This is a genomic window from Mycobacterium sp. H4Y (genome assembly GCF_000364405.1).
Lineage (GTDB): Bacteria > Actinomycetota > Actinomycetes > Mycobacteriales > Mycobacteriaceae > Mycobacterium > Mycobacterium intracellulare.
This window is the reverse complement of the sequence record NZ_AKIG01000001.1, coordinates 2,017,872-2,133,214: the sequence shown is the minus strand read 5'-3', so window position 1 is coordinate 2,133,214 and position 115,343 is coordinate 2,017,872. Positions and strand designations below refer to the sequence as shown.

The 115,343-nt window shown below is 69.5% G+C and carries 80 protein-coding genes and 1 pseudogene (2 of these 81 cut by a window edge); 44 read left to right on the top strand and 37 right to left on the bottom strand.

Going from position 1 to position 115,343, the window contains the following annotated elements:
- From W7U_RS09440 to W7U_RS09425, 4 genes are all read left to right on the top strand, one after another.
- Positions 1–30,496, top strand: partial view of a non-ribosomal peptide synthetase gene (locus W7U_RS09440; protein WP_036428930.1) — the 3' portion only. It extends 767 nt beyond the left edge of the window; only the last 30,496 of its 31,263 coding nucleotides appear in the window; the start codon falls outside the window, past its left edge; the stop codon is at positions 30,494–30,496.
- 95 nt (positions 30,497–30,591) lie between these two features.
- Positions 30,592–32,397, top strand: coding sequence for an N-acetylglutaminylglutamine amidotransferase (locus tag W7U_RS09435; RefSeq protein ID WP_008257305.1), 1,806 nt, complete (start codon positions 30,592–30,594; stop codon positions 32,395–32,397).
- Positions 32,394–34,184, top strand: a complete 1,791-nt coding sequence (gene ngg, locus W7U_RS09430) for an N-acetylglutaminylglutamine synthetase (protein ID WP_008257303.1) — start codon at positions 32,394–32,396, stop codon at positions 34,182–34,184. The genes W7U_RS09435 and ngg overlap by 4 nt, the downstream gene beginning before the upstream one ends.
- A 29-nt stretch (positions 34,185–34,213) precedes the next feature.
- Positions 34,214–35,707 carry an MFS transporter gene (locus W7U_RS09425; RefSeq protein WP_008257301.1) on the top strand — a complete coding sequence of 498 codons (1,494 nt, stop codon included), beginning with the start codon at positions 34,214–34,216 and terminating at the stop codon, positions 35,705–35,707.
- A gap of 33 nt (positions 35,708–35,740) precedes the next feature.
- On the opposite strand, the gene W7U_RS09420 is transcribed toward W7U_RS09425, so the two are convergent.
- The 8 genes and pseudogenes from W7U_RS09420 to W7U_RS09390 all read right to left on the bottom strand — a co-directional run bounded on the left by W7U_RS09420 (position 35,741) and on the right by W7U_RS09390 (position 43,798).
- Positions 35,741–37,522 carry a serine/threonine protein kinase PknE gene (locus tag W7U_RS09420; protein WP_008257299.1) on the bottom strand — a complete coding sequence of 594 codons (1,782 nt, stop codon included), beginning with the start codon at positions 37,520–37,522 and terminating at the stop codon, positions 35,741–35,743.
- Positions 37,523–37,699: 177 nt separating this feature from the next.
- Positions 37,700–38,041 carry a hypothetical protein gene (locus W7U_RS09415; protein ID WP_008257297.1) on the bottom strand — a complete coding sequence of 114 codons (342 nt, stop codon included), beginning with the start codon at positions 38,039–38,041 and terminating at the stop codon, positions 37,700–37,702.
- A gap of 109 nt (positions 38,042–38,150) precedes the next feature.
- A complete protein-coding gene (locus W7U_RS09410; protein WP_008257295.1) occupies positions 38,151–38,876 on the bottom strand; it encodes a pyrimidine reductase family protein in 726 nt (241 codons plus the stop codon).
- Between the two features lie 2 nt (positions 38,877–38,878).
- Positions 38,879–39,376, bottom strand: a complete 498-nt coding sequence (locus tag W7U_RS09405; protein WP_008257293.1) for a flavin reductase family protein — start codon at positions 39,374–39,376, stop codon at positions 38,879–38,881.
- Between the two features lie 39 nt (positions 39,377–39,415).
- Positions 39,416–40,795, bottom strand: coding sequence for an IS607 family element RNA-guided endonuclease TnpB (gene tnpB, locus W7U_RS09400; protein ID WP_008257291.1), 1,380 nt, complete (start codon positions 40,793–40,795; stop codon positions 39,416–39,418).
- Positions 40,795–40,926 (bottom strand): annotated as a pseudogene (locus W7U_RS26735) (IS607 family transposase); the annotation flags it as partial. The pseudogene W7U_RS26735 and the gene tnpB, both read right to left, overlap by 1 nt.
- A gap of 470 nt (positions 40,927–41,396) precedes the next feature.
- Positions 41,397–42,677, bottom strand: a complete 1,281-nt coding sequence (locus W7U_RS09395) for an APC family permease (RefSeq protein ID WP_008257290.1) — start codon at positions 42,675–42,677, stop codon at positions 41,397–41,399.
- Complete coding sequence (locus tag W7U_RS09390) at positions 42,674–43,798, bottom strand: FAD-dependent oxidoreductase (protein WP_008257288.1); 1,125 nt, start codon at positions 43,796–43,798, stop codon at positions 42,674–42,676. Before W7U_RS09390 ends, W7U_RS09395 begins: the two co-directional genes overlap by 4 nt.
- A gap of 93 nt (positions 43,799–43,891) precedes the next feature.
- Between W7U_RS09390 and W7U_RS09385 the strand changes: the two genes are divergently transcribed.
- The gene (locus W7U_RS09385; RefSeq protein WP_008257285.1) at positions 43,892–44,689 is read left to right on the top strand and encodes a hypothetical protein; all 798 of its coding nucleotides are present in this window, start codon (positions 43,892–43,894) and stop codon (positions 44,687–44,689) included.
- Here the strand turns inward: W7U_RS09385 and W7U_RS09380 are convergent.
- Positions 44,682–45,602, bottom strand: coding sequence for a TIGR03619 family F420-dependent LLM class oxidoreductase (locus W7U_RS09380; RefSeq protein ID WP_008257284.1), 921 nt, complete (start codon positions 45,600–45,602; stop codon positions 44,682–44,684). The genes W7U_RS09385 and W7U_RS09380 overlap by 8 nt on opposite strands.
- Positions 45,603–45,663: 61 nt before the next feature.
- Between W7U_RS09380 and W7U_RS09375 the strand changes: the two genes are divergently transcribed.
- Positions 45,664–46,353, top strand: a complete 690-nt coding sequence (locus W7U_RS09375; RefSeq protein ID WP_008257282.1) for a PadR family transcriptional regulator — start codon at positions 45,664–45,666, stop codon at positions 46,351–46,353.
- 176 nt (positions 46,354–46,529) lie between these two features.
- A complete protein-coding gene (locus tag W7U_RS09370; protein WP_036428927.1) occupies positions 46,530–47,915 on the top strand; it encodes an HNH endonuclease signature motif containing protein in 1,386 nt (461 codons plus the stop codon).
- A gap of 72 nt (positions 47,916–47,987) precedes the next feature.
- On the opposite strand, the gene W7U_RS09365 is transcribed toward W7U_RS09370, so the two are convergent.
- Positions 47,988–49,730: a 3-ketosteroid-delta-1-dehydrogenase gene (locus W7U_RS09365; RefSeq protein ID WP_081614491.1), complete on the bottom strand. Its 1,743-nt coding sequence runs from the start codon at positions 49,728–49,730 to the stop codon at positions 47,988–47,990.
- Positions 49,731–49,831: 101 nt separating this feature from the next.
- On the opposite strand from W7U_RS09365, the gene W7U_RS09360 reads away from it, so the two are divergent.
- From W7U_RS09360 to W7U_RS09350, 3 genes are read left to right on the top strand one after another with little or no spacing between them, the layout of a single operon-like run.
- Positions 49,832–50,971 (top strand): Rieske 2Fe-2S domain-containing protein, encoded by a 1,140-nt coding sequence (locus W7U_RS09360; protein ID WP_008257275.1) that lies wholly within the window; start codon positions 49,832–49,834, stop codon positions 50,969–50,971.
- A complete protein-coding gene (locus W7U_RS09355) occupies positions 50,971–51,258 on the top strand; it encodes a hypothetical protein (protein WP_008257273.1) in 288 nt (95 codons plus the stop codon). Before W7U_RS09360 ends, W7U_RS09355 begins: the two co-directional genes overlap by 1 nt.
- On the top strand, positions 51,258–52,070 hold the full coding sequence (locus W7U_RS09350) for an SDR family NAD(P)-dependent oxidoreductase (protein ID WP_008257272.1): 813 nt from the start codon (positions 51,258–51,260) through the stop codon (positions 52,068–52,070). Before W7U_RS09355 ends, W7U_RS09350 begins: the two co-directional genes overlap by 1 nt.
- Before the next feature lie 6 nt (positions 52,071–52,076).
- On the opposite strand, the gene W7U_RS09345 is transcribed toward W7U_RS09350, so the two are convergent.
- From W7U_RS09345 to W7U_RS09305, 9 genes are all read right to left on the bottom strand, one after another.
- A complete protein-coding gene (locus tag W7U_RS09345; RefSeq protein ID WP_008257271.1) occupies positions 52,077–52,505 on the bottom strand; it encodes a nuclear transport factor 2 family protein in 429 nt (142 codons plus the stop codon).
- A 16-nt stretch (positions 52,506–52,521) separates the two neighbouring features.
- Positions 52,522–53,304 (bottom strand): SDR family oxidoreductase, encoded by a 783-nt coding sequence (locus W7U_RS09340; protein WP_008257268.1) that lies wholly within the window; start codon positions 53,302–53,304, stop codon positions 52,522–52,524.
- Between the two features lie 17 nt (positions 53,305–53,321).
- Positions 53,322–54,398 (bottom strand): hypothetical protein, encoded by a 1,077-nt coding sequence (locus W7U_RS09335; protein ID WP_008257266.1) that lies wholly within the window; start codon positions 54,396–54,398, stop codon positions 53,322–53,324.
- Between the two features lie 46 nt (positions 54,399–54,444).
- Positions 54,445–55,428, bottom strand: a complete 984-nt coding sequence (locus W7U_RS09330) for an alpha/beta hydrolase (protein WP_008257264.1) — start codon at positions 55,426–55,428, stop codon at positions 54,445–54,447.
- A gap of 12 nt (positions 55,429–55,440) precedes the next feature.
- On the bottom strand, positions 55,441–56,307 hold the full coding sequence (locus W7U_RS09325; protein ID WP_008257262.1) for an SDR family NAD(P)-dependent oxidoreductase: 867 nt from the start codon (positions 56,305–56,307) through the stop codon (positions 55,441–55,443).
- Positions 56,308–56,309: 2 nt separating this feature from the next.
- Entirely contained in the window at positions 56,310–56,789 is a 480-nt protein-coding gene (locus W7U_RS09320; RefSeq protein WP_008257259.1) for a nuclear transport factor 2 family protein, read from the bottom strand.
- A 70-nt stretch (positions 56,790–56,859) separates the two neighbouring features.
- A complete protein-coding gene (locus tag W7U_RS09315; RefSeq protein ID WP_014711769.1) occupies positions 56,860–57,885 on the bottom strand; it encodes an acyl-CoA dehydrogenase family protein in 1,026 nt (341 codons plus the stop codon).
- Positions 57,882–59,027, bottom strand: coding sequence for an acyl-CoA dehydrogenase family protein (locus W7U_RS09310; RefSeq protein ID WP_036428924.1), 1,146 nt, complete (start codon positions 59,025–59,027; stop codon positions 57,882–57,884). Before W7U_RS09310 ends, W7U_RS09315 begins: the two co-directional genes overlap by 4 nt.
- 98 nt (positions 59,028–59,125) lie before the next feature.
- Positions 59,126–60,724 (bottom strand): acyl-CoA synthetase, encoded by a 1,599-nt coding sequence (locus tag W7U_RS09305; RefSeq protein WP_081614490.1) that lies wholly within the window; start codon positions 60,722–60,724, stop codon positions 59,126–59,128.
- Positions 60,725–60,817: 93 nt separating this feature from the next.
- Between W7U_RS09305 and W7U_RS09300 the strand changes: the two genes are divergently transcribed.
- Positions 60,818–62,755: an NAD(P)/FAD-dependent oxidoreductase gene (locus W7U_RS09300; RefSeq protein WP_008257251.1), complete on the top strand. Its 1,938-nt coding sequence runs from the start codon at positions 60,818–60,820 to the stop codon at positions 62,753–62,755.
- Positions 62,752–63,642: an SDR family oxidoreductase gene (locus W7U_RS09295; protein WP_008257250.1), complete on the top strand. Its 891-nt coding sequence runs from the start codon at positions 62,752–62,754 to the stop codon at positions 63,640–63,642. The genes W7U_RS09300 and W7U_RS09295 overlap by 4 nt, the downstream gene beginning before the upstream one ends.
- Here W7U_RS09295 and W7U_RS09290 read toward each other — a convergent pair.
- Together W7U_RS09290 and W7U_RS09285 are read right to left on the bottom strand one after the other, a co-directional pair.
- Positions 63,639–64,265, bottom strand: coding sequence for a Dabb family protein (locus tag W7U_RS09290; protein WP_008257248.1), 627 nt, complete (start codon positions 64,263–64,265; stop codon positions 63,639–63,641). The two genes, W7U_RS09295 and W7U_RS09290, sit on opposite strands and share 4 nt — an antisense overlap.
- On the bottom strand, positions 64,258–64,605 hold the full coding sequence (locus W7U_RS09285; protein ID WP_036428922.1) for a hypothetical protein: 348 nt from the start codon (positions 64,603–64,605) through the stop codon (positions 64,258–64,260). The genes W7U_RS09290 and W7U_RS09285 overlap by 8 nt, the downstream gene beginning before the upstream one ends.
- Before the next feature lie 99 nt (positions 64,606–64,704).
- On the opposite strand from W7U_RS09285, the gene W7U_RS09280 reads away from it, so the two are divergent.
- The gene (locus W7U_RS09280; RefSeq protein ID WP_008257245.1) at positions 64,705–65,943 is read left to right on the top strand and encodes an NADH:flavin oxidoreductase; all 1,239 of its coding nucleotides are present in this window, start codon (positions 64,705–64,707) and stop codon (positions 65,941–65,943) included.
- On the opposite strand, the gene W7U_RS09275 is transcribed toward W7U_RS09280, so the two are convergent.
- The 6 genes from W7U_RS09275 to W7U_RS09250 all read right to left on the bottom strand — a co-directional run bounded on the left by W7U_RS09275 (position 65,920) and on the right by W7U_RS09250 (position 71,786).
- Positions 65,920–66,843, bottom strand: a complete 924-nt coding sequence (locus W7U_RS09275; RefSeq protein ID WP_008257244.1) for an alpha/beta hydrolase — start codon at positions 66,841–66,843, stop codon at positions 65,920–65,922. The two genes, W7U_RS09280 and W7U_RS09275, sit on opposite strands and share 24 nt — an antisense overlap.
- The gene (locus tag W7U_RS09270; RefSeq protein ID WP_008257242.1) at positions 66,840–67,685 is read right to left on the bottom strand and encodes an IclR family transcriptional regulator; all 846 of its coding nucleotides are present in this window, start codon (positions 67,683–67,685) and stop codon (positions 66,840–66,842) included. Before W7U_RS09270 ends, W7U_RS09275 begins: the two co-directional genes overlap by 4 nt.
- A gap of 165 nt (positions 67,686–67,850) precedes the next feature.
- Complete coding sequence (locus W7U_RS09265; RefSeq protein WP_008257241.1) at positions 67,851–69,350, bottom strand: FAD-dependent oxidoreductase; 1,500 nt, start codon at positions 69,348–69,350, stop codon at positions 67,851–67,853.
- Positions 69,314–70,222 carry a biphenyl-2,3-diol 1,2-dioxygenase gene (gene bphC, locus W7U_RS09260; protein ID WP_008257238.1) on the bottom strand — a complete coding sequence of 303 codons (909 nt, stop codon included), beginning with the start codon at positions 70,220–70,222 and terminating at the stop codon, positions 69,314–69,316. The genes W7U_RS09265 and bphC overlap by 37 nt, the downstream gene beginning before the upstream one ends.
- 10 nt (positions 70,223–70,232) lie before the next feature.
- Positions 70,233–71,417: an acyl-CoA dehydrogenase family protein gene (locus tag W7U_RS09255; protein WP_008257236.1), complete on the bottom strand. Its 1,185-nt coding sequence runs from the start codon at positions 71,415–71,417 to the stop codon at positions 70,233–70,235.
- A 90-nt stretch (positions 71,418–71,507) separates the two neighbouring features.
- Positions 71,508–71,786 (bottom strand): 2Fe-2S iron-sulfur cluster binding domain-containing protein, encoded by a 279-nt coding sequence (locus tag W7U_RS09250; protein WP_008257233.1) that lies wholly within the window; start codon positions 71,784–71,786, stop codon positions 71,508–71,510.
- A 130-nt stretch (positions 71,787–71,916) separates the two neighbouring features.
- Between W7U_RS09250 and W7U_RS09245 the strand changes: the two genes are divergently transcribed.
- From W7U_RS09245 to W7U_RS09225, 5 genes are read left to right on the top strand one after another with little or no spacing between them, the layout of a single operon-like run.
- Positions 71,917–73,527: an NAD(P)/FAD-dependent oxidoreductase gene (locus W7U_RS09245; protein ID WP_008257229.1), complete on the top strand. Its 1,611-nt coding sequence runs from the start codon at positions 71,917–71,919 to the stop codon at positions 73,525–73,527.
- A complete protein-coding gene (locus W7U_RS09240) occupies positions 73,524–74,327 on the top strand; it encodes a mycofactocin-coupled SDR family oxidoreductase (protein WP_008257226.1) in 804 nt (267 codons plus the stop codon). Before W7U_RS09245 ends, W7U_RS09240 begins: the two co-directional genes overlap by 4 nt.
- Complete coding sequence (locus W7U_RS09235) at positions 74,324–75,169, top strand: mycofactocin-coupled SDR family oxidoreductase (protein WP_008257225.1); 846 nt, start codon at positions 74,324–74,326, stop codon at positions 75,167–75,169. The genes W7U_RS09240 and W7U_RS09235 overlap by 4 nt, the downstream gene beginning before the upstream one ends.
- 8 nt (positions 75,170–75,177) lie before the next feature.
- Positions 75,178–75,969 carry an SDR family NAD(P)-dependent oxidoreductase gene (locus tag W7U_RS09230; protein WP_008257220.1) on the top strand — a complete coding sequence of 264 codons (792 nt, stop codon included), beginning with the start codon at positions 75,178–75,180 and terminating at the stop codon, positions 75,967–75,969.
- A gap of 31 nt (positions 75,970–76,000) precedes the next feature.
- Positions 76,001–76,510, top strand: a complete 510-nt coding sequence (locus W7U_RS09225; RefSeq protein ID WP_008257219.1) for a nuclear transport factor 2 family protein — start codon at positions 76,001–76,003, stop codon at positions 76,508–76,510.
- 13 nt (positions 76,511–76,523) lie between these two features.
- Here W7U_RS09225 and W7U_RS09220 read toward each other — a convergent pair whose 3' ends face one another.
- From W7U_RS09220 to W7U_RS09210, 3 genes are all read right to left on the bottom strand, one after another.
- On the bottom strand, positions 76,524–77,411 hold the full coding sequence (locus tag W7U_RS09220) for an alpha/beta fold hydrolase (RefSeq protein ID WP_036428920.1): 888 nt from the start codon (positions 77,409–77,411) through the stop codon (positions 76,524–76,526).
- 61 nt (positions 77,412–77,472) lie between these two features.
- Complete coding sequence (locus W7U_RS09215; protein ID WP_008257213.1) at positions 77,473–78,870, bottom strand: wax ester/triacylglycerol synthase family O-acyltransferase; 1,398 nt, start codon at positions 78,868–78,870, stop codon at positions 77,473–77,475.
- Between the two features lie 183 nt (positions 78,871–79,053).
- Positions 79,054–79,512, bottom strand: coding sequence for a nuclear transport factor 2 family protein (locus W7U_RS09210; protein WP_008257211.1), 459 nt, complete (start codon positions 79,510–79,512; stop codon positions 79,054–79,056).
- Between the two features lie 270 nt (positions 79,513–79,782).
- On the opposite strand from W7U_RS09210, the gene W7U_RS09205 reads away from it, so the two are divergent.
- Positions 79,783–80,016: a CsbD family protein gene (locus W7U_RS09205; protein ID WP_008257209.1), complete on the top strand. Its 234-nt coding sequence runs from the start codon at positions 79,783–79,785 to the stop codon at positions 80,014–80,016.
- A gap of 91 nt (positions 80,017–80,107) precedes the next feature.
- Complete coding sequence (locus W7U_RS09200) at positions 80,108–82,354, top strand: molybdopterin-dependent oxidoreductase (protein WP_036428919.1); 2,247 nt, start codon at positions 80,108–80,110, stop codon at positions 82,352–82,354.
- Between the two features lie 26 nt (positions 82,355–82,380).
- Here the strand turns inward: W7U_RS09200 and W7U_RS09195 are convergent, their stop codons facing one another.
- Positions 82,381–83,226 carry an SDR family oxidoreductase gene (locus W7U_RS09195; RefSeq protein WP_008257206.1) on the bottom strand — a complete coding sequence of 282 codons (846 nt, stop codon included), beginning with the start codon at positions 83,224–83,226 and terminating at the stop codon, positions 82,381–82,383.
- Between the two features lie 252 nt (positions 83,227–83,478).
- On the opposite strand from W7U_RS09195, the gene W7U_RS09190 reads away from it, so the two are divergent.
- Both W7U_RS09190 and W7U_RS09185 read left to right on the top strand, forming a co-directional pair.
- On the top strand, positions 83,479–84,477 hold the full coding sequence (locus W7U_RS09190) for an alpha/beta hydrolase (protein WP_170320595.1): 999 nt from the start codon (positions 83,479–83,481) through the stop codon (positions 84,475–84,477).
- A 103-nt stretch (positions 84,478–84,580) separates the two neighbouring features.
- Positions 84,581–87,277, top strand: a complete 2,697-nt coding sequence (locus W7U_RS09185; RefSeq protein WP_170320567.1) for an FHA domain-containing protein — start codon at positions 84,581–84,583, stop codon at positions 87,275–87,277.
- A gap of 11 nt (positions 87,278–87,288) precedes the next feature.
- On the opposite strand, the gene W7U_RS26440 is transcribed toward W7U_RS09185, so the two are convergent.
- Positions 87,289–87,453: a hypothetical protein gene (locus tag W7U_RS26440; protein ID WP_008257199.1), complete on the bottom strand. Its 165-nt coding sequence runs from the start codon at positions 87,451–87,453 to the stop codon at positions 87,289–87,291.
- A gap of 253 nt (positions 87,454–87,706) precedes the next feature.
- On the opposite strand from W7U_RS26440, the gene W7U_RS09180 reads away from it, so the two are divergent.
- From W7U_RS09180 to fadD1, 8 genes are read left to right on the top strand one after another with little or no spacing between them, the layout of a single operon-like run.
- Positions 87,707–88,885, top strand: coding sequence for an acyl-CoA dehydrogenase family protein (locus tag W7U_RS09180; RefSeq protein WP_008257198.1), 1,179 nt, complete (start codon positions 87,707–87,709; stop codon positions 88,883–88,885).
- A 21-nt stretch (positions 88,886–88,906) separates the two neighbouring features.
- Positions 88,907–90,040: an acyl-CoA dehydrogenase family protein gene (locus W7U_RS09175; RefSeq protein WP_008257196.1), complete on the top strand. Its 1,134-nt coding sequence runs from the start codon at positions 88,907–88,909 to the stop codon at positions 90,038–90,040.
- Positions 90,033–90,533 carry a MaoC family dehydratase N-terminal domain-containing protein gene (locus W7U_RS09170; RefSeq protein ID WP_008257194.1) on the top strand — a complete coding sequence of 167 codons (501 nt, stop codon included), beginning with the start codon at positions 90,033–90,035 and terminating at the stop codon, positions 90,531–90,533. Before W7U_RS09175 ends, W7U_RS09170 begins: the two co-directional genes overlap by 8 nt.
- A 7-nt stretch (positions 90,534–90,540) precedes the next feature.
- Entirely contained in the window at positions 90,541–90,996 is a 456-nt protein-coding gene (locus W7U_RS09165; RefSeq protein WP_008257192.1) for a MaoC/PaaZ C-terminal domain-containing protein, read from the top strand.
- Positions 90,993–92,195 carry a thiolase family protein gene (locus W7U_RS09160; RefSeq protein WP_008257189.1) on the top strand — a complete coding sequence of 401 codons (1,203 nt, stop codon included), beginning with the start codon at positions 90,993–90,995 and terminating at the stop codon, positions 92,193–92,195. The genes W7U_RS09165 and W7U_RS09160 overlap by 4 nt, the downstream gene beginning before the upstream one ends.
- A gap of 2 nt (positions 92,196–92,197) precedes the next feature.
- Positions 92,198–92,608 (top strand): OB-fold domain-containing protein, encoded by a 411-nt coding sequence (locus W7U_RS09155; RefSeq protein WP_008257187.1) that lies wholly within the window; start codon positions 92,198–92,200, stop codon positions 92,606–92,608.
- Positions 92,605–94,200 (top strand): NAD(P)/FAD-dependent oxidoreductase, encoded by a 1,596-nt coding sequence (locus W7U_RS09150; protein WP_008257185.1) that lies wholly within the window; start codon positions 92,605–92,607, stop codon positions 94,198–94,200. Before W7U_RS09155 ends, W7U_RS09150 begins: the two co-directional genes overlap by 4 nt.
- Before the next feature lie 21 nt (positions 94,201–94,221).
- Positions 94,222–95,841: a fatty-acid--CoA ligase FadD1 gene (fadD1, locus tag W7U_RS09145; protein ID WP_008257182.1), complete on the top strand. Its 1,620-nt coding sequence runs from the start codon at positions 94,222–94,224 to the stop codon at positions 95,839–95,841.
- Between the two features lies 1 nt (position 95,842).
- Here the strand turns inward: fadD1 and W7U_RS09140 are convergent, their stop codons facing one another.
- Positions 95,843–96,730, bottom strand: a complete 888-nt coding sequence (locus W7U_RS09140; protein ID WP_008257181.1) for a DMT family transporter — start codon at positions 96,728–96,730, stop codon at positions 95,843–95,845.
- A gap of 149 nt (positions 96,731–96,879) precedes the next feature.
- On the opposite strand from W7U_RS09140, the gene W7U_RS09135 reads away from it, so the two are divergent.
- From W7U_RS09135 to W7U_RS09095, 9 genes are all read left to right on the top strand, one after another.
- Positions 96,880–97,977 (top strand): ferredoxin reductase, encoded by a 1,098-nt coding sequence (locus W7U_RS09135; protein ID WP_008257179.1) that lies wholly within the window; start codon positions 96,880–96,882, stop codon positions 97,975–97,977.
- A 16-nt stretch (positions 97,978–97,993) separates the two neighbouring features.
- The gene (locus W7U_RS09130; RefSeq protein ID WP_008257176.1) at positions 97,994–99,397 is read left to right on the top strand and encodes an acyl-CoA desaturase; all 1,404 of its coding nucleotides are present in this window, start codon (positions 97,994–97,996) and stop codon (positions 99,395–99,397) included.
- 78 nt (positions 99,398–99,475) lie between these two features.
- Positions 99,476–100,753 (top strand): molybdopterin-dependent oxidoreductase, encoded by a 1,278-nt coding sequence (locus W7U_RS09125; RefSeq protein ID WP_008257174.1) that lies wholly within the window; start codon positions 99,476–99,478, stop codon positions 100,751–100,753.
- Positions 100,746–101,276 carry a hypothetical protein gene (locus W7U_RS09120; protein WP_008257171.1) on the top strand — a complete coding sequence of 177 codons (531 nt, stop codon included), beginning with the start codon at positions 100,746–100,748 and terminating at the stop codon, positions 101,274–101,276. Before W7U_RS09125 ends, W7U_RS09120 begins: the two co-directional genes overlap by 8 nt.
- 440 nt (positions 101,277–101,716) lie before the next feature.
- Positions 101,717–103,330 carry a class I adenylate-forming enzyme family protein gene (locus W7U_RS09115; protein WP_008257168.1) on the top strand — a complete coding sequence of 538 codons (1,614 nt, stop codon included), beginning with the start codon at positions 101,717–101,719 and terminating at the stop codon, positions 103,328–103,330.
- Complete coding sequence (locus tag W7U_RS09110) at positions 103,317–104,090, top strand: class II aldolase/adducin family protein (protein ID WP_050989385.1); 774 nt, start codon at positions 103,317–103,319, stop codon at positions 104,088–104,090. Before W7U_RS09115 ends, W7U_RS09110 begins: the two co-directional genes overlap by 14 nt.
- 85 nt (positions 104,091–104,175) lie before the next feature.
- On the top strand, positions 104,176–105,444 hold the full coding sequence (locus tag W7U_RS09105) for an amidohydrolase family protein (RefSeq protein ID WP_008257165.1): 1,269 nt from the start codon (positions 104,176–104,178) through the stop codon (positions 105,442–105,444).
- 102 nt (positions 105,445–105,546) lie between these two features.
- Entirely contained in the window at positions 105,547–106,017 is a 471-nt protein-coding gene (locus W7U_RS09100) for a MarR family transcriptional regulator (RefSeq protein ID WP_008257164.1), read from the top strand.
- Entirely contained in the window at positions 106,014–106,835 is an 822-nt protein-coding gene (locus tag W7U_RS09095) for a class I SAM-dependent methyltransferase (protein WP_008257162.1), read from the top strand. The genes W7U_RS09100 and W7U_RS09095 overlap by 4 nt, the downstream gene beginning before the upstream one ends.
- A gap of 3 nt (positions 106,836–106,838) precedes the next feature.
- Here W7U_RS09095 and W7U_RS09090 read toward each other — a convergent pair whose 3' ends face one another.
- Complete coding sequence (locus tag W7U_RS09090; protein WP_008257160.1) at positions 106,839–107,864, bottom strand: nitronate monooxygenase; 1,026 nt, start codon at positions 107,862–107,864, stop codon at positions 106,839–106,841.
- Positions 107,865–107,940: 76 nt separating this feature from the next.
- Between W7U_RS09090 and W7U_RS09085 the strand changes: the two genes are divergently transcribed.
- On the top strand, positions 107,941–109,542 hold the full coding sequence (locus W7U_RS09085) for an arylsulfatase (RefSeq protein ID WP_008257158.1): 1,602 nt from the start codon (positions 107,941–107,943) through the stop codon (positions 109,540–109,542).
- Here W7U_RS09085 and W7U_RS09080 read toward each other — a convergent pair.
- Genes W7U_RS09080 through W7U_RS09070 form a run of 3 tightly spaced genes read right to left on the bottom strand, consistent with a single transcriptional unit; the run spans position 109,539 to position 111,674 of the window.
- On the bottom strand, positions 109,539–110,213 hold the full coding sequence (locus W7U_RS09080) for a class I SAM-dependent methyltransferase (RefSeq protein ID WP_008257156.1): 675 nt from the start codon (positions 110,211–110,213) through the stop codon (positions 109,539–109,541). The genes W7U_RS09085 and W7U_RS09080 overlap by 4 nt on opposite strands.
- Positions 110,214–110,253: 40 nt before the next feature.
- Positions 110,254–111,093, bottom strand: coding sequence for a TIM barrel protein (locus tag W7U_RS09075; RefSeq protein WP_008257153.1), 840 nt, complete (start codon positions 111,091–111,093; stop codon positions 110,254–110,256).
- Positions 111,090–111,674: a hypothetical protein gene (locus W7U_RS09070; RefSeq protein ID WP_036428917.1), complete on the bottom strand. Its 585-nt coding sequence runs from the start codon at positions 111,672–111,674 to the stop codon at positions 111,090–111,092. The genes W7U_RS09075 and W7U_RS09070 overlap by 4 nt, the downstream gene beginning before the upstream one ends.
- A gap of 174 nt (positions 111,675–111,848) precedes the next feature.
- Here W7U_RS09070 and W7U_RS09065 point away from each other — a divergent pair, with 174 nt between their 5' ends.
- The 4 genes from W7U_RS09065 to W7U_RS09050 all read left to right on the top strand — a co-directional run.
- Positions 111,849–112,532: a TetR family transcriptional regulator C-terminal domain-containing protein gene (locus tag W7U_RS09065; protein WP_036428916.1), complete on the top strand. Its 684-nt coding sequence runs from the start codon at positions 111,849–111,851 to the stop codon at positions 112,530–112,532.
- A gap of 250 nt (positions 112,533–112,782) precedes the next feature.
- Positions 112,783–113,988: a cytochrome P450 gene (locus W7U_RS09060; protein ID WP_008257148.1), complete on the top strand. Its 1,206-nt coding sequence runs from the start codon at positions 112,783–112,785 to the stop codon at positions 113,986–113,988.
- Entirely contained in the window at positions 113,985–114,821 is an 837-nt protein-coding gene (locus W7U_RS09055) for a mycofactocin-coupled SDR family oxidoreductase (RefSeq protein WP_008257146.1), read from the top strand. The genes W7U_RS09060 and W7U_RS09055 overlap by 4 nt, the downstream gene beginning before the upstream one ends.
- 33 nt (positions 114,822–114,854) lie before the next feature.
- Positions 114,855–115,343 carry the 5' portion of an enoyl-CoA hydratase/isomerase family protein gene (locus W7U_RS09050; protein WP_008257144.1) on the top strand. 480 nt of this gene lie beyond the right edge of the window, so only the first 489 of its 969 coding nucleotides appear in the window; it begins with the start codon at positions 114,855–114,857; its stop codon lies beyond the right edge, outside the window.

Here is a 115,343-nt window from a genome sequence, read left to right as displayed (position 1 = left end):
CTGCGCGCTTCTGGTGCGGGGTTGGTGCGCCGACGGTTCCGACGAAGTCGTGCTCGACTTTCCGGTCAGCCGGCGCGTCGACCCGGAGTCGAAGACGCACCCCGGCATGCTCGCCGGCGTGGTGCCCCTGGTGCTGAAGGCCGCGCCGGACACCTCGTTCGCCGACTTTTGCCGGCATGTTGACCAGCGGTCTCGAGAGGCGTTGCGGCATCAGCAGTTCCCGACGCGGACGCTGGACGGCGAAGGCGGCTTCAACGGCCCGCGGCAGGCGCCCAACCGGGTGGTCGTCAACTTCGTCCCGGCCCGCCTCACCCTCAGCCTCAACGGCACCCCGGCGACCGCGACCTACACCAGCTTCGGGCCGGTTGGCCACTTCGGACTGTTCTTCCTCGGATTCGGCGACCAGCAATTCCTGAGCACTGTCGGTACCGGGCAACCGTTTTCGAATTTCGACGTCGCGGACCTGGCCGAACGGCTGCAGCGTGTGCTGGCGACCATGGTCGCCGATCCGAGCCGGCGCCTGTCGTCGCTGGATGTGCTGCGGCCCGCGGAGCGCGCACGCCTGGAAGGGCTTGGTAATAAAGAGGTTCTGAACCTGTCGGCGAGCGCGCCCGTGTCGGTGCCGGAACTGTTCGCCACCCAGGTGTCGCGCACGCCCGAGGCCGTGGCGCTGGTGTGTGAGGGCCGGTCGGTGACCTACCGGGAACTCGATGAGGCGTCCAACCGGCTGGCGCATCTGTTGACCGGGCTGGGCGCGGGCCCGGGACGGACTGTGGCGCTGATGTTTTCGCGGTCGCCCGAAGCCGTCGCGTCGATCCTGGCGGTACTCAAGACCGGTGCGGCCTACCTGCCGATCGATCCGTCCTCGCCCGAGTCGCGGATCGGGTTCATGCTCGACGACGCCAAACCCGTTGCCGCGCTGAGCACCGTCGATCTGGCCGACCGCCTCGACGGTCACGACGTGCCGGTCATCGATGTCAACGATTCCCGGATCGACGCCCAGCGCGCCGACGCCTTGCCGGCGCCCGGTCCGGACCACGTCGCTTACCTGATCTACACCTCGGGCACCACCGGTGTCCCCAAAGGCGTCGCGGTCACGCACCGCAACGTGACGCAGCTGTTGGGATCCCTGGACGCCGGCCTGCCGCCGTCGGGCGTGTGGTCGCAGTGCCACTCGTACGCGTTCGACGTCTCGGTGTGGGAGATCTTCGGCGCGCTGCTGCGCGGCGGCCGGCTGGTCGTGGTCCCCGAGGACGTCACGCGCTCACCCGACGAACTGCACGACGTGCTGGCCGGCGAGGACGTCAGCGTGTTGACCCAGACCCCGTCGGCCGTGGCGATGCTCTCGCCCGAGCGGCTTTCGGCGGCGTCGCTGGTGGTGGTGGGCGAGGCCTGCCCGGCCGAGGTGGTGGACCGGTGGGCGCCGGGCCGGGTGATGGTCAACGCCTACGGCCCGACCGAGACGACGATGTGCGTGGCGATCAGCGAGCCGCTGACGAAGGGATCCGGGATCCCGCCGATCGGTTCCCCGGTGCCCGGGGCGGCGTTGTTCGTGCTCGACGGCTGGCTGCGCCCGGTGCCGCCGGGCGTCGTCGGCGAGTTGTATGTCGCCGGTGACGGGGTGACCAGCGGCTACGTCGGCCGGACCGGGCTGACCGCGTCACGGTTCGTGGCCTGCCCGTTCGGTGGGGCGGGCGCGCGCATGTACCGCACCGGGGACCTGGCGTGCTGGGGCGATGACGGTCAACTGCAGTACCTCGGCCGCGCCGACGAACAGGTCAAAATCCGCGGCTACCGCATCGAGCTCGGCGAAATCCAGGCCGCGCTCGCCGCGCTTGACGGCGTCGACCAGGCCGTGGTGATCGCCCGCGAGGACCGCCCCGGGGACAAGCGCCTGGTCGGTTACGTCACCGGCATCGCCGACCCCGTCGAGGCGCGCGCCGCACTGGCCGAGCGGCTCCCGGGCTACATGGTGCCGGCCGCGGTGGTCGTCCTCGACGCCCTGCCGCTGACGCCCAACGGCAAACTCGACACCCGCGCTCTGCCGACGCCCGAATACACGACGGGCGAGTACCGCGCCCCGGGCAACTCGGTCGAGGAGATCCTGGCCGGCATCTACGCCGAGGTGCTCGGCGTGCAGCGCGTCGGCGTCGACGAGTCCTTCTTCGAGCTGGGCGGCGACAGCATCTTGTCGCTGCAAGTCGTGGCGCGGGCCCGCGCGGCGGGCCTGACCTGCCGGCCCCGAGACGTGTTCGTCGAGCAGACCGTCGCCCGGCTCGCCCGGGTGGCCGGGGTGAGCGACGGAGCGGCGCAGGTGGTCGACGAGGGCGTCGGGCCGGTGCCGCCCACCCCGATCATGCGGTGGCTAGAGGGCGCGGAGCAGGCCGGCCCGGTCGATCAGTTCAACCAGACCGTGATGGTGCAGGCCCCCGCGGGGGTGACCGCGGCCGACGTCTCAATGGTGTTGCAGGCCTTGGTGGATCGGCACGCCATGCTTCGGCTGCGGGTCGAGCGCGACGGCGCCGGCGGCTGGTCGTTCCACATTCCCGAACCCGGGTCGGTGTGGGCGCAGGACTGCCTGCAGGCGGTGGACGCGCTGACCGACGACGCGCTGCTTGACGCCCGCTCGCGGTTGAACCCGTTCACCGGGGCGATGCTGAGCGCGTTGTGGGTCGAGTCCACCGGCCGGCTGGCGGTGATCATCCACCACCTGGCCGTCGACGCGGTGTCGTGGTGGATCCTGTTGGAGGACCTCAACATTGCGTGGGCGCTGCACAGCGCCGGACAGCCGGTGGAGCTGCCGCCGGCGGGGACCTCGTTTGCCCGCTGGGCGACAATGCTGAACGAGCACGCACGCCACCGCGATGTCGTCGGCCAGTTGAACGCGTGGAAGCGGGTGACGGGGGCGCCCGCCGCGCTGCCCGCGGCGCGCCCCGACGTGGACACCTACGCCAGCGCCGGGCGCTTGTCGGTCGAGCTGGACGCCGAGACGACCGCGATGCTGCTCGGTGAGGTGCCGACCGCGTTCCACGCCGGGATCCAGGACGTCCTGTTGATCGCCTTCGGGCTGGCGTGGGCGGAATTCCTGGGTGACACCGGCGCCCCGATCGGCATCGACGTCGAGGCCCACGGACGCCACGAGGAACTCGGCGCCGACATCGATCTGTCCCGCACCGTCGGATGGTTCACCACCAAGTACCCGGTGTCTTTGAAAATGGCGGGGCCGGTGGCCGGATTGCGCTGGGCGCAGGTGGTTTCCGGCGACACGGCGCTGGGGCCCATCATCAAAGACGCCAAGGAGCAGCTGCGCGCGCTGCCCGACCCGCTGACCTACGGGCTGCTGCGCTACCTCAACACCGACGTCGATCTCGCCGGGGCCGACCCCTCCATCGCCTTCAATTACCTGGGACGCCAAGGCGCAGCGCCCGATTCGGCGGGGGAGGGCTGGAGCATCAGCCAGGATGGTCTGTCGTTGATCGGCGCCGCCGCGGCGGTGCCCATGCCGCTGATGCACACCGTCGAACTCAATGCCGGCACCATCGACACCGGCGCCGGACCGCACCTGCACGCCGAATGGACCTGGGCGCCATCGGTTCTCGACGCCACACAGATCACCCGGTTGAGCCGGCTGTGGTTCGAGGCGCTGTCCGGGGTCTGCGCACACGTCCGCAACGGCGGCGGGGGGCTGACCCCGTCGGACATCGCCCCGGCCCGCCTGAGCCAACAGCAGATCGACGAGCTGGCGCGCCGGCACCACATCGCCGACATCTTGCCGCTGACGCCGCTGCAGCAGGGTCTGCTGTTCCACTCCAGCACCGCGCAGGGCGGCGACGACATGTACGCGGTCCAACTCGATTTCACGCTGACCGGGCCGCTCGACCCCGACCGGCTGCGCGACGCGGTGCACACCGTCGTCAACCGGCACCCCCACCTGGCGGCCCTGTTCTGCGAACAGTTCGACGAGCCGGTGCAGATCATCCCCGCCGATCCCGTGGTCGAGTGGCGGTACCTCGAGCTCGACGGCGGCGGCGCCGGGGAGGCCGACAGCGACGCGCGAATCGAGCGCCTGTGCGCGGCCGAACGCGCCGCGGTGTGCGACCTCGCCGGGCAGGCGGCGTTCCGGGCCGCGTTGATCCGCACCGCGGACCGGCGATTCCGGTTCGTGCTGACCAATCACCACATCCTGCTCGACGGCTGGTCGCTCCCCATCCTGCTGCGCGAAATCTTCGCCAGCTACTACGGGCAGCGCCTCCCCGCCGCCGGCTCCTACCGGGCCTTCCTCACCTGGCTGGCCGATCGCGACCTCGACGCCTCCCGCGAGGCCTGGGAGGAGCTGTTGTCCGGCTTCGAAACTCCTACCCTGGTCGCGCCCGAAGACCGATTGGGGCAGGGGCGCCGCGGCTTTGAGAAGTCTCGCGTGTCCGCGCAGACCACCCGGGCCCTCGGCGAGCTGGCGCGCTCGCACCACACCACGCTGAGCACCGTGCTGCAGGCCGCGTGGGCGTTGGTGCTGACCTCGCTCACCGGTCAGCACGACGTCGTCTTCGGCACCCCGCGATCGAGGGTCGGCCAGCTCGAGGTCGACGACGCGGAGTCGATGGTCGGGCTGCTGATCAACACGGTGCCGGTGCGCGCCAACATCACCGCGACGACCACCACCGCCGATCTGCTGGCGCAGTTGCAGAACAGTCACAACGACGCGCTCGAGCACCAGCACCTGGCGCTCAGCGAGATCCACCGCGTCACCGGCCACGACCAGCTTTTCGACACGCTGTTCGTCTACGAGAACTACCCGATCGACAGCGGCATGACGCTGGGAGACGACGGCCTGGCCATCGCCGCGTTCACCAACCGCGAGTACAACCACTATCCGCTGACGGTGGAGGCCCTGCCCGGCCGCGAACTCGGCCTGCACATCGAATTCGACGCCGACGTGTTCGACGCCGCCGGCATCGCGTCGCTCGTCGGGCGCCTGCAGCGGGTGTTGGTCGCGATGACGGCCGACCCCGCCCGGCGGCTGTCATCGATCGACCTGCTGGACCGCGACGAGCGCGACCTGGTGCTGTCGAGGATGTCCGGCGCCGGCGTGGGGGCGCCGGTGGGCGTGGCGCCGGAGCTGCTGGCCGCGGCGGTGGCGGCGGGCCCGGACGCGCCCGCGGTGGTCGATGGTGCGCGGGCGTTGTCGTATCGCGAACTCGACGAGTGGTCAACGCGGTTGGCGCGCAAGCTGATCGACGCGGGCGTCGGCCCGGAGCGCGCCGTCGGTGTGGCGATCGGCCGGTGCGCGGAGCTGGTGGTGGCGTGGTGGGCGGTCGTCAAGGCCGGTGGCATCTATGCGCCGGTGGATCTGGACCATCCGGTCGAGCGCATCGCCTCGGTGCTCGACGCCGTCGACGCGGTGTGCGTGTTGACGTGCGGCACCGACGACGTCGCGGGCGCCGGGACGCGCCCGATCGTGCGTCTCGACGGTCTCGACCTGTCCGCGTGCTCGGCGCAGGAGATCACCGACGCCGACCGGCTCTCGCCCCTGCGGGCGGGCGACACCGCCTACCTGATCTTCACGTCGGGTTCGACCGGCGTCCCCAAGGGCGTCGCGGTGGGCCACAGCGGCATGCTGGGCTGGGCCGCCGCCCAGCGCGAGCTGTTCGGTCTGGGCCCGGACGCGCGGGTGCTGATGGTCGCCTCGCCGACCTTCGACGCCTCGGTCGGAGAACTGTTGCTGGCGGCGGGATCTGGCGCCGCCCTGGTGGTGGCGCCGCCGCAGGTGTATGCCGGTGAGGCGCTGACCGCCTTGCTGCACGACCAGCGGGTCAGCGCGGCCATCCTGACGCCCACCGTGATCTCGACGCTGGACCGCGCCCGGCTGGATCGCCTGGACACGCTGGTCGCCGTCGGGGAGGCCTGCCTGCCCGAACTGGTGGACGCCTGGGCGCCGGGCCGCCAGATGTTCAACGGTTACGGCCCGAGCGAGACCACCATCTGGGTCACCTGCGCGCGGCTGTCGGCGGGCGAACCCGTTCGCATCGGCGCCCCGATCTCCGGCGTGTGCGCGCGCGTGCTCGACGCGTGGCTGAACCCCGTCCCGGTAGGCGTGGTGGGCGAGCTGTACCTGAGCGGGCCGGCCCTGGGGCACGGCTATCTGGGCCGGGTGGAGTTGACCGCAGAACGGTTCGTCGCCAACCCCTTTGGCGCGCCGGGAACAAGGATGTATCGCACCGGCGACCTGGTGCGCTGGATGTCCGACGGGACCCTGGATTACCTGGGCCGTGCTGACAACCAGATCAAACTGCGCGGACAGCGCATCGAACTGGGCGAAATCGAAAACACCCTGCTGGCCTGCCCGCAGGTGACCCAGGCCGCCGTCACCGTCGCGGACACCGCGACCGGCTCGCACCTGGTCGCCTACGTGACGCTCGATCACAACGCCACCACCGACCGGGATCTGCAGCAGGACGCCGAAGACGTCCAGGAGTGGCAGCACCTCTACGACGACCTGTACGGCGCCGACCTCGCGGCAAACTTCGGCGAGGATTTCCGCGGGTGGAACAGCAGCTACACCGGCGAACCGATCCCGCTCGAAGAGATGGCCGAATGGCGTTCCGCCACAGTCGATCGCATCATGTCCCTGCGGCCCCGGCGGGTGCTGGAGATCGGCGCGGGCTCGGGGTTGCTGCTCTCACAGATCGCCCCGCACTGCGACCACTATGTCGCCACCGACTTCTCGGCCGTCGCGATCGACAACCTGGCGCGCGCGATGGAGCGGCTGCAGCTGCCGTGGCGCGACCGCGTCGAGCTGCTGACCCAACCCGCCCACGTCACCGACGGGCTGCCGCAGGGCCACTTCGACACCATCATTCTCAACTCGGTCGTCCAGTACTTCCCCAACGCGGGATATCTGGTCGAGGTCATCGACAAGGCCATGGAGCTGTTGGCGCCCGGCGGAGCGGTCTTCATCGGTGACATCCGCAACCACACCCTGCAGGGCGCGTTCCAGACCGCGATCGCGCTGGCCCGCGGCGACGCCGCCGACGCGGCCGAGATCCGCCAGCGTGTCCGCCACGCCATGCTCGGCGAGACCGAATTGCTTTTGGCGCCGGAGTTTTTCACCTCCTGGGCGCGCTCGCGCCCGGAAGCCGTCGGGGTCGACATCCGCGTCAAACGTGGAATGGCCGACAACGAACTCAACCGGCACCGCTACGACGTCGCCATCCACAAGGCTCCCGCGGCCGTACGCTCGGTGGCCGACGAGCCGACGCTGACGTGGGCGCAGTGCGACGGGCTGCGCGGGCTGCGCGAGACCCTGACGTCGCAGCGTCCCGCCGCCGTCCGCATCACCGACATCCCGCGCGCCGGACTGATCACCGACGTCGGTGTCGAGGCCGCGCTGGCGCAGGGATTGCCCCTGCCCGACGCGCTGGCCCAGGCCGACCCCGGTCCCGACGCCACCGTCGCCGAAGAGTTGCACCGCCTCGGTGAGCGCGCCGGATATGGCGTCGCCGTCACCTGGGGCGCCCAACCCGGTACTCTCAGTGCGGTTTTCATCGCCTCTGGCGACCGGGCCGTCCCGGCGCTGACGGATCTCTACCTGGCGCCCGACGGGGCCCGGCGGCGCACCATCCACGCCAACGACCCCCGGACCAACACCAAGGTCGGCGAGGTGCGCGAGCGGTTGAGTGCCTGGCTGCCCGACTACATGGTGCCGACACACATTGTGGCGCTGGAAGAATTCCCGATGACGAGCTCGGGCAAGCTCGACCGCAAGGCCCTGCCCGCCCCGGACTACCAGGACGCCGATCGGTACCGCGCCCCGGCCACCGCCGTCGAGGAGATCCTGGTCGGCATCTACGCCCAGGTGCTCGGCCTGGAACGGGTGGGTGTCGACGACTCGTTCTTCGACCTGGGTGGGGATTCGCTGTCGGCGATGCGCCTGATCGCGGCGGTCAACACCAGTTTCAATTCCGACCTCGGGGTGCGGGCCGTGTTCGAGGCGCCCACCGTCGCCGAGTTGGCCCTTCTCAGCAGCGGGGACGCCGACCGTCCCGACCCGCTGGTCGCGGGGGAGCGCCCGGCGGTGATCCCGCTGTCCTTCGCGCAGACCCGGCTGTGGTTCATCGACCAGTTCCAGGGCGCCTCGCCGATGTACAACATCACCGTGGCGCTGCGGCTGCGCGGACACCTCGACGTCGACGCGCTGGCCGCGGCACTGGCCGACGTCGTGGGCCGCCACGAAACCCTGCGCACGGTGTTCGCCTCGGCCGACGGAATCCCGCAGCAGGTGGTGGTTCCCGCCGAGCGCATCGGGTTCGCCTGCGACGTCATCGACGCGCGCGGGTGGCCGCAGGACCGGCTGCGGCGGAGCATGGAGACGGCCGCCCGGTACACCTTCGACCTGTCGAACGAAAGCCCCCTGCACACCGAGCTTTTCACGGTCAGCGACGACGAACACATGCTGGTGGTCGCGGTGCACCACATCGCCGCCGACGGGTGGTCGATCACCCCGTTCGCGCGCGACCTCGGAATCGCCTACGCGAGCCGCTGCGCGGGGCAGGCCCCCGACTGGGCGCCCCTGGCGGTGCAATACGTCGACTACACGCTCTGGCAGCGTGCACATCTCGGGGACGTGGACGACCGCGACAGCCGCATCGCCGCCCAGCTGGATTACTGGGCGGACGAGCTGGCCGGGCTGCCCGAACGCCTGCAGCTGCCCACCGATCGGCCCTACCCGCAGGTCGCCGACCACCGCGGGGCCCGGCTGGCGGTGGACTGGCCGGCCGAGCTACAGCAACAGGTCCGCCGGGTCGCGCGCGAGCACAACGCCACCAGCTTCATGGTGATCCAGGCCGCCTTCGCCGCGCTGCTCGCCAAGATCAGCGCCAGTACCGATGTGGCCGTGGGCTTCCCGATCGCCGGGCGTCCCGAACCCGCCCTCGACGACCTGATCGGCTTCTTCGTCAACACCCTGGTGCTGCGGGTCGACCTCGGAGAACTGGGCGGGGACCCGACCTTCGCCGAGCTGCTGGCCCAGGTGCGCCGGCGCAGCCTGGCCGCGTTCGAGCACCAGGACGTGCCGTTCGAACTGCTGGTGGAGCGGCTCAACCCCACCCGCAGCATGGCCCATCACCCGCTCGTTCAGGTGCTGCTGGGCTGGGAGAACTTCCCGGGGGAGGTCACCGCCCCCGCCGCCGGGCTGGCGCTGGGAGACCTGCGGGTCACACCAATGCCGTTGCACACCAACACCGCTCGCATGGACCTGACGTTCTCACTGGCCGAACGCTTCACCGAGTCCGGCCAGCGCGCCGGGATCGCCGTGACTGCCGAATACCGCACCGACGTCTACAACGCGGACACCGTCGAGGCGATGATCGACCGGCTGCAGCGGCTGCTGGCCGCGGTGACCGCCGACCCCCAGCGGCGCCTGTCGTCGGTGGATCTGCTCGACACCGCCGAGCACGCCCGGCTGGCGCAGTGGGGCAACCAGGCGGTGCTGTCCGAGCGGATGGAGCCGGTGACCGTTGCGGGCTTGTTCGCCGCGCAGGCGGCGCGCACCCCGGACGCGGTGGCGCTGACGTTCGGGGACCGATCGATGACGTATCGCGAGCTCGACGAGGCCGCCAACCGGTTGGCGCACCTGCTGGTCGACCGCGGCGCCGGCCCGGGTGCGTTTGTGGCGCTGCTGTTTTCGCGGTCGGCCGAGGCGATCGTGGCGATCCTGGGGGTGCTCAAGTCCGGGGCGGCGTATCTGCCGATCGATCCCGCGCTGCCGGCCGCGCGGGTGGAGTTCATGCTCACCGACGCCGCCCCGATGGCCGCGGTCACCACCGCCGACCTGGCCGACAGGTTCGACGGCTTCGACCTGATCGTCGTCGACGTGGCCGACCCCGCGCTGGCGGCCCAGCCGAGCACCCCGCCGCCCGCGCCGGCCCCCACCGATCTGGCCCACGTCATCTACACCTCGGGCACCACCGGTGTGCCCAAAGGTGTTGCGGTGACTCAACACAACGTCGCGCAGTTGTTCGATGACCTGCGGCTCGGTTTCGCCTTGTCGGCCGAGCAGGTGTGGACCCAGTTCCATTCGTATGCGTTCGACTTCTCGGTGTGGGAGATCTGGGGCGCGCTGCTGCACGGCGGCCGCCTGGTCGTCGTGCCCGGCGCCGTGGCCCGCTCACCGGAGGAGTTCCACGCGCTGCTGGTGCGCGAGGGCGTCACGGTGCTGACTCAGACCCCCTCGGCGGCCGGGATGCTCTCGCCGCAGGGGCTGGACGGCACGGCGTTGGTGATCGGGGCTGAGCCGTGCCCGCCGGAGCTGGTGGACCGGTGGGCGCCGGGTCGGGTGATGGTCAACGTGTACGGCCCGACCGAGACGACGATGTGGGCGTGCAAGAGCGCGCCCTTGACGGCGGGGTCGGGATTCCCGCCGATCGGCTCACCGGTGACGCGGGCGGCGTTCTTCGTGCTCGACGAGTGGTTGCGCCCGGTGCCCGCCGGGGTGGTCGGGGAGCTGTACCTGGCCGGCGAAGGTGTGGGCGTGGGCTATTGGCGGCGCCCCGGGCTGACCGCGTCCCGATTCATGGCCTGCCCCTTCGGCGAACCCGGCACCCGCATGTACCGCACCGGCGACCTGGTCTGCTGGGGCCGCTCCGGATCCGGGGAGGGCCAACTGCGCTACCTGGGCCGCGCCGACGAACAGGTCAAGGTCCGCGGCTACCGCATCGAACTCGGCGAGATTCAGGCCGCGCTGTCCGCGCTCGACGGGGTCGAGCAGGCGGTCGTCGTCGCCCGCGAGGACCGGCCCGGCGACAAACGCCTGGTGGGTTACATCACCGGGACCGCGGAGCCGGCCCGCGCACGCGCCGCGGTGGCGGAGCCCCTCCCGGCCTACATGGTCCCCGCGGCGGTGGTGGTGCTCGACGCGCTGCCGATGACGGTCAACGGCAAGCTCGACGCCCGCGCCCTGCCCGCCCCGGACTACCAGGGCGGCAACGGATACCGCGCCCCGAGCACCGCCATCGAGGAGATCCTGGCCGGCATCTATGCCGGAGTCCTCGGCGTCGAACGGGTCGGCGTCGACGACTCGTTCTTCGACCTCGGCGGCGACTCGCTGTCCACCATGCGCCTGATCACCGCGATCAACACCACGCTGGAGACCGAGCTGCCGGTGCGCGTCGTCTTCGAGGCGCCCACCGTCGCCCAGCTCGCGCCCCGCATCGCCGAGAGCTCGGGCCGGCTGGAACCGCTGGTGGCGGGGGAGCGGCCGGCGATCATCCCGTTGTCCTTCGCGCAGAACCGGCTGTGGTTCATCGACCAATTCCAGGGCCCCTCACCGCTGTACAACATGGCGGCGGCCCTGCGGCTGCGCGGGCGGCTCGACGCGCACGCGCTCGGCGCCGCGCTGGCCGACGTGGTGAGCCGTCATGAGAGCTTGCGCACCCTGTTCCCGTCGCACGAAGGCACGCCCCGGCAGGAGGTCGTGCCCGCCGAGCGCGCCGAATTCGGCTGGGAGGTCGTCGATGCCACCGCGTGGCCGGCGAGCCGGCTGGACGACGCCGTCAAGGCGGTAACGCGCCACGCCTTCGATCTGGCGGCCGAAATCCCGATTCGGGCCAGGCTTTTCACCATCACCGAGGACGAGCACCTGCTCCTGATCGCGGTACACCACATCGCCGCGGACGGCATGTCGCTGACGCCGCTGGGCGCCGACCTGAGCGTGGCCTACACCAGCCGGTCCGCCGGGCGCGCGCCCGACTGGGCCGACCTGCCGGTGCAGTACATCGACTACACGCTGTGGCAGCGCGCCCAACTCGGCGACCTCGACGACGGCGAGAGCCGCATCGGCGCTCAACTGGCGTACTGGGAGCGCGCCCTGGCCGGCATGCCCGAGCGGCTCGAGCTGCCCACCGATCGCCCCTACCCGGCGGTGGCCGATCAGCGCGGCGACAGCGTGGTGGTCGACTGGCCGGCAGAGCTGCAGCAGCAGGTGCGCCGGGTGGCCCGCGAGCACAACGCGACCAGCTTCATGGTGGTGCAGGCCGCCCTGGCCGTGCTGCTGTCGAAGGTCAGCGCGAGTCCCGATGTGGCGGTGGGCTTCCCGATCGCCGGGCGGCGCGACCCCGCCCTCGATCAACTCGTGGGCTTCTTCGTCAACACCCTGGTGCTCCGCGTCGACCTGGCCGGCGATCCCAGCTTCGCCGAACTGCTGGACCGGGTCCAGGCCCAGAGCCTGGCCGCGTTCGAACATCAGGACGTGCCGTTCGAGGTGCTGGTCGAGCGGGTCAACCCCACCCGGAGCCTGACCCATCACCCGCTGGTGCAGGTGATGCTGGCCTGGCAGAACTTCGCCGGCCACGACGACCCCGCCGCCGGACTGGCGCTGGGTGACCTCGAGGTGACCTCCGTCCCCGTCGAGGACCAGTCGGCCCGCATGGACCTGGTGTTCTCTTTGGCCGAACGGTGGACCGAGCACGGGGAGGCCGCCGGCATCGGCGGACGGGTGGAATTCCGCACCGACGTGTTCGACGCCGCGACCATCGAGGCGCTGATCGGCCGCCTGCAGCGGGTCCTGACCGCGATGACCGCCGACCCCGCCCACCCGCTGTCGTCGGTGGATCTGCTCGACGAGGCCGAGCATGCCCGCCTGAAAGAGCTTGGCAACCACGCGGTTTTGACCCGGCCGGCCGGTGACGCGCCGCCGTCGATTCCGGAGCTGTTCGCCACGCAGGCCGCGCGGGCACCGGAATCCGTGGCGCTGGTGTGCGGCGACCTGTCGGTGACCTACCGGGAACTTGACGAGGCGTCCAACCGGTTGGCGCACCGCCTGGCGTCCGCGGGCGCGGGCCCGGGACGGGTTGTGGCGCTGCTGTTTTCGCGGTCGGCCGAGGCCGTCGCGTCGATCCTGGCCGTGCTCAAAACGGGAGCGGCCTACCTGCCGATCGACCCCTCCTCGCCGGACGTGCGCATCGAATTCATGCTCGGCGACGCGAAACCGGTCGCCGCGGTCACCACCGCCGACCTGGCCGAGCGGCTCGACGGTCGCGGCGTGACGATCATCGACGTCAACGATCCCCGCGTCGATACCCTGCCCGACACGGCGCTGCCGGCGCCGGGGCCGGACCACCTCGCCTACCTGATCTACACCTCGGGCACCACCGGTGTGCCCAAAGGCGTTGCCATCACTCACCGCAACGTCACCCAGCTGCTGGGATCCCTGGACGCCGGCCTGCCGACCGCAGGGGTCTGGTCGCAATGTCACTCGCTGGCGTTCGACGTCTCGGTGTGGGAGATCTTCGGCGCGCTGCTGCGCGGCGGGCGACTGGTGGTCGTCCCCGAGGCGGTGGCGGCGTCCCCGCACGACCTGCACGACGTCCTGGTCGCCCAGCAGGTCAGCGTGTTGACCCAGACCCCGTCGGCGGTGGCCATGCTCTCGCGGGAGGGACTGGACTCCGTGTCGCTGGTGATGGCCGGGGAGGCCTGCCCGGCCGAGGTCGTCGACCAGTGGGCGCCCGGGCGGGTGATGGTCAACGCCTACGGCCCGACCGAGACCACGATGTGCGTGACCATCAGCGCGCCGCTGGCGGCCGGGACGGGGCCGGTTCCCATCGGCTCGCCGGTCCCCGGGGCGGCGCTGTTCGTGCTCGACGACGCGTTGCGGCCGGTGCCGCCCGGCGTCGTCGGCGAGCTGTACGTCGCCGGATCCGGTGTCGCCGCAGGGTATGTCGGCCGGCCCGGCCTGACCGCGTCGCGGTTCGTCGCCTGCCCCTTCGGTGGGGCCGGAACCCGCATGTACCGGACCGGCGACCTGGTCCGCTGGGAGCGCTCGGGATCCGGTGTGGGCCAACTGCTCTGCCTCGGCCGCGCCGACGAACAGGTCAAGATCCGCGGCTACCGCATCGAGCTCGGCGAAATCCAGTCCGCCCTGGCCGGATTCGACGGCGTCGCACAGGCAGTCGTCGTCGCGCGCGAAGACCGTCCCGGTGACAAGCGCCTCGTCGGCTACGTCACCGGCAGCGCCGACCCCACCCAGCTGCGCGCCGCGCTGGCCGTACGGCTGCCCGCCTTCATGGTGCCCGCCGCGGTGGTGACGCTCGACGCGATTCCGTTGACCCCCAACGGCAAACTCGACGCGCGCGCCCTGCCCGCACCGGAATACACGGCCGGTCGGTACCGCGCGCCTGAAACGCCCACCGAGGAAATCCTGGCCGGCGTCTACGCCGGAGTCCTCGGCGTCGAGCGGGTCGGGGTCGACGACTCCTTCTTCGACCTGGGCGGCGACAGCATCTCCGCGATGCGCCTGGTCGCCGCGATCAACGCCAGCCTCGACACCGGCCTCCCGGTGCGCGCCGTGTTCGAGGCGCCCACCATCGCCCAGCTGGCCCCCCGGATCGGTGAGGGCGGCAGCGGGCTGGAGCCGTTGACGGCCGCCGAGCGGCCGGCGGTCATCCCGTTGTCGTTCGCGCAGAACCGATTGTGGTTCCTGGACCAATTGCAAGGGCCCTCACCGGTGTACAACATGGCGGCGGCGCTGCGGCTGGACGGGCCGCTCGATGCGGACGCCCTGGGTGCGGCACTGGGCGACGTGGTGGTCCGTCACGAGAGCCTGCGCACGGTGTTCGTCGCGCCCGAGGGACTACCGCAGCAGGTGGTGATCCCCGCCGACAAGGCAGACTTCGGGTGGGAGGTCGTCGACGCCGGCACCTGGTCGGCGGACCAGCTGGACGAGGCGATCGGCGCCACCGCCCGCTACACCTTCGACCTGTCGGCCCAAATCCCCTTGCGGGCAGAGCTTTTCCGCATCCGCAACGACCGGCACGTGCTGGTCGCCGTCGTGCACCACATCGCCGCCGACGGCATGTCCCTCGCCCCGCTGGTGCGTGACCTGGGCGTGGCGTATGCCGCCAGGTGCGACGGGCGCGGCCCCGACTGGTCGCCGCTGTCGGTGCAATACGTCGACTACACGCTGTGGCAGCGTGCGCAGTTCGGCGATCTCGACGACGGCGACAGCCGCATCGCCGCCCAACTGGCGTACTGGGAAGAGGCCCTGGCCGGAATGCCGGAGCGGCTGCCGCTGCCCACCGACCGGCCCTACCCGCTGGTGGCCGACCAGCGCGGCGCCACGGTGGAGATCGACTGGTCGGCCGAGCTGCAACAGCGGGTCGCCGACGTGGCGCGCCGACACAACGCCACCAGCTTCATGGTGGTCCAGACCGCCCTGATGGTGCTGCTGTCGAAGATCAGCGCGAGTTCCGATGTGGCGGTGGGTTTCCCGATCGCCGGCCGCCGCGACCCCGCGCTCGACGAGCTGGTCGGGTTCTTCGTCAACACACTCGTATTGCGGGTCGATCTGGAAAATCTGGGCGGCGATCCCACCTTCGCCGAGCTGCTGTCCCAGGTGCGCCACCGCAGCCTGGCCGCCTACGAGCACCAGGACGTGCCCTTCGAGGTGCTGGTCGAGCGGCTCAATCCCGCCCGCAGCCTGAGCCATCACCCGCTGGTGCAGGTGATGCTGGCCTGGCAGAACTTCGCCGGGCAGGAGGGCGGGCCCGCCGCGGGGCTGGCCCTCGGCGATGTCGACGTCACGCCCATCCCGGTCGACACCCACACCGCCCGAATGGATTTGACGTTCTCGATGGGCGAGCGCTGGAGCGATGCGGGTGAACCCGCCGGAATCGGCGGCACCGTGGAATTCCGCACCGACGTCTTCGACGCGGACAGCATCGCGGCACTCATCGGCCGGTTGCAGCGCGTGCTGCTCGCGATGACCGCCGACCCCGCGCAGGCGTTGTCGGCGGTGGACCTGCTCGACGACGCCGAACACGCCCGACTGGACTCCCTCGGCAACCGCGCGGCGCTGACCGGACCGGCCGCCGAGACCGAGTCGATCCCGGCGCTGTTCGCCGCCCAGGCGGCGCGCACCCCGGACACCGCCGCGGTGGTATGCGACGGCCACTCGATGACCTACCGCGAGCTCGACGAGGCGTCGAACCGGCTCGCGCACCTGCTCGCCGCCCGCGGTGCGGGCCCGGGACAGGCTGTGGCGCTGCTGTTTTCGCGCTCGGCCGAGGCGATCGTCGCCATCCTTGCCGTGCTGAAGACCGGGGCGGCCTACCTGCCGATCGATCCGGCGCTGCCGGCCGAGCGGATCGGCTTCATGCTCTCCGACGCCGCCCCGATCGCCACGCTCACCAGTCCCGGGCTCGCCGACCGGCTCGAGGGCCACGACGTCACGGTCATCGCCGTCGACGATCCCGAGCTCGAAGACCGGCCCGCGACCGCGTTGCCGGCGCCGGGGCCCGACCACCTCGCCTACCTGATCTACACCTCGGGCACCACAGGCGTTCCCAAAGGCGTTGCGGTCACGCACCGCAACGTCACCCAGCTGCTGGCCTCGAAAGACTCCGGGTTGCCGCGCACCGGCGTGTGGTCGCAATGGCATTCGCTGGCCTTCGACGTGTCGGTCTGGGAGATCTTCGGTGCCCTGTTGCACGGCGGCCGACTGGTCGTGGTGCCCGAATCCGTCGCGCGCTCACCGGAAGACCTGCACGCGCTGCTGGTGGCCGAGCGGGTCAGCGTGCTCAGCCAGACCCCGTCGGCGGCGGGCGCGCTCTCGCCCGCGGGCCTGGAGTCGGTCGCGCTGGTGGTCGCGGGTGAGGCCTGCCCGGCCGAACTCGTGGACCGCTGGGCGCCCGGCCGGGTGATGATCAACGCCTACGGGCCGACCGAAGCCACGGTCTACGCCGCGATCAGTGCGCCGCTGCAGGGCGGAACGGGCGCTGTAGGGCCAGTGCCGATCGGCTCCCCGGTGCCCAACGGGGCGTCGTTCGTGCTCGACGAATGGCTGCGACCCGTGCCGCCCGGCGTCGTCGGAGAGCTGTATGTCGCCGGCGCCGGCGTGGCCTGCGGCTACTGGAAGCGCGCCGCCCTGACCGCGTCGCGGTTCGTGGCGTGCCCCTTCGGCGCGCCCGGATCGCGCATGTACCGCACCGGCGACCTGGTGCGCTGGCGCGCGGACGGGCAACTGGACTACCTCGGCCGCGCCGACGAGCAGGTCAAGATCCGCGGCTACCGCATCGAGCTCGGCGACGTGCGGGCGGCGCTGTCCTGGGTGGCCGGCGTCGAGCAGGCGGTCGTCGTCGCCCGCGAGGACCGGCCGGGGGACAAGCGCCTCGTCGGTTACGTCACCGGCACCGCCGACCCGGCCGCGGTCCGCGCCGCGCTGGCCGAAAGGCTGCCGGGCTACATGATTCCGGCCGCCGTGGTCGTCATGCAGGCGCTGCCGCTGACCCCCAACGGCAAGCTGGACACCCGCGCGCTGCCCGCGCCGGAATACTCCGACGCCGACCAATACCGCGCCCCCGACAACGCCGTCGAAGAGATCCTGGCCGGCATCTACGCCCAGGTGCTCGGGCTCGAGCGGGTCGGCGTCGACGACTCGTTCTTCGACCTTGGCGGGGACAGCATTTCGTCGATGCAGGTGGTGACGCGGGCGCGCGCCGCCGGCCTGGTGTGCAAGACCCGCGACATCTTCGTCGAGCAGACCGTGGCGCGGCTGGCCCGCGTGGCCGAGGTGGTCGAGGCCGACGCCGCCGTCCTCGACGAGGGCGTCGGACCCGTGGCCGCGACCCCGATCATCCGCTGGCTGCAAGACGTGGAAAGCGTTGGCGGACAGGTCGATCAGTTCAACCAGGCCACGCTGGTGCAGGCGCCTGCCGGGGTGACCGAGGCCGACGTGGTGACCATGCTGCAGGCGCTGCTGGATCGCCACCCCATGCTGCGGCTGCGCGTCGACGGCTCGGGCGTCCAGGGGTCCGGCGACTGGTCGCTGACGGTGCCCGAGGCGGGCTCGGTCGATGCGGCCGACTGCCTGCACGTGGTGGACGAGCTGTCCGACGCGGCGGTCACCGAGGCGCGGTCGCGGCTGAACCCGGCCGCCGGCGTGATGCTCAGCGCGCTGTGGGCCGGCGCCACCGCGCAGCTCGTGGTGATCGTGCATCACCTCGCCGTCGACGGCGTGTCGTGGCGAATCCTGTTGCAGGACTTGAACATCGCCTGGGCCCAGCATCACAGCGGGCGGCCGGTCGAGTTGCCCGCCGCGGGCACCTCGTTCGCCCGGTGGTCGTCGCGGCTCGCCCAGCATGCGCACCGCCCCGACGTCGTCGATCAGGCGGAGCGCTGGACCGAGGTGGCGGCGACACCGCCGGCCCTGCCCGCGGTCCGCCCCGACGTGGACACCTTCGCCACGGCCGGACACCTCTTCATGGAGCTGGACCCCGAGACCACCGGCGCGCTGCTCGGCGAGGTGCCGTCGGCGTTCCACGCCGGCGTGCAGGACATCCTGCTGATCGCGTTCGCGTTGGCGTGCGCGGAGTTCAGCGGCGGCCGCGCGCCCATCGGCATCGAGGTCGAGGGGCACGGCCGGCACGAGGAACTGGGCCGCGACATCGACCTGTCCCAGACCGTGGGGTGGTTCACCACCAAATACCCGACGGCGCTGAGCGTGCGCGGTGTCTCCTGGGGGCAGGTCGTCACCGGCGGGACAGCGCTGGGCGCGGCGCTCAAAGACGCCAAGGAACAGCTCCGGGCGCTGCCTGACCCGCTGACCTACGGGCTGCTGCGCTACCTCAACCCCGAGATCGACCTCGACGGCCCCGAACCGCCGATCGGGTTCAACTACCTGGGGCGCCAGGGCGGTGCGGGTGAGCTCACCGCCGACATGTGGCGGCCCGTGCCGGACGGCTGGTCGGTCACCCGCGCCGCCGCGTCGACAGCCATGCCATTGATGCACACCCTCGAACTCAACGCGGCCACCGTCGACTCCGCGGACGGCCCACGCCTGCACGCCAACTGGACCTGGGCGCCGTCGGCGCTCGACGACGAACAGGTCGCCCGGCTGGGCCGGTTGTGGTTCGCGGCGCTCGCCGGCATCTGCGCCCACGTGCGCTCCGGCGGCGGCGGATTGACGCCGTCGGACATCGCGCCCGCGCGGCTGAGCCAGCAGCAGCTCGATCAGCTTGCGCGCCAACACCGTATCGCCGACGTGCTGGCGTTGACCCCGGTTCAGCAGGGTCTGCTATTCCACGCCAACACCGCGCCGGCGACCGACGACCTGTACGCGGGACAGCTGAACATCAGCATCGCCGGCCCGCTCGACCCGAACCGCCTGCGCGACGCCGTGCACACTGTCGTGAGCCGGCATCCGAACCTGGTGGCCCGCTTCTGCGACCGGTACGACGAGCCGGTCCAGATCATCCCGGCCGACCCCGCGCCGGCCTGGCGGTACCTCGAGCTGGATGGCACCGACACCGACGCGATCGAGCGCCTGTGCGCCGCCGAACGCGCGGCCGTCTGCGGCGACCTCGCCGAGCAGCCCGGGTTCCGGGTGGCGTTGGTACGCACCGCATCCGAGCGCTACCGGCTGGTGCTGACCAACCACCACATCGTGCTCGACGGCTGGTCGATGCCGATCCTGCTCGGCGAGATCTTCGCCGCCTACTACGGGCAGCGGCTGCCGGCGGCGGCGCCCTACCGAAGCTTCGTCAGCTGGCTGGCCGACCGCGACCTCGACGCCGCCCGGGCGGCCTGGGGCGAGGTGTTCGCCGGCTTCGACACTCCCACCCTGGTCGGGCCCCAGGACCGGACGGAGCTCGGCCGGCAAAGCGTCGAATCATTCGCGCTGCCCGCCGACCTCACCCAGGCCGTCGCCGACCTGGCGCGTTCGTGCCACACCACCGTCAACACCGTGCTGCAGGCCGCCTACGCGCAACTGCTGTGCGGGCTGACCGGCCAACGCGATGTCGTGTTCGGCACCACGGTGTCGGGCCGTCCCGCCGAAATCGCCGGCGCGGACACCATGGTGGGCCTGCTGATCAACACCGTGCCGGTGCGGGCGAACATCACCGCCGCCACCACCACCGCCGACCTGCTCGACCAGCTGCAGGGCGCGTACAACCACACGCTCGACCACCAGCACCTGGCGCTCAACGAGATTCACCGCATTACCGGGCAGGACGCGCTGTTCGACACCCTGTTCGCCTACGAGAACTACCCGATCGACGCCAGCGCGCTGTCGGGCAACCACGAACTCGCCGTCACGGACATCAGCAGCCGCGAATCCACCCACTACCCGCTGACGGTGCAGGCCCAGCCCGGTCGCGAGATGCGCCTCCAAGTCGAATACGACACAGACGTTTTCGACGCGGCACGGATCGCGACGCTGATCGAACGATTGCGGCGGGTGCTGGCCGTCATGACCGCCGACCCCGCGCGGCGGCTGTCGTCGATCGACCTGCTCGAGCCCGCCGAACACGACCGGCTGGACGCGTGGGGCGACCGGGCCATCCTGACCCAGCCCGGCACGCCGGCGTCCATCCCGGAGTTGTTCACCGCCCAGGCGGCGCGCACCCCGCACGCGCCGGCGGTGACCTACGAGGGCCGGTCCATGACCTACCGCGAGCTCGACGAGGGCTCGAACCGGTTGGCGCACTTGCTGATTGACCGCGGGGTGGGCCCCGGCGAGTCCGTGGCGCTGCTGTTCGGAAAGTCGGCCGACGCGATCGTGGCCATCCTGGCGGTGCTGAAGACCGGCGCGGCCTACCTGCCGATCGACCCGGCCCTGCCGGCGGCCCGCATCGAGTTCATGCTCGGCGACACCGCGCCCATGGCCGCACTCACCGTCGCCGCGCTCGCCGACAAGCTCGACGCCCACCACCTGATGGTCATCGACATCCACGACTGCGCCGTGGCCCGCCAGCCCGCCACGGCGCTGCCGGCGCCGGCACCCGAACACGTCGCCCACATCATCTACACCTCCGGCACCACCGGCGTGCCCAAAGGCGTTGCGGTGAGCCACCACAACGTGACCCGGCTGTTCGACGCGCAGGCCGTCGGCGTCGAGTTGTCGGCCGACCAGGTGTGGACGCAGTTCCATTCGTATGCCTTCGACTTCTCGGTGTGGGAGATCTGGGGTGCGCTGCTGCACGGCGGGCGCCTCGTCGTGGTCCCCGATTCGGTGGCCCGCTCGCCGATGGACTTCCACGCCCTGCTGGTCGCCGAGAAGGTCACCGTCTTGAGCCAAACCCCGTCGGCGGTGCGGATGCTCTCGCCGCAGGGACTGGATGCCGCGGCGCTGGTGATCGGCGCGGAGCCCTGCCCGCCGGAACTGGTGGACCGCTGGGCGCCCGGGCGGGTGATGGTCAACGTCTACGGCCCGACCGAGGCCACGATCTTCTCCTCGACGAGCACGCCGTTGAGCGCGGGTTCGGGTGCGCCCCCGATCGGCTCGCCGGTCCCCGGGGCCGGGTTGTTCGTGCTCGACGGGTGGCTGCGCCAGGTACCGGCCGGCGTGGTCGGCGAGCTGTACGTGGCCGGGCGCGGCGTGGGCTACGGCTACTGGAAGCGGTCCGGGCTGACCGCGTCGCGGTTCGTAGCGTGCCCGTTCGGCGAGCCGGGTTCCCGCATGTACCGGACCGGTGACCTGGTGCGCTGGGGCACGGACGGCCAACTGCAGTACCTGGGCCGCGCCGACGAGCAGGTCAAGATCCGCGGCTACCGCATCGAGGTCGGCGAGGTGCGCTCGGCGCTGGCCGCGCTCGACGGGGTGGACCAGGCCGTCGTCGTCGCCCGCGAGGACCGCCCCGGTGACAAGCGCCTCGTCGGCTACATCACCGGACCCGCCGACCCGGCCGGCGCCCGCGCCGAGCTGGCCGAGCGGTTGCCGGCCTACATGGTTCCGGTGGCGGTGGTGGCGCTCGACGCGCTGCCCATGACCGTCAACGGCAAGCTCGACACCCGCGCCCTGCCGGCGCCCGAATACTCCGCCGCCGGGTATCGCTCGCCGACCACCCCCACCGAGGAGATCCTGGCCGGCATCTACGCCCACGTGCTCGGCGTCGAGCGGGTCGGGGTCGACGACTCCTTCTTCGACCTCGGCGGCGACAGCATCTCGGCGATGCGCGTCATCGCGGCGATCAACAGCGCCATGGACACCGGCGTTCCGGTGCGCGTCATCTTCGAGGCGCCTACCGTCGCCGAGTTGGCGCCACGCATCGGGGAGGACACGGGCCGGCTGGACCCGCTGGTGGCGGGCGCCCGGCCGGCGGTGATCCCGCTGTCGTTCGCCCAGAGCCGGCTGTGGTTCCTCGACCAGCTGCAGGGACCGTCCCCCGTCTACAACATGGCCGCGGCGCTGCGGATGCACGGGCGGCTCGACGCGCACGCGCTCGGCGCCGCGCTGGCCGACGTGGTGGCCCGCCACGAGAGCCTGCGGACGGTGTTCGCCGCGCCGCAGGGAACACCCCAGCAGGTGGTGCTCCCCGCCGAGCGGGCCGAGCTGAGCTGGCGGATGGTCGACGCCCGCGGGTGGTCGGCCGGCCGGCTGCGCGAGGCCATCGACATCGCCGCCGCCGAAACCTTCGACCTGGCGACCCAAATCCCGCTGCGCGCTTCGCTTTTCCGCGTCGCCGAGGACGAACACGTGCTGGTCGCCGTGGTCCACCACATCGCCGCGGACGGCTGGTCGCTGCGACCGCTGGTGCGCGACCTGGGCATGGCGTACGCCAGCCGGTCCGCCGGGCGGGCCCCCGACTGGGAGCCGCTGCCGGTGCAATACGTCGACTACACCCTGTGGCAGCGCGACCAGTTCGGCGAGCTGGCCGACAGCGGCAGCCGCATCGCCGAGCAGCTCGCCTACTGGCAGGAGGCGTTGGCCGGCATGCCCGAGCGGCTTCAGCTGCCCACCGACCGGCCCTACCCGCAGATCGCCGATCAGCGCGGCGCGGCCGTCGAGGTCGACTGGCCGGCGGACCTGCAGCAGCAGGTCGCCGGGCTGGCCCGCGAGTACAACTCGACCAGCTTCATGGTGGTGCAGGCCGCCCTGGCGGTGCTGCTGTCGAAGATCAGCGCCAGCACCGACGTGGCGGTGGGCTTCCCGATCGCCGGGCGGCGCGACCCCGCCCTCGACGAGCTGGTCGGCTTCTTCGTCAACACCCTGGTGCTGCGGGTCGACCTGGCCGGCGATCCCTCCTTCACCGACCTGCTCGCCCGGGTGCGCGCCCGCAGCCTCGAGGCGTTCGAGCACCAAGACGTGCCCTTCGAGGTGCTGGTCGAGCGGGTCAACCCGGCGCGGAGCCTGAGCCATCACCCGCTCGTGCAGGTGATGCTGGCCTGGCAGAACTTCGCCGGCCAGGACCGCGACCCCGGGGCCGGGCTGGCCCTGGGCGACGTGCGGGTCACCTCGATCCCGCTGGACACCCAGGTGGCCCGCATGGACCTGGTGTTCTCGCTGGCCGAACGCTGGACCGACGGCGACGAGCCCGCCGGGATCGGCGGGCGGGTCGAGTTCCGCACCGACGTGTTCGACGCGGACAGCATCCGGGCGCTGATCCGGCGGCTGGAGCGCGTCCTGACGGCGATGACCGCCGACCCCACCCGCCCGATGTCGTCGGTGGACCTGCTCGACGCGGCCGAGCACGCCCGGCTGGACGCCCTGGGCAACCGTGCCGTGCTCACCGCACCGGCGACCGATGACGGCTCGATCCCGGCGCTGTTCGCCGCGCAGGCGGCGCGCACCCCCGACGCGGTGGCCCTGAGCTTCGAGGGCCGCTCGTGGACCTACCGCGAGCTCGACGAGGCCGCCAACCGCCTCGCGCACCGGCTCGCCGGCTTCGGCGTGGGTCCCGGCGAGCGGGTGGCCCTGCTGTTCGGCCGGTCGGCCGACGCGATCGTCGCGATCCTCGCGGTGCTCAAGTCCGGCGCCGCGTACCTGCCGATCGACCCGGGGCTGCCGGCCGAGCGGATCGGGTTCATGCTCTCCGACGCCGCCCCGATGGCCGCGCTCAGCACCGGCGAGCTCGCCGCGCGGCTGCGCGGGCATCACGTCGTCGTCCTCGACGTGAACGACCCCGCGATCGACGCCCAGCCGGCCACGGCGCTGCCGGCGCCGGACGCGGACGACATCGCCTACCTGATCTACACCTCGGGCACCACCGGGGTGCCCAAAGGCGTTGCGGTGAGCCACCGGAACGTCGCCCAGCTGCTGGCAGCCCAGGACTCGGGCCTGCCGCGCGAGGGCGTGTGGTCGCAGTGGCATTCGCTGGCCTTCGACGTCTCGGTCTGGGAGATCTTCGGCGCCCTGCTGCGGGGCGGGCGGCTTGTCGTCGTGCCCGACTCCGTGGTCCGGTCGCCGGACGACTTCCACGCGCTGCTGGTCGACGAAAAGGTCAGCGTCATCAGCCAGACCCCGTCGGCGGCGGATGTCCTGTCGCCCGAGGGGCTGGAGTCGGCCACCCTGGTGGTCGCGGGGGAGGCCTGCCCGACGGAGCTGGTGGACGCCTGGGCGCCGGGACGGGCGATGATCAACGCCTACGGCCCCACCGAGGCGACGGTGTACGCGGCGGTCAGCGCGCCACTCAAGGCCGGATCGAGCGTCGTGCCCATCGGATCGCCGGTGCCCGGCGCGGGGCTGTTCGTGCTGGACGAGTCGCTGCGGCCGGTGCCGCAAGGCGTCGTCGGCGAACTGTATGTGGCCGGCGCCGGCGTGGCGTGCGGCTACTGGAAGCGGTCCGGCCTGACCGCGTCGCGGTTCGTGGCGTGCCCGTTCGGGGCGCCCGGATCGCGCATGTACCGGACCGGTGACCTGGTGTGCTGGGGCTCCGACGGGCAGCTGCAGTACCTGGGCCGCGCCGACGACCAGGTCAAGGTCCGCGGCTACCGCATCGAACTCGGCGAGGTGCGTTCGGCGCTGGCCGCCCTCGACGGGGTGGACCAGGCCGTCGTCATCGCGCGCGAGGACCGTCCCGGCGATAAGCGTTTGGTCGGCTACGTCACCGGCGCAGCGGACCCGGCCGAGCTGCGCGCCCGGCTGGGCGATCGCCTCCCGGCCTACATGGTCCCGGCGGCGGTCGTGGCGCTCGACGCGCTGCCGCTGACCCCCAACGGCAAGCTCGACGCGCGGGCCCTGCCGTCACCGGAATACACCGACGCCGATCGCTATCGCGCCCCTCAGACCCCGGTCGAGGAGACCCTGGCCGGCATCTATGCCCAGGTCCTGGGCGTCGAGCGGGTCGGGGCCGACGATTCGTTCTTCGACCTGGGCGGGGACAGCATTTCCTCGATGCAGGTGGTGACCCGGGCCCGGGCCGCGGGCCTGGCGGTGCGGACCCGCGACATCTTCACCGAGCAAACCGTGGCCCGGCTGGCCCGGGTGGCCGTCGCGGCCGACGGCGAGGACGGCGTGGTCGACGAGGGCACCGGGGCGATCACCGCCACCCCGATCATCCGCTGGCTGCGCGGGGTGGAAAGTGCGGGCGGTCCGGTCGACCAGTTCAACCAGACGATGGTGCTGCAGGCCCCCGCCGGGGTCACCGAGGCCGACGTGGTGACCGTGTTGCAGGCCCTGCTGGACCGGCACGCCATGCTGCGCCTGCGGGTGGACCGCCATTCGGACGACGACGCCGGCGAGTGGTCGCTGCAGGTGCCCGAGCCGGGCTCGGTGGACGCCGCGCACCGCGTGCTCTCGGTGGACGAACTGACCGACGTGGCGGTCGTCGAGGCGCGGTCCCGGTTGAACCCGGCCGCCGGGGTGATGCTCAGCGCGCTGTGGGTCGCACCCACCGGCCAGCTGGTGCTGATCGTTCACCACCTGGCCGTCGACGGGGTGTCCTGGCGGGTCCTGCTGGAAGACCTCAACATCGCCTGGGGCCAGCACCACCACGGGCAGCCCGTGGCGCTGCCCACCGGCGGGACGTCGTTCGCCCGCTGGGCGTCATTGCTGGCCGAGCAGGCGCACGCGCCCGCGGTGACCGAGCGGGCCGACGCCTGGCGTCGGGTCGCGGCGACCCCGCCCGCGCTGCCGGCCGTGCGTCCCGGCCTGGACACCTACGAGACCGCCGAGAACCTATCGGTGCGGCTGGACGTCGAGACCACCCGCACGCTGCTCGGCGAGGCGCCCGCCGCCTTCCACGCCGGGATCAACGACATCCTGCTGGTCGGGTTCGCCCTGGCCTGGGCGGAATTCCTGGGCAACGCGGGCGCCCCGATCGGCATCGACGTCGAGGGCCACGGCCGCGACGAGGAGCTGGCCGCCGGCGTGGACCTGTCCCGCACCGTGGGCTGGTTCACTACCAAATACCCGGTGGCCCTCAACGTCGGCGGCCTGTCCTGGGCGGACGTCGTGGCCGGCGCGCCGATCCTGGGCGCGCTGCTCAAAGACGCCAAGGAGCAGCTGCGCGCCCTGCCCGACCCGCTGACCTACGGGTTGCTGCGCTACCTGAACGACGAGGTCGACCTGGACGGCCCCGACCCGACGATCGGGTTCAACTACCTCGGCCGGCTGGGCGGGGCGGCCGCCGAACTTTCCGATGAGCTGTGGCGGATCAGCCGGGACGGCTCGGCGGCCACCGCCGCCAGCACCGCGGTGCCCATGCCGCTGATGCACACCGTGGACCTCAACGCCGGCACCATGGACACCGAGGACGGCCCCCAGCTGCACGCGACCTGGACGTGGGCGCCCTCGGCGCTCGACCGCGAGCAGGTGGCCCGGCTGAGCACGCTGTGGTTCCAGGCGCTGGCCGGCATCTGCGCGCACGTGCGCGACGGCGGCGGCGGACTGACCCCGTCGGACATCGCGCCGGCCCGGCTGAACCAGCCGCAGATCGACCAGCTCGAGCGGACCCACCGGGTCGCCGATGTCCTGCCGCTGACCCCGTTGCAGGAGGGGCTGCTGTTCCACGCCACCACCACGCGGGGCTCCGACGACCACCTCTACGTGGTCCAGCTGGACCTCAGCCTCGCCGGTCCGATCGACCGCGACCGGCTGCGCGACGCGATGCACGCGGTGATCACCCGGCACCCGCACCTCGTCGCCCGGTTCAGCGACCGGTTCGACGAGCCGGTGCAGATCATCCCCGCCGACCCGGCGATGGCCTGGCGCTACCTCGAGGTCGCGGCCAACGGGTCCGAACCCGAGGAGCAGATCCAACGCCTGTGCGCGGCCGAACGCGAAGCCGTCTACGACCTGGCCGACGAGCCCGCCGTGCGGGCGGTGCTGATCCGCACCGGGCAGGACCGGCATCGGCTGGTGCTCACCATTCATCACATCGTGCTCGACGGTTGGTCGGTCCCGATCCTGTTGAACGAGACGTTCGCCTGCTACACCGGCCAGCGCCTCCCCGCGCCCCCGCCCTACCGCAGGTTCGTGGCCTGGCTGGCCGAACGCGACCTCGACGCCGCACGCGCGGCCTGGGCCGGGGTGTTCGACGGCTTCGACACCCCGACGCTGGTCGGCCCGCCGCACCAGCCGGAGCCGGGCGCCCGGGGCGTCCAGTCGTTCGCGCTCCCCGCGGGGATCACGGCCGCGCTCGGCGAGCTGGCCCGCTCCAGCCACACCACCGTCAGCACCGTGCTGCACGCTGCGTGGGCGCAGCTACTGGCGTGGCTGACCGGCCAGCACGACGTCGCCTTCGGCACCACCGTCTCGGGCCGGCCCGCCGACGTCCCCGGCGCCGACGCGATGGTGGGCCTGATGATCAACACCATCCCGGTGCGCGCGCGCATCACGGCGGCGACCACCGCGGCCGACCTGCTGGCCCAGCTGCAAGGCGCGCACACCGAGACCCTCGACCACCAGCACCTGGCGCTGAGCGAGATCCACCGAATCACCGGTCAGGACAAGCTGTTCGACACCCTGTTCGCCTACGAGAACTACCCGCTCGACACCTCGGCGATGGCCGTCGACCACGAGCTGGGCATCACCGACGTCAACATGTTCGAGCGCAACCACTACCCGTTGACGATGCAGGCCGCGCTGTCCGGCGAACAACTGGGCCTTCGGGTCGAATACGACGCCTCCGTCTTCGACGCGCACACCATCGGCGCGCTGGGCGAGCGGTTCGAGCGGGTGCTGGTCGCGATGACCGCCGACCCGGGCCGGCCGCTCTCGTCGGTGGACCTGCTCGACGCGTCCGAACACGCGCGCCTCGACGAGGTCGGCAACCGGACGGTCCTGGCCCGCGCGCCGCTCGAATTCCCGTCGATTCCGGCGTTGTTCGACGCGCACGTCGCCGGGACGCCGGACGCGGTGGCGGTCAGCTGGGGCGACCTGTCGATGACGTACCGCGAACTCGACGACGCCGCCAACCGGCTGGCGCACCTGCTGACCGGCCACGGCGCGGGCCCGGGACAGGCTGTGGCCCTGCTGTTTTCGCGCTCGCCGCAGGCGATCGTCGCGATCCTGGCGGTGCTCAAGACCGGCGCGGCCTACCTGCCGATCGACCCGGCGGCCCCCGCCACCCGGATCAGATTCATGCTCGAGGATTCCGCGCCGGTCGCGGCCGTCACCACCACGGGCCTGCGCTCGCGGCTGGACGGGTGCGACGTCACCGTCATCGACATCGAGGACGCACCGACCGACACCGCGGCGGGCACGCCGTTGCCGGCGCCCCCGCCCGACGGCGTCGCCTACATCATCTACACCTCGGGCACCACCGGCGTTCCCAAAGGCGTTGCGATCACTCATCGCAACGTGACGCAGCTGCTGGAGCCGCTGGATGCGGGCCTGCCGCGAGCCGGCGTGTGGACGCAAAGCCACTCGTACGCGTTCGACGTCTCGGTGTGGGAGATCTTCGGCGCGCTGCTGCGCGGCGGGCGGCTGGTGGTCGTGCCCGAGTCGGTGGCGCGCTCGCCGCGGGACTTCCACGACCTGCTGGCCGCCGAGCGGGTCAGCGTGCTGACCCAGACCCCGTCCGCGGTGGCGATGCTGTCCCACGAAGGGCTGGAATCGGTGTCGCTGGTCATGGCCGGGGAGGCCTGCCCGCCCGAGGTGGTGGACCGGTGGGCGCCGGGCCGGGTGATGGTCAACGCCTATGGCCCGACCGAGACGACGATGTGCGTGGCGATCAGCGCGCCACTGCAGGCGGGATCCGGGACGCCGCCGATCGGTTCGCCGGTGGACGGCGCGGCGCTGTTCGTGCTCGACGCGTGGCTGCGTCCCGTCGCCGCGGGCGTCGTGGGGGAGCTGTACGTCGCCGGCGACGGGGTGGCCGCGGGATACGTCGGCCGGTCCGGGCTGACCGCGTCGCGGTTCGTGGCGTGCCCGTTCGGCGAGCCGGGCGAGCGCATGTACCGCACCGGGGACCTGGTGTGCTGGCAGGCCGACGGGCAGCTGCAGTACCTGGGCCGCGCCGACGAGCAGGTCAAGATCCGCGGCTACCGCATCGAACTCGGCGAAGTCCAGACCGCGCTGGCCGCGCTGGATGACGTCGACCAGGCGGTGGTGATCGCCCGCGAGGACCGCCCCGCCGCCTTACGCCTGGTGGGCTACATCACCGGAACCGCCGACCCGGGCGAGGCGCGCACCGCGCTGGCACAACGGCTGCCGGGCTACATGGTGCCGGCGGCCGTGGTCGGGCTCGACGCGCTGCCGCTGACGCCCAACGGCAAACTCGACACCCGCGCGCTGCCGGCGGTGCAGTACACCGGCAGCGGGTACCGGGCCCCGTCGAACGCGCTCGAGGAGGCGCTGGCCGCGGCCTTCGTGCGCGTGCTCGGCGTCGAGCGGGTCGGGGTCGACGACTCGTTCTTCGACCTGGGCGGCGACAGCATTTCCGCGATGCGCCTCATCGCGGCGATCAACACCGGGCTGGGCGCCGATCTCCCGGTGCGCACTTTGTTCGACGCGCCCACGGTCGCCGGGTTGGGTCAGCGACTGCGCACGCCCACGACGGACGCGCACGAGGTGGTTCCGGTGCAGACCCTCAAGCAGGGGGCCGGCGGTGTCCCGCTGTTCTGCGTGCATCCCGCCGGCGGGGTGAGCTGGCCGTATCAGGTGCTCGGAAACCACCTCGACTGCCCGATCATCGGGATCCAGCAGGTCCCGCGCAACGGCGACGGCGGCCCGCGGTCCATCCGGGCGATGGCGCAGACCTATGCCGACCGGATCCAGCACGCCTATCCCGACGGGCCCTACAACCTGCTGGGCTGGTCGTTCGGTGGGGTCGTGGCCCACGAGGTCGCCATCGAGCTGCAGCGGCGCGGGTGCGAGATCGGGCGCCTGATCCTCCTCGACGCCCAACCCGGCCTCGACGGCGGCGTGGCCGTGGGCGAGCACGCCCAGGGCGAGCAGCGGGTGCTCGAAGAAGTGTTGCGGGCCAACAACATCGGCCCCGGCGAACAAGACGGACACGCCGACGAACGCCGGCCGCGCAGCAAACCACTCGTCGCGCAACTGCTGAGCAACCTCAACGACAACATCGAGCTCTATCGCCGCCACGAGCCGGGGCGCTTCGAGGGGGAGATCACCGTGTTTTCCGCGGCCCGCGACGACGGCGATCGCGGCGCGCGGCTGTCCCGATCGTGGGCGCCCTACGCGTCCGGCGACATCGCGGTGCACGCGATCGACTGCACGCACCACGACATGCTGACCGCCGAAAGTGTCGCGAGGTACGGCGAGCAACTGCGCGACCTTCTGCGCGCGACGATGCGAGCCACCTCACACTCGCGGCGATCGCAGTGATCACCGCGCGTTGATCATGGGCGTTGATGGGCCGTTGCAGCGCTTTTGGCGGACGTCACGCGCGCGCCGAATCGGGCCCCGGTAGGGTCGAAGAGGTGTGCGGAGTCACCGGGGAGGTACGACTCGACGGGCGGGCGCCCGAGGTAGCGGCGGTCTCAGCGATGGCCGCCGTGCTGACGCCGAGGGGCCCGGATAGTGGCGGCGCCTGGTCGCAGGGCCGGGTTGCCCTCGGCCATCGTCGCCTCAAGATCATCGACCTGACCGAGGCCGGCTCGCAGCCGATGGTCGACTCCGAACTGGGCCTGTCGATCGCCTGGAACGGCTGCATCTACAACTACAAGGAACTGCGCAGCGAACTCAGCGGGTACGGCTACCGCTTCTTCTCGCACAGCGACACCGAGGTTCTGATCAAGGCCTACCACCGATGGGGCGACGACTTCGTCAGCCACCTGTTCGGCATGTTCGCCTTCGCCATCGTCGAGCGCGACAGCGGGCGGGTGCTGCTCGGGCGCGACCGGCTCGGCATCAAACCCCTGTACCTGACCGAGGACAACCACCGGGTCCGCTTCGCCTCGACCCTGCCGGCCCTGCTGGCCGGCGGCGGCGTGGACACCCGCATCGACCCCATCGCACTGCACCACTACATGACCTTCCACTCGGTGGTGCCCGCCCCGGCCACCATCCTGCGCGGGGTGCGCAAGGTGCCGCCCGCCTCGCTCGTCGCGATCGAGCCCGACGGCAGGCGCACCGTCACCACGTACTGGGCGCCCGATTTCACCCGGCACGCCGACCGCGCGGACTGGTCGGAGCGCGACTGGGAAGACGCCGTGCTGTCCACGCTGCGCCTGGCGGTCCAGCGCCGCCTGGTCGCGGACGTGCCGGTCGGCTGCCTGCTGTCCGGCGGGGTCGACTCCAGCCTGATCGTGGGCCTGCTCGCCGAGGCCGGCCAGCACGGGCTGTCCACCTTCTCGATCGGCTTCGAGTCGGCCGGCGGGGTCAAGGGCGACGAGTTCCAGTACTCCGACATCGTGGCCAAGCGCTTCGAGACCGACCACCACCAGATCCGCATCGAGACCGCACGGATGCTGCCCGCCCTCGACGGGGCCATCGGCGCGATGAGCGAGCCGATGGTCAGCCACGACTGCGTCGCCTTCTACCTGCTCAGTCAGGAAGTGGCGCGCCACGTGAAGGTCGTGCAGTCCGGCCAGGGCGCCGACGAGGTGTTCGCCGGCTATCACTGGTACCCGCCGATGGGCTCACCGGCCGCCGCGTCGCTGCAGGGTGCGGTCGCCGAGTACCGCGGCGCCTTCTTCGACCGTGATTCGGCCGAGCTGGCCGGCCTGCTGGGCCCGGGCATCATGGCGCCCGGCGACCCCAGTGGCCGCTTTGTCACCGAGCACTTCGCGCAGGCCGGCGCCGAGACGGGCGTCGACCGCGCGTTGCGGCTCGACACCACCGTCATGCTCATCGACGACCCGGTGAAGCGGGTCGACAACATGACGATGGCGTGGGGGCTGGAGGGCCGGGTTCCGTTCCTCGACCACGAGCTGGTGGAACTGGCCGCCACCTGCCCGCCGGAGCTCAAGATCGCGCACGAGGGCAAGGGCGTCCTCAAACAGGCTGCGCGGCGGGTGATTCCATCGGAGGTCATCGACCGGCCCAAGGGCTATTTCCCGGTTCCGGCGCTGACCCACCTCGAAGGGCCCTACCTCGACATGGTCCGCGACGCCCTCTACGCGCCGGTTGCCAAGGAGCGCGGCCTGTTTCGTGCGGAAGCGGTCGAGGGCCTGCTGGAGAATCCCAACGGCAAGCTGACCCCGCTGCGCGGCAACGAGCTGTGGCAGATCGCCCTGCTCGAGCTGTGGTTGCAGCGTCACGGCATCACGGGGCCGGTTGCATGACCGTGGTCGATCCGTCCGGCGACCACACCGAGGCGATCACGCTCGGTCTGCACGACGCTTCGCCGCCGGAGCTGGTCGATGCGATGGCGAAAGACGTCGAGCTCGAATTGGGTTGGGGCCGACTGATTTTCGGGCAGACCTTCGCCGACTCCCAGCAACTGGTCGAGGCGCTGCGCCGCGAGGGTCCCGGCCGGCGCGACATCTGCATCTACGCCCGCGAATCCCACGTCGTGGTCGCCGAGGCGCCCACCGAGCTGTTCATCGACCCCAGCCACACCTACCGGCTGCGCTTCACGGGCAAGAAGAAGGCCTCGCCGCCGCCGCCGCTGGGCGTGACGGTGCGCACGCTCAACGATCCGATCGACGCCGACGCCATGAACCGGGTGTACGTGCGCTGCGGGATGGTCCCCGCCGGGGTCGACGTGATCTGGGACAACCATCGGCATGTGCCGGCGGTGAAGTATCTGCTCGCGGTGCGCGACGAGGACGGCGCCGTGGTCGGTACCGTCACCGGCGTCGACCACGAGTTGTTGTTCAACGACCCGGAGGAGGGGTCGAGCCTGTGGACGCTGGCCGTCGATCCGGCCGCCGGGCTCCCGGGGGTCGGCGCGGCCCTCACCCGGGCACTGGCCGAGCACTTCCGCGACGCGGGCCGCGCCTACATGGATCTGTCGGTGGCCCACGACAACGCCGCCGCCATCGGCCTGTACGAGAAGCTGGGTTTCCGCCGCGTCCCGGTGCTGGCGATCAAGCGCAAGAACGCGATCAACGAGCCGCTGTTCAGCCCGCCGCCTGAGACGGTCGACGACCTCAATCCCTACGCCCGGATCATCGCCGACGAGGCGCTGCGCCGCGGGATCTGGGTCGAGGTGCTCGACGCCGAGACCGGCGAGATGCGGCTCACCCACGGCGGCCGCAGCGTCATCACCCGGGAGTCGCTGTCCGAATACACCTCGGCGGTGGCCATGTGCCGCTGCGACGACAAGCGGTTGACCCGGCGCCTGGTCTCCGAGGCCGGCATCACCGTGCCGCGCGCGCGGCTGGCCACCTTCGACGAGAGCGACTTCGCCTTCCTCAAGGAGGTGGGCGAGGTCGTCGTCAAACCGACGCGGGGCGAGCAGGGCAAGGGCATCACGGTCGGCGTCGTTCCCGACAACGGGCCCGACGACCTGTCCGCCGCCCTCGCGCGCGCCCGCAAGCAATACCCGGACGTGCTCATCGAGCAGCGGGTGGCCGGCGACGACCTTCGCCTCGTCGTGATCGACGGCCGCGTCGTCGCCGCCGCCCTGCGCATGCCCCCGGAGATCATCGGCACGGGGGAGCACAGCGTGCGGGACCTGATCGCGGCCGAAAGCCGGCGGCGGTCGGCGGCCACCGGCGGCGAGTCCCGCATCCCGCTGGACGACCTCACGGAATCGACCGTCGCCGAAGCCGGTTGGGCGCTCGACGATGTGCTGCCGCAGGGCACCCGGCTCCGGGTGCGTCGCACGGCGAACCTGCATCAGGGCGGCACCATCCACGACGTCACCGCGCAGGTGAACAGCGAGCTGTGCCGGGTCGCGGTGACCGCGGCCGAGGCGATCGGCATCCCGGTGACCGGCATCGACCTGCTGGTGCCCGACGTCACGGGCGCCGACTACGCGTTCATCGAAGCCAACGAGCGACCGGGGCTGGCCAACCACGAACCTCAGCCCACGGCGGCGGCTTTCATCGATTTCCTCTTCCCCGGCCACCCCGGGCAGCCGCAGGCCTGGACGCCCGAGGAGTCCCGCTCCGATCGCGGCTGACGCCGGTCGAAACCAGAACGGAGACGCCCGTGAGTGCGAGCGCGCAAACCAACGCCATCACGACGCAGGTACCCGCACGGCTGGACCGGCTGCCGTGGTCCCGGTTCCATTGGCGCGTCGTCGTCGGCCTGGGCGGAGTGTGGGTGCTCGACGGGCTCGAGGTCACCATGGTGGGCAACGTCTCGGCTCGGCTCATGGAACCGGGCAGCGGCATCGCGCTGGACCCCGCGCAGATCGGTATGGCGGCGGCGATCTACATCGCCGGGGCGTGTTCGGGGGCGCTGTTCTTCGGTCACCTGACGGACCGGTTCGGACGACGAAACCTGTTCATCCTCACCCTCGCGATCTATCTGGTCGCCACCGTGGCGACCGCGTTCGCGTTCGCCCCCTGGTATTTCTTCCTGACCCGCTTCTTCACCGGCTCCGGCATCGGCGGCGAATACGCCGCCATCAACTCGGCCATCGACGAGCTGATCCCGGCGCGGGTGCGCGGCCGGGTCGACCTGGTGATCAACGGAACCTATTGGCTGGGTTCGGCCGCCGGCGCCGGCGGCGCGCTGATCCTGTTGAACACCGCCAACTTTCCGCCCGACATCGGGTGGCGGCTCGCCTTCGGCATCGGCGCGATCCTCGGCATCTTCGTGCTGCTGGTGCGGCGCAACGTCCCGGAGAGCCCGCGCTGGCTGTTCATTCACGGGCGCGAGGAGGAGGCCGAGCACATCGTCGGCGAGATCGAGCAGGAGGTCGAGCGGGCGACGGGCGAGCCCCTGCCCGAGCCGCAGGGCAAGCCGCTGCGGATCCGCCAGCGCAAGTCGATCTCGTTCCGAGAGATCGCCGGCGTGGCCTTCAAGCTATACCCGCGGCGCGCGGTGCTCGGGCTGGCGCTGTTCATCGGGCAGGCGTTCCTCTACAACGGCGTCACGTTCAACCTCGGCACGCTGCTCAGCCAGTTCTACGCCGTGCCGTCGGGCATGGTGCCGGTCTTCTTCGTGCTGTGGGCCCTGAGCAACTTCGCCGGCCCGCTGGTGCTCGGGCATCTGTTCGACACCGTCGGCCGCAAACCGATGATCACGCTGACCTACATCGGCTCGGGTCTCGCGGTGGTGGTGCTGGCGCTGGTGTTCGTCACCCAGGCCGGCGGCGTCTGGGCCTTCATCGGCGTGCTCATCGTGGCGTTCTTTTTGGCGTCGGCGGGTGCCAGCGCGGCGTACCTGACCGTCAGCGAGATCTTCCCGATGGAGACGCGGGCGCTGGCGATCGCATTCTTCTACGCGATGGGGACGGCGATCGGCGGCATCACCGGCCCGCTGCTGTTCGGTCAGCTGATCAACTCGGGCCACCGCAGCGAGGTCGTCTGGTCGTTTTTGATCGGCGCGGTGGTGATGGCCGCGGCCGGGCTGGTCGAACTGTGGCTGGGGGTCGCCGCCGAGCGGCGCCCGCTGGAAGAGCTGGCGTTGCCGCTGACCGTGGAAGACGCCGAAGAGGCCGAACGCCAAGGGGATTCGGCGCCGCTCCCGGACTGACGGGCCTGCCCGCTCGCGCGCGTCACCGCTCGGCTACCCGGTGAGCCTGGTCAGCCAGGCGGGATCCTGATAGTTCACGGACGTGACGCCGTCCCACACGAAGGGGGTGGAGTTGGCGTTGACGCCGGACAGCGTCGAATAGCCGTTGGCCGCTTTCGTCTTGGCCGTGCCGAGGTCGTCGCCGGACTTGATGCAGGTGATCACGGCGGCGCCGGCGCCGACCGTCTTGGCCAGTTGCGCGAATTCGCCGTCGGTGCGGTCTTCGGCGCCGCCCTCCTGCGGCTGAAAGTTGCTGGCGAACAAGCCCGAATAGAAGTCGCTGTAGAGCTTGGCGTCGTTCTGCGCGGCGACGCAGTAGGTGGCCGCGACCGCGCGGGTCGAATAGGTCCGGCTGTGCGAGCGGTCGTCGAGGAAGTTGAGCAGGTGATAGCGCACCGCGAGCTTCTTGTTGTTCACCGCCGCGTCGATGTCGGCGCCGTTCGATCGGATGAAGGTGCCGCACGGCGGGCAGATGGGTTCGTTGAAGATGTCGATCGTCGCCCGTGCGGCCGAACTGCCCACGTACACACCGTCATCGAGCACCCGCAGCGCGACGGCGTCCGGTGGTGGCGGCGGCGAAGGCGGCTCCGGCGGGGACTCAGATTCCCACGGCCGGACCACGGCGAGCAGCGCCCCGACGAGCGCCACGGCGACGGTGGCGGCGACGCCGACCCACAGCCAGGGCCTGCGGCCGGCTTGCGGCGGTGGCGCCCACGGCGGCGGGCCACCGGCGTTGCTCCAGCCCCCAGCACCGCCCCAGCCGGTCGGTTGGGGCACCGGCCCGCCGGGAGCAAATGGCTGGCCGGCGCCCGCAGGGGTGGGCCACGCCGTCGCCGCGGGCGGTGCCGGCGCGATGCCCCCGGGTGCCTGGGCGGCGAATGCCGAAGGCGGCGTTGCCATCTGGGTGCGCGCCAGGATGTCGGTGGCCCGATCCTGGTCGGGTGCGGCCAGCGCCGCGTACGCGGCGGATGACAGGTCACCACAGGTGAGGTAGCGGTCGTCGGGGTTCTTGGCCATGCCGCGGGCGATCACCTCGTCGAAGCCGGCCGGGATGCTGGGCCGCGCCGCGCTGGGCCGTGGGATCGGTTGGTGCACGTGCGCGCCGATCACGCTGAGCTGGTCGCCCGTGTAGGGAAGGGAGCCGGTCAAGCACTCGTACAGCACGCAGGCCAGCGCGTAGATATCGGCGCGATGCGTCACCTGGGAGTCGCCGAACCGTTCCGGGGCCATGTATTTGGCGGTGCCCACGGTGGTGCCGATTTGCGTCAGCTTTTCGTCCGACGTCGCGCTGGCGATGCCGAAATCGACGAGGTAGGCGAAGTCGTCGGCGCTCACCAGGATGTTCTCCGGCTTGACGTCTCGGTGCAGGATGCCGGCCGCGTGGGCGGCGTCGAGCGCCGACCCGATCTGACGGACGATTGCCACCGCCCGCGGCGGCGACAATGGCCCGTACCGCTTCAGCATGCCGGCCAGGTCTTTGCCGTCGACGAGGCGCATGTCGACGTAGAGCTGGCCGTCGATCTCGCCGAAATCGTGGATGGGCACGACGTGGGGTTCGTGCAGCCGCCCGGCGGTGCGCGCCTCGCGCTGCATCCGCGAGCGGAAGACCGGGTCGTTGGACAGCGTCGGCGACATCAGTTTCAGGGCCACCACGCGCTCGCGGACCGTGTCCTCGGCCTCGTAGACGTCGCCCATGCCGCCGCGACCGACCAGCCGCCGCAGCAGGTACGGCCCGAACTGCGAACCCGCCCGCGTATCCGCGGTCGTGTCATCCATCGGCGACTCCTCATCCGCCAGCCCCATGCACCGCAAACCGATTCGTGGCGCTCGCGCGGGCCCTGCCGATGGCGGCGCCGGATCCGCCGGTGCGGTGGCATGCAGGCATAAGGCTAAGGTTTCGGCGACCGCGGGGCACACCGAATAGCGAAAGCCAGCTAATTCGACGGGACGCGCTTAGCGGACGTCGTCATCCCCGGCGGCGCGGTCGGTGAGGCCTTCGCGCGACAGCGCCCGGACGAATCCGTAGGCCTGCATGCCGGCCGGGCCGGGATTGTCGAAGATCCACTCGTTGATCTTTTCCAGCGCGTTGGCCAGGTCGTCGCGCTTGACCCGGACCAGATAGGTTCTGCGGTCGTCGTCCGGGTCCTCGAGTGACTCGGCGACCGCGACGGGGTTCCGGAACGCATACGCGATCCCGTGCACGGCATCGTGATTGAGCGCCCACTGAATTTCGCTGGGGCGCAATCGGTTCACCGCCAGATTCCGATAGTCACGGTCGTGGTCTGAACTGCTCACCTGGCCGGTGATCCTTTTCTGTGTGCAGCGCGGGAGGCGACAAGCCGGGCGTTTTCATCATAGGAACGCTGGCCGCTTGCTGCATGTCGAGCGCTTCTGCGCACCGGTGTCAGCGGGTGTACTTCAGAAACAGGTAGTCGTCGCAGACCAGCGCGTGCGCCAGGCGCATCGTGACTGGCGCGGTCAGCCGCGCCGGGTGCACGCGGTAACCCACCGGCTGGCTCGCGGCGAGCCTGGGGGCGAGGGTGACGCACAGTTCGGTGACGGCGTCGGCCTCGACCAGCTCGTCGAGCAGGGTCGGCCCGCCCTCGCACAGGATGCGGCGCATGCCCTGCTCGCGCAGCATCGCGACGGCCAGGGCCACGTCCACGGTGTCCTCGCCGGCGATCAGGAGGCGCAGCCGGTTGTCCGGCCGGTCGTCACTGTCGAGGCGCGCCGCGGTTCGCGCGCAGGTCACCAGGATCGGTGGTTGTTCGGGATCGCTGAACAGCCGGGCGGGCAGGTCGCCGCTGCGGCTGACGACCGCGATCGGCGGGGGCGCGAATCGCCCCTCGTGGTGCCGCCTGGCCCGCGCCGCGTCGCTGAGCTTCACCGGGCCGTAATTTTCGGCGCGGGCGGTGCCCGCCCCGACCAGGACGACGTCGGCCAGCCCGCGCAGGATCCGCAACAGCCGCTGATCGGTGGGACACGACAGGGGCCCGGCGCGCCCGCCGAACGCGGCGGCGCCGTCGGCGCTGAAGATCATGTTGGCGCGCAGGCTATCCGGGGGATCGGCATAGAACGGCGCGAGTTCGACGATGCTGGGGACGGTGCTGACCCGGGGAGACTGGTCCACCCTCACGCCTCGTGGCCGGGTTCGAGTTGGCGGACGTCGCCGAACGACACCCAGCTTTCCAGCTCCCGTGGCGGGCTGCCGCCGACCGGGGCCAGCAGGTGCCCGACGTGGTCGCCCAGCGGGAAGCGCTCGAGGATCTCGCCGACGAACCAGGCGGCCGCGTCGTCGAGGATGGGCATCCCGTCGGGGCCCGAATGCCAGGAACAGCGGGCGAACTTGTCGATCTTGTCGCTGGTCTGGCCGCCGAAGAGCTCCACGACGTCGAGGTGGTCGTGGTCGAACACGTGCACCGCCAGGTGGGTGGCGTCGCGGGCCGTGCGGAACGTGTGGTTGCGCTGCGACAGGCCGACCAGGAATCGGGGCGGGTGAATGCTGGCCTGGCTGGCGAAACCCACGAGGCAGCCGGCCGGGGTGCCGTTGGCCTGCGTGGTGACGACGAACATCGGATAGTTCAGCACCGCCACCAGCTTGTCGAATGCTTCGGTTTCGGGGTCGGCCATCCGGTCAGTCTTCCGTTGCAAGTGAGTGACATTCAGTGGTCACGCGACTTGCACCCCGTCTCGGGGTTGTTCCCCGGCCTGGTGGCCGGTTCCCTTCCGCGCTTCACGGCCACCAGCCCGCCCAGGCCAGGTCTTACGGTCGGCTCCACGCTTGACGGCGGCCCCAACTGGGCCGACGACGCTAATGGTGTCCTCGTAGCGTGCGAGGTTGATCGCTGCGTTGTCATCACGTTGGTGCGTGAGCGAACAGGCATCACATGTCCAGTATTCATCCCAGCCGATGTCTTGCACATGCCCACAGGCATGGCAGGTTTTCGACGACGGAAACCAGCGGTCAGCGACCGCCAGCTGCGACCCGTACCAGCCGCTCTTGTAAGACAGGAGGCGACGCGCGGCGCCCAGGGCCGCGTCCGACAGTCCACGCCGTCTGGCGCGGGCGCCCGAAAGGCCCTTCTGCCGCAACATTCCCGCCACGTCCAAACCTTCAATAACGATCTGGCCGTGGGTTTGGGCCAGTCTTGTGGTGAAGACGTGCAGGTGATGCGTGCGAACATCGTTGACCCGGCGATGCAGCCGGGAGATCTCGGTGGTGCGCTTACGGTATTGCCGCGAGCCTTTCGCGCAACGCGACCGTGCCCGACAGACCTGCCGCAACCGTTTCAGTGCAGCATCGAGCGGGCGCGGGTTTTGCACCTGTTCGATCACCGTGCCGTCACCGGTGGCGACCGTTGCTAGGCGCCGGACCCCGACATCGACACCCACCCGCGAATCGGGTAGCGCAACGCCGGGCTGTTGGGGGCGTTGCACCAGCACCCGCACCGTGGCGTCCAGCCGGGTGCCGTTGCGGCGCACTGAGATCGCCAACACCCGCGCTCGGCCGGCGCGAATCAGCCGTTCAATCCGGCGGGTGTTCTCATGGGTGCGAACCGTGCCGATCACCGGCAGGGTGAGGTGCCGTCGGTCGGGTTCGACGCGCATCGCGCCGGTGGTGAAGCACACCCGGTCAGCGTCGCGGCCCTTCTTCTTAAAGTGCGGGAACCCGACTCGTTTCCCGGCGCGGTTACCAGCGCGGGAGATCTGCCAATTCCAGTACGCATCGACCGCACCGCGGATTCCGTCGGCGTAGGCTTCCTTCGAGCATTCCGGCCACCACACCGCCCCGGTTTCGGCGTTGATGCAGACCTCGTCCTTGACGGTGTTCCAGCGTTTCCGCAGCACTCGCAGCGAAGGTTTCTCCGTCTCGATGCCGCACGCGTGCCAGGCTTCGATATCAGCTTTCAGGGCCGCGACCGTCCAGTTGTAAGCCTTACGGCGGGCACCGAAGTGCCTGTTCAACGACCTGGCTTGATCCCCGCTAGGGTCCAGGGTGAACCGGAATCCCTGCACTGTCCAACCGTGAGGAACCTCGAATTTTGCCATCACGCCGCCTCACGGTCATCGGCAGCGGCAATTGCCCGCTTAGCCGCCCGCTCGCCATACGAGCGAGCACACATCGACGTCAGGATCTCCGTCATATCGGCCACCAGATCGTCACCAGACTCGGCTGAGTCCGCGCATACACAGCGGTACGACAGCGCAGGCCAACACCCCCGTGTGCCGTCGACGAGATCAGCCCACCCACCCCACCGCGCAGGCAGGGGCAGGCAGGGGCGAAAGCAGCGATACACGGTCACCGAGACAACACGGTTGCGCTCAGCCCACGCCGCGAGACTCATACCTCTGTTCCTACAACACACCACCGACAACTACCGGCCACTGACACCGCAATCAGCTACTAGCCCCGTCACATAACCGGCGGAATCGCGCTACGCGCTTTGTGCGCCGGCGGGGTTTGCTTGGCGCCGCCCGTCGTTCTCCCCGGGGCGGTCACCGGGGAACGCTCGCAACGGTCGCAGTTCGTCGAAACATGCTGTGAATCAACCGCATAACGGAGCATGTCCCCGTCGGAGCGCCGGGGAATCGTGTTCCTGCGATTTGGACGACGAGCGGGCCCGCGCGGCCATGGCGCTCCGAGACCGGTTCATGAGGAATCGCTGTTGCGCCGCAAGGCAATTCGACTAGTGAGCCGCCGGATCGCGTAGGCGGCGACGCCGACGCCCAGCACCGCCACCCCGGACAGCACCGACCACCGCGGCATCGCGAAAGCCAGCACCACGCATCCGAGCAATCCGACCACCGGGACGACCCGGGGCGGTCGGCCCTCGTCGCGCCCGAGGGTGAACGCCGAGGCATTGGCGACGGCGTAGTAGATCAGCACGGCGAACGAGGAAAACCCGATGGCGTCGCGCAGGTCGGTGGTGGCGGCCAGGACCGCGACCACGACGCCGATCAGCAGTTCGGCGCGGTGGGGCACCCGGGTTCGCGGGTGCACGGCGGCCAGCGGGTGGGGCAGATGGCGGTCGCGCGCCATGGCCAAGGTGGTGCGCGAGACGCCGAGAATCAATGCCAGCAGCGAGCCCACCGCCGCGACCGCCGCGGCCGCCTGAACCAGGGGAACCAGCGGGCCCGCGCCCGCCGCGCCGGCCGTTTCGGCCAGCGGCGCGGCGCTCCGGGCCAGCCGGGTCGGCCCCAGCACGGACAGGGCCGCGATCGCCACCAGGGCATAGACGGCCAGGGCGATGGTCAGTGCCAGCGGTATCGCCCGCGGAATGGTGCGGGCCGGGTCGCGCACCTCCTCGCCCAGGGTCGCGATGCGCGCGTATCCGGCGAAGGCGAAAAACAACAGTCCGGCGGCCTGCACCACACCGCCGGCGGTCGCGCCCTGCAGGCGGAACGGATCGAAGCCGGGCCGTCCCGATCCGAGCGCGGCGACGATCACCGCGGCCAGCACGGCCAGCACCAGCGCGACGATGATGCGGGTCAGCCAGGCCGACTTCTGCACTCCCGCATAGTTCACCGCGGTCAGCGCGACCACCACCGCCACGGCCACCGCGTGTGCCTGCGCGGGCCAGACGTAGGCGCCGACGGTCAGGGCCATCGCCGCGCACGAGGCGGTCTTGCCGACGACGAAGCCCCACCCCGCCAGGTAGCCCCAGAACTCGCCCAGCCGCTGTTGGCCGTAGACGTAGGTGCCGCCCGAGGCGGGATAGCGCGCGGCCAGCCGCGCGGAGGACGTGGCGTTGCAGTAGGCCACCACCGCCGCGAGCGCCAGGCCCAGCAGCAGTCCCGAACCGGCGGCGCGGGCCGCCGGGCCCAGCGCGGCGAAAATCCCCGCGCCGATCATCGAACCCAGCCCGATCACCACCGCGTCGAAGACTCCCAGGCTTCGGCGAAGCTCGCCCCCGCCGGATGGCGCGCTCATCCGAGTGGGTTGTTCTGGCGCACTCCGCGATACATGCCCCAGCGCACGAACCACGGCATCACCACGCGTTCGACCGACCAGGACGGGAAGCGGAAGGCGTGCCCGGTGGGCAGGAAGACCTCCAGGCCGTTGGGCTGGATGCCGACCAACGAGCCCCAGCGCCGCGTCGGCGCGCGATAGGTGCGCAGCGGGCGGCCCGCGAACTGGGCGAGGACGTTTCGCGCCACCAGGGCGTCGCCGCGATTGCGGGCGGAGCTGCGCAGGGGGTCGGTGGCGGCGACGTCGCCGAGCGCGAAGACGCCCCGCTGACCGGGCACCCGCAGGTCCGGCGTGACGCACACAAACCCGCGCTCGTCGAGCAATTCCGGTGGCAGCCAACCGGTGTTGGGCCGCACCCGCCCGACCGCCCAGAGCACGGCGTCGGCGTCCGCCGGGGGTTGTCCGGTGCTCCAGCGCACCGGTTCGTCGGTGAGTTCGTCGCCGGCGAAGCCTTCGCCGATCACCGCGCGGTGGCCGGGGTGCACGCCGACGCCCAGCTCGCTCAGCCGGGCGCGGATCCGCTGCCAAGTCCGCGGGTGATACTCCTGAAGGGCGGACTCGCGGGGGAAGTACAGGTCGATTCGCTTGTCCGGCCAGGTGGTCGCCATGTTGAGGGCGCTGCTGACGGCCGCCGCGCCGCCGCCCACCACGATCACCGACTCGGCGGCGGCCAGCCGGTCGTGCGCGGCGCGCAGCCCCGCGCCGATCTCGGCGGCGGACTGCAACGTCGGCTGGCGCCAGAACCCGTTGCTGACCCCGGTCGAGATGACCAGCGCGTCGTAGGGTTCGGCGATCGTCGCGCCGTCTTGGCCCCGGCCGAAGACGATGCGGGCGCGCAGGTCCACCCCGGTCAGCGTCGCCTGCACCGTGCGGACGCGATCCAGGCGGCGAAACCGGTCGAACGGGATCCAGTAATCGCGGGCCCAATCGTGCGGGCGGGACAGCCGGACGCCGAGTTCCTGGCCGCTGACCAGCGCGGGTTTGGTCGAGATCCCGACGACGTCGGCGTGCCGCGACAGCCGGATCGCCGCGAGGACGCCCGCGTCCCCGAGTCCCGCGACGACGACGCGCTTTCGGTTCATGGCGCTATCCTGCCCTGCGTGCGGTGTGGACGAACGCCGACGAGCCGATAGCGGGGGAGGCCACATCAGTTGGACGCTCTTCTGCGCGCCCTCGTGCGGGCCTCGGCGCCTCGTCCCGCCGCGGCACAGCGCGCCGCCAAGGACTTCGAGAAGGGTTTGTTCCCGGCGGTTGTCGCCGAGATCCGGTGGGCGTTCACGCCGCCGCGCACCTGGCTGATGGGGGTGGTGGCCAACGTGATCGTCGCCGCCGCCTGGCTGCTGGTGCAGCCGCTGACCCCGGTGGGACGTCACCACGATTGGGTGATCCTGGTGGGCACCTACTTCTCGTCGTGGGTCCTCGCCGACGTGACCACCACCAACTTCCTGGGCGCGGATCATTACCGCATCGTTCGGGGCCTGTCCGCGGGGGTGCCGTTCGGGCGAATCCTGTTGATCAAGAACCTCGCCCTGCTCGCGATCGTCGGGTTGCCCACCCTGGCCGCCGCGACGGTGTTGACGCTGTGGCTCGAAACGCCTGCGCGCCTGGGCATTACGATCCCCACCGTGGCGGTTCCCATCGTGTCGTGGCTGGGCGTGGGAAACCTCATCTCGGTGCTGCACCCGGTCAGCGTCGAGCCGCTGGTCCGGCGCTGGCGCCAGCGCGGCGATCTGCGCCGCACGCGCAGCTGGCTGCTGGCGCTCGCGCTGCCGTACGCGCTGTACTACGTGGCCGACCCGATGAACGGTGTGGAGCACCGGGTGCTGTGGCAGCAGGTGCCCGCCCTGATCTGGCCGGTGTTCGGGCGCGACACCAAGAGCCTTGTCCACGTTGCCATCGCGGTCACCGTGTGGGTCGCGTGCAGCGTCGCCGCGCTCGGATGGGTGCGCCGGCGCGGGCTGCAGGTCAGGTGAGCTGCGGCTTGATCTCTTCGATGACCCACTGCGCGTAGTCGAGGTATTCGTCGACGCCGCCGACGGCCGGAACGGGGACCGCGGTCATCGTCACGCCCTGCTCGGCGAGCCAGCCCAACCGGTCGACGATCTGCGCCGCGCTCATGCCCGGCCGATCGCTTGCGTCGCGGCGCGCGACGTGTCCTTCGCCGACCCGGTTGGTGCCCAGCCCGTGCATCACCTCGAAAGGCCGCCCGTCATAGGAGGGTTGGGACTTGATGTAGTCCAGCTTTTCGGCGATCTGCTCGGGCTTGGTTAGGAACGGCCACCAGCCCGAACCAAAGGTGGCGGCCCTGCGCAACGCGGCGTCGGCGTCGCCGCCGATCCAGATCGGGAGATGAGGTTTTTGAACGGGTTTCGGCTCGAAGGCGATGTCGGCGAACGACACGTAGCGTCCTTCGAATGTCGGCGCGTCACTGGTCCACAGTTCGACGATGGCCGCCAGGTACTCGTCGGCGATCCGCCCGCGTTCCGCGAACGGCACGCCCACGAGCTCGAACTCCCGTGCCAGCCATCCGACGCCGAACGTGACCATCATCCGGCCGCCGCTCATCCAGTCGGCGGTGGCAAGCGCTTTGGCCAGCACGATCGGATGCTGCAGCGGCAGGATGGTGATGCAGGAATTGACGGCGACCCGTTCGGTGGCGCCGGCGATGAAGGCCTGGGCCACCGTCGAATGCAGGTAGTGCGGCCCGGACAACTCGACGTGGTCGGTGGGGATGATGAGATGTTCGGGCACCGCGATCATGTCGTAGCCCCACTGGTCGGCGCAGCGCATCATGCGCCGCTGTTCGGGGCCCGTGACGGTCGCTTCCCAGGGTTGCGAAATCGCCTTGAGGCGCAGCATGTGCGGAACGGGGAAGGAGAATTTCACGGGCGTCCCAGCCAGCGGTCCATGTCCCCCAATCTAGGGTGCGTGTTGTTAACCTGGCCACGTGGACTCCGAAACGGACCCTGCCAGCAAAAAGCCGACGAACGCGGCATTGGCCGCGACCAGTCGCGCGTTGCTGTGCATGATGTCCTACGAGGAGGAGATCTCCGGCTACGACCTCAAGAAGTGGATCGACTGGAGCGTCGATCTGTACTACTGGAGCCCGTCCTACAGCCAGATCTATACGGAGCTGAAGAAGCTGGAGGGCTTGGGGCTGGTCACGTCGCGCGTCGAGCGGGACGAGGGCACCCGCACCCGCCGGCTCTACAAGATCACCGAAGCCGGCATGGCGGCCGCAATCGAGTGGGTCAACGACGCGCCGGTGGACCCGCCGGTGCTCAAACACAGTGTGCTGCTTCGGGTTACGTTCGGTCACCTCACCAATCCGGCCCGGCTCAAGGAACTGCTCCAAGAACACGTGGCGTTCGCCGACGCCCGCCACCGCAAGGCGGTGGAGGATGCCGACGGCGCCGAGGGCGAACCCGCATGGGCGTATTCGGTGATCGCGTTGCGCTGGGCGGCCAAGTATTACGCCGCCGAGCGTGAGTTCGCGCTCGAGCTCATGAAGGACATCGACGAGGCCGACGCCGTCCTGAAGAAGGCCGAGAAGGGCGGGTTCGGCAAGCCGCGCCCCACGCCGGGGTATTGGCGCGAAATCGAGAAGCAGGTCCAGGCGAAGCGCGACGCCGACTAGTCGTTCGGAGACCATTTCCGTCGGCAGTCACCGGTTTCGCCGGTACGGCCGGCCCTCCCGCCTCCCGCAAATGCTTTTCGGATAACGGAAACGTATATTGAAATCCCTTGTGTCACTGTGGTTTCAGGGGTCTCAAAGCGGGGATTCTTGTCGGTGGTGCCCGATAGTTTGGCGGTGTGAGTCCAAGTAGTCAGGCTGAGGTCGACGCGGTGTTCGCCGCGCTCGATGCCGATTTGGACCGTGCCTGCGCGTTGTCGTTGGAGGCGTTGAGCATTCAGCAGCAGCTGGCGGTGTTGGAGCGCTGCGAACGGTTGCGCCGGCGGCTGCCGGTGATCGAGCATCCGGTGATCAATTCGCTGTTCCGCCAGGCCCCTACCCAAGAACTCGGTGCCGCGCTGCCCCGGGCATTGTCTGACCGCCTGCTGATCCGCCACGCCGAAGCCTCCCGGCGCATCAAAGAAGCCCATGACCTGGGACCGCGCCACGGGCTGACCGGTGAACCGATCCCCCCTGTGCTGGCCGCGACCGCGGCCGCCCAACGCGACGGCAGGCTGGGGGCCGGTCAGGTGGCGGTGATCCGCAGCTTCTACCACCAACTGCCCGGATGGGTCGATGGTGCCACTCGCGAGCAGGCCGAGGCCCGCCTGGCCGAACTGGGCACCCAATTTCCTCCTGAGCACCTGCGCGAGTTGGCCCGCACGATGACCAACGCGCTCAACCCCGATGGCACCTTCACCGACGACGACCGCGCCCGCAAACGCGGGGTCACCCTGGGCAACCAACAAGCCGATGGCATGTCAGCGCTGACGGGACTGATCACCCCCGAGCTGCGCGCCACCCTCGAAGCCGTGGAAGCCAAACTCGGCGCGCCGGGCATGTGCAACCCACTCGACGAGACGTCGTGTGTGGACGGTGCGCCCAGCCAAGCCGCCATCGACGCGGACTCGCGCTCGGCCGCCCAACGCACCCACGACGCCCTGCTGGCCGCGCTGCGCGGGCTGTTGGCTTCCGGGGAGTTGGGTCAGCACAACGGGCTACCGGCCTCCATCATCGTCACCACCACACTGCAAGAGTTGGAGGCCGCCGCCGGGCGCGCCCTGACCGGCGGGGGCACCATCCTGCCCATGAGTGAGGTGATCCGCCTGGCCCGCCACGCGCATCACTACCTGGCCATCTTCGATAAGGGCAAAGCGCTGGCGTTGTATCACACCAAGCGGCTGGCCTCCCCAGGGCAACGAATCGTGTTGTACGCCAAGGACCGCGGCTGCACCGCCCCGGGCTGCACCGTCTCGGGCTACTACTGCGAGGTGCATCACGTCACCGACTACGCCACCTGCCACACCACCGACATCAACGACCTCACCTTCGCCTGCGGCCCACACCACCGCATGCTCCAACCCGGCGGCTGGCTGACCCGCAAGGACGCCAAGGGCGACACCGAATGGATACCACCACCACACTTCGACCGTGGACAACCCCGCACCAACACCTACCACCGCCCCGAAAAACTGCTCCGCGACGGCGACGAGGATGAAGAAGCCGACAATCCGGGGGCGGCATAACACTTCGCGATCGCCGCTAGGTCCGATGGCGCCGACCCGCTTCGCCCGGCTGCGCCGCGCTCGCGATCGCCGCTAGATCCGATGGCGCCGACCCGCCTCGCCCGGCTGCGCCGCGCTCGCGATCGCCGCGTCCTGGGCCGCGATGTAGCCGTACACCAGACCCTGCGCAATCGTCGCGCCCGCACCCGGATACGTCGTGCCGAACGCGTTCGCGGCGGTGTTGCCGATCGCGTACAACCCGGCGATCACCCCGCCGTCCTCACGCAGCACCCGCGCCCGCTCGTCGGTCCTGAGCCCACCGCAGGTGCCCAGATCGGACAGCACCACCTTCACGGCGTAGAAGGGGCCGTTGACCAACGGACGCAGATTCGGGTTCGGCTTGACCGTCGGGTCGCCGTAATAACGGTCGTACGCGCTGCGGCCGCGGCCGAAGTCGGGATCCTCGCCTGCGGCGGCGTTGTGGTTGAACCGCGTCATCGTCTCGAAGAACGCCGACACCGGTACACCGATCCGCGCGCCCAGATCGGTGAGATTATCGGCGCGGGCCGCAATGCCGGCGTCATACCAGGCCTGCGGGACGCGCATGCGCGGGAACAGTTCGGCGCCAAAGACATAACTGTTGCGGTATTGCTGGTCGAAGATGATCCACATCGCCTCGACCGGGCTGCCGGATCGCTCCAGCTCGAGCACCCGCTGCCCGAACGACATGTAGTCGGTCGCTTCGTTGGCGAACCGGCGCCCGTGCTGGTCCACGATGAGGCAGCCCGGAAGCGACCGCTCGGCCAGCATCACCGCGGGCGCCTTGCCGGGCAACGGCGCGATGGCGGGGAACCACCACGCCTGATCCATCAGGTCGATGCCGGCGCCGAGTTCCTGGCCCGCCCGGATGCCGTCGCCGGTGTTGGCCGCGGCACCGAGGCTGAGATCGGCGCCCAACGACTCCGATTGGAATTTCCACCGCATGTCCATGCTGTGGTCGAAACCGCCGGTCGCCAGCACGACGCCGCGCCGGGCGGTAATCGTCACCTCGCGGCCGCCGTGATCGACGACGGCGCCCGTCACGCGCTCGCCGTCGCGGACGAGCCGCACGAGCGCGGTGTCGGTCCACACGGGGATCCCGGCGCGCAGCACACCGGTGAACAGCCCGGCCGCCAGGCCCTGACCGCCCGCCGCGTAGCGCCGGCCCACCATGCGGCCCGCCACGCCCTGCGCCAATCGCTTGCCGTACGTGGGAATGCCCTTGCGCGGCATCCGGGCGACCAGATTCATCCAGCGGTAGTCGGCGCCCGTCGTCGGCATCGGAACACTGACCTCCATCAGGCCGGGCTCCAGCCGGGTGCGGTACGCGCCGAGCAGCGAGGTGTCGAACGGACGGCATTCGCAGGTGCGCCCGGCCGCGCTGCCACCGGGCGCCTCGGGGTGGTAGTCGGAATAATCGCGGGCCCAGAACAGCCGCAGCGGCGTCATGCGGCGCAGCATGTCCACCGTCGCTGACACGTGCGCCAGGAACCCGGCCGACCGCTGCGCGGGCGCCGACCCGGCGACCACCGAGTCCAGGTAGGCGCCGGCGCTTTCGGCGCTGTCGCCGGCGCCGGCCTCGGCCAGCACCGGGCTGGCCGGCAGCCACAGCGCGCCGCCGGACCGGGCGGTCGAGCCGCCCACGTACGACGATTTCTCCACGATCAACGCCGACAACCCGGATTCGTGGGCGGCCAACGCCGCCGCCATGCCGGTGCCGGAGCCGACGACGAGCAGATCCACGGCGGTGTCGGCCACGGGAAGCCCGGCAGGGATCGTCGTGCTGCGCGTCGTCACGTTCGAAACGGTAGGCCGCGCAGGCGCGATACCGGAAGAGCCGTCCTGATGAGTGGAACAACCCGGCCCACACGCCGGCCCGGGGGAGTTGAATCGCGCCCATGACGTCGCAGACTGAGGCCGACGAAATTCGGTTGATAGAAGCGCAGGCGGCGCCGACGCGGTTCGCCCGCGGCTGGCACTGCCTGGGACTGATCCGGGACTTCGCCGACGGCAAACCTCACGCGATCAACGCCTTCGGACAGAAGCTCGTCGTGTTCCGCAGCGGTGACGGCAACATCAACGTGCTCGACAGCTATTGCCGGCACATGGGCGGCGACCTGTCCCAGGGCGAGGTGAAGGGCGACGAGATCGCCTGCCCGTTCCACGACTGGCGCTGGGGCGGCGACGGCCGCTGCAAGCAGGTGCCCTACAGCCGCCGCACCCCCAAACTGGCCCGCACACAAGCCTGGACGACGCTGCAGCAGGACGGCATGCTGTTCGTCTGGAACGACCCCGAGCGCAAACCGCCGCCACCGGACGTGACGATCCCGCGCATCGAGGGCGCCACCAGCGACCAGTGGACCGACTGGCATTGGTACACCACGGTCGTGGGAAGCAACTGCCGCGAAATCATCGACAACGTCGTGGATATGGCGCACTTCTTCTATATTCACGGCTCGTTGCCCACGTACTTCAAGAACATCTTCGAGGGGCACGTCGCCACGCAGTACATGAACGGCGGCAGCCGGCCGGACATGGGTGGCACCGGATCGCAGATGCTGGGGACGACGTCGGTGGCGTCCTACTACGGTCCCTCGTTCATGATCGACGACCTGACGTATCACTACGAGCATGGCGACGCCAACACGATCCTCATCAATTGCCACTATCCGATCGACGCGAATTCCTTTGTGCTGCAATACGGCATCATCGTGAAAAAGTCGGAGGTGATGCCCGACGACCAGGCGATGGAAACCGCGGTCACCCTCGGCGACTACGTCAAGCTCGGTTTCGAGCAGGACGTCGAGATCTGGCGGCATAAGGCGCGCATCGACAACCCGCTCCTGGTCGAGGAGGACGGGCCGGTGTATCAGCTGCGCCGCTGGTATCAGCAGTTTTACGTCGACGTCGCCGACGTGCAACCGGACATGGTGGATCGCTTCGAGTTCGAACTCGACACGACCCGGCCCTACGAGGCGTGGATGAAAGAGGTCGAGGCGAACCTGGCGGCGCGGTCCGCCGCGGCCGGCTCGGTGTGATGGCACTCGACTGGTCCGCCAGGACCGACAATCGACTGGTCGACACGCCCATGGCCCCGGTCACGTGCCGCGAGTGCGGTGCGCGGGTGCTGGCCCGCAAGAGCAGCTGGAACCAGACGAGTGTGCAGTGGAACGCCGATGCCGCGAAGCGCTGCATCGAGCGCCGTGAGGCCGAGCGCCTCGCCGGTCATCATCGCGGGCCGTTCCTGGTGTGTGCCGCGCTGCGGGACTCGATCCAGGCCGCCGTGGCCACAGGAGAATTGGCGGTCGTCGACCCCGTAATCTGATGACCGTGAATGGTGCATCACGCGTCGCCGTCGTGACAGGAGCCAGCCGCGGCGCCGGACGCGGTATCGCGGCCGCGCTCGCCGCCCGCGACTGGCGGGTGTATGGGACGAGCCGCACCATCAGCGACGCCCCACCCGGCGTCGTGGCCGTCCGTGTCGATCACGGGGACGACGACGCCGTCAAGGGCTTGTTCGACCGCGTGCAAGACGAGTGCGGCCGCCTCGACCTCCTGGTCAACAACGCCGCGGCCATCTCCGACGCGCTGGTCAGCCCAAAGCCCTTCTGGGAGAAGCCACTCGAGCTGGCCGATGTGCTCGATGTGGGATTGCGATCGTCCTACGTCGCGTCATGGTGCGCCGCGCCGCTGCTGGTCGCCGCCGGCCGCGGCCTGATCGCGTTCACGTCCTCGCCGGGGTCGGTGTGCTACATGCACGGTCCCGCGTACGGTGCGCAGAAGGCCGGCGTCGACAAGATGGTCGCGGACATGGCGGTGGATTTCCAGGGCACCGGGGTTGCCACTGTGTCGATCTGGATGGGCATCCTGCTGACCGAGAAGATGCGCGCCGCATTCAATTCGGATCCGGCCGGGCTCGCCGCGATGGCCGAGCATGCCGAAACCCCGGAGTTCACCGGGTATGTGCTCGATGCGCTGTTCGGTGATCCGCGACTGGCGGAGCTGAGCGGGCAGGCGCTGATCGGGGCGGAACTCGCGCAGGGCTACGGCATCACCGACGAGGGCGGCCGCCGCCCACCGTCGCACCGGGACATGCTCGGCTCGCCCCGGATGCCGAGCACCGTGGTGGTGCGCTAGCGATCGTCACGCACCGAAGACATCGAGTGCTCCGACGTACGCGCGGTTGGCCTTGACCCGCTCTGTCAAGCACCAGGATCCGTCGGGGCGGCGCCGCCACGTGTCGTGATAGTCGCCGATGGTGTAGAACCGGGTCGACGGGTCGGCCGTTGCCTTCAGGTGGACATCGCGGATGTAGGCGCGGCTCACTGCGGTATCTCCGGTGACGTCGATGATGACGTTGCCCAAGAAGTGTTGGGTGGGACCGCATTTGTCGAGGAACTCGCGAATCACGTCGATGATCGCCGTCCTTCCCTGCCGCCGCCCCGTCCCCAGATCACCCTCCGCGTCCTCGTCGAGGATCTCGGCCATCGCCGCCCAATCACGCTCGTCCATGGCGCGGGCGAACAGGTTCAGCGCGCGTTGCACGTCACGCTCGTCGCACAGCTCCTGCAATCGATCAGTAACCATGTCAGGCGTGCGCGCCGCCGTCGACGCGAATCTCCGTTCCGGTGACGAACGCGCCGTCGTCGGAAGCGACCATGGCGATCACCGCGGCGACCGCGCTTGCGTCGCCGAGGATTTCGCTGTCCGCACCGTGCAGCAGCGGAGTTTGCTTGGCCCACAGACCCAGGTCATAGCCGTCGGGCATCTTCTCGAGCGTGCTGTTGGCCAGCGCCGTTGAGATCCCGCCGGGCTGGATGTTCACCGCGCGCAGCCCCTGCTTGGAGTACTCCAGCGCCAGCGAATGGGTGAAACTCAAGATGCCGCCCTTGCTGGCGGCATACGCGGCCATGTAGGGGTGGGCGAACGACGCGGCGGTCGAGGTGAAGTTGACGACGACACCGCGGCCGGATTCGAGCAGCGCCGGCAGCGCCTGGCGCGTCATCAGGAAGGTGCCGGTCAGATTGACCGCCAGCGTCCGGTTCCAATCGGCGAGCGTGGTCTCGTGAGTGTGCGAACAGGTCTGCACGGCAGCGACATTGACGAGCACCTCGAGGCCGCCCAGGTCGGCCACCGCGGCATCGACGGCGGCAATGACCTCGTCCTCGACGGAGATATCGAGCACCGCGGTGGTCAGTCGCTTGGCGGTGCCGGCCTCGTCGGCGGCGGTCGCCGTGCGCGCCAACCCGTCCGCCGAGACGTCGTAGGCCACGACGGTGGCCCCCTCGTCGAGCAGCCGGGCCGCGGTGGCCTGTCCGATGCCGGAGCCGGCACCGGTGACGATAACCCGCCGATCGGCGAAACGATCCATGTTGCAAGGCCTTTCGGTCACGTCAGTTGGAAGGCGCTGATCGGGGCTTCCTCCGGATAGGTGGCCGGGCCGCCCAGGTCATAGGCGGCGTTGAGCGCGCTGATGAACGCCGGGTCGTGCAGCGGTTCGGCCGGGATGTCGAGGTCGATGCCCTTGCCCTTGAGGTCGTCGACCATGATGTCGATGGCCTTGCCGACGGTCAGGTCGTCGGAGCCGTCCATGTTCTTTTTCAGCTCGTCGAAGTCGGAGAACACTTCGGCCGACCAGTGCACCAGAAACCGTAGCTCGTCGGTGTGGTGGCGGGCTATCACGTCCTCGCCGTTTTTCAGCAGCCAATGCTCGCGGCTCGTCGGGTCGCCGGCGAACACGGTGTCGAACGCCAGTCCAGGCGGAATCTGTTGATCCAGTGGGCCATTCGCCTCACCGCGGTGCACCATCATCTCGTTTTGCACCACCACGCCGCGGTTGTTGATCGGGGGCAGGATGCGTTGGGGCGCCTTGAGCGGGCCGTGCGGCCAGTAGGTGAAGCCGCTGCCGGCATCCAGTGAGAACCAGGTGATGACCTGCGCCATCTTGATCAGATAGTCGCGGAACAGGCCGGATTTGCCCATGACGCTGGTCAACCAGGTCGGGGCGTTTTCGTGCCGCACACCGCGGAAGCTCGGCGAATCCAAGTGGCCGGGGTCGCGATTGGCGCAGGGTCCGTTGATGTTGAACAGCATCAACTGGGGCTTGGCGTATTCGGCGTTCCAGTATTCCTTGGCCATCTGCAGGAAGCGCTCGTTATAGAAACAGTCGTGTAGTTGCGGGTAGAGCACGGCGCCGTAGTTGGCGAGGTAGCCGCGGAACGTCGGGGTCAAAAACAGATCCAGCGACGGACTGAACCCCTCGGGGAACATGCCGCTCATCGTCGCCATCAACTCGTCGGCGGACGCGAAGTGCTGCGCGATGATCAGCTTCCACGGCCCTTCCGTGCGCACCACGTCGAGAAGGCGCTCGCGCTGGTCGTCGGTGTAGACGTTGTCGATCTCGCGGGGCGGCGCGGCCGGCCGCAACACGTCGGAAAGCTCCATCCGGCGCTCGTCGGTGAGCATCAGCGGTCTCCTTTGTCGGTTCAAGGTTGGTTGATTGTGCGCAGCATCACCGCGATGCGGTCGACGGCTGTCCGGTGATCGGGACGTCAAACCGAAGCGGATGGGCGAACTTGGCCCGCAGCAGCGCCCCGACCTCCGCGAGGGCCAGCCGGCCCCGCGCGGTGGCGTCGGAGCGCATCAGAAAGCCGTGGTACATCCCGGGATAGCGGGTGACCGTGGTCTGCACGTCGGCGTCGCGCAGCCGGGCCGCGTAGCGCTCACCCCAGTCGCGGATCGGGTCGCAACCCCCGGTGACCACGATCGCCGGCGGTAGGCCCGACAGGTCGGTCGCGTACGCCGGGACCAGATAGGGGTCCGTGGGCGCCCCGGCGTCGCCGTCGGCCAGCGCGTGCATGTACTCGATGTCGTCGCGGGCGAGCAGCGGTGCGTCGGGCATCGTCGCGATGGAGGGAACGGACATGTCGCGGTCCAAGCCCGGATAAAGCAACACCTGGGCGCAGATAGCCGGTCCGCGGCGGTCGCGCGCGGCCAGCGCGACCGCCGCCGCGAGCGAGCCACCGGCACTGTCGCCGATGACCGCGAGGCGCTCGGCGTCGACGCCGAGCTCGGCGGCGTTTCGATACACCCATTCAGTGGTGGCATAGGCGTCGTCGAACTGCGCGGGCGGCGGTGACTCCGGCGCCAGCCGATAGTCCACGGCCACGACGGCGGCCGCCGATGCCGCGGCGAGCTCACGCGCCAGCGGCTCGAACGAGCGGTTGGAGCCCATCACCAGTCCGCCGCCGTGAAAATAGACCAACACCGGGCCGTCGGAAGCCGTTATCGGACAATAAATCCGGACCGGCACGTCGCCGGCGGCACCGGGAACGAGCGCTTCGGTGATGCTGGCCATCTCGGGCATGTCCGGCGGCAGCGGTGCGGATTCGAGTCCCGCGCGCACCGCCGCCAAGCCCCGTTGCCGCATCGGTGCGACCTCACCGAATGAGGCGATCCGGGCGGCCGCGTCGGGGTCCAGTGCGTGCGAGGTCATGTCGGCGTCACCTCAGTGCGGTGCGGATTCGAACCGGGTCTCGGTTCGCAGTCGTGGGGGCTGTTGCGCGGCAAGCACATTGGCCCGCTCGGTCATCGCCGCGCCGACGCTCTCGGGATGGGTGTGCAGGTAGAAGTGCCCCTCGGCGCACTGCCGGAAGATCATCTCGGCGGCTTCCAGCGGATCCATGGACGCCGCCTTGATGCCGAGCATGGTCGAGCGGTGGGTTTCGGCGGCGGCGGCGTCGCCGGACGCGTCAACACCGCCCGCAGTCTCGAAGATGTTGGAGCGCACCGGCCCGGGCAGCACGGCCTGGACGTGAATGTGATCGTCGTGCCCGGTGGCCTGCACTTCGAGGTGCAGACATTCGGTCAGCGACAGCACCGCGTGCTTGCTCACGATGTAGGGCGCCTGCAACGGCATCGCCACCACCGCGCCCACCGATGCGATGTTCCACACCCATGCCTGCGCATCGGTGGCCATCATTTTCGGCAGAAAAGCCCGCACGCCGTAGAAAACGCCGCTGACGTTGATGTCCATGATGCGTTGCCAGTTGGCCACCGGTGTGTCCCACAGGTACCCGAACTGTTCGATGCCGGCGTTGTTCAGCAGCAGGCGCACCGGCCCGACGTCGCGGTAGGCACGGTCGGCGAGGTCCTGCACGTCATCGGGGTCTCGCACGTCGCAGACGACATCGTGTGCCACGCCGCCGGCCGCCGACAGCTTGTCGCGCAGCGCCGCCACGGCGCCCCCGTTCACGTCGGCCAGCACGACCGTCATGCCCAACCGGCTGGCATGCCGGGCCAGCCCGGCGCCGATACCGGACCCGGCGCCGGTGATGACCGCGACTCCGCCCCCGAAGGCTTCCCGAGCGTCCATGACTATGCGCCGGCGCCACTTTCGGCGTGCAGTTCCGAGAGCAGAACCGAGTTGGTGGCATCGAGGATCACGTCCATCTCGGTGAATTCCAGCCCGTTGGTGCCGCGCCGGACGCCGACGTTGACCACCCCGCTGGACACCGCGAACGGTACGAAGTTGGCGATCTGGTTGACGAAGATGTAGAAGCGGGCGCGGGTGACGTCCCCGTCTACACCGGTGCGGTGCACGTTGGTGGCGTGGTGGCGCAACGGGTACGGACTTTGCTTGCGATGCTCGGACAGCCATTCCATCACCGCGTCGCGGCTGTGGAGGTCCGGTGACATCAACTCTTCGAAAGGGCTTGCGCCCGAATCGCTTCGGGTCAGGTAGCGCACGTCCTCGGCGTAGCTGGCGGCCAGCTCGTCGTAATGGGCCTCGTCGTAGTGGTACCAGAAGGAGCCGATGAACTCCTGCAGTTCCGGCAGCGTGATGTCGTCGCTCATGGCGCCAGTCAACCCCGCGGTGGCCCGGGCGACACCGACGATGCCCGGTCAGTGGAACACGGCCTGGAATTCAGCCGGTGATCAGCTCCCACAGGGCTCCAGCGCTCGCGTGCATCGCCGCGTCGGTGACCCGCTCGTCCCAATACCGCACCGAGCCGAACTCCGAGCGCCACGCGAGCGCCGCGCGGGTGAACTCGTGCAACCGGTGCTCGCGGGTCGTGCCGATGGCACCGTGCACCTGGTGGGCGTTGCGCACCACCACTGAGGCGGCGTGCCCGGAGCACGAACGCGCTACGGCCACAAGGAATTCCAGATCAGGCGCCGACCATTGACCGATGACCCCGGCGTGCAGCGCGGCCTCGGTCGCCGCGCGGGCGAGCGCGGCCTCGGCGGCGATATCGGCGATCAGGTTCTGTACGGCCTGGAACTTGGCCAGGGGGCGACCGAACTGGACCCGCGCGGCCGCGTGGTCGACGCACAACCGCAGGATCCGATCCAGGGCGGCGCTGACTTGGATGGATCGCACCAGTGCGGCTTTCAGTCGCAGCTGGGTGAGCAGAGCCGCGGTGACCGGGACGCCCTGCACGCCCGCCGGCTCGACGGTCACCGTGTCGCGTGGCTCGCCGATCAGGTTGGCGCCCGGGGTGATCGTGAGCTGCTCGGCGGCGACGTCGGCGATCCGGTGTCCGCCCTCGGCGCGCCACACGACCACGATCCGGTCGGCGGAAGTGGCCCAGGGCACCGCCGTTGCGGTTCCCTGTTTGTCGAGCACGCACACGGTCCGAACCGCGTCGTCCGAGGGCATTTCGCTCGTTTCCAGGAGCCAGCACGCCAATAAATCGTGTTCGGCCAACGGGATTCGGACCCCGTGACGAGCCGCTCCGGCCAGGAGTTCGGCCGCTTCATACCAGCTTGCCCCGCTGCCGCCGCGCTCTTCCGGACCCGTCAAGCGCACCAGACCGAGCTCGTCGAGGTGCCGCCACAGGGCGGGGTCGCGCTCGACCGTCGCCGCGGGCGGGTGCTTGTCGCGGTAATCGGAGAACACCGCGTCCATCATCTCGACGAGGGCGCCGTCAACGGGGGGCCCGGCGCTCATCGGATGCCCAACCCGCGCGCGAGCACACCGCGCAACACCTCGTTGGTGCCGCCGCGCAGTGTGAAGCCGGGCCGCTGATCGACGGCCGCGCGCACCAGGTCCGAGAAGGCCGAGTCGGGGGCCTCCTGCAGATCGGCGAATTCCGCGATGTCGCCTTCGGTGGTGGTGCCCAGCAGCTTGACGACCGCGGCGGGCAGGTCCGCGGGTTCGTGCCGTTCCAGTGCGCCCGCCACCGCGGTGGACATCTGATGTAGGCCGGCGATGCGCGCCACCAGGCGCCCCAGATCGGGGTCGCGCGGGATGGCGTTTGACGCCATGCGGTCGGCGCAGGACTCCAACAACACGAACGTCGACAGGAACCGCTCGGGCCCGCTGCGTTCGAAGGCGAGCTCGGAGGTCACCTGTTGCCAGCCGTTGCCGATCTCACCGAAGACCATGGTGTCGGGGACGAAGGCCGATTCCAGGATCACCTCGTTGAAATGGTGGGCGCCGTTCATCGACACGATCGGCCGGATCTCGACGCCGGGGCCCCGCAGGTCGACGATGAACTGGCTCAGCCCGGCGTGCCGGTTCGCCGGGTCCACCGGTGCGGTGCGTGCGAGCGCGATGAACGCGTGCGCGAGGTGGGCGCCCGACGTCCACACTTTGGTGCCGGTGAGCGACCAGCCGCCGTCGACGCGGGCGGCGCGGGTGTGCACGCTGGCCAGATCGGAACCGGAGTCCGGCTCGCTCATCCCGATGCCGAAAAAGCATTCGCCGCGCACGATCCGGGGCAGGAACTCCGACTTCTGGTGCTCTGTACCGTATTTGAGTAGCGAGGGCACGATCTGGCGATCGGCGATCCAGTGCGCGGCCACGGGTGCGCCGGCGGCCAGGAGTTCCTCGGTGACGACGAACCGTTCCAGGAATGAGCGCCCGTGCCCGCCGTATTCGGTCGGCACGGTCATGCCCAGCCACCCGCGGGCCGCGAGGGCGGCGGTGAAAGTTTCGTCCCAGCCCGTCAGCCAGGCGTCGACCGACGGGGTGAACGCGCCCGCGGCCAGTTCGTCGGCGAGGAAATCGCGGACCTCGTTGCGCAACTCCTCGGTCGCCGCGGCGTCGACCGTGGCGGGCGGCACCAAACGGGGCGGAGGTGAGCTCATGTGGGCAACTGTAGTGACTCGGCCGGCAGCGACTCGACGGCACCGGCGCGGCCGCGTTCGCGGTGCCGAACACTGTTCGGGCAGAGGGCGATTCGCGATCAACTGAGGGCGAGCTGCTCGAGGCTGAAGCGGTCGCGCAGCACGCGTTTGAGCACTTTTCCGCTGGGGTTCTTCGGCAGCGCGTCCACGAAGAAGACCCGTTTGGGCGTCTTGAACCCGGCCAGGTGCGTCCGGCAGTGAGAGAACAGGTCTTCCTCGGTGAGAACGGCGCCGTCGCGGGGGACGATGGCGGCCACCACCGCCTCCACCCACACCGGGTGGGGCAGGCCGAACACGGCGACTTCTTGAACACCGTGGTGCCGGTAGAGGATTTCCTCGACCTCCCGGCTGGCCACGTTTTCGCCACCGGTCTTGATCATGTCCTTCTTGCGGTCGACGACGTGCAGCAGTCCGTGTTCGTCGAAGTAGCCGAGGTCGCCGGAGTGGAACCAGCCGCCCTTGAATGCCGCCGCGGTGCGTCCCGGGTCGTTGAGGTAGCCGGGAGTCAAATGTGGGCTGCGGTGGGCGATCTCGCCGACCACGCCGGCGGCGACCGGGTTGTCGTCGTCGCCGAGGATGGCGGTGTCCACGTTGAGCACCGGCCGGCCGGCCGAGCCGGCGTGCGCGTCCTGCTCGTCGGGTCCCAGGGCGCAGGCCAGCGGCGCCATCTCGGTCTGGCCGTAGAAGTTCCACAGTCGTAGGTTGGGCAGCCGCTCGCGGATCTCGCGCAGGATTTCCGCCGGCATGGCCGAGGCCCCGTAATAGCCCTTGCGCAGGCTGGACAGGTCGACCTCGTCGAACACCGGTGAGCGCAGCAGCGAGATCCACACCGTCGGCGGAGCGAAATAGTTGGTGACGCGGTAGCGCTCGATGGTGCGCAACACCGCGTCGGGCTCGGGCCGCGGCAGGATGATGCTGGTGGCGCCGAGGTAGACGTCGGTGGCCAAAAAGTTGTCCAGCTGCGCGCAGTGGTACAGCGGCAGCGAGTGGATCTCGACGTCGTCGTGCGACATCTCGCCCGCGACGATCGTGCTGACGTACTGCCACATCAGGCTGCGGCTGGTGTGAATGGCGGCCTTGGGCCGGGATTCGGTTCCGCTGGTGTACATCAGCCGCACGGGTTGGTCGTCGTCGATGTGCGGGTTCGGGGCCGCTGTCTCGGTGGCCAGCCACCGGCTGAAATCCGCCCAACCGGGCACGCCCTGGTGTCCCTTCGGCACCAGGGCGACCTTGGCCCTGACCGCCCCACCGAGCCGAATCGCCTCCTCGGCGGTCGGTGTCAGATCCGCTTCGACGACCAGGCCACCGACCTGACTGTGGCCGAGGATGTAGGCGATCTCCTCGGCGGTCAGCATGAAGTTGATCGGGACCAGGACCACTCCCGCACGCGCCGTCGCGAATGCCAGCACGGCGTACTGCCAGCAGTTGCGTGACAAGAGCCCTAATCGGCTGCCGGGCCCAAACCCGCTGTCGTGCAAGGCTGCCGCGGTCCGGTCCACCAGGTGGTCGAATTCGGCAAATGTCAGTACGACGTCACCGTCGATGATCGCGACCTTGTGTGGGTGCCGGCGGGCCGAACGCCGGGGGATGTCGCCGAGTCCATGGCTACGTGCCCGTTCGATCATGGCGTCGAGGTCATCGGACTGCATGCCGGTCACGGTAAGCGCCGACGCCCGCGGGCGGGCCGTCCGTGTCCCGCTGAGTAGGCAGGGGTCCGCCAAGCGCAGTGGACCACGCCGATACTCATCGGCATGAGCACTGGTGTCCCTTTCACGACCGAAAGCGCCGGGTGGGCGGGCCCGGGTCCCGACGACGTCGACGAACTGCGGGCCAACCTGCGTCAGGCGGATCCCGGGGTCCTCGTCGCCGTACTGGCGCAGCTGACCGGGGATCCCACCGTCGCCGAACGATTCGCACCGAAAATCACCCATGTGCCCGACCCGCCCGAGCAGGCCGGCGTCACCGACCCGGAGACGGCCGCCGCGCTCATCGACGAGATCGTCACGGCACTGCGGGAGCCGCGCCGCGCGGACGCGCTCCCCGCGGACGACCTCGACCTCTTCGCCCGCATCGCCCCCATCGCTCTCGGGGGAGAGATCGCCCCCGAGTACCTCGGGCTGCTCCTCGAGCAGGGCGGTTTTCAGCCGTCACAACCGGTGCTGCCACGCACCGCAAAGCTTCCCGCGGGCTTCCGGGTTGTCATCATCGGCGCGGGCATCGCCGGCATCACCGCCGCTCTCGCGTGCGCGGACGCCGGTATCGATTATCAGATCATCGAGCGCAACGACGAGGTCGGCGGCACCTGGTACACCACCACCTATCCCGGAATCGGGGTAGACACGCCCTCGGCGTACTACTCGCTGTCGCGCGACATCAACGGCGACTGGTCGAGCTACTACCCGCAGGGTGCCGAATATCAGGCCTACCTGGTGTCGGTGGCCAACAAGAACGACCTCCGCACGCGCACCCGGTTCGGTACGACGGTCGAAGCGTTGTGGTGGGAGGAGCGGCGCCAGCAGTGGCAGATCCATTCGGTCGGCCCGGATGGAACCCGCGACGTCAGTTACGCGAATGTGGTGGTCCCGGCCGCCGGGTATCTCAACCGGCCGCGGTGGCCGGAGCTGCCTGGCCGCGAAACGTTCTCGGGAATCTCCATCCACTCCGCCCAATGGGACCCCGAGCTGGATCTCACGGGAAAGAGGGTCGCGATCATCGGCGCCGGCTGCACCGCGGTCCAGATCGTCGACGCCTGTGTCGACCAGGTCGCACACATGACGGTATTCCAACGCCAGCCGCACTGGGTCGCGCCGCGACGGCGAGCATCCGACGATGTTCCCGCCTACCGGCGGTGGCTGGGCACTCGACTGCCGTACTACGCCAACTGGATTCGGCTCAAATCGTATTGGGGGACATCGGACAACAACTATCCGGTGATCCTGCACGACGAGGAGTGGGCGGCCGAGCATCTGTCGATCTCGCCGGCCAACGACGTGTTGCTGCAGATGTGCCTCGATTACATCGACCGCGTATTCGGTGCGGGCAGCGAGCTCGCCCGCAAGGTCACCCCCGACTTCGCCCCCTACGGCAAGCGGATCATCCGCGATCCCGGCGGCTACTACGCGGCGCTGGCCCGCGAGCACGTCGACGTCGAGGCCAGTGAGCCGGCGCGGGTCAACGAGGCGGGAATCGTGACTGCCGACGGCAGGCAAATCGACCTCGACGTCATCGTCTACGCGACCGGCTACTACCTGGATTTCCTTTCCACGGTGGATATTCGGGGCCGTGACGGCAAAAAGCTGACCGACGAGTGGGGCGACGCGCCCCGGGCCTATCGTGGCGGGATGGTGCCGGGATTCCCGAACCTGTTCATTTCCTCGGCCCCCAACTACAGTCCGGGACACGGCGCCGGGCACAACTTCGGTGTCGAGGTGATGGTGCACTACGTGATGGAATGCCTGCAGCTGATGGCGCTGCGCGACGCCTCCTCCCTGGAGGTGACGCAGCGCGCGTACGAAGAATACGTCGACCGCATCGATGCGACCATGGCCGGCACCGTGTGGCGGCACACACCGTCGGCCCACACCTACTACCGCTCGGGGGGCCGCATTGTGATCGCCTTCCCGTACCGCCTCGTCGACTTCTGGCGCGATCACCGCGCGCCGGTCGAAGAGGACCTCGAGCTTCGATGAGCGACGGTCTGCTGTCCGGCAAAACGGCTTTGGTCACCGGTAGCAGCCGCGGCATCGGCCGTGCCATCGCGCAGCGACTGGCGGCCGAGGGCGCCACCGTGGCGGTGACCGCGCGATCGCACACGTCTTCGGTGTCGACGCGGGCCGGAACGACCACCGCCCTGCCCGGCACCATCGGTGAGACGGTGAAGGCGATCGAGGCCGCCGGCGGCTCGGCGTTCGGCGTCGCGTGCGAGCTGGAGGACGCCGCGCAGCGCGACGGGTTGGTCGAGGCCGTCCTCGCCCGCACGGGCCGCATCGACATCCTGGTCAACAATGCCGGTTTCGCCGACTACGCGTTGGTCGAGGACATGAGTGTGGAAACGTTCGACCGTACCGTGGAACACTACCTTCGCGTTCCGTTCGTGCTGACGAAAGCGGCTGTGCCGCACATGCGTCACCAGGGGTCCGGCTGGATCGTCAACATCGGCTCCGTCACGGGCCTGGCCCCGGTCCGGCCGTACCGGGAATACAACAAGACCTCCGGCGACGTGATCTACGCGTCCCTGAAAGCCGCTCTGCACCGGTTCACGCAGGGCGTGGCCGCCGAGCTGCTCGACGCCAACATCGCCGTGAATTGCGTAGGCCCGTCGACGGCGGTCCGCACACCCGGTGCCGCGCAACTGATTCCGGATTCCTTCCCGACTGAACCGGTGGAGTATTTGGCCGAGACCGTGCTGGCCATGTGTCATCTGCCCGCCGCGGAGCGCACGGGGCTGGTCGCGTTCAGCCTGCATTACCCGTGGTCGCAGCAACTGCCGGTGCACAGCCTCGACGGCACCGAAGTGCTGCCCCCGTTAGAGCCGCCGGCGACCGCCAACCCGAATATTCTGCCCGCGGGTGTCTAGATCAGAACCGGGTCGGCGATGGCGCAAAAGCTGTGGCAGACGCGATCACGGATGATCACGTCGGTGGTCTCCGGGTCGAACCAGCGGTCCACCACCGCCCAGTGGATCGGGTGCATCAGGTAGGGCCCCATCAGCGCCTCGACATCGGCGAACTCCTGCTCGAATACGTGTGTCCACGAGGAGGTTCCGACCGCCGCGGTCACCCGGCTGAGCTGCCAGGCACGGATCGTCGGTAGATACCGCGGCATCGACGAAAGCTCGCGCTCGAACCGGGCGATGGTGGCTTCGGGTGTGTCCGGCTGCACGCGCAGCAGCAGCGTCCGGTAGACCGTGCCGGGCTTCTCGCCGCAGCGAACGGGCGTGCCCGCGTAGCGGGCGCCGTTGACCCGGCCGACCGAGGGGTCAGCGAGTATGGCGGCGAGATCATTTGTCGCGCGGTCACATTGGTCCTGGGTGGCGAACCTCAGATGCACCAGGACGTCGCCCCCATTGCGCGATCCGGGCAGCGTCGGTTGCACGACCGAGCGCAGTGGCGCCGCGGCACCGATAGCCCCGCGCAACTCGTCAAGAATCCGGTCGCGGTCGGGCTCGGTGACATCGATCAGCCGGGTGACGCTATACATCGCAGAGCCCGTCGACGTCGTCGGCGGTCGCGGCGAAGGACCGGGACCGCTCCGACACCAATTCGCCGATTCGCGACCACCATTCGCCCAGCGTCGGATCCGGTCGGCCTTTCCAGGTCATCTCCCACCACGCCCGCGCGCTGGGCAGCGTCCAGGTCGCGGTGATGACGTTGGCGTCGTCGGCGAGCCAGATGGGTGGGCTCACCAGGATGTCGCGCAACGTCATGCCGCGTTCGCGCGCGCCGGGCGCGTATTCGTCCAGGTAGGTGTCGATGAATTGCCGCGCACATCCGGGCCGGGTCACCACGCGGTCGATCACGAAGACTTCACCGTCGGCCATCAGCCGACCGTAGGGCATCGGCGCGCGGCGGCGTGGCGGGCTCCCGACCACCGGGAACCTCCCGTTGACCGTCTCCGGGTGCGAGGTAAGGGTGGCCGGATGAACGCCGCGCAGCCCGACCCCTTCGCCCCTGCCGTCCTCGGGCCGGTGACGCTGCGCAACAGGGTGATCAAGGCTGCGACGTCCGAAGGCCGATCGCCGCGGGGCCTGGTTACCGATGATCTGATCGACTTCCACCGCGCCTTCGCGCGCGGCGGCGTCGGCATGACGACCGTGGCGTATTGCTGTGTGGCCCCCGAGGGTGCCAGCGCACCCGAGCAGATCGTGATGAGCGCGGCGGCCCTCCCGGGTCTGCGGAAGCTGACCGACGCGGTCCACCACGACGGGGCCGCGATCTCGGCCCAGCTGGGTCATGCCGGTGTGGTGGCGCAGAAGAAGCTGACCGGCGTCATGCCCATGGCGCCGAGCAGGTTCATCAACCCCGCGTCGATGGGTTATTGCCGCGAGATCACCCGCGCGGAAATCGCGCGGGTGATCGACCAGTTCGGCGCCGCCGCCCGGGTGGCGGCCGACGCGGGTTTCGACGCCGTGGAACTGCATTTCGGCCATCTGTACCTGCCGAGCTCGTTTTTGAGTCCGTTGATCAACCGGCGCAAGGATGAGTACGGCGGCGACATCGACAACCGGTCACGGTTCTGCCGCCAGATCGCCCGGCGGGTGCGCGACGAGATCGGGGACCGCATCGCCGTGACGGCCAAGCTTGACATGGACGACGGCGTCCCCGGCAGCATCTGGGTCGACGAAGCGCTGCGCACCGCGGCGCTGCTCGATGCCGACGCCGTGCTGGACGCGATCGAATTGACCCAGGGCTCTTCGGTGTTCAAGCCCATGTACCTGTTTCGCGGCGACGTCCCGGTCAAGGAATTCGCCCGGGTCATGCCGCAGCCGATGCGCACCGGGATCCGCTTCATCGGAAAATGGGCGATGGGCGATTACCCCTACCGCGACCTCTACATGCTGGAGAATGCCCGCCAGTTCGTCCCGGTCATGCGCAACACCAAGCTGATCCTGCTGGGCGGCATCACCAATCGCGAGCACGTCGAGACCGGGATGCGCGAAGGCTTCGATTTCGTGGCGATGGGGCGGGCGCTGCTCCGCGAACCCGGCCTGGTCTCCGCCATGATCGCCGATCCGGCCGCACGCAGCCGGTGCACTCACAACAACAAGTGCATGGTCACCGTGTTCGGGCGGACCCATTGCGTGCTCGATCCGCGGCAACGCTACGGTGCGGCGGAGGCGTTGCCCGCCAACGAACTACCGGCGCAACAGATCGGTTAGGGCGGTGGTCGCCTCGGTGCGCGCCCGGTGCGCGATGTCGAGCATCGGCATCGTCATAAACCCATGGATCCCGCCCTCGTAACGCAATCCCACCGTGGGCACGCCGGCCGTTTCGAGCGCGGCGGCGAAGGCCAATCCCTCGTCGCGCAGCGGATCGTGGCCGGCAATCACCACCACGGCGGGCGGCAGCCCACGCAGGTCGGCGTTCAGCGGCGTGGCATAAGGGTGCGCACGGTCGGCGCACGATGGCACATAACAGTCCCAGTACCACCGCAGCGCCGGCTCGGGGTTGTAGTAGCCCCGGCCGAACAGCCGGTAGGACTCCGCGTCGAAATCGGCCGCGATCACCGGGTACAGCAGCAGCTGCGCTGCCGGAGCCGGGCCGCCGCGGTCGCGAGACATGATCGCGGTCACCGCGGCCAGATTGCCGCCGGCGCTGTCGCCGCCCACGACCAGGCGTCCGGGGTCGGCCCCGAGCGAGGCGGCATTGTCGTGGGCCCAGCACGTCGCGGTGTACACGTCTTCGGCGGCCGCCGGCCAGGAGTTCTCCGGCGCCAACCGATAGTCGACCGAAACAACAACGGCCGGAACAAGGTTGGCGAGATTGCGGCACAGGCCGTCGTGACTGTCCAGGTCGCAGAACACGAACCCGCCGCCGTGGGCATACACGACGAGGGGGAGTGGTCCGTCCGCTTCGGGCCGGTAGACCCGGACGGGGATCGGGCCGCCCTGACCCTCGATGAGGCGATCGGCGACCTCGGCGACGGGTTCGGGTTGCGCCGCGGGCACCATCCTGGACCGGATGAGCGCTCGGGCCTCGGCGCCGCTCATCTCGTGAACGGGTGGAAACCCACTATCCAATTGCTCGATGATCGCAGCGATCTGGGGGTCGAGACTCACGCGTATTGCAGGGCGGGTCGCTGCGTGGGCACCGGATGCTGCGGCCGCATGGGCAGCAACGGCCGCAGTGGTTGCAGCGTCGGAGCGACCCGCTGCGGGCCGCCCTCCACGTTGCGCCAGATGCCCATCGCGGTCATTCGCACCGGAGCGGCGAGCCGCTGGTCGAGCGTCACGCGATTCAACGGACCGCACACCGACACGGCGGCCATGACGTCCTGGGCCTCACCGGGTCCGCCGATAGGGGCTGCGACACAACCGAACCCGAGCAGGGATTCCTCGCGTTCGAAGGCGACGCCGTGCGCCCTGACCTTGGCCAGTTCCGCTGCCAGTTGCGAAGGGCGGGAAATCGAGTATCGAGTCAGGCGAGTCCCCAGATCGATGTCGGTCTGCTCGTCGCGATAGGCCAAGATCGCCTTGCCGACGGCGGTGCAGTGGGCCGGTTGACGGCCTCCGACCCGGGTGGGGATTGCGCCGATCATGCGGTCGCCGACCTTGTCGAGGTAGACGACGTCGGAGCCGTCCAGCACCGCCAGGTGAACGACGAGCCCGGTGGCCCGGTGCAATTCCGCCAACAGCGGGGTTGCCGCGCGGACCAGACGATCCTGGTGCACGGCCAGCGAGCCGAGCTCAACGAGCCGCATGCCGAGCTCGTAGTCACGGCCGCTGCGGCGCAGCCACCGGAGCTGAACCAATCGCTCGAGCATCCGGTGCGCCGACGAGCGCGGCAAGCCGGTGCGCCGCACAATCTGCGCCAGCGTCAGCCGCCCCGGCCCGTCGAACGCATCGAGGACCAGCGAGATGCGGTCGATCACCGCGGTGGGGGTTTCGACAGGCGCGGCCATATGTCCTCCTGGCTGGCATATTCCTATTAGGAATATATTCTTACCACATCGCTGTGGCCGCTGTCACAACGCTCAGGGCACGTGTCGCGAATCTCGCCGAACAGACGCAAAAGCCCCCGACACGCCGGGCGTGCGGGTGCTTTTGTGTCTGCTCGCGGGAGTAATTCAGGCCTTGGCGGCCGAGCGCCCGGCGCGGCGGCCGTAGAAGCTGCCGTCACCGAGCGAGACGCCGCTGGCGTAGCCCCACGCGGCCAGGCCGGCGGTGCACCGGCCGGCGGCGAATAGCCCGGGTATGGGCGCGCCGCTGACGTGCAGCACCTCGGCGTCCAGCGTGGTCGCCAGCCCGCCCAGGGTGAAGCCGCCGGTGCTTTCCCGCAGGTCAATCGCGCCGACCGGCGATCCGATCGGCTTGATCCACTCGGACTTCTTGTGCAGCAGCGGATCCTCGCCGCGCGCGGCGCCCTCGTTGTAGGCGGCCACGGTGGCCTGCAGCGAACCGGGCGGCAGGCCCATGTCGCGCTCCAGGTCCGCGACGGTGTCGGCCACCCAGGTCGCCGGGCGCAGCATCAGCTTCGGCGACCACGAGGCCTCCGCCGCCTCCTGCGCGTCGCCGTCGATGATCAGGTACGCGACGTTGTCCTGCTGGTACAGCGTGAGCTGGCCGATCCGCCCCGGATAGGTGTCCTCGGCGACGTAGCGCTGACCGCGCGCGTTGACCAGGATGCCGCGCACCAGCTGCTGGGGGTCGACGAAGATCGCGACCTCGGTGGCGTCCATGTGCGCCAGGTCGGCGCCCAGCGCCTGCGCCATCCGGATCGCCTGCCCGTCGTGCTGCTCGATCGACGCGGCCGGCCGCCCCGCGATGCGCGGCGCGTAGCGCGCCACCATCGCGTCGTTGTAGGCGAAACTGCCGGTGGCCAGCACGACCCCGCGGCGCGCCCGGATCGTCATGTCGTTGCCGTACTGGCGGGCGCAGATGCCCACCACCCGGCCGTCGGATTCGGTGATCAGCCGCTGCACCCGCACGTCGTAGAGGGCCCGCGCCCCGGCGGCGGTGGCCGTTTCGACGAGGGGCTTCATCAGCATGTAGCCCGCACTCGCTTCGCCCTGCTTCTTGTTCTGCATCTGCGGGACGTGCCCGCGCGGGGCGGGGGAGGCGATCGTGTTGAACGGATAGGAGTTTTCGCCGCCGCTGTACATCAACCCCTGGTCGCCCATGGGCTCCCAGCCCGGCTCGGAGAAGAACTCCGCCTTGAACGGGACGCCGCAGCCCACCAGCCAGTCGAAGTGGGCGACGCTGCCGGCGCAATAGTCGGCGATCCTGGCCTCGTCGGCGCCGGGGCCCATCGCGACGTTGAGGAACGCCGCCATGTTGTCGACCGAATCGCTGAAGCCGCAAGCCTTTTGCAGCGGCGTGCCGCCCCCGAGGTAGATGAATCCGCCCGCCATCGATGCCGCGCCGCCCCAGGATCCGGTGCGCTCGAGCACCAGGACGTCGGCGCCGGACCGGGCGGCTTCCACCGCCGCCGCGGCGCCCGCGATCCCATAGCCGGCGATGACGACGTCGGCCTCGGCGTCCCACGACGTGATCGACGACGCCGCCACCGGCGTCACGTCAGATTCGGCGATCACATGCGCATGGCCGCGGGTGGTTCCGGAATCCACTCGTGGCCCCAATAGCTGTCGGCGGTGATTTCCTCTGCGGTGTAATACGTTTCGTCGACCCGCATCCCGTCGGTGCCGAATTCGATGTCCCAGTCGCCGGGCGCGCGGACGTAGAAGGACACCATCTTGTCGTTGGTGTGCCGGCCCAGCGTGGACGCGACGGTGAAGCCATCGGCGTTGACGCGGTCGAGCGCCTGGCCGACGGCGTCGAGGGTGTCCACCTCCACCATGACGTGCACCAGCCCGGGGTCGCGCTGCTGGGCGGCGGGGCAGATCGCCAGGCTGTGATGGCGCGCGTTGATGCCGAGGAACCGCACCCGGATCGGTCCGAACTCGGCGGGCAGCGGCACCCGGAACGCGCCACGAGACCGGAAACCGAGCACCTCGGTGTAGAAGTCGACGACGCCGTTGAAATCGGTCGCCGGCACGACGACGTGGCCCAGACCCTGGTCGCCCGTCACGAACTTCGCGCCGAACGGGGTGATCACCGGGCTGTGGTCGAGCACCGCGCTGTGGAACACCTCCAGCGTGGTGCCGGCCGGATCCTCGAAGGTGATCACCTCTTCGACGCGGCGGGCGTCGGCCTCCTGGACGGACAATTCCTTGAAACCGACACCGGCGCCGTCCAGGGCGGCCTTGACCCGTTGCAGCGCCTGGTGGTCACGCACTTCCCAGCCGACCGTGATCACCCGGTCAACCTCGCCGGGGACGACGATGATCCGGGCCGCGCGTTCGTCCATCCGCAAGTACAGCGCGGACTCGTCGGGTCCTTTCCCTTCGGCGAATCCCAGCACACCGAACGCGAAATGGCGCCAACGCTCGATGTCTGAGGTCGAAACCGTGATGTAGCCAAGGCTTTTCAGGTCAGACATTGAAAACCCCTCAGATCAAGGCCCGCAGCGGGCCTTCGGGCGGGTCGATGCCGATCGAACTCAGCGCCGCCGCGTGGTACGTGGTGCCCGGCACATGGATGGCGTGCATCTGGCCGACGTGCACGTCACGCCAATACCGTTGCAGCGGTTTGTCCATCCGGGCCGCGTTGCCGCCGGAGCGGGCGAAGATCTCGTCGACGGCGGAGACCGCGCGCCACACCGCGCGAACCTGCGTGCGGCGCCCGGCCGCGCGGTCGGCGAACGACACCTCCTTGCCCGCGGCGACCATGTCGTAGATGCGGTCGGCGTTGGCCAGCAGCTCCTGGCGGGCGGCGTTGATGTCGGCGGCAGCCTCGCCGATCGCGTGCATCACGTAGGGGTCGTCCTTGATCGCGGTCCCGGTGGCGCCCACCCGGCCGCGCTGGTAATCGAGGTGCGCGGCCAGCGCCCCCTCGGCGATGCCGATGGTGGCCGCCGAAATGCCGAGCGGGAACATCGTCGACCACGGCATCAGGTACAGCGGCTCGGTCATGCCGGCCTCGCGCTGGGCGGTGCCGTCCATCACCTTCGCCGCGTCCATGGTCCGGTAGGTCGGGACGAACGCGTCTTTGACGATGACGTCCTTGGAGCCGGTTCCGCGCAGCCCCACCACATTCCACGAGTCCTCGACGATCTCGTAGTCCTTGCGCGGCAGGATCATGTGCAGCATTTGCGGCGGCATCAACGGGATGCCCTTCTCGTCGCCGAGCATGGCGCCCAGGATGATCCAGTCGCAATGGTCGGTGCCCGAACTGAACTGCCAGCGCCCGTTGAACAGGTAGCCGCCGTCGACCGGTTTGGCCACGCCCTGCGGCGCGTAGGGCGACGCCATCCAGGTGTCGACGTCGTCGGCCCAGATCTCGGCGGCCACCTTCGGGTCGGCGTAGGCGAGCTGGTAGGGGTGCACGCCCACCACGCCGACGATCCAGCCCGCCGCGGGATCGAGCGCCGCGGTGGCCATCGTCGTCTCGGCGAACTCGCGGGGGTGGACCTCGAAGCCCTGATACTGGTTGGTCTGCAGCAGCCGGATCAGCCCGGCGCCCTTCATCAGCTTGACGGTGTCGTCGGTGAGCCGGCCGAGTTGCTCGGCCTCCGCGGCCTGTTCGCGCAGCTGATCGGCCATGGCCACTACCCGGTCCAGTACCCGGTCGCTCATATCGTTGTCCTTACGTGTGGGTGCTTAGTAATGGTCTACCGCAGTCCCGACCCGTCCCAAAGTAAATCCCGATGAGCGGACACAACGCGGTCAAAATTCGACATGAACATCGGTGCCCGCGGGCCGCGCCTGGCAGGCCAGAATCAGGCCCTCCTCGAGATCGTCGGCGTCCAACACGTCGCACGGAACCATGTCGACCTCGCCCGCGACCACGGTCGCCACGCACGAGCCGCAGCGGCCCTCCCGGCACGAGTGGGGCACGGCGATGCCCGCCTCGAGCAATGTCTCGACCAGCGTCTGCCCGTGGGGCCAGCACAAATGATGGCGTCGACCGTCCAGCTCGACGTCGACGCGCGCGACTTGCGGCATCCGCCGATCGTGAGCGATCCAGACGGCAGGGCGAACCCAGCTGCCCGGTGGCCGGGAAGATGCGCCCCCGGCGTCCGGTGACCGGGAGGGGGAGCGGTGCGCGATCCCGCAGGCCTTACCGTGACTGGTTGTGAACGATCCCGGCGAACAGGCTCTCGATGTGGTCGTGGTCGGCGCGGGGTTCGCCGGCCTGTACGCCCTGCACAAGCTGCGCGGCCAGGGGCTTTCGGTGCGAGTCCTGGAAGCCGCGCCCGAGATCGGCGGGACCTGGTACTACAACCGGTATCCCGGCGCGCGCTGCGACGTCGAGAGCGTCGACTACTGCTACTCGTTCTCCGACGAACTGCAGCAGGAATGGAACTGGACCGAACGCTACGCCACACAGGCCGAGATCCTGGCGTACCTGAACTGGGTCGCCGACAAACTCGACCTGCGCCGCGACATCGCGCTGCGCACCCGCGTGGTCTCCGCGACGCTCGACGAGACGACGCTGCGCTGGACGATCACCACCGATGCCGGCCAGACGATCTCGGCGCGGTTCTGTCTCATGGCTACCGGTCCGTTGTCGGCCGCGCTGACCCCGGACTTCGACGGCCTGGACACCTTCGCCGGCGAGATCTACCACACCGCGCAATGGCCCCACGACCCCGTCGACTTCACGGGCAAGCGGGTGGCCGTGATCGGCACCGGATCCTCCGGCATTCAATCGATTCCGGTCATCGCCGAGCGGGCCGCACACCTCTACGTCTTTCAGCGCACACCCAACTACAGCGTGCCGGCGGGCAACAGGCCGCTGTCGGCCGAAGAGCTCGACGAAATCAAGGCGGAATATGCCCAGCGACGCGCGCTGTCGTGGCGCAGCGGCGGCGGCTCACCCCACATCACCGCGCCGAAGCCCACCATGCAGTTCACGCCCGAGGAGCGCCGAGCGGCCTTCGAAAAGCGTTGGCAGCTCGGCGGTGTGCTGTTCTCGAAGACCTTCCCGGACCAGATGACCGATCTGGAGGCCAACGAAGAGGCCCGCCGATTCTACGAGGAGAAGGTCCGGGCCGTCATCGACGATCCGGCCGTCGCCGACCTCCTGATCCCCAACGACCACCCCATCGGCACCAAGCGAATCTGCACCGACAGCAACTATTTTCAGACCTTCAACCGCCCGAACGTGTCGCTGATCAGCGTCCGCGCCACCCCCATCGAATCCGTCGACACCACCGGCATCAACACGACCGACGCCCACTACGACGTCGACATGATCGTGCTGGCAACGGGTTTCGACGCGATGACCGGTGCGCTGGGCCGGATCGATATCGTCGGGCGCCGCGGCACCGCTATGCGCGACGACTGGGCGCACGGACCCCGCACCTATTTGGGGCTGGGCGTCGACGGCTTCCCCAACCTGTTCCTGATCTCGGGCCCGGGAGCGCCCGCCGTGCTGGCGAACATGGTGCTGCACGCCGAAGCCCAGGTGAACTGGATCGCCGACGCCATCGCGTTCCTGGACGAGCACGGTTACGCCGCGATCGAAGCAGGCGTCGACAGCGTGGACGGCTGGGGCGCCGAATGCGCCCGTCGGGCCGAGACGACGCTGTTCACCAAGGCGAACTCGTGGTACATGGGCGCGAACGTGCCGGGAAAGCCCCGGGGTTTCATGCTGTTCGTCGGGGGCTTCGCGACCTATAACGACATCTGCGCCGAGGTCGCCGACGCCGGCTACCGCGGCTTCGATCTCATCGAACGATGACGGGTCTACGGGACACGGTCGTCGTCGTCACCGGCGCCGCCAAGGGAACCGGCCGGGTGCATTGCCAGCGGTTCGCCGACGAGGGCGCCGACGTGATCGCGCTCGACGCCCCGGCCGTGGCCGACGAGTTGGCCGACACCGCAGAGAAAGTCGCCGATCGCGGTCGGCGCTGCGTGACCGGGCTGGCCGACGTCACCGACCTCGGGGCCGTCACCGCCGCCATCGATGCCGGCGTCGCCGAGCTGGGCCGCCTCGACACCATCGTCGCCAACGCCGGCGTCCACCTGCCGGGCGCGCCGTCGTGGGAACTGGACCCACTGGTGTGGCGGCGCACACTGGACATCAACCTCACCGGCGTCTGGCACACCGTCAGGGCCGGGGTGCCGCATATCGGTGGTGACGGCGGCTCCGTCGTCATCATCAGCTCCACCAGCGGCCTTCGCGGCCTGCCCAACACCGCCCACTACACCGCCAGCAAGCATGCAGTGGTGGGGTTGGCTCGCACGCTGGCCAACGAGCTCGGGCCCCGCGGCATTCGGGTCAACACCGTGCACCCAGGCCCCGTCGCGACCCCAATGGTGCTCAACGAGGCCACTTTTCGGCGGCTGCGACCGGACCTGGAAAACCCGACGGAGGCCGACGCCGCCGACGTGCTGCGGGCCCGCAACCTGCTTCCGGTGCCGTGGGTCGAGCCCGTCGACATCGCCAACGCCGTGCTGTTCCTGGCCTCGGATGAGGCCCGCTACATCACCGGCACCCAGCTCGTCGTCGACGCCGGTCTGACCCAGAAGACGACATGAGGGCGGCGCGCGGCGGGCGACTCGAAGGCAAGGTCGCCCTGATCACCGGCGCGGCGCGGGGGATCGGTCGCGCGCAGGCGGTGCGCTTCGCCCAGGAGGGCGCCGACATCGTGGCGTTGGACGTGTGCGGCCCGATCGACACGGTGCTCGTGCCGCACAGCACGCCGGACGACCTCGACACCACCGCATCGCTGGCCCGCGAGGCCGGCGGCCGGGTGCACACCGAGATCGTCGACGTGCGCGACCTCGCCGGCATGCAGGCCGCCACCGACCGCGGCGCCGCACGGTTCGGCGGATTGGACGTGGTGTGCGCGACCGCGGGAATCACGTCGCGCGGCATGGCGGTCGAGCTGGACGAAAACGCCTGGCGCACCATGCTGGACGTCAACCTCACCGGGGTCTGGCACACCTGCCGCGCCGGCGCGCCCCACCTCATCGCGCGCGGCGCCGGATCGGTGATCCTGACTAGCTCGATCGCCGGGCTGCGCGGCCTGGTCGGCGTCGCGCACTACACGGCCGCCAAACACGGCGTGGTCGGCTTGATGCGCTCGTTGGCCAACGAGCTTGCGCCGCACCATGTCCGGGTCAACTGCGTCAACCCGACCAACGTCGACACACCAATGATCCAGAACGACGTCGTCAGCAGCGCCTTTCGCCCGGACCTGGACCGCCCGCCCACGCGCGCCGAATTCGCCGACGCCGCGCGTTCGATGAACATGCTCGCGGTGCCGTGGATCGACCCCGTCGACGTCGCCAACGCCGCGCTGTTCCTCGCCTCCGATGAGGCGCGCTACATCACCGCGATCACCTTGCCCGTCGACGCGGGCGCCACCCAGAGATAGGAGGATCCGTGACCGACATCGCGAAGTACGGGCCGTGGGCGGTGATCGCCGGCGGCTCGGAAGGGGTGGGCGCCGAGTTCGCACAGCAATTGGCCGGTGACGGGTTCGATCTGGTGCTGATCGCTCGCAAGCCGGGACCGCTGGAGGACACGGCGCGGCAGTGCCGCGAGATCGGCGCACAGGTGCGCACGTTGGCCATAGACCTGCTGGACCCCGGCGCGGTCGCGCGAATTACCGCGCAGACCGCGGACATCGAGGTCGGCCTGTTGATCTACAACGCCGGCGCCAACACCTGCAGCGAGCCGTTTTTGGACGCCGAGCTCAGCGACTTCGGCCGGGTGATCGACCTCAACGTGACGCGGATGCTGCAACTCGTGCAGCACTTTGCGCGGCCGATGCGGTCCCGCGGCCGGGGCGGCATTTTGGTGGTCGGCTCGATGGCGGCGACCCACGGTTCGATGCGCCAATCGGTCTACACCGGCGTGAAGGCCTTCAGCCGCCTCTTCGCCGAGAGCCTGTGGCTGGAGCTGCGCGAGCACGGCGTCGACGTGCTGGAACTGGTGCTGGGCGTGACCCGCACGCCGGCCATGGCCCGGGCCGGCCTGAACTTCGACGTGCCGGGGCTGTCGGTGTCCGAACCGGCCGACGTGGCCCGCGAAGGGTTGGAGAACCTGGGCAACGGCCCGGTGTTCATCGCGGGCGGCAACGCGGCCGCGGTGCACCGGGGCAGCGGGCCGGACCGCGCCGCGATCGTGTTGGGCGCGCACAGAGCCGTGCAGGAACTCCTGGGCCAGAAATGATGCGCTCGGTGAAACTGGAAGGAGATCAGCGGTGATCGACGCCGACGAACTGTTGACGCGGCTGTGCCGACTCGAGGACGAACGCGATATCGCCCGATTGATCGCGTCCTACGGTCCGGCGGTGGACGCGGGGGACGCCGACGCCGCGGCGCGGCTCTGGGCGACCGATGGCGGCTACGACGTCGAGGGTTGGCAGATGCACAGCCGGGCCGACGTGCGCGCCATGGTCAGCTCGGCCTCCCATCAGAAGCTGGTGGGTGGTGGTTGCTGCCACTTCGTCGGCCCGGCGGTCGTGACGGTCACGGGGGATTCGGCGGTGGCGGTCAGCGAATCGCTGGTTCTCGTGCGTGACGGCGAGAGCTATCGCGTATGGCGCTGCACGGCAAACCATTTCGAGTTGCGGCGCATCGAGAACCGTTGGCGGATCACCAAGCGTACGAGCCGCGTCCTCGATGGCGATCCCGGGGCCCACGCCTTGCTCACCGCGGGCCTGGCGGGTGCGCCGGCACCGACATTGGGCGCCGGGGGAGACGTGGATTGAGGACGCTCCCGCGCTAGCCGCGCGAAAGGAACGCCAGCACAGCGCTTTCGAACGCCTCCTTGGCCTCGATCATCGCCCAGTGCCCCGAGTTCGGGAAGATGTGCAGCTCCGCGTTGGGAATCGTGCGCATCGGGATCAGGGCCATGTCGGGCGGGCTCACCCGGTCGTCGCGTCCCCAGGTCAGCAGGGTGGGCGCGGTGAGCTTGTGCATGGTCGCCCACGGCAGCGGCCGGTCGGAGGCGGCCAGCGCGGCGTTCATCCCGGCGAACGCCGCCTTGCCGTACATGCGCCGCGCCGCGGCCAGGGTGTCGGGGTCGGTGGCCAGCTGCCAGCGCTCCTCGATCAGCTGCTCGGTGACCAGCCCCTGGTCGTAGACCATCGACTTGAGCCAGTCGACCAGGCGCTGGCGCGTCGGGTCCTCGACGAATTCCTGCAGCAGCCGGATGCCCTCGCTGGGGCTGGGGCTGAAGATGTTGGTGCCGATCCCGCCGATGGTCACCAGCCGACCGACGCGCTCGGGATTGTGGGTGGCGAAGTTGATGCCCACACCGCCGCCCATCGAGTTGCCCACGATGTGCACCTTGGCGACGCCGAGCGCGTCCAGCAAGGGCGCGACGGTGCCGAACGCGGTGACCATCGGGTGTCCGCCGAAGTCGTCGCTGACCCCGAACCCGGGGAATTCGAGGATCAGGCAGCGGAATCGCTCGGCGAAGGCCGGCAGCACCCCGCGGAAGTTGCGCCACCCGGTGACCCCGGGCCCGGACCCGTGCAGGAACAGCAGCACCGGTGCGGAATCGGGGGCCCCGCCGTCCCCAGTGTCGTAGTAGCGCAAAGCGCCTTTTTCCGTGCCGATTTCACGCAGGTCTTGCTCTGCGAGAGGCTGTCGAGAAGTGTCTGCCACGGGTGTCACCCTGCCATGCCGCGGCGCCGAGGGGGATGGGGTTCCGCTGAACGGGCGGCGGTCAGGTTCGGCCGCGGACCGGCGCGCTCGCATTCATCAGCTCTTTGAGGGCGACGGGGAAGGCGTCGGCCAGGTCCCAGAGGTCGGCCACGAGGTCGGGGCAGGAAATGATGCCGACGCCGAGACGGCGGCCCAGCGACATCACGGTGATGTTGAGCCCGGCGCCGGCGATGATCGGACCGAGCGGGTACATCGCGTCGAGCCGGCAACCCAAGAAGTAGAGCTGGTCTCGCGGCCCGGCCACGTTCGACATCACCAGGTTGTGCGGCGGCTTCTCGGGCAGCGGTATGCGGGGCAGCAGCTTCATCGCGGCGCCGAACATGGTCTGCCCGGCCACTTGCGTCCAGTCCTGCAGCAGGGTCGGCCCCATCGCGGCGGCGTGGTCCTTGGCCGCGGCGTTCCCGCCGGCGATGCGGGTGAGGCGTTCGGCGGGGTCGGCGATGTGGGTTTCCAGCCGGCAGAGCATCCAGGTCATCTGATTGCGGCCCGGTCGAGATGACTTGCCGCGGACGGACACCGGCACGCTGGCGACCATCGGAATGTCCGGCAGGGCGTCGCGGTCCAGAAGGTACTGCCGCAGCGCCCCCGCGCACATCGCCGTCACCACGTCGTTGACGGTCACCCCGAACCGCTGTTTGACGGTCTTGACGTCCTCGAGGTCCACGCTCGCCAGGGCGATGTTGCGGCGTCGGGTGAAGCGGCCGTTGAACGCCGTGGGCGGCGCCGCGAACGGGGCCGCCATCGTGTGGCCGCCGCCGCGGGCGCGCAGGACCGTTTGCGCCAGCGTCAGTGCCGTGGCAGGCACCACCCGCGCCAGGCGCCACGGTCGCAACGCCGCCCCGATCAGACCGCCGGCGGCGATCTGCAATGGGTTCGCCGCGCCGGCGCGGGCGGCCGGTTCCGGCGGCGGCGGGCCGTCGGGGGTGGGGCCGCACAATTGCGCGAGCAGGTTGGCTCCGCCCACACCGTCGACCACCGCGTGGTGGGCCTTGAGGACGACGGACAGCGCGTCCCCGCCACGCAGCCCTTCGATCACCCACATTTCCCACAGCGGACGATCGCGATCGAGCGCCAGGCCGGCGACGTGACCGCAGATTTCCGCCAGTTCTTCGCGCCCGCCCGGCGAGGGCAGCGCGACCCGGTGCAGGTGGCGTCCCAGATCGAACCGGTCGTCGTCCACCCAGACCGGATGGTCGAAGTTCAGTTGGTTATCGGCCAGCTTCAGACGGAATTCCGGGACGGCGTCCACCCGCTCCGCGAGCGCCTCACGAAAGCGCGCGAAATCGTAGCCGCCGGGCATGGCCGCGGGGTCGAGCTCCAGGACGCAGCAAACGTTCAGCGGCTGAGTCGGTGATTCGAGGTACAGAAAGAACGCGTCTAGCCCACTGAGTCGCTGCATACCCGCTCGTCTCCTGTGTGCGGCTCTGACCGCTGGTCACATGACCATCGGTCATCCCAACGCTCGTGGGGGATCCACGATCGGGGCGACCGCGATTTGTTGCGTGACGGTCTTTCTATAGCCACTGCGGGGCTTCCGGCAAACATTGCGCCGGACGCGGATCGGGACCGCGTTCTGCGAGGGCTAGCGGGCCATCGCCGAGTCGGGCGCTGCCCAGTCGGTGGACACCTGCCGGTGCTTGATCAGCCAGGCGCCACCCTCGGGCACCAGGACGTCCCGGTAGCGGCCGCAATGGTCGAGCCCGATGTGGGTGACGACGGTGAAGTACGACTTGACGCGCGCCTCGCCCGGTGTCACTTCGGTGAACAACACGTTCGCGACGTTATGGCGCACAATCGGTTTGACGCCGCCAGTGACGTCGGCAGTGACGTTGGCGTCGACGGCGACCTTTCCGGTGACGCCGCCCAGGAATTCCGCGATCGCCGATCGCCCGCGCAGCGGGTCGAACCCGCGGATCTCGAGCACGCCGTCCGGACAGAACGTCTCCGCGAGGCCGTCGAGCGCGCCCGCGTCGCCGGACCAGTTGTAGCGCGCCAAGGTGTCTCGGATCTGCTCACGGGCCACCAGTTCCCACGTTTCCACTGTTATGGTTCCTCCCGCCGCTGACCGGGGTGCAGCGATATCGGGCCTCAGCGTAACCGATACGGCCGGGACATTCCGGCGTCGTCTCGGCCGGGCATTGTCAAACACCCTGAACCGCAAGGGAATTGGATACAACGGCCGGCGGTCCTTGCGCGGCGACCGCCCGACGCGTCGGCGCTGTGGCGAAGGCGACTCCCGTCGAAGGTTTTGGGAACCGACCGGCTGGGCAATAAACGCTGAGCAAGACGCTCGACAAGGAGGGGAGTACGTATGTCGGACAAGAGCGGTCCCGAGGAAGCCATCGAAGGCGTCGTCGAGGGCGTCAAGGGCAAGGTGAAGGAAGTCGCCGGGGCGGTCGCCGGACGCGACGACCTGATGCGCGAAGGCCAGGCCCAACAGGACAAGGCCGATGCGCAGCGCGAGGCCGCCCAGAAGGAGGCCGAGGCCGAAAGCGCCCGAAAGGCCGCCGATATCAACGAAGCTCGCCAGAAGGCCGAACAGTAGCGACAGCCGGCGGTGGCCCGGTCACGTGGTGTCCGGGCCACCGCCGCTGTCACCACTTCCGCTACGGGCGGTAGCGCAATACAGTGGGTGGATGAAACCCGGCGAAGACGGTAGGCACCTGCGCACCTGCCCGTTGTGTGAAGCTATGTGCGGCTTGGAAATTCAGGTCGATGACGGCCGTGTCACCGGCATCAGGGGCAACCGCGACGACGTCTGGAGCCGCGGGCACCTGTGCCCCAAGGGCACATCGCTGGCCGCCCTGCACGACGACCCGGACCGCATCCGCGAGCCGATGATCAAGGTCGACGGTCAGTGGCAGGAGGTCAGCTGGGACGCGGCGTTCCGGCGCTGCACCGAGTTGCTGACGCCGGTGATCGACAAATACGGAATCGGCGCGGTGACCGCCTACACCGGTAACCCGCTGGCGCACTCGTTCTCGCTCGCCCGCTACGCGGGCGTGTTGATGGGCATGTCCGGGATGCCGATCACCTACTCGCCGGGCACGGTCGACCAATGGCCGAAGAACCTGTCCTCGCACCTGATGTACGGACTCTGGTGGAACTTCCCGGTGCCCGACATCGAACGCACGGACCTGCTGGTCATCATGGGCGCCAATCCCGCCGCGTCGCAGGGCTCACTGCTGGCAGCGCCCAACGTGATGGGCCTGATCGACGCGATCCGCAAGCGCGGCAAGGTCATCGTGATCGACCCGGTGCGCACCCCGACCGCCGCGCGCGCCGACGAGTGGCTTCCCATCGTGCCCGGGACCGACGCGGCGCTGTTGCTGGCGGTCGCGCACACCCTCTTCGCCGAAGGCCTCGCCCGTCCCTGTCCGCACCTCGCCGGCCACCTCGATGGGCTGGACACCCTGCGGCGGGCCGTCGCGGACTGGCCACCGGAACGCGTCGGCGCCGTCACCGGCATCGGCGAAGACCGGATCCGCCGGCTGGCCCGCGAACTCGCCGGCACCGACAAATCGGTGGTCTACGGACGAATCGGGTTGTGCAACCAGGAATTCGGCAGCCTCGCCAGCTGGCTCGTCGACGTGGTCAACATCCTGACCGGTCATTTCGACACCCCCGGCGGCGCCATGTTCCCCAGGCCGGCCGCCTGGTCGATCACCACGCAGCCCCTGCCCGGATTGGAGGGCGGCGCACCGGAATTCGGCCGCTGGCACACCCGCGTGCGCGGCGCCAAGGAAGTTCTCGGCCAGGCGCCGGTGTCGTGCATGGCCGAAGAGATCGCCACCCCGGGCGACGGCCAACTCAAGGCGCTCATCACGGTCGCGGGCAACCCGGTGCTGTCCACCCCCGGCGGCGACAAGCTCGACGAAGTGCTGCCGATGCTGGAGGCGATGATCTCCGTTGACCTTTGGCTCAACGAGACCACGCGGCACGCTGATGTGATCCTGCCCGGACTGTCGCCGCTGGAGCAGCCGCATCACGACGATCTGATCCTGCTCTTCGCGATTCACAGCATCGCGAATTACTCGGCGCCCGTGTTCGATCCGGGCGATCGCCCGCACGAATGGGAGATCCTGATCCGGCTGACCGGACTGTGCACCGGCACGCCCGCCGAGGACGTCGACGTTGCGGCGATCGACGACGGCTTCTTCGATTACCTGGCCTTCACCCGCGGGCTCGACGGCGCGGAGATCCGCAAGTACTACGAGCACGGCGGGCCGGAGCGGATGCTCGACCTCACCCTGCGTACCGGGCCCTTCGGCGACCAGTACGGCAAGAACCCGGGCGGGCTCACGCTGGACACGCTCAAGGCCAACCCGAACGGAATCGACTTCGGGCCCATGGTCCCCCAGCTGCCCGACATCCTCGGCACCGCCGACAAGAAGATCCGGCTCGCACCGCAGTACCTGCTCGACGACCTGCCCCGGCTGGCCGCGCGCATGGAGCGCCCCGCCGAACCGCTGGTCCTGGTGAGCCGCCGGCACCTGCGCTCGAACAACACCTGGCTGCACAACGTGCCCGCGCTGATGAAGGGAAAGGACCGGTGCACGTTGCTGATCCACCCCGACGATGCGGCCCGGTGCGGCGTCGCCGACAACGACATCGTGACGGTGAAATCGCAGGCCGGCGAGATCAGGGTTCCCGTGGAGATCACCGACGCCATCAAGCCGGGCGTGGTCTCGATGCCCCACGGCTGGGGACACGGCAAGCCGGGCACCCGCATGACGGTGGCCAACGGCTCACCGGGCGCGAACACCAACGTGCTGTCCCCGCCGACGTTCGTCGACCAGCCGTCCGGCAACGGGGTGCTCAACGGCATCCCGGTGACGATCATCGACGATCAAGCCAGATTCCGTCCCGCGCAAGCGCTTTGAGGAAGCCGGCGGTTTGCCAAGGAGTCTCAGGGGTCGACCGGCCGATTCGTCCACCCGCGGCCCGGCCGGCGTGACGAGCGGAACCATCCGCCGGCCGCGCCCGTTCCGCCATCGGTCGCGATGGTGTGGCCCGTGACGAACGACGACAGGTCCGAGGCCAGAAAAAGGATCACACGGGCCTGATCCTCGGGCCGGCCCATCCGCCCGACCGGCACCCACCGCGGCCATTGGGTGTGCTCCTCGGGCGACAGCCACTGTGAGTAGGGCACTTGAAGGGACTCGGTGACGTCGGGGGCGATCGCGTTGACCCGCACGCCGTGGTTGCCCACCTGCACGGCGAGGCTGCGGGTGAAGCCGATCAGCCCCGTCTTGAACGCGGCATACACCGGATCCTCCGGGTAGCCGCGCAGCCCCTCGACCGACGAGACGTTCACGATCGCACCGGCGTGCCGGTCCACCATGGCGGGCAGGAACGCCCGGGTGAGCAGGAAGGCGTGGTGGAGGTTGATCCGGTAGAGCTCATCCCAGAGCCGCGGGTCGGTGTCGACGAAGTTTCCGGGGTGGCGCAGCCAGTGGCCCACGTTGTTGACTAGCACGTCGACGCGCCCGTGCGCGTCGAGCACCGTCCGGGCCAGGCCGGTGACCTGGTCCGGCGCCCGGACGTCGGTGACGACCGCCCGCGCGGATCCGCCGGCCGCCGTGATCGCGTCGGCGGTCGCGCCCCCCAGCTCGCCGTCGATATCGGCGATCACGACGTGCGCGCCGTGGCGTGCGAAAAGCCGCGCGGTGGCCGCGCCGATGCCGCCCCCGCCGCCGGTCACGACCGCGACCCGGTCGGCCAGCAACGGGCCCGGATGCTCTGCGTGTGTCATCGCTCGTATCTTGGGCCACGCGGCGGCCCCGGCCACAGCCGGTCCGGACCCATTCTGGGCGCGCGACGGCGGCGATCGACGATCAACGGGTGGTACCCATCTCTGCCGATGGCAAACAGTGACCTACGCGACGTTTGCTGAGCGCTGGATCGACCGGTATGCCGGGTACCCGGTGTCCACTTAGGAGTTGATGACACAGTGAGCACAATCGATCCGACCCGCATACTGCCGAGCGTGGCGACGACGCGGCGCATGCACCATCGGCATAGCCCCCAGTCGGTCGCCGTCTCGCTCGCCAGCCGGCTCATCGTGAAGAACGCGGTCCGCGCCTGGGCCATGACGCCCAACCTGCACTGGCCGCTGGAGTACGTCGACAGTTTTGCCGGGATGTTTCCCCGTCTGGGCTCCGCGGCGAACACCGAACCGGTGCGTCTCGAGCACTGCGCCGCGGAGTGGGTTCGCGCTCCCGGCGTCTCGGGGGACCGGGCGATCCTGTACCTGCACGGCGGCGCGTTCCTCACCTGCGGCCTCAACACGCACCGCTCGATGGTGACCCGCCTGTCCAAGGAGGCCGACGCCGCCGTGCTCGCCGTCGCCTACCGGAAGTTGCCCGCACATCAGATCACCGACGCCATCGACGATGGCATCAGCGGCCTGCGATGGCTGCAGGACCGCGGCTACGACGGCGACCGGATCGTCGTGGCCGGCGACTCGGCCGGCGGATACCTGGCGTTCATGACCACGCTGTCGGCGATTGGCGAGGACATCATGGAGCCGGCCGGGGTCGCGACCATCTCGCCGTTCACGGACACGGACCCGGCACGAAAACTCAAGCACCGCAACGCCCGCAAGTGCTCGATGTTCACCCGCAGCGCGTTCTCGCGGTTCGCTAAGTACCTCGGCGACGCCCGGGCGGTGGAGGGCCGGGGCGAGTCCACGGTCGCCTCGCCCGTGGATGCCGACCTGTCGTCGTTGCCGCCGGTGACCATTCACGCGAGCTCGGACGAATTGTTGCTCGCCGACGCGGAACTGATGGCGAAGCGCCTGGAAGCCAGCGGGGTCCGATGCGATCTGCACCTGTGGGACGGGCAGATCCACGACTTCCCGTTGGCCGCCGACATCTTGCCGGAGGGCAGGCGCGCCATCAAATACCTCGGCGATTTCGTCAAGGACGTCACCCCCGCCGGGGACGCGGTCCGGAGTAAGGTCCGGAACGTGCGCCGCCTGCGCAGCGCCGCCGCGGCCGGTTGAAGCCGACGAAAGTAATTGTGCCGCAGGCTGATTCGACGGCCGGCGGCCGTATCCCGTTGCGCCGGGTGCCCAACTCGCGGCGCTGCCGTTACAGTTGGTCCTGATGAGCCCACCAGCCCCGCCTGCGCTGACCGTGCGGTACGAGGGAGCCGAGCGCACCTTCGCGGCAGGCAACGACGTCGTGATCGGGCGTGACCTTCGCGCGGACGTCCGCGTCGCCCACCCCCTGATCTCCCGCACCCATCTGATCGTGCGGTACGACCAGGGCCGATGGGTCGCGGTCGACAACGGCAGCCTCAACGGTCTGTACGCGAACAACCGCCGCGTCCCGGTCATCGACATCCAGGACGGCATGCGCGTCAACGTCGGCAATCCCGACGGCCCGGCGCTGACCTTCGAGGTCGGCCGCCACCAGGGTTCGGCCGGGCGGCCGCCGCTGACGACGTCGATACCCATCGTCAGCACGCCCGGCGCGCCCCTCGAGGGAGCGCCGCAGAGCCCGAGCGGCACGCAAACTTCCGCCCAGCCTCAGCAGCCGGCGTCTGCCTCGTTCCGCCACCCGGCGCATCCGCCCACCGCCACGCAGCCCAGCCACTCACCGAGCGGACCCCTCGCGAGCCAGCCGCCCAGCGGCCCGACCCCGAGCCATCCGTCGGGCCCACAGACCCGCTTCCCGACCAGCGGCCCCCTGGCCGCGCCGCCCAGCGCGCCCCAGCCCGCACCGCAGATCTACCGGGCGCCGTCGGCGGTGCACGCGGCCCCGCCCACCACCGCGCAACCGGCGGCGTCCCAGACGGGCCGCATCGGCGGCGACTCGTCGAACATCGCCACGTCGATGATGAAGATCCTGCGGCCGGGCAGGGCCGGGCTGGAGTCCACGCCGGGCGCGATCACGATCGGCCGCGCCAACGACAACGACATCGTCATCCCCGAGGTCCTGGCGTCACGCCACCACGCCACGCTGATCCCGGCGCCGGGCGGCACCGAGATCCACGACAACCGCAGCATCAACGGCACCTTCGTCAACGGCGCCCGCGTCGATTCGGCCGTGCTGCACGACGGTGACGTCGTCACGATCGGCAACATCGACCTGGTCTTCGCCGGCGGCACCCTGGCCCGACGCGACCAGACCGCCACCGCGACGCGCACCGGCGGCCTCGACGTGCGCGGGGTGACCTGGACGATCGAGAACAACAAGACGCTGCTGGACAACATCTCGCTGACCGCCCTGCCCGGGACGCTGACCGCGATCATCGGGCCGTCCGGCGCCGGCAAATCGACGTTCGCCCGGCTGGTCGCCGGGTACACGCACCCGAGCACCGGCACGGTGGCGTTCGAGGGCCACAACGTCCACGCCGAGTACGCCTCGTTGCGCAGCCGGATCGGGATGGTGCCGCAGGACGACGTCGTGCACGGCCAGCTGACCGTGCAGCAGGCGTTGATGTACGCCGCCGAGCTGCGCCTGCCGCCGGACACCACCAAGGACGACCGCGCCCAGGTGGTGGCCCGGGTACTCGAGGAACTCGAGATGACCCAGCACCTGCACACGCGGGTCGACAAGCTCTCCGGCGGCCAGCGCAAGCGCGCGTCGGTGGCACTGGAGTTGCTCACCGGGCCGTCGCTGCTGATCCTCGATGAGCCGACGTCGGGCCTGGATCCGGCGCTGGACCGGCAGGTGATGACCATGCTGCGGCAGCTGGCCGACGCCGGCCGGGTGGTGCTCGTCGTCACCCACTCGCTGACCTACCTCGACGTCTGCGATCAGGTTTTGCTGCTCGCCCCCGGCGGCAAGACGGCGTTCTGCGGGCCGCCCGGCCAGATCGGTCCCGCCATGGGCACCACCAACTGGGCCGACATCTTCAGCACCGTCGCCAACGACCCCGACGGCTCCCGGGAGCGCTACCTGGCGCGGACGGGCCCGCCCCCGGCGCCGCCGCCGGCGGAGAAACCCGCCGAACTCGGCGACCCCTCACACACCAGCCTGTTCCGGCAGTTCTCCACCATCGCCCGGCGCCAGATGCGGCTGATCGTCTCGGATCGCGGCTATTTCGTGTTCCTGGCGCTGCTGCCGTTCATCATGGGTTCGCTGTCGATGTCGGTGCCCGGCGATGTCGGCTTCGGCATTCCGAACCCGATGGGCGCCGCGCCCAACGAGCCGGGTCAGATCCTGGTGCTGCTGAACGTCGGCGCGGTGTTCATGGGTACCGCGCTGACCATCCGCGACCTCATCGGGGAACGCGCGATCTTCCTGCGCGAGCAGGCGGTTGGCCTGTCGACGTCGGCGTACCTGCTGGCCAAGGTGTGCGTGTACACGGTCTTCGCGATCGTCCAGTCGGCGATCGTGACCATCATCGCGGTGCTGGGCAAGGGCGCGCCGACCCAGGGCGCGGTGGCGTTGGGCAAGCCCGGCCTCGAGTTGTTCGTCGACGTCGCGCTGACGTGCGTGGCCTCCGCCATGCTGGGGCTCGCGCTGTCGGCCGTCGCCAAGTCCAACGAGCAGATCATGCCCCTGCTGGTGGGGGCCGTGATGTCACAGCTGGTGTTCTCCGGCGGGATGATCCCGGTGACCGGCCGGGTGGGGCTGGATCAGATGGCCTGGGCCACGCCCGCCCGGTGGGGATTCGCGGCGTCGGCGTCCACCGCCGAGCTGACCAAGCTGGTGCCCGGGCCGCTGACCCCGAAGGACTCGCACTGGCAGCACACGCCGGCCAGGTGGTGGTTCGACGTCGGCATGCTGGCGCTCATCAGCGCCGTCTATCTGGGTTTCGTGCGCTGGAAGATCCGCCTCAAGGGCGGCTGATCGCTCGCGCGTCAGGCGCCCTTGCGGACCACTTGGTCGGCCGCGGCGCGCATCCGGTCGGACAGTTGCAGAAGATTGTGCTCGCCTACGCCCAGGGGAAGGGTGTACGCCAGTTGTCTCAATTCGACGGCGTAGTTGCGCAAGTCCTCGCGGAGGCGCGTCTCAACAGTGGGCATGATTTCTCCCTCGGGCTGGGGCAGAGGGCCTGGTCCGCGTTGACCAACCGATCCGAAAATCTTCGCAGCCCGCGGCCGAATCCGCCAGAGCGTCGACGGGTTTTAACGGGAGTTTGACAGCGGTTTTACCGTGCGACCCCGGCCGTTCTCGACCGATGCGCGGCAGAATGCCACGCGCGAACTCGCGGCGGCGTTACGCTGGCGCTGCTCGGTGTAACGGCATCGACGCTCCGAGAAAGGCATAGGCGCCGGAATGGATTTCGAACTCGACGCCGGGCAGCGCGCCTGGCTGGCCGAGGTCCGCGAATTTCTGCACGAGAACGTCACCCCCGCATTGCGCGCCGAGCTGGCCGAGCACGACTTGGAGATTCTCGACGGCGAGGTGGCGCGGTTCCGCCGCAAGATCGGCGCCAAGGGCTGGTTCGGGCTGAACTGGCCGCGCGAGTACGGGGGGTTGGGCCTGGGCGCCATTCACCTGCACCTGTTGATGAGCGAATTCGAGTACTGGGGCGTGCCCGGACCCGACCTGACCGTCACGTCGGTGGCGCCGATGATCATGCGTCACGGCACCGAGCGGAACAAGAGCGAGTGGCTGCCCCCGATCGCCCGGGGCGAAATGATCTGCGCGGTCGGCTATTCCGAGCCCGAGGCCGGGACCGACCTGGCGAGCCTGCGGACCACCGCGACCCGCGACGGCGAGGAATGGGTGATCAACGGGACCAAGATCTGGAACAGCGGCGCGCAGCGGGCCACGCACGAATGGCTCTGCGTCCGTACCGATCCGACGACCGCGCGCCACCGCGGCATCTCGGTCATCATCGTGCCGATCGACAGCCCCGGCGTCGAGATCCGCCCGCTCTACGCGTGGTCGGGCTACCGCACCAACGAGGTGGCATTCCGCGACGTGCGGGTGCCGGCCACCAACCTCGTCGGCGAGGTCAACCGCGGCTGGACCTACATCACCGGCGCGCTCGACCTCGAGCGCGGCGCGCTGACCAACGCCGGAGACCTGCGCCGCGCCGTCGAGGAATTGCACGAACTTTCGCGCAGTCCGCGCCGCGACGGGACGGTGCCCGCCGACGACCCGTCGCTTCGCCGCCGGCTGGCGCAGGCCGAAGCCGACGTCGCGGTGGCCACGCTGATGGGCTACGAGGCGGCCTCGATCCTCGACAGCGGCGTCATTCCGACCGTCGAGGTGAGCGTCGAGAAGGTGTTCACCAGCGAGCTGCGCCAGCGCATCGCCGCCCTGGCGCTCGATCTCCTCGGCCCGGACGGCTTGTTGGCCCACCGCAGCGAACAGGCCCCGCTGGCCGGCAAATTCGAGCGGCTCTACCGGGCCGCCCCGCTGATGCGCTTCGGCGGGGGCACCAATGAGGTGCTTCGCGACATCATCGCCCAGCGCGGGCACGGGATGCCCTCCTATGGACGCTGACCGAAGCCTCGCACACCACCGATGAAGACGATCCCGTCCGCCGAGCAGCGTGAGTTCGCCGCGGCGCTACGCGCCCTGCTGGCCGCCGAGAACCCGGTCAGCCAGGTGCGCGCCCTCGACGAGCCCGGCGCGGACCGGCGCACACCGGCGCTGTGGAAGGCGGTGGCCGACGCGGGGGTCTTCGGGCTGGCCGTCGCCGCGGAGTACGGCGGTGCCGGTGGCTCACTCGACGACCTGGCCGTGTTCTACACCGAAGCCGGCCGCGCCCTGTGCCCGACGACCGTGCACAGCACCGTGCACGCCGCCCTCGCCGTCGACCAGCTCGGCTCCCCGGAGGCCAAGGCCGCTTGGCTGCCCCCGCTCGCGTGCGGCAGCGTCCGCGCCACCACCGCCCTCTGGAACGCCCGCGACGCCGCGCTCGTCGCCCCTGCGCTGCGCGCCGATCCCGATCCGAATCGGTGGCGGCTCAACGGAACCGCGGATTACGTCGCCGACGCCGATGTCGCCGATCTCATCGTGGTATCGGCCGCCTCGTCGCGGGGCGGAGCCGAACGCCCGCTGGTCTTCCTCGTCGACGCGCACGGCGGCGGTGTGACCGTCGAGCCGCTCGACATGGTCGGCGGGCACCGGGCGTTCACCGTGCGCTTCGACGACGCGGTCGTGGCCGGTGACGCCGTGCTCGACGGCGTCACCGTGCCGGGATTGCGCCGGCTGGCCAACACCGCGGTGGCGCTGGGATCACTCGACCTGGTCGGGGTCGGCCAGGCCGTGCTGGACCGCACCGTCGACTACACCAAGCTGCGTCACCAGTTCGGCCGGCCCATCGCCTCGTTTCAGGCGGCCCAGCATCTGATCGCCGACATGCACATCGCCCTGGCGGCCGCGCGATTGGCGGCGCACGCGGCGGTGTTCTGGCTGGGGCGCGGCCGCACCGCGAGCAGGGAGACCGCCATCGCCCGCATGCACGCGGCAACCGCGGCCCGGCTGATCACGCTCGACGCCCATCAGCTGCACGGCGGGATGGGCTATGTCACCGAGACGGACCTGCATCTGTGGAGCGAGCGGGCCCGCCTCGGTGCGACGCTCGGCGGCGGCGCCGACGTCGCGGCGTCGTGGCTTCGGGAGACCATGGGAGAAGGGAGCGCCGGTGAGTGAGGACAGCTTGATCGACGCCGAGTCGGCGTCGCGGGTGGGCACGGTCGCCGCCTCGGCGACCGGCGAGGTGAACCGGCGCGATTGGCAACGGTGGGCGGCCGCGGTCGGCGAGGACAACCCGTTGTATTTCGATCCGGAGTACGCCCGCGCCAACGGCTTTCGCGACATCATCTGCCCGCCGCTGTACCTGCAGTACGCGGTCCTCGGGGTGTCGCGGCTGGAGTCGCTGCGCCCCGACGGATCCTCCGGCGCGGTCTCCGGCAGCCTCGCGTTTCCCCGCGCCCCCAAGCGGATGGCCGGCGGGGAGAGCTTCACCTTTCACCTGCCGGCCTACCACCGCGACGAAATCGACATGGTCCGCACCATCTCCTCGATCGTCGAAAAGCGGGGCCGCTCCGGCAGATTCGTCCTCGTCACCTGGCACACGGTGTACCGCAACCAGGATCGCGACCTGCTGGCCGAAGCGTCGACGTCGATGATCGCCCGCCCCTAGGAGCATCGTGACCGACCAGCAAGTGTTCTATGACGACATCGCCGTGGGCGATCGCATCCCCGCGCTGACGGTGACCGTCGACGAGACCCAGATGTTCTTCTTTTCGGCCGCCACGTACAACGGTCACCGCATCCACTACGACAAACAGTGGGCCCGCGACACCGAGGGATACGACAACGTGTTGGTGCACGGTCCGCTGCAGGCGGCGCTGCTGGCCCGCGCCCTCGGGGACTGGGTCGGCGGGCGGGGCAGGCTGGTGACGTTCTCGGTGCAGAACCGGGCGATCGCCTATCCCGGTGAGGCGCTCAGTTTCGGTGGCGAGGTCACCGGCAAACGCCTGGGCGACAATGGGTTTGGGGGCTACGGACTGGTGGATCTGGATATCGCCGGTCGGCGCGGCGACACGGTGCTGATGCCGGGCACCGCCACCGTCGCGCTGCCGCTGCGGGAGACCCGGGCATGAGCGGGCTGCGGGGAGAGGCCGCGATCGTCGGCATCGCCGAGTTGCCGGCCGAACGGCGCCCCACCCGCCCCGCGATGTTCACCCTCGACCAGTACGCCCGGCTGGCGAAGATGGTGATCGAGGACGCCGGTGTCGATCCGGGTCGTGTCAACGGCCTGCTGACCCACGGCATCGCCGAGTCGGCCATGTTCGCCCCGGCCACCCTGTGCGAATACCTGGGCCTGGCACTGGATTTCGGTGAGCGGGTCGACTTGGGCGGGGCGACCTCGGCCGGCATGGTGTGGCGGGCCGCGGCGGCCGTCGAACTCGGCGTCTGCGAGGCCGCCCTGGCCGTGGTACCCGGGTCGGCGGCCGTGCCCCGGTCTGAGCGGCGGCCCGCGCCGGAGCCGAATTGGTATGGGGCGTCCTCGAACAACTACGGCTCGCCGCAGGCCGAGTTCGAGATCCCCTACGGCAACGTGGGCCAAAACGCGCCCTACGCGCAGATCGCCCAGCGGTACGCGGCCGAATACGGTTACGACCCCGCCGCGGTCGCCAAGATCGCCGTCGACCAACGCACCAACGCGTGCGCCCACCCCGGCGCCGTCTTCCATGGCACCCCCATCACGGTGAACGACGTGCTGGACAGCCCGATGATCGCCGACCCCATCCACATGCTGGAAACGGTGATGCGCGTGCACGGGGGAGCGGCGGTGTTGATCGCCAACGCCGACATCGCGCGGCGCGCCCGCCATCGTCCGGTATGGATCACCGGCTTCGGCGAACACATCGCCTTCAAGACCCCCACCTACGCCGAGGACCTGCTGTCCACACCCATCGCCCGCGCCGCCGAACGGGCGTTCGCGATGGCCGGGCTGTCCCGGTCCGACGTCGACGTCGCGTCGATCTACGATTGCTACACCATCACGGTGCTGATGAGCCTGGAAGACGCCGGATTCTGCGCGAAAGGCAAAGGCATGTCGTGGATCAACGAACACGATCTGACCCATCGCGGGGAGTTCCCGCTGAACACCGCCGGCGGCCAACTGTCCTTCGGTCAGGCGGGAATGGCCGGCGGCATGCACCACGTGGTCGACGGCGCGCGGCAGGTCATGGGACGCGCCGGCGACGCGCAGGTGACCGACTGTCACACCGCGTTCGTGACCGGTAACGGCGGCATCATGAGCGAGCAGGTCGCGCTGCTCCTGCGGGGGGATTAGCGATGATCCGCCGCGACGATGCGCTCGTCCCCGAGCCCACGCCGGTCTCCCGGCCGTTCTGGGACGGCCTGGCCCAGCACCGGATCCTGGTGCAGTACTCGCCGTCTCTTCGGCGGCACGTGTTCTACCCGCGCACGCTGGCCCCGGGGACCCTGGCCGACGATTTGGAATGGCGTGAGATCGACGGCGCCGCAACGCTGTACACCTTCACGATCGCCCGCCGGCCGACCGGTCCGCCGTGGGCCGACGCGCTGCCGCAGCTGCTCGCGGTGGTGCAGTGGGACGCCGGGCCGAAATTCAGTACCGAGCTGGTCGACGTAGATCCGGGCGACATCCGGGTCGGGATGCGGGTGGAGCCGGTGTTCTGCGATCTCGAAGACGGGATCACGTTGCTGAGGTATCGGCCCGCATGACCGAAATGAGCGACGCCATCGTCATCGGTGCCGGGTTCGCCGGGCTGTACGCCGTGCACCGAGCCGCCTCGGCGGGGCTGTCGGTGACGGCCCTCGAGGCGGCGCCCGACGTGGGCGGCACCTGGTACTGGAACCGCTATCCGGGCGCGCGTTGTGATGTCGAAAGTGTGGACTACTCCTACTCTTTCGACGAGGAGCTGCAGCGCGACTGGCAGTGGAGCGAACGCTTCGCCGCCCAACCGGAGATCCTGGCCTACCTTCGGCACGTCGCCGACCGCTTCGACCTGCGCCGCCACTACCGGTTCGGCGTCGACGTCGTCGGCGCGGCCTTCGAGGGTGGGCGTTGGCAGGTCGACACCGCGACCGGACAAAGCCATGCGGCGCAGTTCCTCCTGTGCGCCACCGGTTGCCTGTCGGCGGTCAACCGGCCCGATATCCCGGGCGTGCAAGACTTTTCGGGAGCGGTGTATTTCACCGCCGCCTGGCCGCGCGAGGATCCCGATCTGCGCGGCAAGCGGGTGGGGCTCATCGGCACGGGATCGTCGGGGATCCAGGTCGCGCCGATCATCGCTTCGCGGGCCGAAAACCTGGTCGTATTCCAGCGATCCGCGAACTACACCATCCCGATGCCCAACCGGCCGTGGTCGGCCGACGAACAGCGGCAGATCCAGGAGCAGTACCCCGAGCGGCGCCGCGCCTCGGCCTACGCGTCGGCGGGCACGCCGCACGGCAGCTACCACAAGAACGCCGTCGACGCCGACCCCGAGGAGCGGACGGCGGCGTTGTGGGAGCGTTGGCGCGAGGGCGGGGTTCTTTTCGCGAAGACCTTCCCCGACCAGACCCGCAACGCGTTGGCCAACGAGGTCGCCAGGAAGTTCGCCGAGGAGCGGATCCGGGAAATCGTCACCGATCCCGCGGTCGCAACCGACCTGATCCCGGTCGACCACCCGATCGGAACCAAACGGATCTGCACCGACGACGGCTACTACGCCACCTTCAACCGCGACAACGTGCGGCTGGTGAACCTGCGTCGCGAGCCCATCGAGGCGATCACCGCCGATGCCGTGCGGACCCCCGCGGCGACGTACCCCTGCGATGTGCTGGTGTTCGCGACCGGGTTCGACGCCATGACCGGGGCGTTGACGCGGATCAACCCGCGCGGGCCGCGGGGGGAGCGGCTGCGCGAAATCTGGTCCGATGGCCCCCTCACCTTCCTCGGCCTGATGGTGCCGGGCCTGCCGAACCTGTTCACGATCAGCGGGCCGGGTAGCCCGTCGGTGTTGGCGAACATGGTGCTGCACGCCGAGGTTCAGGTCGACTGGGTCATCGAGCTGGTGCGGGCCGCGCGGCGGCGCGGCGTCAGCGAGGTCGAACCGAGCCGTGACGCCGCCGTCGCCTGGACCGAGCAGGTGGCCGAAGCGGCCGAGCAGACGCTGTTTCCCCGGGCGGCATCGTCGTGGTACCTGGGCGCCAACATCGAGGGCAAGAAGCGTGTCTTCATGCCCTACATCGGCGGGTTCGGTACCTACCGTCGGCACTGCGACGACGTGGCGGCCCGCGACTATGCCGGGTTGGTGATGACGACCCGATGACAGCACGGAGGAAGTGAGACGGTGCCGGAGACGGTTCAGCAGCTGTTGCGGCAGCGCAGGCACGAGGACACCCCCGCGATCGCCCACGGCGAGAAGACGTGGACCTGGCGCGAGCACCTCGCCGAAGCCGAGGCCGAAGCGGCTGCCCTGATCTCGCGCGCCGACCCCACCCGGCCGCTGCATGTCGGTGCCGCACTGGGCAATTCACCGGCCATGCTGCGGGCGATGGCCGCGGCCGCGCTGGGCGGCTACGTGCTGTGCGGGCTCAACACGACCCGCCGCGGACCCGCGCTGCTCGCCGACATCCGGCGCTCGGACTGCCAGATCCTGCTGGTCGACCGCGATCACCTGCCCCTGCTGGAGGGCCTGGATCTCAACGGAATTCAGGTTTTCGACGTGGACGGGGCGAGTTACGCCGAGGCGGTGACCGCGGCGCCACCGCTGACCCCGCACCGCGAGGTCGCCGCCGCGGACACGTTCATGATGATCTTCACCTCGGGGACGAGCGGTGACCCCAAGGTGGTCCGGTTCGCGCACGGGATGGCCATCATGTGCGGCGCCAGCCTGATCTTCCAGTACGACGTCACCGCCGCCGACGTGTGTTACCTGGCGATGCCGCTGTTTCATTCCAACGGCGTCGCCGCGGGGTGGGCGGTGGCCATCGGCTGCGGCGCCACCATGGTCCCGGCCAAGTTTTCGCCGTCGCGGTTCCTCGAGGACGTGCGCCGCTACCGCGTGACCTACCTGAACTACGTCGGCAAGCCCCTGGCGTTGATCCTGTCCACCCCGGAGCGTCCCGACGACGCCGAGAACACCCTGCGGGTGGCCTTCGGCAACGAGGCGACCGATCGCGATATCGCCGAATTCGCAAGGCGTTTCGGTTGCCGGGTGGTGGACAGCTTCGGCTCCAGCGAGTTCGCGGTGATCGTGGTCCGAGAAGATGGAACCCCGCCCGGTTCCATCGGCAAGCCTTACCCCGGGGTGAGCATCTACAATTCGACGACACTGACCGAATGTGACGTCGCGACGTTCGACGCGCACGGGGCGCTGACCAACTTCGATGAGGCCGTCGGCGAACTCGTCAACACCCAGGGCGCGGGACCGTTCGCCGGCTACTACAACGATCCGGGCGCCACGGCCGAGCGCATGCGCCACGGCATGTACTGGTCGGGCGATCTGGCCTACCGGGACGCCGACGGTTGGATCTACCTGGCCGGCCGGACCTCCGATTGGATGCGGGTGGACGGCGAGAACTTGGCCGCCGCACCGATCGAGCGGATCCTGGCGCGGATGCCCGGCATCAGCCAGGTCGCCGTCTACGCCGTGCCCGACGACCAAGTCGGCGACCAGGTGATGGCCGCGATCGTGCCGCGCGCCGGGGCGGAACTGACGTCGGACGATTTCGAGAGATTCCTGGCGTCGCAACCCGATCTGTCGCCCAAGGCGTGGCCGCGCTACGTGCGCATCAACGACCAGCTGCCCGCGACCGCGACCAACAAGATCCTCAAACGCGCGCTCATCGCCGCGGGCCCCAGCGCGCAGGGCGGTGTGTTGTGGACGCGGCCCGCCCGCGGCACCACCTACGCTGCGGCCGACGAAAACGCCGACGGCCGTTCGGCATCCACCATCGCCGGCGCCTGAATCAGCGGCCCGAGACAGCGTCGGCCCCACCGGCCTCGCTGGGCGCCGGCGCTTCCCCGAACCGCGCCAGCACCAGCGTCGCCGCCACCGCGACGGCGAATCCCGCGATCACCAGCCCACCGAGCCCGTCGCGCGCCGTATCACCCAACCACGCCACCCCCACGAACGCCGGGGCGAGGGTTTCCCCGACGACCATGCCCGCGACCGCCGTGGTCACGGATCCGCGATGCAGAGCCGAGGTGAGCAACAGAAATCCGGCGGCGCCACCCGCGGCCGCCGCGTACAGGGCGGGGTTGGTGTAGAACGACCGCGTGGTCGGATCGATCACGTCGATCAGGCGCACACCGACCTCGACGACGCCGAAGCCCGTCCCGGCGCCCAGCCCCAACGCGAGCGCTCGCGCGCGGTCGGGCAGACGCCCGGCGGCGAAACCGGCGATGAGTACCGCGGCCACCACGCCCAGGAGCGCCCAGCCGAGCCCGGCCGGGGCGTGTCGAAAGTGCCCGGGCCCGGCGGCCACTGCGAGGGCGACGAGGCTGGCGCAGACCACGCCAACGGCGCACCACTCGACCGGCGACAGCCGGGCCGACAACACCCACGCGGCGACGACCCCGGTGACGGCGATCGAGGCGGCCAGCGCCGCGGCGACGACGTAGATCGGAACCAGCCGCAGCGCGGCCACCTGAAGGAGAAACCCGACGACGTCGAGGCCGATCCCGACCAGGTAACGCCACTGCCGGACGGCCCGCAGCAGCAGCACGGCGTCGACGCCCGAGCCGCTGCCCGCTTCCACCGATCGCGTCCCCGCCGCTTGCAACACGGTCGCGGTGCCGTAACAGAGCGAGCAGCCCAACGCGAGGAGAAAGCCGATCAACACACCCACCGACACTAGCCGCGCGGGGCGCCGACCCCGCCCAACACGCAATGGTGAACGGATAGGCGATGTCGATATGCGCATTTTGCGTATGTGTAACCATGTGTCCCAAGCAGTTTCAGATTGGCGGTTTGAGTCGGTGTACAAGTGTGTACTCCGTTGTTATGGCTGAACGCGGTGCCCGGCCCCACGTCCCACGCGGGCGTCGGCTGTTCCTGCGCGCGGTGCGGCGATTGTTCAGCCCGCTACAGCCCGACGACTACCTGGAGATGATCAATCCGCTGTGGACCACCAAGGAGCTACGCGGAAAGGTCGAGCGTGTCGAGCCGCAGGGCACGGAAGCGGCCAGCGTCCTGATCAGGCCGGGTTATGAATGGCCTGGTCACCGGCCCGGGCAGTACGTGCGGCTCGGCGTGGTCATCGACGGGGTCTACCACTGGCGCGCGTATTCGCTGACGTCGGATCCGGCGCCCGAAGACGGGCTGATCAGCGTGACGCCCAAGAAGGTGGACGGGGGTGTGGTGTCGCCGTATCTGGTGCAACGGATCCAGCCCGGGGATTTGGTCCGGCTCGGCGAGATCGAAGGCGTCTTCACCCTGCCCGATCCGCTGCCGCCCAAGCTGCTGTTCATCAGCGCCGGGAGCGGCATCACCCCGGTGATCAGCATGCTGCGCAGCCTCGACCATCGCGACGCGTTCGGTGACGTCGTGGTCATTCACTCCGCGCGAACCCGCGAGCAGGTGATGTTCCTGTCCGTCCTCGAAGACCTCGACCGCCGGCACCCCGGCATGCGGCTGGATCTGCGCCTGACCTCCGAGCGCGGCAGGCTCAAGCCGGACGACCTGGATGACGCCTGCCCGGACTGGCGCGAACGCGAGACGTTCAGCTCGGGTCCCGGCGACATGCTCGACGCGCTGATCGAGCACTGGGAAGGCAACGCCGACCGCGAACGGCTGCACTTCGAACGGTTCCAGCCCAAGATCGGTGGCGACGCCAACGCCGGAGAGGGCGGCACGGTGTGCTTTCTCGACAGCGAGAAGTCCGTCGAATGTGACGGCGGCACCTCGATTTTGGAGGCGGGGGAGAAGGCCGGCCTCAATCTGGCCCACGGCTGCCGAATCGGCATCTGCCACACCTGCGTCGGGACCCTGAAGTCGGGCAGGCTGCGTGACCTGCGCTCGGGTGACGTCATCGAGCCCACCGAACAGGACGTCCGAATCTGCATCAACTCCGCCGAAGGCGACGTGACACTCGCACTGTGATCGAAAGGAGCGGCCGGTGACCTCCGTCGCGGAAAAGACGATGAAAAGCCCCCTTGAGCGCCTGAGCGAACAAGAGCTCGAAAAACTCGCCAAGGAACTCGATGCGATCCATGACGAGGTGTTCGCCGATCTGGGCGAGCGGGATCGGCGCTACATCAAGACGGTCATTTCGGTACAGCGACAGATCGTGGTGGCCGGCCGCATCCTGCTGCTGGGGTCGCGTTCGAAAACCGCGTGGATCCTGGGAACCGCCTGCCTGGGAATGGCCAAGATCCTGGAGAACATGGAGATCGGCCACAATGTGATGCACGGCCAATGGGATTGGATGAACGATCCCGATATCCATTCCTCCGTGTGGGATTGGGACACCGCCTCGACCGCCGAGGCGTGGAAGCATTCCCACAACTACATCCACCACACCTACACCAACATCCTCGGCAAAGACAAAGACCTCGGCTACGAACTCCTGCGCATCGATCCCGCGCAGAAGTGGGCCCCGCGGTACCTGTTCCAGCCGATCTCCAACCTGTTGCTGACGCTGCTGTTCGAGTGGGGCGTGGCGATCCACGACATGGACATCGAGGCCATTCGGCGCCGCGAGAAGCCCTGGTCGGAGGTGCGCAAGGACCTGCGCGGCATCAGCGGAAAGGCGCGCGCGCAGGTCATCAAGGACTACCTCGGCTGGCCGTTGATCAGCGCCGGCGCCTTCGCGCTCGTTCAGCTGGCCGCACGCGGCAGGCTCGATCAGCCCCCACGGTCGCGCGTGGGCAAAGCGCTGCGCAGGGCAGGTGGCGGTCGCCTGGGCTCGGCGGCGGATCTGCTGGACAAGGTCCTGCCGGGGGTGGAAAGCACCTATCTGCGGACCCTGGGCGCCGACGCGCTGGCCAACGTCATCCGCAATGTGTGGGCGCACGCCATCATCTTCTGCGGCCATTTTCCCGACCAGACCTATACTTTCACCCCCGAAGAGGTCGAGAACGAGACGCGCGGCGGGTGGTATGTGCGCCAACTGGTCGGCGCCGCCAACATCGAAGGCAGCCCGCTGTTCCATGTCATCAGCGGCAACCTCGGCTACCAGGTGGAACACCACCTCTATCCCGACATGCCGAGCAGCCGCTACTCGGAGATCGCGCCGAAGGTCAAAGACATCTGCGAACGCTACGAACTGCCGTACAACTCCGGCCGCTTCTCGAAGCAGTGGTTGATGGTGCACCGCACCATCTTTCGATTGGCCTTTCCCGGCGGGAAGCCGCGGCGCAAACCCGGACCGTACCGAAGCGCGGCCGACCGTCCGGGGATGCAGCGACCCAGCGAGGGCGCCCGCTTCCGGGAACGCGTCCCGGCCGAACACCCGGCCGCGGGCCCCGAACACGAGCCCGGCGGCGTGGCGGTGCAGCCGCCACCGCGCGGCAACGACTGACCGCACCCTCGGTTCGCGCCGCCCGGCGAGGATCTGCGAAATGAACCGCTATCGCCGGACCCTCGTGAATGATGATCGATGGTGCATCTCATCCGGACCGCCAGCGGCCTTCCCGCGCGGCTGTGGCGCAGCCCGCTGCGTGGACCTTGGCTGACAGCGGTATTCGGCTCGGTGCTCTTGGTGACGCTGCCGATCGTCATCCTCACCGGCCTGCTGTCCTACATCGCCTACGGGCCGCGATTCGGCCAGGCCATCCCGGGCGACGTCGGCTGGCTGAAGTTGCCGACCTTCGACTGGCCCGCCGATCCGTCGTGGCTGTACCGGCTGACCCAGGGACTCCACGTCGGGCTCGGTTTGGTGTTGATCCCCGTGGTGCTCGCCAAGCTGTGGTCGGTGATACCGCGACTGTTCGTGGTGCCGCCCGCACGGTCGGTTGCCCAACTGCTGGAACGGGTTTCGCTGCTGATGCTGGTCGGGGGCGTCCTCTTCGAGATCGTCACCGGCGTGCTGAACATCCAGTACGACTACATTTTCGGGTTCAGCTTCTACACCGCCCACTATTTCGGCGCCTGGGTCTTCATCACCGGGTTCGTCGTGCACGTGGCGATCAAGAGCCGGCGCATGTGGTCCGGTTTGCGCTCGATGCCGCTGCGGGAGGTGCTGCGCACCGCACGCGCCGACACCAAGCCGCAGCCCTGGCAGCCCGACTCCCTGGTCGCCGCCGACCCCGGCCCCGCGACGATGAGCCGCCGCGGCGCGCTGTTGCTGGTGGGCGGGGGCGCGCTGTTCCTCGCGCTCATCACCGCCGGTCAAACCATCGGCGGGTACGCCCGGCCCGCCGCGTTACTCCTGCCGCGCGGGCGCAGCCGGGGCAACGGGCCCAATGACTTCGAGGTCAACCGGACCGCGGCGGCCGCCGGCATTTCGACCGCGGACACCGCCCACCGATGGCGGCTGAGGATGACGGGTGGCCCCCGACCGGTGACCTTCGACCGCGCCGCGCTGCTGGCGATGCCGCAACACACCGCCGTGCTGCCGATCGCCTGCGTGGAGGGCTGGTCGACCACCCAAACGTGGAGCGGGGTGCGGCTGGCCGAGCTCGCCCGCCTCGCCGGTGTGCCCGCGCCGGAATCGGCGCGGGTGTCGTCGCTGGAACGCTCCGGCGCCTTCACGGGCGCCACCCTGCAGGGCAACCAGGTGCGGCACCCGGACGCGCTGCTGGCGCTGCGGGTCAACGGCACCGACCTGTCGCCGGACCACGGCTTTCCCGCGCGCATCATCGTGCCCGCGCTGCCCGGCGTGCACAACACCAAATGGGTGGCCGCCATTGACTTCCGGACGGCCGCCGATGCGTAACGCGTTCGCGAGGCTCTACGGGTCCCACCCGCTGCACCTGCTGACCATGATCGCCGGATTCGCGGTGCTGGGCTACGTGGTCGCCACGGTCAAACCGGCCACGCTGTGGAACCCCGACGTGTGGTGGCAGTCGATCGTCGTGTGGTTCGCCGCGGCCGTCGTCGCCCACGATCTGGTGTTGTTCCCGGTCTATGCGGGCCTCGACCGGCTGCTGTCCCGCCGACCGCCGTGCCCCGGTCCCGACGTGCCCGTGCTCAACCATCTCCGGGTGCCCGCGCTGGGGGCGGGCCTCACGCTGGTGGTGTTCCTTCCCGGCATCATCAGGCAGGGCGGCGCCACGTACCGGGCGGCGACCGGCCAGACCCAGGACCCATTCCTGGGTCGGTGGCTGTTGTTGACCGCGGCGATGTTCGCGGTCAGCGCCGCAACCTATGCCATCCGGACGGCAAGGGTGCGGCGGCGGACCCGGGCGCGGGAAATGGCGCCCCGGGCAACGAATCAACGCCCCGGCGACGGGCCTTAGAGGTTTCTTGGTGACTCCTTGGAGTGTCCTTCCGGGTCCGCGCGCGTCGCCGTGCATCCCAACCGGTCCCACTACACTCGCGCCCCGTGGGGAGCCGAAACGAAAGAACAGGAGCCACGTTCTGCGCGGGGGTAGCCGCGTTCGTCCTCGCGCTGGGCGCCTCGCCCGGCAGCGCGACAGGACCGACAACGCCGGCAGCTTCGTCCAGCCCCCTGCCCGTTTCGCGAAGCGATCCCGACGGCGTGCAACCCACCGGTGGAAACGGGTGCATCATCGGCCTCAATTGCGGGTGCCTGCACAACTGCCACAAGCCGCGGCCCCACCCTCCGAATGTTCCCGCCAAGACACAGCGCTCCACTCCCGCCCCGAGGAATCCCTAGCCGGCTGATTCTCGGCGGGAGCGCGACCGCGCCCCGGGCCGCTTTCCTATCATTGACCGAATGAGCGCCGGCGGGCTGGATATCGAGTCGTCGCCGGCATTCTCCGAACACGACCCGGCCCGGTTTCGCGAGGCCGGCTGGTGGTGCGATACGACGCTGTCGGACGCCGTGCGCCGCAACGCCGCGCAAACCCCGGACCGCCCCGCCTATGTCGACCATCCCGAAGCGTCGCTGATATGGCGTGAATTCGACGATGCCGCAACACGTTTGGCGCAGTCCCTCGCCGGTGCCGGCGTCACGCGTGGGGACCGGGTCGCGGTATGGCACCGTGACTCCGCGGCCATCCACGCCCTGTTCGTCGCCATCGAACGCTGCGGGGCGGTGGTCGTCGGCGTCGGCGCACGGGCCGGCACCCGCGAGGCCACGGCGATACTGCGCAGCGCCCAGCCGAAGGCCCTGATCAGCGATGAACCCCACCGCGAGGCCGCCGCGGGCGTCGCCGATGAACTCGGGCTACCGGCGCTGCTGCTGGACCGGACCCTTCGCCTGGACATCGACGCCGAGCCCACGGCGCTCACGACCGACGCCCGCCTCGGCCCCGACGACGTTTTCCTGATCAATTCCACCTCCGGGACCACCGGGCTGCCCAAGTGTGTCGTGCACACCCAGAACCGTTGGCATTACTTCCACCAGAAGGCTGTCGCCAACGGGCTGCTGGCGCCGGACGACGTCTTTTTGCCGGTGATACCCACGCCGTTCGGGTTCGGGCTCTGGACCAGCCACACCACACCGATCTACCTCGGCGCCACCGCGGTGCTCCTGGACCGGTTCACCACCAAAGCCACCTGCGAGGCCATCGCCCGGCACAGGGTCACCGTATTATGTTGCGTCAGCACACAATTGACCATGCTGATGGCGGACCCGGCCAGCCGCGAACACGACCTGAGCTCGCTGCGCGTCGTCTACACCGGCGGCGAGGCGTTGCCGTATCGCCCGGCGGCCGAATTCGAGGAACTCACGGGCGCCAAGATCCTGCAGTTCTTCGGCTCGAACGAAACGGGGATGCTCAGCGCGACCACCGTCGACGACTCCCGCGAACGGCGGCTGCGCACCGGGGGCCGCATCATCCCCGAGATGTCGGTCCGCCTCTTCGACGGCGACCGCGACGTGACCGACACGGGTCGGGGCCAGCCCGCGTGCCGGGGCCCGGCGACCAGCCTCGGTTACCTCGGCGGCACCGACCACGACAAGCTGTTCACCCCCGACGGGTGGATGCGCATGGGCGACATCTGTGAGATCGACGCGGACGGCTATCTGCGGGTCACCGGGCGCACCTCCGACTTCATCGTCCGTGGCGGCAAGAACATCAGCGCAAGCCAGGTCGAAGACGCCGTGACCACCCACCCCGCCGTCGCGGTGGCCGCCGCGATCGCCATGCCCGATCCGGTGTTCGGCGAAAAAGTCTGCCTCTACGCCGAACTCACCGGCTCCGCCACCATCGACCTTCCCCAGCTCGTCGAACACCTGCTGGCGCTGGGAGTTTCCAAGGAACTGCTGCCCGAGCGCCTCATCATTCTCGACGAATTGCCTCGCTCGTCGGGCGGAAAGATAGCCAAAGGCCGACTTCGCGAGGATATTGGAGCCAGGATGGAGGCTGGTCATGAATGCACCTGATGCACGCCGTGGCGGGCTGGAAGTCTGGGCGCCGTCAGTGGTTCCGCCGATCGGCGTCGAGCTGTCCCACGAGCAGGCGCTCGCCATCGCATTCCGCCACCTCGCCGGCATCGGTTTCGCCGAGAACATGGCCGGACACATCACCTGGCAGCTCGACGGCCAGACGAACATGTTCGTCAATCCCTGGGGCCTGTGGTGGCAGGAGGTCAGCGCCTCCGACATCTGCGTGGTGGACGGCGACGCGCGCGTCGTCAGCGGCCGTTGGGACGTCACCCCGGCCATCCACATCCACACCGAACTGCACCGCGTCCGCGACGACGCCCGCGTGGTCATCCACAACCACCCGTACTACGTGTGCGTGCTCGCCGCGCTGGGCAGGCTGCCGGAGCTGGTGCACCAGACCGGGTCGCTGTTCCTCGACGACCTGTGCCTGGTCGAGACCTACGACGGCGAGATCGACAGCCCCACTCGCGCCGCGGATCTCGCGGCCCGCATCGGCGGGGCCAACCTGACCATCCTGGCCAACCACGGCGTCATCGCGACCGGCCGCAACCTGCCCGAGGCCGTCTACCGCGCGGCCTCGATCGAACGGGTGTGCAAGCTGGCCTACGACGTCATGCTCACCGGTAATCAGCCGGTGGCGATGCGGTGGTCGGATATGGCCGGCATGCAACGCTCGCTGATCGAACGGGCCGCCGACGTGTACTGGGCCGGGGCCGCGCGGATGACGATCAAGGCCGACCCCGATGTGCTCACCTAACCCGCGAGCAGACGCAAAAACACCCGCGCACACGGCGTGTCGGGTGCTTTTGCGTCTGCTCGCGCCACCTCGAGGAGTTTGACGCGTGAAATCGATCGACGAGCTGGCCACCGACCTGAACTTCACCACGGCCAAGACCGGCGCCGAACGGTCGGTCACCTTCCTGCCCGATCCGCCCCGGGCGCGACGCCGCTACACCGTCATCTCGGTCGACGACCACATCGTCGAACCCCCCGACACCTTCACCGGCCGGCTGCCCCGAAAGTTCGCCGACCGGGCGCCCAAAGTCGTCGACACCGACACCGGGGGCCAGACCTGGGTGTACGACGGCCGGGAACTGCCCAACGTCGGCTTCAACGCGGTGGTCGGGCGGCCGGTGGCGGAGTACGGCTTCGAACCCGTGCGATTCGACGAGATGCGCAGGGGCGCATGGGATATCCATGAGCGCGTCAAGGATATGGACCTCAACGGTATCTACGCCTCGCTCAACTTCCCCTCGTTTCTGCCCGGCTTCGCCGGGCAGCGGCTGCAGCAGGTGACCACCGATCGCGACCTCGCGCTGGCCTGCGTCCGCGCCTGGAACGACTGGCATTTCGACGTCTGGGCGGGCTCGTACCCCGACCGCATTATTCCCTGCCAATTGCCGTGGCTGCTCGACCCCGAGCTCGGCGCGAAGATGATCTACGAGAACGCCGACCGCGGCTTTCACGCCGTGACGTTCAGCGAGAACCCCGCGATGCTCGGCCTGCCGAGCATCCACACCGACCACTGGGATCCGATGATGGCCGCGTGCGCCGAGACCGGCACCGTGGTCAACCTGCACATCGGATCGTCCGGGTCGTCGCCGTCCACCACCGCGGACGCGCCGCCGGACGTGCAGGGCGTGCTGTTTTTCGCCTACGCCATCTCCGCGGCGGTCGACTGGTTGTACTCGGGGCTGCCCAGCAGGTTCCCCGACCTGAAGATCTGTCTGTCCGAAGGCGGAATCGGTTGGGTGGCAGGACTGCTCGACCGCCTCGACCACATGCTCAGCTATCACGCGATGTACGGCACCTGGCAAGCGCTCGGCGAGCGCCTGACCCCCGCGGAGGTGCTGGTCCGCAACTTCTGGTTCTGCGCGGTCGAGGACAAGTCGTCGTTCGTCCAGCGCGACCGGATCGGCGTCGACAACATCATGCTGGAAGCCGACTACCCGCATTGCGACTCGACGTGGCCGCACACCCAGCAGGCCATCCACGAACAGATCGGCGACCTGCCGTCCGACGTCATCCGGAAGTTCAGCTGGGAGAACGCATCCCGCCTGTATCGGCACCCGGTGCCCGCCGCCGTGCAGCGCGACCCCGAGGCGTTCTGAGCCCGGCAACCCAGACCCCTTGATCACCGGCGGGGGGTTCCGCCAGCGTCCCGCCTCGTATAAGCTACGTTTAGTACGTACTGAACGAACGGGATGGAGCGTATGTCACCGGACGAGGCCGAGTTCGTCGACCGCCTCGGGCTGTTCTTCGAGTTGCTGGGCGCCACCCGCACCATGGGCCGGGTCTACGGGTGGCTGCTGATCTGCGATCCGCCGCAGCAGTCGCTGACCGCGCTGGCCGCCGCGTTGTCCGTGAGCAAGGCGTCGATCAGCACTGTCGCCCGGCAACTGCTGGAGGGCGGCATGGTCGAGCGCTTGCCGAGCCCGAACCGCCAGCACCTCTACCGGGTCACGCCGGGTGGGTTCACCAGCGTGCTGGAAACCCAGCTGTCACTGATGCGGCTGGGGATCGAACCCGCCGAATTCGCGCTGTCCGTGCTGGACGAGGACCGCGCCGAACAACGGCAACGCGTGGAGGACTTCCGCGATTTCTGCGAGTTCTGCACGCAGGCCTACCGCGACCAGCTCATGGAAATGTGGACCGAATACCGCGCGAAGAGGAAGCAGCGATGACCGCAACGGACAAAGTCGATTTCAGCTCGGTCGCCTGGGGCTCGGTGGAATGGACGAATCTCGTCACACTGTATCTGCGCGCATGCGAAAGCCGTTCGAAGCGGCCGATTCTGGGCGACACGGTCGCCGCGGACGCGGTGGACCGGATCAGCTACGACTTCAAGCGCATGCGCCGGAGCACCATGCCCGCCTCGAATCAATACCTGGTCGCGCTGCGCGCCAAGAAGTTCGACGACTGGTGCGCCGATTTCCTCTCCCGCAATCCCGACGCCGTTGTCCTGCACCTGGGTTGCGGCCTTGACGGCAGGGCCTTCCGGCTTGACCTACCGCCGTCGGTTTCCTGGTTCGACGTCGACCAGCCCAGCGTCATCGGGCTGCGGCGGCAGCTCTACGACGACACCGAGCGCTACCGGATGATCGGCTCGTCGGTGACCGAGCTGCGGTGGCTGGACGACATCCCCGCCGGGCGTCCCACCCTGGTCGTCGCCGAGGGCCTGCTGATGTATCTGCACGAAGAGGAAGTCCGGCGGCTGGTGCAGCGCCTGATCGACCGATTCCCCGGCGGTGAAATGCATTTCGATACGCTGTCGGCCCTGGCCCCGGTGCTGTCCAAGGTCTTCACCAGGGGCATCATCACCTGGGGCATCCGCGACGCGCGCCGTCTTGCGGCCTGGCATCCCCGGCTGCGGTTCCTCGAGCAGACGCCCGCGCTGGCCGGCTACGAGCACATCCCGTCGGCCGCGGTGCGGATGATCTACGCGTTGACGTGGGTGATCGGCGGGCGCGGCTACGACGTGCTCAATCGTTTCGAATACTGAACCTCACAAGTCGGATGCCAGCCGGCGCAGAATGTCAGTCGCGGGCTCGGCGGTGGCTTGCCGAAAACCGGTGCCCGCCCACAGGTGTACGTAGTCAGGCTTTCCAGCCGCCGCGGCCGCCTTGCGCAGCGGGCTGGTCAGGTGGTGGATGGCGGGATAACCCGGGGGCGCCTCGGCTTCGTGGGCGTCGATGAACGCGTTGCGCAGGCCCCGGGCCGGCCGGCCGGTGAAGGCCCGGGTCAGCACCGTCTCGGTGTACGCGGGATCGGCCAGCGCCGCCTGATGAGTGGCCGACGCGCCGCTTTCGGCGGCGCGCAACAGCACCGTCCCGACGGCGGCAGCGGCCGCTCCCGCCCGGATCACCTCGGCCACCGCGGCCGCCGTGGCGAGCCCGCCGGTGGCCAGCACCGGCAGGGGAACCGTCGCCACGACCTGGCTGACGAGGTCGACGATCGGGACCGGGGTCAGCGGCCGCGACGGCGACAGGGTGCCGGAATGCCCGCCGGCGTCCGCCGCCTGCACAATGAGCATGTCGACACCGGCGTCGCGTGCCTGCTCCGCCTCCTCGGCCGTGGTGACCGTCTGGACCACCACGCTCTGGGCCCGTCGCAGCGCCGCGATCACGTCGCGCGGCGGAATGCCGAACGTGAACGACACCATCGGAACCGGATCGTCGAGCAGCAATTCGATCTTCGCGTCGAAGCTGTCGTTGTCCTCGACGGGCTCGGACGGCAGCGTCAGGCCGAACTGGTCGGCCTCGGCCTGGATGATCGCCGCGTACTCCCGGTAACGCCGCGGATCGACCGGCACCGGGTTCGGCGCGAACACGTTGACGCCGAATGGGATCCCTTCGGCGCGAATGGCTTTGATCTCGGCTTCGACGGCCTCCACGGTCTTGTAGCCGGCAGCCAGCACGCCCAGGGCCCCCGCACGGGTGGCGGCCGACACCATGGCCGGGGTGGTCGGTCCGCCCGACATGGGGGCCGCAACCAGCGGTATGGACATCCCGAACTGCGCCAACATCTCCATGCCTCGACAATATCGGCCGCGATCGGCGGTGCGGCGGCATTACACCGTGAGCACCGACCTGGCAGGATGCTTGAGCGTGAAGCGCCCCAACTTCCTCGTAATCGTCGCGGACGACCTCGGGTTTTCCGACATCGGCGCCTTCGGCGGCGAGATCGAAACACCCAACCTCGATCGGCTGGCCTACTCCGGGATCCGGCTCACCGATTTCCATTCGGCGCCGGCGTGCTCGCCGACCCGGGCGATGCTGTTGACCGGGACCGACCATCACATCGCCGGCATCGGCACGATGCTCGAAGTCGCGTCCCCGGGATTTCGCGGCGCCCCCGGCTACGAGGGCTACCTGAACGACCGGGTCGTCGCGCTGCCCGAACTCCTGCGCGACGCCGGATATCTGACGCTGATGTCGGGCAAATGGCATCTGGGCGCCACGATCGACAGGTCGCCGTGGGCACGCGGCTTCGAGCGCTCGTTCGCGCTGCTGCCCGCCGGTGCCAGCCACTACGGGGGAGCGGGCGCGCGCGGGTTTTCGCCGGTGCCAACGCTTTACACCGACGATGACAAGTTCGTCACCGTCGGCGACGACTTCTACTCGTCGGACTCCTACACCGACACCCTGCTGCGGTACCTGGACGAGCGCGCGGCCGACGACGACCGTCCGTTCTTCGCCTACCTGCCGTTCCAAGCGCCGCACTGGCCGCTGCAGGCGCCCGACGAATCCGTCGCGAAATACTGCGGCCGCTACGACGACGGTCCGGACGCGCTGCGCGAGGAGCGACTGGCCGCCCTCAAGCGGCTCGGTCTCTGCCCGCCTGACGTCACCGCGCACCCGGTGGTCGCCGACGGCGCGCCCGAGTGGGCCGACATGACCGACGAGCAGCGCGCGCGCTCGGCCCGCAGCATGGAGGTCTATGCCGGGATGGTGGACCGGATGGATTACAACATCGGCAGGGTGATCGACTACCTGTCGGCCAGCGGCGAACTCGACGACACCGTGGTGATCTTCCTGTCCGACAACGGCGCCGAGGGCGCGATCGTGGAGGCGATGCCGCTGCGCGGCGCCGAGATCGCCGCGCAGATCGAAAAGCATTGCGACAACAGCCTCGACAACCTCGGCCGGCCGACGTCCTTCATCTGGTACGGGCCGCGTTGGGCGCAGGCGGCCACCGCGCCGTCGCGGCTGCACAAGGCGTTCACCACCCAGGGCGGCATCCGGGTGACGGGTTTTGTCACCTGGCCGGGATTCGCGCGGCAACAACAGATCGGCACCGCGTTCAGCACCGTGATGGACATCGCGCCAACCCTGCTGGAGCTGGCCGGCGTCGCGCACCCGGGCACGTCCTACCGTGGCCGCGAGGTGGCCCCCATGCGCGGCCGCTCGCTGGTGGAGTATCTGACCGGCGCCGCGGAGACCGTGCACGACGCGGACACCGGAACCGGCTGGGAGTTGTTCGGCCGCCGAGCCATCCGGCAGGGCGATTGGAAGGCGCTGCACCTGCCGGCGCCGTACGGCCCCGGTGACTGGCAGCTCTACGATTTGGCTTCCGATCCCGGCGAGATTCACGACCTGGCCGCGTCGCATCCCGACAAGTTGGCCGAGCTGGTGGCGCTGTGGGATCGCTACGTCGAAGAAACCGGCGTGATCCTCGACCCCGTCTCCGTGTTCGACACCGAACTCTAACGACCGGCGGAGCTGGGGCGGACGGCCTCAAATAGCTCGACCGAACCGCTGTGCCGCGCGACCACCACGTCGAGTCCTGCATCGTCGAGCCAGCGCTGCACGTCACCGGCCCGCGGCGTGTTCCCGAAAAACGCGGCCGCCTGCAACGCCGTCACAAAGCGATCTTGGCGCCAGCCGCGACCCCGGACACACGTGCTCCCGCGCAGAATCCCACCCGGCTTGAGCACGCGGGCGAGCTCGACCACCGCAGCGTGCGGATCAGGAAGGCAATGCAGCCCGTTGAACGTCAAAACCAGGTCAAACATGTTGTCCTGAAAGGGCAGATCTGTGATATCGGCCTCGCTGAACTCCATCAGGCCGTCCAGGCCCAACTCGGTCGCCCGGCTCCGCGCCCGCCTCAGCATGTCCGATGAAATGTCCGCGGCCACGTAGCGGCAGTCCTGTCCGCGGCGCAGGCCACGAAAGGCAAAGCCCCCGCCGCACGGGATGTCGAGTACATGGGCACCGGCGGGAGCATCAGCGACACGCTCAACCATTGCTAACAGATCATGTAACGCCAATCCCCACAACGCTTTTGCGCCCACCGCGGCGACACTGTCGTTCGTGGCCGCCGTGTTGTACAACGCCGATGCCACCCGAGCGGCACGCCAGCGGTCGGTTACCTGCTCCATACGCTGACTCTAAACTGCAGAGCGCTGCGGCGACAGGGTGCTATCCGGCCTGAACGTCGGCCAACAACCGGCGCGCAGCCTCGACGCAGGGGCGCAGGCGTTCGATTGGGCTCACCCCGGCCAGCGCCAATGACCTTTGCGGGACTTCGATCTCGATGACAATGTCGGCGGGCAGCGCGGCCAGGATGTCGCGCAGGGGCAGGTCGCCCTCGCCGGGCACCAGGCGCTCGAACATGGCCTCCTCCAGGTAGTTGTCCATGCGCGGCCGCAGCGTCGTGTCGTTGAGTTGGGCATAGCCGATGCGCCCGGGGTCGACGGCCGCCAGCTCGCTCGCCCCGGAACCCGAGCGCATCAGGTGCATGGTGTCGACCAGCAGCCGGAATTCGCTTCGCCCCACGTGATCCGCGGCGGCCAGGCCGGCGGGGAGGTCACCGATGGTCAGTCCGGGCACCGGTTCCACGACGGTACCGATGCCGCGCTGGGCGGCAAGTTCGGTCAGCGCCGCGAACTGGTCGAGGGTGCGCGGAAGGTCGGGGTCGAGGCTCACCACGTTGATCCGCGGGACGCCGAGTTCGGCCATCACGTCGAGGTCGGGCCGCAGCGCGTCCACGTCGGCGCCGGGGCGCACGAGGAATCCGTCGCCGAGCGAGATGGTTACGCCGCGATCGTCCATCGCGGCGAGCAGATCCTTCCTGAGCGCGGCGTCGTCCTTGAGGGAGAAGGCAGGGTAGCCGAGTGGCACCAGCGGCATGCCCTGGATGGCGGCCGAGATGCGGGGGCAGCCTAGCTCCGCGGCCAGCTCCACGAACTCGATTGGGGGAAGGCCGAACACGCTGAGCATGCCGAGCGCGAGGCGATCGGGACGCCCCGGCGCGGTCACGCGGGACGACCCGCCAGCTGGGCCAATTGCGCTGCGCCCTCGGCGGTTGGGGTGGTCAGCACGATCCGTCCGGAGGTGACCTGCTCCTCGATGATCGGTGCCTCCAGCACCAGATTGTCCCGGATGAAGGCGACGTGGTCTTTGACATGCTCGGCGGTGAACGACGCCCATGCCGCCGCCGACGGCGGGTCGAGCACCAGGGTCACCTGGTAAAAGTCGGCCGTCAGGGCCTTGGGCGGGTCCACGTGTATCAGCCCGAGTTGCATAATTTCCGGGCCCAGGGTGTACACGTTGGCCCGGGCGAGGTCGCACGTGTTGAGGGCGTCGGTCGGGGCCACCGGGACGTTCGGACCCATGTCGGGGCACTTGGTGGCGGGCGTCGTCGGGTGTGACTTCGTCACCGGCCGAACGGGCAGCGGCGCCACCTTCACGATCGGCGCGGGTGCGGGCGGTGCTGCAGAAGTGGCGGAGGCCGGGGTTGTCGGCGGGCTGGAGGGCGCGGGCTTGTGCGCCTGGTGGCAGCCCCCCGTCAGCGCCGCGAGTAGGCCGATGAACCCAAGCCAGGCAACGGCATTGCTCACACGAACTCGACGGGGCCTCATCGAAGCACACTCTACCCAGGTATTCGACGAATCCTCGGAAGTATTGCACCGCAGTTTCTTTCGTGGCGGGCAGCGCGCCGCCGCCGAGGCGGGAAATATGCCATCCTTTACCGACACTACGAATATAGAGTAGTGTCTTGGTCCTGAATAACAATGGATAGACGACGAAAGCCTAATCCCGTCGAGCGCCGCCGCGATCTGTGCGATGCGGCGATTCGATTGTTGGCCGATGACGGGGCTAAGGGGTTGAGCCATTTGAAGGTGGACCGCAAAGCGGGCGTGCCGGACGGCACGACGTCGTTCTATTTCCGCACCCGCTCGGCGCTGCTGCGGGCCGTCGCGGAACGTTCGGCCGAGCTCGACCTCGCCGAACTGCAGGCGATCGCGGACAGCTCCGACGCCGGCAGTGAGGCTCCCACACCCTCGCGGTTGTCGCAGGTCGTCATCCAGGCCGGCAGCGACCCGCAGCTGTACCGGACCAGGGCCCGATACGAGCTGACCATGCTGGCCACCCGCGATCCCGCGCTCGCCGCGATCCTGCAGCAGGCCACCGACGAGTTCACCAAGCTGCACCGGGAAATCCTTGTGCAGCTCATGCCGCACGGCGCGGAACTGGACCCGGCCGTCGTCGAGGATCTGAGCAACGTCACGCTGACGTTCATCAACGGCCTGCTGCAGCGGTTCGCCCACGGCGACCGGATCGTCGACAGTGCCGAGCAGCTCGACGGGGTGCTGTCGGCGATCGCGGCCGGAATATTGCGCAGTTCGGACAAGGGTCGGCTCACCCAGGCGGGCGGTCTGCGGGTGCTGCGCGGCGGGGCGCCCGGACCCCGATGACAGCCCCGACCGAATCCGGCGCGCGGACTTCCGACCCTTGCCAGAGCACCCGCAGTATGGTTCTCTACGACAATAGAGTGAGTCGGCCTTCATGCGCCGTTTTCAGCCGAACTTGTGCGCATGTCAGAGCGACGCAATTAAGCGGAGTGTGTAAATTGCCCCGGACCGAATCCAACGCTGCAACGCTGGCAGCGCGAGCCCTGGTGCGGGTAATGCGGGTATCCAAAACTGCAGCGGTAGGAGGGGTTTCGTGACGGCGAGCACCGACAGCCATGTTCGTTTCGATCCATACGATGTCGGGCTGATCGCGGACCCGTATCCGATGTTCGCGCGGTTGCGCGACGAGGCGCCGCTGTACTACAACGCCGAGTTCGACTTCTACGCGGTGAGCCGCTACGCCGACGTCAGCAAGGCGCTCGTCGATCACGAGACATACAGCTCCGCGCGCGGTGCGATCCTGGAGCTGATCAAGGCCAACCTCGAAATCCCGCCGGGCATGTTGATCTTCGAGGACCCACCGATTCACGACGTGCACCGCAAACTGCTGTCGCGGATGTTCACCCCGCGCAGGATCGCCGCGCTCGAGCCGATGATCCGCGACTTCTGCGCCGCGCTCCTGGACCCGCTGGTGGGCTCGGGACACTTCGACTTCGTCACCGACCTGGGCGCGCAGATGCCGATGAAGGTCATCAGCATGTTGCTCGGCATCCCCGAAGACGACCAGGAGTACATCCGCGACCGGGGCAACGCGCAGCTGCGCACGGAGGCCGGCAAGCCGATGGACGCGGCCCAGCACGGGCTGTCGGTCGGCGAGCAGTTCGAGGCCTACATCGACTGGCGCGCGGAGCATCCGTCCGACGACATCATGACCGAACTCCTCAACGTCGAATTCGTCGATGAAAAGGGTGTGAACCGGCACCTCAGTCGCGAAGAGATCCTCGTGTACCTCAACGTCGTCGCCGGGGCGGGTAACGAAACGACCACACGGCTGATCGGTTGGTCCGGAAAGGTTCTCGCCGAGCACCCCGACCAGCGCCGCGACCTCGTCGAGAACCCCGCGCTCATCCCGCAGGCGATCGAAGAACTGTTGCGCTACGAGCCGCCGGCCCCACACGTGTCCCGATACGTGACCCGCGACGTCACGGTGCACGACCAAACGGTGCCCGAAGGCAGCGTGATGATGATGCTCATCGGATCGGCGTGCCGCGACGAGGCCCAATTCGGGCCCGACGCGGGCGAATTCAACGTCCATCGCGCGGTCCGCCCGCACCTCACGTTCAGCATGGGCACGCACTTCTGCCTGGGCTCGGCGCTGGCGCGCCTGGAGGGCCGCGTCGCGCTCGAGGAGATCCTCAAGCGATTCCCCGAGTGGGAGGTCGACCTGAGCAAAGCCACCCTCAGCCCGACCTCCACGGTGCGGGGCTGGGAATGCATGCCGGCGCTGGTGTCACGATGACGGGCCGGGTAGAAGGGAAGGTAGCGTTCATCAGCGGTGCGGCCCGCGGCCAGGGCCGCAGCCATGCCGTGCGCCTGGCGCAAGAGGGCGCCGACATCATCGCGATCGACGTCTGCGGGCCGATCGAGAACCTGGCGTATCCCCACTCGACGCCGGAAGACCTCGACGAAACCGCCGACCTGGTCAAGGCTCTCGACCGGCGCATCGTGACCGCGCAGGTCGACGTTCGCGACTACGACGCGCTGAAGGCGGCCGTGGACAGCGGGGTGGAACAACTCGGCCGCCTCGACATCATCGTCGCCAACGCGGGCATCGGCACGTTCGGCAACAAGCTGCACAAGATCCGCGAGAACATCTGGCGCGACATGATCGACGTGAACCTCTCCGGCGTCTGGCACACCGTCAAAGTCGGTGTGCCACATATCATCGCCGGCGGGCGCGGCGGTTCGGTCGTGCTGACCGGTTCCGTCGGATCGCACAAGGCCATGGCCCACACCGGCCACTACATCGCCGCAAAGCATGGCGTGCTGGGCCTGATGCGGGCCTTCGCGGTCGAGTTGGGGGAGCACAGTATTCGGGTCAACTCGGTACACCCGAGCCAGGTCAACACCCCGATGACCATCAACGAGGTGACGTTCCGGTTGTTTCGGCCCGACCTGGAGAATCCCGGGCCGGACGATTTCGCGCCGTTCTCGCAAATGATGCACACGTTGCCGGTACCGTGGGTCGAAGCGGTCGACATCAGCAACGCCGTCCTGTTCCTCGCGTCGGACGAATCTCGTTACATCACAGGCGTTTCGCTACCTGTCGACGCGGGCGCTCTGCTCAAGTAAGCGTTAACAAAATTCAACTGAAGGAAGAAGACTATGCCCGAATACGACTATGAAGAAATGAAAAAGGAAGCCGAGCAGTACATCAAGTTCGAGAAGGACAAGAAGAACCGCATCGCCTACATCACCTTCGACCGCCCCGACGCGCAGAACTCCACCACGCTGGGAATGCGGCAGAACTATGCCGATCTGATCCACAAGTGCAACGTGGACGACGACGTCAAGGTCGTCGTGATCCGCGGCGAGGGTGAGGATTTCGGTAGTGGCGGCGACCTGCCCGAACAGCGCGGGATGCTGGAGAATCCGGGCATGCCGCTGCTGCACGAGCTCGCGATCAACGACGACGACGTCAAGTACCCGCCCGGCGGCTCCTACCGCTACCTGTCCACCGTCACCGACTTCTACGCCAAGGCGCGCGCCGGAAACCGGCCGCTGCAAGAGCTTCGGAAGATCAGCATCATCGAGGCCAAGGGCTACTGCTACGGCTGGCACTTCTACCAGGCCGGCGACGCCGACCTGGTGATC

Excerpts from the sequence above, each read along its gene's own strand:
- ngg (WP_008257303.1), top strand. The coding sequence starts at position 32,394 with ATGACCGTGGTCGATCCGTCCGGCGACCACACCGAGGCGATCACGCTC.
- W7U_RS09420 (WP_008257299.1), bottom strand. The coding sequence starts at position 37,522 with ATGGATGACACGACCGCGGATACGCGGGCGGGTTCGCAGTTCGGGCCG.
- W7U_RS09405 (WP_008257293.1), bottom strand. The coding sequence starts at position 39,376 with ATGGCCGACCCCGAAACCGAAGCATTCGACAAGCTGGTGGCGGTGCTG.
- tnpB (WP_008257291.1), bottom strand. The coding sequence starts at position 40,795 with ATGGCAAAATTCGAGGTTCCTCACGGTTGGACAGTGCAGGGATTCCGG.
- W7U_RS09395 (WP_008257290.1), bottom strand. The coding sequence starts at position 42,677 with ATGAGCGCGCCATCCGGCGGGGGCGAGCTTCGCCGAAGCCTGGGAGTC.
- W7U_RS09390 (WP_008257288.1), bottom strand. The coding sequence starts at position 43,798 with ATGAACCGAAAGCGCGTCGTCGTCGCGGGACTCGGGGACGCGGGCGTC.
- W7U_RS09360 (WP_008257275.1), top strand. The coding sequence starts at position 49,832 with ATGACGTCGCAGACTGAGGCCGACGAAATTCGGTTGATAGAAGCGCAG.
- W7U_RS09355 (WP_008257273.1), top strand. The coding sequence starts at position 50,971 with ATGGCACTCGACTGGTCCGCCAGGACCGACAATCGACTGGTCGACACG.
- W7U_RS09350 (WP_008257272.1), top strand. The coding sequence starts at position 51,258 with ATGACCGTGAATGGTGCATCACGCGTCGCCGTCGTGACAGGAGCCAGC.
- W7U_RS09340 (WP_008257268.1), bottom strand. The coding sequence starts at position 53,304 with ATGGATCGTTTCGCCGATCGGCGGGTTATCGTCACCGGTGCCGGCTCC.
- W7U_RS09335 (WP_008257266.1), bottom strand. The coding sequence starts at position 54,398 with ATGCTCACCGACGAGCGCCGGATGGAGCTTTCCGACGTGTTGCGGCCG.
- W7U_RS09330 (WP_008257264.1), bottom strand. The coding sequence starts at position 55,428 with ATGACCTCGCACGCACTGGACCCCGACGCGGCCGCCCGGATCGCCTCA.
- W7U_RS09325 (WP_008257262.1), bottom strand. The coding sequence starts at position 56,307 with ATGGACGCTCGGGAAGCCTTCGGGGGCGGAGTCGCGGTCATCACCGGC.
- W7U_RS09320 (WP_008257259.1), bottom strand. The coding sequence starts at position 56,789 with ATGAGCGACGACATCACGCTGCCGGAACTGCAGGAGTTCATCGGCTCC.
- W7U_RS09315 (WP_014711769.1), bottom strand. The coding sequence starts at position 57,885 with ATGAGCGCCGGGCCCCCCGTTGACGGCGCCCTCGTCGAGATGATGGAC.
- W7U_RS09310 (WP_036428924.1), bottom strand. The coding sequence starts at position 59,027 with ATGAGCTCACCTCCGCCCCGTTTGGTGCCGCCCGCCACGGTCGACGCC.
- W7U_RS09300 (WP_008257251.1), top strand. The coding sequence starts at position 60,818 with ATGAGCACTGGTGTCCCTTTCACGACCGAAAGCGCCGGGTGGGCGGGC.
- W7U_RS09295 (WP_008257250.1), top strand. The coding sequence starts at position 62,752 with ATGAGCGACGGTCTGCTGTCCGGCAAAACGGCTTTGGTCACCGGTAGC.
- W7U_RS09290 (WP_008257248.1), bottom strand. The coding sequence starts at position 64,265 with ATGTATAGCGTCACCCGGCTGATCGATGTCACCGAGCCCGACCGCGAC.
- W7U_RS09285 (WP_036428922.1), bottom strand. The coding sequence starts at position 64,605 with ATGGCCGACGGTGAAGTCTTCGTGATCGACCGCGTGGTGACCCGGCCC.
- W7U_RS09280 (WP_008257245.1), top strand. The coding sequence starts at position 64,705 with ATGAACGCCGCGCAGCCCGACCCCTTCGCCCCTGCCGTCCTCGGGCCG.
- W7U_RS09270 (WP_008257242.1), bottom strand. The coding sequence starts at position 67,685 with ATGGCCGCGCCTGTCGAAACCCCCACCGCGGTGATCGACCGCATCTCG.
- bphC (WP_008257238.1), bottom strand. The coding sequence starts at position 70,222 with ATGTCTGACCTGAAAAGCCTTGGCTACATCACGGTTTCGACCTCAGAC.
- W7U_RS09255 (WP_008257236.1), bottom strand. The coding sequence starts at position 71,417 with ATGAGCGACCGGGTACTGGACCGGGTAGTGGCCATGGCCGATCAGCTG.
- W7U_RS09250 (WP_008257233.1), bottom strand. The coding sequence starts at position 71,786 with ATGCCGCAAGTCGCGCGCGTCGACGTCGAGCTGGACGGTCGACGCCAT.
- W7U_RS09240 (WP_008257226.1), top strand. The coding sequence starts at position 73,524 with ATGACGGGTCTACGGGACACGGTCGTCGTCGTCACCGGCGCCGCCAAG.
- W7U_RS09235 (WP_008257225.1), top strand. The coding sequence starts at position 74,324 with ATGAGGGCGGCGCGCGGCGGGCGACTCGAAGGCAAGGTCGCCCTGATC.
- W7U_RS09215 (WP_008257213.1), bottom strand. The coding sequence starts at position 78,870 with ATGCAGCGACTCAGTGGGCTAGACGCGTTCTTTCTGTACCTCGAATCA.
- W7U_RS09205 (WP_008257209.1), top strand. The coding sequence starts at position 79,783 with ATGTCGGACAAGAGCGGTCCCGAGGAAGCCATCGAAGGCGTCGTCGAG.
- W7U_RS09200 (WP_036428919.1), top strand. The coding sequence starts at position 80,108 with ATGAAACCCGGCGAAGACGGTAGGCACCTGCGCACCTGCCCGTTGTGT.
- W7U_RS09195 (WP_008257206.1), bottom strand. The coding sequence starts at position 83,226 with ATGACACACGCAGAGCATCCGGGCCCGTTGCTGGCCGACCGGGTCGCG.
- W7U_RS09190 (WP_170320595.1), top strand. The coding sequence starts at position 83,479 with ATGCACCATCGGCATAGCCCCCAGTCGGTCGCCGTCTCGCTCGCCAGC.
- W7U_RS09185 (WP_170320567.1), top strand. The coding sequence starts at position 84,581 with ATGAGCCCACCAGCCCCGCCTGCGCTGACCGTGCGGTACGAGGGAGCC.
- W7U_RS26440 (WP_008257199.1), bottom strand. The coding sequence starts at position 87,453 with ATGCCCACTGTTGAGACGCGCCTCCGCGAGGACTTGCGCAACTACGCC.
- W7U_RS09180 (WP_008257198.1), top strand. The coding sequence starts at position 87,707 with ATGGATTTCGAACTCGACGCCGGGCAGCGCGCCTGGCTGGCCGAGGTC.
- W7U_RS09175 (WP_008257196.1), top strand. The coding sequence starts at position 88,907 with ATGAAGACGATCCCGTCCGCCGAGCAGCGTGAGTTCGCCGCGGCGCTA.
- W7U_RS09160 (WP_008257189.1), top strand. The coding sequence starts at position 90,993 with ATGAGCGGGCTGCGGGGAGAGGCCGCGATCGTCGGCATCGCCGAGTTG.
- W7U_RS09155 (WP_008257187.1), top strand. The coding sequence starts at position 92,198 with ATGATCCGCCGCGACGATGCGCTCGTCCCCGAGCCCACGCCGGTCTCC.
- W7U_RS09150 (WP_008257185.1), top strand. The coding sequence starts at position 92,605 with ATGACCGAAATGAGCGACGCCATCGTCATCGGTGCCGGGTTCGCCGGG.
- W7U_RS09135 (WP_008257179.1), top strand. The coding sequence starts at position 96,880 with ATGGCTGAACGCGGTGCCCGGCCCCACGTCCCACGCGGGCGTCGGCTG.
- W7U_RS09125 (WP_008257174.1), top strand. The coding sequence starts at position 99,476 with ATGGTGCATCTCATCCGGACCGCCAGCGGCCTTCCCGCGCGGCTGTGG.
- W7U_RS09120 (WP_008257171.1), top strand. The coding sequence starts at position 100,746 with ATGCGTAACGCGTTCGCGAGGCTCTACGGGTCCCACCCGCTGCACCTG.
- W7U_RS09115 (WP_008257168.1), top strand. The coding sequence starts at position 101,717 with ATGAGCGCCGGCGGGCTGGATATCGAGTCGTCGCCGGCATTCTCCGAA.
- W7U_RS09110 (WP_050989385.1), top strand. The coding sequence starts at position 103,317 with ATGAATGCACCTGATGCACGCCGTGGCGGGCTGGAAGTCTGGGCGCCG.
- W7U_RS09100 (WP_008257164.1), top strand. The coding sequence starts at position 105,547 with ATGTCACCGGACGAGGCCGAGTTCGTCGACCGCCTCGGGCTGTTCTTC.
- W7U_RS09095 (WP_008257162.1), top strand. The coding sequence starts at position 106,014 with ATGACCGCAACGGACAAAGTCGATTTCAGCTCGGTCGCCTGGGGCTCG.
- W7U_RS09090 (WP_008257160.1), bottom strand. The coding sequence starts at position 107,864 with ATGGAGATGTTGGCGCAGTTCGGGATGTCCATACCGCTGGTTGCGGCC.
- W7U_RS09080 (WP_008257156.1), bottom strand. The coding sequence starts at position 110,213 with ATGGAGCAGGTAACCGACCGCTGGCGTGCCGCTCGGGTGGCATCGGCG.
- W7U_RS09065 (WP_036428916.1), top strand. The coding sequence starts at position 111,849 with ATGGATAGACGACGAAAGCCTAATCCCGTCGAGCGCCGCCGCGATCTG.
- W7U_RS09055 (WP_008257146.1), top strand. The coding sequence starts at position 113,985 with ATGACGGGCCGGGTAGAAGGGAAGGTAGCGTTCATCAGCGGTGCGGCC.